This is a genomic window from bacterium SCSIO 12741 (assembly GCA_024398055.1).
GTDB lineage: Bacteria > Bacteroidota > Bacteroidia > Flavobacteriales_G > Salibacteraceae > SCSIO-12741.
In genome coordinates this window covers 1,730,147-1,845,489 of record CP073749.1, presented here as the reverse complement: position 1 = coordinate 1,845,489, position 115,343 = coordinate 1,730,147, and the positions used below count along the sequence as shown (strand labels likewise).

Annotated in this window: 78 protein-coding genes and 2 tRNA genes (2 of these 80 running past the window's edge); 33 read left to right on the top strand and 47 right to left on the bottom strand. The window is 44.8% G+C overall.

The window, feature by feature from the left end:
* A protein-coding gene (locus KFE98_07760; protein ID UTW64024.1) for a hypothetical protein crosses the window boundary here: on the top strand, positions 1 to 287 show its 3' portion. It extends 154 nt beyond the left edge of the window; the window shows 287 of its 441 coding nt (coding positions 155-441); its start codon lies off the left edge, out of view; it ends in the stop codon at positions 285 to 287.
* Positions 288 to 353: 66 nt separating this feature from the next.
* Here KFE98_07760 and recJ read toward each other — a convergent pair whose 3' ends face one another.
* The 3 genes from recJ to KFE98_07745 all read right to left on the bottom strand — a co-directional run bounded on the left by recJ (position 354) and on the right by KFE98_07745 (position 4,375).
* A complete protein-coding gene (recJ, locus tag KFE98_07755; GenBank protein ID UTW64023.1) occupies positions 354 to 2,066 on the bottom strand; it encodes a single-stranded-DNA-specific exonuclease RecJ in 1,713 nt (570 codons plus the stop codon).
* 177 nt (positions 2,067 to 2,243) lie between these two features.
* Positions 2,244 to 3,287: an OmpA family protein gene (locus KFE98_07750; GenBank protein UTW64022.1), complete on the bottom strand. Its 1,044-nt coding sequence runs from the start codon at positions 3,285 to 3,287 to the stop codon at positions 2,244 to 2,246.
* A gap of 101 nt (positions 3,288 to 3,388) precedes the next feature.
* On the bottom strand, positions 3,389 to 4,375 hold the full coding sequence (locus KFE98_07745) for an aspartate-semialdehyde dehydrogenase (GenBank protein ID UTW64021.1): 987 nt from the start codon (positions 4,373 to 4,375) through the stop codon (positions 3,389 to 3,391).
* Between the two features lie 26 nt (positions 4,376 to 4,401).
* On the opposite strand from KFE98_07745, the gene KFE98_07740 reads away from it, so the two are divergent.
* The 4 genes from KFE98_07740 to KFE98_07725 all read left to right on the top strand — a co-directional run bounded on the left by KFE98_07740 (position 4,402) and on the right by KFE98_07725 (position 12,364).
* The gene (locus KFE98_07740) at positions 4,402 to 6,924 is read left to right on the top strand and encodes a lamin tail domain-containing protein (protein UTW64020.1); all 2,523 of its coding nucleotides are present in this window, start codon (positions 4,402 to 4,404) and stop codon (positions 6,922 to 6,924) included.
* Positions 6,925 to 6,947: 23 nt separating this feature from the next.
* A complete protein-coding gene (locus tag KFE98_07735; protein ID UTW64019.1) occupies positions 6,948 to 7,853 on the top strand; it encodes a lamin tail domain-containing protein in 906 nt (301 codons plus the stop codon).
* Positions 7,854 to 7,928: 75 nt separating this feature from the next.
* On the top strand, positions 7,929 to 11,192 hold the full coding sequence (locus KFE98_07730; GenBank protein UTW64018.1) for a lamin tail domain-containing protein: 3,264 nt from the start codon (positions 7,929 to 7,931) through the stop codon (positions 11,190 to 11,192).
* A gap of 77 nt (positions 11,193 to 11,269) precedes the next feature.
* Positions 11,270 to 12,364 carry an FAD-dependent oxidoreductase gene (locus KFE98_07725; GenBank protein ID UTW64017.1) on the top strand — a complete coding sequence of 365 codons (1,095 nt, stop codon included), beginning with the start codon at positions 11,270 to 11,272 and terminating at the stop codon, positions 12,362 to 12,364.
* Positions 12,365 to 12,404: 40 nt separating this feature from the next.
* On the opposite strand, the gene KFE98_07720 is transcribed toward KFE98_07725, so the two are convergent.
* Positions 12,405 to 15,377, bottom strand: coding sequence for a T9SS type A sorting domain-containing protein (locus tag KFE98_07720; GenBank protein UTW64016.1), 2,973 nt, complete (start codon positions 15,375 to 15,377; stop codon positions 12,405 to 12,407).
* Between the two features lie 265 nt (positions 15,378 to 15,642).
* On the opposite strand from KFE98_07720, the gene mce reads away from it, so the two are divergent.
* On the top strand, positions 15,643 to 16,050 hold the full coding sequence (gene mce, locus KFE98_07715; protein ID UTW64015.1) for a methylmalonyl-CoA epimerase: 408 nt from the start codon (positions 15,643 to 15,645) through the stop codon (positions 16,048 to 16,050).
* A gap of 8 nt (positions 16,051 to 16,058) precedes the next feature.
* Here the strand turns inward: mce and KFE98_07710 are convergent, their stop codons facing one another.
* From KFE98_07710 to KFE98_07685, 6 genes are all read right to left on the bottom strand, one after another.
* The gene (locus tag KFE98_07710) at positions 16,059 to 16,652 is read right to left on the bottom strand and encodes a class II aldolase/adducin family protein (protein UTW64663.1); all 594 of its coding nucleotides are present in this window, start codon (positions 16,650 to 16,652) and stop codon (positions 16,059 to 16,061) included.
* 5 nt (positions 16,653 to 16,657) lie between these two features.
* On the bottom strand, positions 16,658 to 17,767 hold the full coding sequence (gene mtnA, locus KFE98_07705) for an S-methyl-5-thioribose-1-phosphate isomerase (GenBank protein ID UTW64014.1): 1,110 nt from the start codon (positions 17,765 to 17,767) through the stop codon (positions 16,658 to 16,660).
* A complete protein-coding gene (locus tag KFE98_07700) occupies positions 17,751 to 18,380 on the bottom strand; it encodes an HAD family phosphatase (protein ID UTW64013.1) in 630 nt (209 codons plus the stop codon). Before KFE98_07700 ends, mtnA begins: the two co-directional genes overlap by 17 nt.
* 114 nt (positions 18,381 to 18,494) lie before the next feature.
* Positions 18,495 to 19,415 carry a hypothetical protein gene (locus tag KFE98_07695; GenBank protein ID UTW64012.1) on the bottom strand — a complete coding sequence of 307 codons (921 nt, stop codon included), beginning with the start codon at positions 19,413 to 19,415 and terminating at the stop codon, positions 18,495 to 18,497.
* Positions 19,412 to 20,056 (bottom strand): hypothetical protein, encoded by a 645-nt coding sequence (locus KFE98_07690; GenBank protein UTW64011.1) that lies wholly within the window; start codon positions 20,054 to 20,056, stop codon positions 19,412 to 19,414. Before KFE98_07690 ends, KFE98_07695 begins: the two co-directional genes overlap by 4 nt.
* 141 nt (positions 20,057 to 20,197) lie before the next feature.
* Positions 20,198 to 22,048 (bottom strand): T9SS type A sorting domain-containing protein, encoded by a 1,851-nt coding sequence (locus tag KFE98_07685; protein ID UTW64010.1) that lies wholly within the window; start codon positions 22,046 to 22,048, stop codon positions 20,198 to 20,200.
* 286 nt (positions 22,049 to 22,334) lie between these two features.
* On the opposite strand from KFE98_07685, the gene KFE98_07680 reads away from it, so the two are divergent.
* The 3 genes from KFE98_07680 to KFE98_07670 all read left to right on the top strand — a co-directional run bounded on the left by KFE98_07680 (position 22,335) and on the right by KFE98_07670 (position 26,085).
* The gene (locus KFE98_07680; GenBank protein ID UTW64009.1) at positions 22,335 to 23,105 is read left to right on the top strand and encodes a response regulator transcription factor; all 771 of its coding nucleotides are present in this window, start codon (positions 22,335 to 22,337) and stop codon (positions 23,103 to 23,105) included.
* Positions 23,106 to 23,167: 62 nt separating this feature from the next.
* On the top strand, positions 23,168 to 25,018 hold the full coding sequence (locus KFE98_07675) for a histidine kinase (GenBank protein ID UTW64008.1): 1,851 nt from the start codon (positions 23,168 to 23,170) through the stop codon (positions 25,016 to 25,018).
* A gap of 188 nt (positions 25,019 to 25,206) precedes the next feature.
* Positions 25,207 to 26,085, top strand: a complete 879-nt coding sequence (locus KFE98_07670; GenBank protein UTW64007.1) for a T9SS type A sorting domain-containing protein — start codon at positions 25,207 to 25,209, stop codon at positions 26,083 to 26,085.
* Between the two features lie 294 nt (positions 26,086 to 26,379).
* Here the strand turns inward: KFE98_07670 and KFE98_07665 are convergent, their stop codons facing one another.
* On the bottom strand, positions 26,380 to 27,021 hold the full coding sequence (locus tag KFE98_07665) for a response regulator transcription factor (GenBank protein ID UTW64006.1): 642 nt from the start codon (positions 27,019 to 27,021) through the stop codon (positions 26,380 to 26,382).
* Positions 27,014 to 28,927 carry a tetratricopeptide repeat protein gene (locus tag KFE98_07660; protein ID UTW64005.1) on the bottom strand — a complete coding sequence of 638 codons (1,914 nt, stop codon included), beginning with the start codon at positions 28,925 to 28,927 and terminating at the stop codon, positions 27,014 to 27,016. The genes KFE98_07665 and KFE98_07660 overlap by 8 nt, the downstream gene beginning before the upstream one ends.
* Before the next feature lie 127 nt (positions 28,928 to 29,054).
* Here KFE98_07660 and KFE98_07655 point away from each other — a divergent pair, with 127 nt between their 5' ends.
* The 3 genes from KFE98_07655 to KFE98_07645 all read left to right on the top strand — a co-directional run bounded on the left by KFE98_07655 (position 29,055) and on the right by KFE98_07645 (position 33,777).
* The gene (locus KFE98_07655) at positions 29,055 to 30,671 is read left to right on the top strand and encodes a hypothetical protein (protein ID UTW64004.1); all 1,617 of its coding nucleotides are present in this window, start codon (positions 29,055 to 29,057) and stop codon (positions 30,669 to 30,671) included.
* Between the two features lie 17 nt (positions 30,672 to 30,688).
* Complete coding sequence (locus KFE98_07650) at positions 30,689 to 31,324, top strand: hypothetical protein (GenBank protein UTW64003.1); 636 nt, start codon at positions 30,689 to 30,691, stop codon at positions 31,322 to 31,324.
* A gap of 380 nt (positions 31,325 to 31,704) precedes the next feature.
* The gene (locus KFE98_07645) at positions 31,705 to 33,777 is read left to right on the top strand and encodes a T9SS type A sorting domain-containing protein (GenBank protein ID UTW64002.1); all 2,073 of its coding nucleotides are present in this window, start codon (positions 31,705 to 31,707) and stop codon (positions 33,775 to 33,777) included.
* Positions 33,778 to 33,877: 100 nt separating this feature from the next.
* Here the strand turns inward: KFE98_07645 and KFE98_07640 are convergent, their stop codons facing one another.
* The 4 genes from KFE98_07640 to KFE98_07625 all read right to left on the bottom strand — a co-directional run bounded on the left by KFE98_07640 (position 33,878) and on the right by KFE98_07625 (position 38,162).
* Positions 33,878 to 34,975, bottom strand: a complete 1,098-nt coding sequence (locus KFE98_07640; protein ID UTW64001.1) for a glycoside hydrolase family 3 protein — start codon at positions 34,973 to 34,975, stop codon at positions 33,878 to 33,880.
* An 88-nt stretch (positions 34,976 to 35,063) separates the two neighbouring features.
* Entirely contained in the window at positions 35,064 to 36,209 is a 1,146-nt protein-coding gene (locus tag KFE98_07635; protein ID UTW64000.1) for an acyltransferase, read from the bottom strand.
* A gap of 66 nt (positions 36,210 to 36,275) precedes the next feature.
* Positions 36,276 to 37,331 (bottom strand): DUF1343 domain-containing protein, encoded by a 1,056-nt coding sequence (locus KFE98_07630; protein ID UTW64662.1) that lies wholly within the window; start codon positions 37,329 to 37,331, stop codon positions 36,276 to 36,278.
* Positions 37,332 to 37,517: 186 nt separating this feature from the next.
* On the bottom strand, positions 37,518 to 38,162 hold the full coding sequence (locus tag KFE98_07625) for an alpha/beta hydrolase (GenBank protein ID UTW63999.1): 645 nt from the start codon (positions 38,160 to 38,162) through the stop codon (positions 37,518 to 37,520).
* Between the two features lie 150 nt (positions 38,163 to 38,312).
* Between KFE98_07625 and KFE98_07620 the strand changes: the two genes are divergently transcribed.
* Positions 38,313 to 40,322 carry a T9SS type A sorting domain-containing protein gene (locus KFE98_07620; protein ID UTW63998.1) on the top strand — a complete coding sequence of 670 codons (2,010 nt, stop codon included), beginning with the start codon at positions 38,313 to 38,315 and terminating at the stop codon, positions 40,320 to 40,322.
* Positions 40,323 to 40,529: 207 nt separating this feature from the next.
* Here KFE98_07620 and KFE98_07615 read toward each other — a convergent pair.
* The 3 genes from KFE98_07615 to KFE98_07605 form a co-directional block, all read right to left on the bottom strand.
* Positions 40,530 to 40,604 (bottom strand) — tRNA-Val (locus KFE98_07615).
* A 41-nt stretch (positions 40,605 to 40,645) separates the two neighbouring features.
* Positions 40,646 to 41,719: a ketoacyl-ACP synthase III gene (locus tag KFE98_07610; GenBank protein ID UTW63997.1), complete on the bottom strand. Its 1,074-nt coding sequence runs from the start codon at positions 41,717 to 41,719 to the stop codon at positions 40,646 to 40,648.
* Between the two features lie 29 nt (positions 41,720 to 41,748).
* A complete protein-coding gene (locus tag KFE98_07605) occupies positions 41,749 to 41,940 on the bottom strand; it encodes a hypothetical protein (protein ID UTW63996.1) in 192 nt (63 codons plus the stop codon).
* A gap of 171 nt (positions 41,941 to 42,111) precedes the next feature.
* On the opposite strand from KFE98_07605, the gene KFE98_07600 reads away from it, so the two are divergent.
* The 3 genes from KFE98_07600 (at position 42,112) to KFE98_07590 (ending at position 44,947) form a co-directional block, all read left to right on the top strand.
* A complete protein-coding gene (locus KFE98_07600; protein UTW63995.1) occupies positions 42,112 to 43,662 on the top strand; it encodes a hypothetical protein in 1,551 nt (516 codons plus the stop codon).
* A 143-nt stretch (positions 43,663 to 43,805) separates the two neighbouring features.
* Complete coding sequence (locus KFE98_07595) at positions 43,806 to 44,168, top strand: hypothetical protein (protein ID UTW63994.1); 363 nt, start codon at positions 43,806 to 43,808, stop codon at positions 44,166 to 44,168.
* Positions 44,165 to 44,947, top strand: coding sequence for a hypothetical protein (locus KFE98_07590; GenBank protein UTW63993.1), 783 nt, complete (start codon positions 44,165 to 44,167; stop codon positions 44,945 to 44,947). Before KFE98_07595 ends, KFE98_07590 begins: the two co-directional genes overlap by 4 nt.
* A gap of 66 nt (positions 44,948 to 45,013) precedes the next feature.
* Here the strand turns inward: KFE98_07590 and KFE98_07585 are convergent, their stop codons facing one another.
* Positions 45,014 to 45,268, bottom strand: coding sequence for a Smr/MutS family protein (locus KFE98_07585; protein ID UTW63992.1), 255 nt, complete (start codon positions 45,266 to 45,268; stop codon positions 45,014 to 45,016).
* A gap of 153 nt (positions 45,269 to 45,421) precedes the next feature.
* Here KFE98_07585 and KFE98_07580 point away from each other — a divergent pair.
* The 7 genes from KFE98_07580 (at position 45,422) to KFE98_07550 (ending at position 50,693) form a co-directional block, all read left to right on the top strand.
* Positions 45,422 to 45,495, top strand: a tRNA-Ile gene (locus tag KFE98_07580).
* Between the two features lie 111 nt (positions 45,496 to 45,606).
* The gene (locus KFE98_07575) at positions 45,607 to 45,948 is read left to right on the top strand and encodes a GIY-YIG nuclease family protein (GenBank protein ID UTW63991.1); all 342 of its coding nucleotides are present in this window, start codon (positions 45,607 to 45,609) and stop codon (positions 45,946 to 45,948) included.
* Positions 45,949 to 46,075: 127 nt separating this feature from the next.
* Positions 46,076 to 47,506, top strand: coding sequence for an aminotransferase class V-fold PLP-dependent enzyme (locus tag KFE98_07570; protein UTW63990.1), 1,431 nt, complete (start codon positions 46,076 to 46,078; stop codon positions 47,504 to 47,506).
* 86 nt (positions 47,507 to 47,592) lie between these two features.
* Complete coding sequence (locus KFE98_07565; protein ID UTW63989.1) at positions 47,593 to 48,114, top strand: DUF1624 domain-containing protein; 522 nt, start codon at positions 47,593 to 47,595, stop codon at positions 48,112 to 48,114.
* 128 nt (positions 48,115 to 48,242) lie between these two features.
* A complete protein-coding gene (locus KFE98_07560) occupies positions 48,243 to 48,728 on the top strand; it encodes a hypothetical protein (GenBank protein ID UTW63988.1) in 486 nt (161 codons plus the stop codon).
* Between the two features lie 53 nt (positions 48,729 to 48,781).
* Positions 48,782 to 49,012 carry a hypothetical protein gene (locus KFE98_07555; protein UTW63987.1) on the top strand — a complete coding sequence of 77 codons (231 nt, stop codon included), beginning with the start codon at positions 48,782 to 48,784 and terminating at the stop codon, positions 49,010 to 49,012.
* Positions 49,013 to 49,175: 163 nt separating this feature from the next.
* Positions 49,176 to 50,693: a T9SS type A sorting domain-containing protein gene (locus tag KFE98_07550; protein UTW63986.1), complete on the top strand. Its 1,518-nt coding sequence runs from the start codon at positions 49,176 to 49,178 to the stop codon at positions 50,691 to 50,693.
* A 57-nt stretch (positions 50,694 to 50,750) separates the two neighbouring features.
* Here KFE98_07550 and KFE98_07545 read toward each other — a convergent pair whose 3' ends face one another.
* The 3 genes from KFE98_07545 to KFE98_07535 all read right to left on the bottom strand — a co-directional run bounded on the left by KFE98_07545 (position 50,751) and on the right by KFE98_07535 (position 52,845).
* Positions 50,751 to 51,593 (bottom strand): hypothetical protein, encoded by an 843-nt coding sequence (locus KFE98_07545; protein UTW63985.1) that lies wholly within the window; start codon positions 51,591 to 51,593, stop codon positions 50,751 to 50,753.
* An 88-nt stretch (positions 51,594 to 51,681) separates the two neighbouring features.
* On the bottom strand, positions 51,682 to 52,299 hold the full coding sequence (locus tag KFE98_07540; GenBank protein UTW63984.1) for a hypothetical protein: 618 nt from the start codon (positions 52,297 to 52,299) through the stop codon (positions 51,682 to 51,684).
* A gap of 3 nt (positions 52,300 to 52,302) precedes the next feature.
* Positions 52,303 to 52,845, bottom strand: coding sequence for a sigma-70 family RNA polymerase sigma factor (locus tag KFE98_07535; GenBank protein ID UTW63983.1), 543 nt, complete (start codon positions 52,843 to 52,845; stop codon positions 52,303 to 52,305).
* Positions 52,846 to 52,975: 130 nt separating this feature from the next.
* Between KFE98_07535 and KFE98_07530 the strand changes: the two genes are divergently transcribed.
* On the top strand, positions 52,976 to 54,328 hold the full coding sequence (locus KFE98_07530; GenBank protein UTW63982.1) for a hypothetical protein: 1,353 nt from the start codon (positions 52,976 to 52,978) through the stop codon (positions 54,326 to 54,328).
* 42 nt (positions 54,329 to 54,370) lie between these two features.
* On the opposite strand, the gene KFE98_07525 is transcribed toward KFE98_07530, so the two are convergent.
* Complete coding sequence (locus KFE98_07525; GenBank protein UTW63981.1) at positions 54,371 to 57,295, bottom strand: histidine kinase; 2,925 nt, start codon at positions 57,293 to 57,295, stop codon at positions 54,371 to 54,373.
* A gap of 7 nt (positions 57,296 to 57,302) precedes the next feature.
* Positions 57,303 to 58,184 carry an ABC transporter substrate-binding protein gene (locus KFE98_07520; GenBank protein UTW63980.1) on the bottom strand — a complete coding sequence of 294 codons (882 nt, stop codon included), beginning with the start codon at positions 58,182 to 58,184 and terminating at the stop codon, positions 57,303 to 57,305.
* Between the two features lie 180 nt (positions 58,185 to 58,364).
* Between KFE98_07520 and KFE98_07515 the strand changes: the two genes are divergently transcribed.
* Positions 58,365 to 61,610: a T9SS type A sorting domain-containing protein gene (locus KFE98_07515; GenBank protein ID UTW63979.1), complete on the top strand. Its 3,246-nt coding sequence runs from the start codon at positions 58,365 to 58,367 to the stop codon at positions 61,608 to 61,610.
* Positions 61,611 to 61,732: 122 nt separating this feature from the next.
* Positions 61,733 to 62,329 (top strand): outer membrane beta-barrel protein, encoded by a 597-nt coding sequence (locus KFE98_07510; GenBank protein UTW63978.1) that lies wholly within the window; start codon positions 61,733 to 61,735, stop codon positions 62,327 to 62,329.
* Positions 62,330 to 62,476: 147 nt separating this feature from the next.
* Here KFE98_07510 and KFE98_07505 read toward each other — a convergent pair whose 3' ends face one another.
* From KFE98_07505 to KFE98_07495, 3 genes are read right to left on the bottom strand one after another with little or no spacing between them, the layout of a single operon-like run.
* The gene (locus KFE98_07505; GenBank protein UTW63977.1) at positions 62,477 to 63,790 is read right to left on the bottom strand and encodes a carboxypeptidase-like regulatory domain-containing protein; all 1,314 of its coding nucleotides are present in this window, start codon (positions 63,788 to 63,790) and stop codon (positions 62,477 to 62,479) included.
* Between the two features lie 17 nt (positions 63,791 to 63,807).
* Positions 63,808 to 64,383, bottom strand: coding sequence for an aminodeoxychorismate/anthranilate synthase component II (locus KFE98_07500; GenBank protein UTW63976.1), 576 nt, complete (start codon positions 64,381 to 64,383; stop codon positions 63,808 to 63,810).
* A complete protein-coding gene (locus tag KFE98_07495; GenBank protein ID UTW63975.1) occupies positions 64,380 to 65,600 on the bottom strand; it encodes a 3-phosphoshikimate 1-carboxyvinyltransferase in 1,221 nt (406 codons plus the stop codon). Before KFE98_07495 ends, KFE98_07500 begins: the two co-directional genes overlap by 4 nt.
* Before the next feature lie 105 nt (positions 65,601 to 65,705).
* Between KFE98_07495 and KFE98_07490 the strand changes: the two genes are divergently transcribed.
* A complete protein-coding gene (locus KFE98_07490; protein UTW63974.1) occupies positions 65,706 to 70,127 on the top strand; it encodes a hypothetical protein in 4,422 nt (1,473 codons plus the stop codon).
* 6 nt (positions 70,128 to 70,133) lie between these two features.
* On the opposite strand, the gene KFE98_07485 is transcribed toward KFE98_07490, so the two are convergent.
* From KFE98_07485 to KFE98_07470, 4 genes are all read right to left on the bottom strand, one after another.
* On the bottom strand, positions 70,134 to 70,661 hold the full coding sequence (locus KFE98_07485; GenBank protein UTW63973.1) for a hypothetical protein: 528 nt from the start codon (positions 70,659 to 70,661) through the stop codon (positions 70,134 to 70,136).
* A gap of 42 nt (positions 70,662 to 70,703) precedes the next feature.
* Positions 70,704 to 71,141 carry a MarR family transcriptional regulator gene (locus KFE98_07480; protein UTW63972.1) on the bottom strand — a complete coding sequence of 146 codons (438 nt, stop codon included), beginning with the start codon at positions 71,139 to 71,141 and terminating at the stop codon, positions 70,704 to 70,706.
* A gap of 230 nt (positions 71,142 to 71,371) precedes the next feature.
* Positions 71,372 to 74,323, bottom strand: coding sequence for a PKD domain-containing protein (locus tag KFE98_07475; GenBank protein ID UTW63971.1), 2,952 nt, complete (start codon positions 74,321 to 74,323; stop codon positions 71,372 to 71,374).
* Complete coding sequence (locus KFE98_07470; protein ID UTW63970.1) at positions 74,266 to 75,678, bottom strand: hypothetical protein; 1,413 nt, start codon at positions 75,676 to 75,678, stop codon at positions 74,266 to 74,268. The genes KFE98_07475 and KFE98_07470 overlap by 58 nt, the downstream gene beginning before the upstream one ends.
* A 410-nt stretch (positions 75,679 to 76,088) precedes the next feature.
* Between KFE98_07470 and KFE98_07465 the strand changes: the two genes are divergently transcribed.
* Positions 76,089 to 78,434 (top strand): transglycosylase domain-containing protein, encoded by a 2,346-nt coding sequence (locus KFE98_07465; GenBank protein ID UTW63969.1) that lies wholly within the window; start codon positions 76,089 to 76,091, stop codon positions 78,432 to 78,434.
* Here KFE98_07465 and KFE98_07460 read toward each other — a convergent pair whose 3' ends face one another.
* From KFE98_07460 to KFE98_07435, 6 genes are all read right to left on the bottom strand, one after another.
* Positions 78,435 to 78,920 (bottom strand): hypothetical protein, encoded by a 486-nt coding sequence (locus tag KFE98_07460; GenBank protein UTW63968.1) that lies wholly within the window; start codon positions 78,918 to 78,920, stop codon positions 78,435 to 78,437. It abuts the gene before it with no gap.
* Between the two features lie 159 nt (positions 78,921 to 79,079).
* On the bottom strand, positions 79,080 to 82,103 hold the full coding sequence (locus KFE98_07455; protein UTW63967.1) for a WG repeat-containing protein: 3,024 nt from the start codon (positions 82,101 to 82,103) through the stop codon (positions 79,080 to 79,082).
* A 136-nt stretch (positions 82,104 to 82,239) separates the two neighbouring features.
* Positions 82,240 to 83,856: an ATP-binding cassette domain-containing protein gene (locus KFE98_07450; protein ID UTW63966.1), complete on the bottom strand. Its 1,617-nt coding sequence runs from the start codon at positions 83,854 to 83,856 to the stop codon at positions 82,240 to 82,242.
* A 203-nt stretch (positions 83,857 to 84,059) separates the two neighbouring features.
* Complete coding sequence (locus tag KFE98_07445) at positions 84,060 to 85,451, bottom strand: T9SS type A sorting domain-containing protein (GenBank protein ID UTW63965.1); 1,392 nt, start codon at positions 85,449 to 85,451, stop codon at positions 84,060 to 84,062.
* 56 nt (positions 85,452 to 85,507) lie between these two features.
* Positions 85,508 to 88,063 carry an SBBP repeat-containing protein gene (locus KFE98_07440; GenBank protein UTW63964.1) on the bottom strand — a complete coding sequence of 852 codons (2,556 nt, stop codon included), beginning with the start codon at positions 88,061 to 88,063 and terminating at the stop codon, positions 85,508 to 85,510.
* Positions 88,064 to 88,172: 109 nt separating this feature from the next.
* Complete coding sequence (locus KFE98_07435) at positions 88,173 to 88,817, bottom strand: hypothetical protein (GenBank protein UTW63963.1); 645 nt, start codon at positions 88,815 to 88,817, stop codon at positions 88,173 to 88,175.
* A gap of 99 nt (positions 88,818 to 88,916) precedes the next feature.
* On the opposite strand from KFE98_07435, the gene KFE98_07430 reads away from it, so the two are divergent.
* From KFE98_07430 to KFE98_07415, 4 genes are all read left to right on the top strand, one after another.
* Positions 88,917 to 89,384 carry a hypothetical protein gene (locus KFE98_07430; protein ID UTW63962.1) on the top strand — a complete coding sequence of 156 codons (468 nt, stop codon included), beginning with the start codon at positions 88,917 to 88,919 and terminating at the stop codon, positions 89,382 to 89,384.
* Between the two features lie 221 nt (positions 89,385 to 89,605).
* Complete coding sequence (locus KFE98_07425; protein ID UTW63961.1) at positions 89,606 to 89,884, top strand: hypothetical protein; 279 nt, start codon at positions 89,606 to 89,608, stop codon at positions 89,882 to 89,884.
* Between the two features lie 23 nt (positions 89,885 to 89,907).
* Positions 89,908 to 91,794: a T9SS type A sorting domain-containing protein gene (locus KFE98_07420; GenBank protein ID UTW63960.1), complete on the top strand. Its 1,887-nt coding sequence runs from the start codon at positions 89,908 to 89,910 to the stop codon at positions 91,792 to 91,794.
* Positions 91,795 to 91,989: 195 nt separating this feature from the next.
* Positions 91,990 to 92,553, top strand: a complete 564-nt coding sequence (locus KFE98_07415; GenBank protein ID UTW63959.1) for a hypothetical protein — start codon at positions 91,990 to 91,992, stop codon at positions 92,551 to 92,553.
* A 156-nt stretch (positions 92,554 to 92,709) separates the two neighbouring features.
* Here the strand turns inward: KFE98_07415 and KFE98_07410 are convergent, their stop codons facing one another.
* The gene (locus KFE98_07410; protein UTW63958.1) at positions 92,710 to 93,993 is read right to left on the bottom strand and encodes a response regulator; all 1,284 of its coding nucleotides are present in this window, start codon (positions 93,991 to 93,993) and stop codon (positions 92,710 to 92,712) included.
* Complete coding sequence (locus KFE98_07405; GenBank protein UTW63957.1) at positions 93,980 to 97,543, bottom strand: hypothetical protein; 3,564 nt, start codon at positions 97,541 to 97,543, stop codon at positions 93,980 to 93,982. Before KFE98_07405 ends, KFE98_07410 begins: the two co-directional genes overlap by 14 nt.
* Before the next feature lie 170 nt (positions 97,544 to 97,713).
* Between KFE98_07405 and KFE98_07400 the strand changes: the two genes are divergently transcribed.
* Entirely contained in the window at positions 97,714 to 103,818 is a 6,105-nt protein-coding gene (locus KFE98_07400) for a T9SS type A sorting domain-containing protein (protein ID UTW63956.1), read from the top strand.
* Between the two features lie 44 nt (positions 103,819 to 103,862).
* On the opposite strand, the gene KFE98_07395 is transcribed toward KFE98_07400, so the two are convergent.
* The 7 genes from KFE98_07395 to KFE98_07365 all read right to left on the bottom strand — a co-directional run.
* Positions 103,863 to 105,575 carry a tetratricopeptide repeat protein gene (locus KFE98_07395; protein ID UTW63955.1) on the bottom strand — a complete coding sequence of 571 codons (1,713 nt, stop codon included), beginning with the start codon at positions 105,573 to 105,575 and terminating at the stop codon, positions 103,863 to 103,865.
* Between the two features lie 59 nt (positions 105,576 to 105,634).
* The gene (locus KFE98_07390) at positions 105,635 to 107,002 is read right to left on the bottom strand and encodes a lysine 2,3-aminomutase (GenBank protein ID UTW63954.1); all 1,368 of its coding nucleotides are present in this window, start codon (positions 107,000 to 107,002) and stop codon (positions 105,635 to 105,637) included.
* A gap of 289 nt (positions 107,003 to 107,291) precedes the next feature.
* The gene (locus KFE98_07385; GenBank protein UTW63953.1) at positions 107,292 to 109,064 is read right to left on the bottom strand and encodes a T9SS type A sorting domain-containing protein; all 1,773 of its coding nucleotides are present in this window, start codon (positions 109,062 to 109,064) and stop codon (positions 107,292 to 107,294) included.
* 125 nt (positions 109,065 to 109,189) lie between these two features.
* The gene (locus tag KFE98_07380) at positions 109,190 to 110,062 is read right to left on the bottom strand and encodes a PorP/SprF family type IX secretion system membrane protein (GenBank protein UTW63952.1); all 873 of its coding nucleotides are present in this window, start codon (positions 110,060 to 110,062) and stop codon (positions 109,190 to 109,192) included.
* 121 nt (positions 110,063 to 110,183) lie between these two features.
* A complete protein-coding gene (locus KFE98_07375) occupies positions 110,184 to 113,024 on the bottom strand; it encodes a T9SS type A sorting domain-containing protein (protein UTW63951.1) in 2,841 nt (946 codons plus the stop codon).
* 124 nt (positions 113,025 to 113,148) lie between these two features.
* Positions 113,149 to 114,927, bottom strand: a complete 1,779-nt coding sequence (locus KFE98_07370) for a hypothetical protein (GenBank protein UTW63950.1) — start codon at positions 114,925 to 114,927, stop codon at positions 113,149 to 113,151.
* Between the two features lie 27 nt (positions 114,928 to 114,954).
* On the bottom strand, positions 114,955 to 115,343 hold the 3' end of the coding sequence (locus tag KFE98_07365; protein ID UTW63949.1) for a T9SS type A sorting domain-containing protein. It continues 592 nt past the right edge of the window; 389 of the gene's 981 nt are visible here — the last part of the coding sequence; the start codon falls outside the window, past its right edge; it ends in the stop codon at positions 114,955 to 114,957.

Genomic DNA, 115,343 nt, shown 5'->3' with positions numbered 1-115,343 from the left:
CTTTTGCTCCCGGGACCTGCAATTTTGCAGGAAACATGACTGGAGTGGTTGCTCCTGGAACAACGCTTTGTTTGACTATGCCTCCCGGAGCCTTTTGCTATTCCGTGAGAGTATATGGAGCTCCTTATGGACCGATTGATGCTACCGTTGGTCTTCCTTGTCAGGCCCCAGGAACTACCCAAGGTGTTTCCGATTGCAATAACCCAAATACTCCTATTGTCAACACCGTTCAATACTCCCACTGGGTGATTGGCGGAAATTGGTATTCTGGAGTTAAGATCTACTAGTTTCTCTTATTTACTTTAAGATGAGAGAGCCGTTCCTTCTCCTTTTAGGTTGGGGGACGGCTTTTTTTATGCCATTTTTATATCCAGCACCTGGAGCTGAATGGACGTTTGGCCTTGCCAGTGATTCTCTTCTAGGCAAAAGGCCATATCGAAAGGCTTTTTAGAGGAAATCCGCTCATGCCATTTTCCCAAACCAAAACCAATTCCTCCAAATCGAATACTGCGATGATGGGGCTGATAGACATAAAGTTTTAAGTGGTCTCCAAACTCACCCACCGCCTTGCTATAACCTGTATCTACAACATTGCGAGCCACAAAAACGGGATTTAAATTTTTGGGACCAAAGGGCGAAAATCGCTTTAGGATTCGGAAGAACTTATCGGTGATATCCGCCAAATCCAATTCCATTTCCACCGTAATTATCGGACGAAGTTGATCTTCAGAAATACGCTCACTTACCACTTCTTCAAAACGTTTAGCGAAGCCTTCTACTTTTTCCACATTCAGGGTCATTCCGGCAGCAAAAGCATGCCCGCCAAATTGCTCCAAGAAGGGAGAGCACTCTTCCAGCGCCGAGTGAATATCAAATCCTGATACGGATCGAGCTGAACCTACCGCCTTTCCATCTACCCCTGTCAACACCACAGTAGGGCGATGGTAATTTTCGATAAGTCGGGAGGCTACAATTCCGATTACTCCTTTGCTCCACCCTTCGCGGTACAAGACGGTAGATTTTCGGTTTTTCAGCTCCTTGTGTTCGATCATCTCCAGGGCCTCTTCGGTAATGGATCGATCCAGGTCGCGCCTTTCAGCATTTCGCTCCTCAATTATCGCCGCTGTTTCAAGGGCAGCAGACTCAGAATCTGAAAGCAGCATTTCAACGGCCAATTTACCATGCTCTATTCTTCCAGCTGCATTGATTCTTGGCCCCAGGGTAAAGACTACATCTGAAACAGTGAAAGGCAACTTCTTGCCCGCCTTTTCGATCAAAGTATAAATCGCTTTACCAGGATCGTTGTTAAGCTGCTCCAGGCCAAAATGAACCAACACCCGGTTTTCACCCGTTATAGGAACAATGTCACAACAGGTGCTGATGGCTACCCACTCCAAAAAAGGCTGAATGGCTTCGAAAGGCATGTCCATCTGCTCAGCAATGGCCGAAATCAATTTAAAGCCAATGCCGCATCCCGTTAACTCGTCGTAAGGATAAGTGCAGTCTGATCTTTTGGGATTGAGAATGGCCACAGCTGCGGGCAATTCTTTCTCAGGAAGGTGGTGATCGCAAATGATGAAATCAATGCCTTTTTCGGCGGCAAAATTCACTTCCTCGAAGGCCTTAATGCCACAGTCTAAGGCAATGATCAACTCACATTTGTTTTCCTCCGCAAACAAAATTCCCTGCTTTGAAATTCCATATCCCTCGGAATACCGATCGGGAATGTAAAAGTGAATGTGACCTGGATAAATTTTCTCAAGGAAGGAATACATCGTCGCGACCGAAGTAGTACCATCTACATCGTAGTCACCAAAAACGAGGATCCGCTCTCCGTCTTGCATGGCCTTCATTATTCGATCGGCAGCTATTTCCATATCCTTCATCAGCCAAGGGCTATGCAAATCGGTCCATTGAGGACTAAAAAAATGCTTGGCTTCATCGTAGGATTTAAGACCGCGTAAGGCCATCAGGTTGGCAATTCTCTCCTCTACGCCCAATTGCTCACGCAATAGCCGAACCACGCCCGGATCAGGGGCAGGTAGGATGTCCCAGTGTTTTTTCATAGGAATGTGTTAAGGTTGATTTGGCGGTAAAAGTAGAAAAAATGAGGCTTTAGGGGCAGAGTTCGAGATCCGCGATTCGAGAAGCGACATTCAGTGATATCATGAAGAACCCCGTATTTCCTTTCTCAGATTCCAAAATTCGAAATTCAGAATTCAGAATTCTATTTCAATAAAAGCTTACTTAATACTCTTAGCTTCCTCGTCAAGGATTTCGAAGAGCTGATCCAAATTGGGTGTGAGGATAATCTCGATTCTTCGGTTTTTGGCTTTAGCCGCTGCTGTGGTTGCCGGATCCACGGGTACAAACTGACTTCTTCCTGCAGCCGTGAGCAAAGAAGGATCAATGCTTGAGTTCTCCAACATGAGCTTTACAACGGCCGTGGATCTCATAACGGAAAGATCCCAGTTGTCTTTGATGCAACCCGCTCCGCTCATCGGATCAATATCTGTGTGACCTTCTACCAAAATGGTGATGTCTTTTTGATCCTGAAGCACCTTGGACAAGTCGACCAAAGCTTGTTTTCCTTCCGCATTTACCTGGGTACTTCCACTTGGGAATAGAAGCTTGGCTTCCATAGAAACAACGATGCGACCATTCTTTTGGGTTACGGTCAAACCTTTGCCTTTAAAGTTGAGCAGAGCTTCAGCCACTTTGTCCTTCAAGGCTCTCACTGCGGCATCCTTTTGAGCAATAATTTCTTCCAATTCGTTGATTCGGGCCTCCCGCTTTTGAAGGGCTTCATCTTTGGCAGTCAGTTCTTCACTGGTTGCATTAAGTCGAGCTTCCAAATCAGCCAATTCAGCTTCTTTGAGCTTCAATTGATCTTCTTTGGCCTGCAAGTCTTCCTGGGCCCGAATCATTTCTTCCAGCAGCTTTTTGTTTTCACGCTGACTCACGGCCGATGATTTCTCTTGGTTTTCCAGCAACTGAGCTTTAAACTCTTCCAATTGCTTATAACTGTCTTGCAAAACCTCGTGCTCTCGCTGCAGCTGAGCGTAATCCTGACTTACCTTGTCCAGGTCTTTCGACAACTTATCTACTCGAGCCGTTAGTTCTTTTTTCTCGGTTTCCGTATCCTTCAGAGATCCAGAGAGGTAATCCCTTTCAGATTCACTTTTGTCGTAATTCTTCTGAAGTTCGGCGTATTTCTTTTGAGGAACACAACCCACCATTGCCCCGGCGATTAGGGCAAACACGAACAACTTACTCATAGATTTCATCGGCCACCAATTTATCATAGTAGCAAATATCAAGAAATGGAAGGCCCTTAAATTCGGGTAAAGGGGATTTTATAAACAGCCGAAAGTAGATTGTGAATAATCTACCAGCTTTGGTCCACTAAATATTGGGCAATTTGAACTGCGTTGGTAGCTGCACCCTTACGGAGATTATCGGCTACTATCCACATGTTCAGCGTGTTTTTCTGAGATTCATCGCGTCTCAAACGACCCACGAAAACTTCATTCTTTCCCTGAGCGAAAAGAGGCATAGGGTATTGATTCACGTCTGGATTGTCCTGCAATTTGATTCCAGGTGTATCCGCCAATAGCTGACGAACTTCGTTGAGATCGAAATCCTGTTCAAATTCCACGTTTACCGCTTCGGAGTGTCCTCCTTGTACAGGAACACGAACCGCTGTAGCCGTTACTCTAATTTCAGGGCGATTTAGAATTTTGCGGGTTTCGTTAACCAGCTTCATTTCCTCCTTGGTATAGCCGTTGTCCTGGAAGACATCACAGTGAGGCAAGCAGTTTTGATCGATGGGGTAGGGATAAGCCATCTCCCCTTTATCACCTGCACGCTCGTTTTCCATTTGACGAACCGCACTCACCCCAGTTCCGCTGATGGACTGGTAGGTAGAAACTACAATTCGCTTAATTCCGTAGCGCTTTTCCAGGGGAGCCAAAGCCAATACCATTTGGATAGTAGAGCAATTGGGGTTGGCGATAATCTTGTCCTCGGGAGTCAAATCGGAAGCATTAATTTCAGGAACCACCAATCTTTTTTGAGGGTCCATTCTCCAGGCAGAAGAGTTGTCCACTACCGTAGTGCCAGCCTCCGCAAAGCGAGGAGCCCATTCCAGGGATACCGATCCACCGGCAGAAAAAAGAGCCAGATCCGGTTTCTTTTCAAGTGCATCTTGAAGGGTGCAAACTGTGTATGAACTTCCTCTGTAGTCCACCTTGCTTCCCGCTGATCTTTCAGATGCAACCGGAATCAATTCTGTTACTGGAAAATCAAACTCTTCCAGAACCTTCAACATCACTTGACCAACCATTCCAGTTGATCCAACCACTGCTACTTTCATCTTTATTCTTAAAACTTCCTTAAAGCGTGGCAAAAGTACGAATAGTTACCTTTGTGCGAATCAATAGCATGAGCCTAACACGCATCCTTCTGTTTGGGGTTTTACTCCTTATCTCATTTTCTGGAATCAGCCAAGTGCAGGACGATTTTCGGGACGGTGATTTTACCAACAATCCAACTTGGGTGGGTGACACGGCGAAGTTTCGGGTAAATACGGCCATGGAGCTTCAACTTTTTGATACCTCTAAATCAAGTCCGGCCTACCTGGTCACACCAAGCAAAGCCATTTACAAAGCCTCCTGGGAGTTTAAATTTCGGTTGGATTTTGCTCCTTCTAGTAACAATTATGCCCTGGCCTATCTGGGCGCACAAAAGCAAGACCTCAGCAGCTCACCTGATGGCTATTACGTTAGATTAGGAGGTGTGGGTGGCTCCGCTGATGATTTTAGTCTTTATAAAAGATCGGGATCAACCAACACAAAAATCATTGACGGAAAGGATAGCCTCGCAGCTTTCGCTCCATCAGGGTGGATTAAGGTGACCCGGGATAGTGCAGGCAACTGGGAGTTGCTGGTAGACACCTCATCCACGCGTAGCGGATATGTTTCACAGGGAACTGTTTTTGACAACGATCACCTGCTTTCCGAGTATTTTGGATTCTACTGCCGCTATACTACCACCCGATCCGAATTGTTCTTTTTTGATAGTGTCAACGTCACCGGTTCCTATTACCAGGATACGACAAAGCCTGTTGTACAAGCCATTCAGTTGCTTTCGGACCAAGCCATCGATGTGGTATTTTCAGAAAATGTAGATCCGACAACAGCACAATCCGTAAACAATTATCAGGTCACCTTAGGAATTGGGAACCCCAGTTCCGCGCAAATCGATGCGACCGATTCTTCGCTGGTTCACCTGCAATTTGCATCCTCTTTTCCGTCGGGGGTACAACATCAAATCATCATTAGTGGTGTAGCTGATCGCAACGGAAATGTGATGGGTACCCATCAAGAGCCTTTTACCTGGATTACTTATGATCCATTGACTCCAGGAGACGTTGTGATCAATGAAATTTTTGCCGATCCCTCACCGCCAGTTGCATTGCCCGAAAAAGAATTTGTAGAGTTACTCAATCTGACTGGAAAAACCTTTAACCTCCAAGACGTCACTTTCTCCGACCCAAGTAAAACGGCCACCATTGGAAACTACATCCTCGATCCTAACGAATACGTCATTCTCTGCTCCAGTAGTGACTCAAGCCTTTTTGCTCCTTATGGAAAAGTGATTGCAGTAACGAATTTCCCGTCACTCAACAACTCGGGTGACGTTCTTACCCTGGCCGACAAAAATGGGGTAACCATAGATGAGGTAGCCTATACGGACTCCTGGTATGGCGACCCGGATAAGGAAGATGGAGGTTTTACTTTAGAGCTCATACACCCCAATAATCCATGTGGCGGTGGATCTGCCAATTGGAGTGGATCAAATGATGTGGATGGCGGTACTCCCGGTAGAAAAAATAGCGTGTACGACACCGTTCCTCCCACAACGCGGCCCGTTATCACCTCAGTTCAAGTTACTCTACCCTATGAATTACAGCTCAGTTTTTCCGGGCCCATGGACAGTGCAAGCCTGATTAATGCAACTTACCACCTTACACCCAACAACAATAGCGTTATACAGGTCTTGGTGCCAAGTAACCCCTCACAAAGTGCCCGGGTCAAGCTTTTTACCAGCTTGGAAGTGGGAGTGGTTAATTACCTCTCCATATCTGGAGCAACCGATTGCTACGGGAACCTTATTACCTCCGATAGTGTTGCCTTTGGCCGTGGTGCCCTGCCAGGTAGCTACGACATCGTAATCCATGAGTTGTATCCCGATCCGGACGAGAGTAAATCATCCTTACCTGAATACGAGTTTATCGAATTGTATAATACTACCGATAAACTTATCAATCTGATCTCCTGCACCATTTCAGACCCAAGCACCTCTGCATCGCTTGATGGTCTAACTATTCTTCCTAAAGGTTACCTCATCCTTTGCGATGAAGCCGCCGTTTCCGAATACCGTTCTTATGGTGAAACCGTCGGGTTAAAAGACTGGCCTTCGCTTAACAATTCAGGAGACGATCTTGTGCTTGCCCGTGGAAATCTTACCATTCATGAAGTGAGTTACAGCTCTGAGTGGTACGGTGATGAATCAAAAAAAGACGGCGGATGGACGCTCGAAATGGTCGACGATGCCAACCCATGTGGCGAAGCCAATAACTGGCGTGCCAGCATTGACGAAGAAGGTGGAACTCCGGGAAAGGTCAACTCTATTAGAACCAGCAATCCGGATGAAACGGCGCCCGAAATTGTACGAGGCGGAGCCATTGAAGAGAAAAGACTTTTTATTCAATTTAATGAAGCCGTATCTACGACCGACCTAGATGACATTCAAATCAAGGCCTCGCCTCGAATTTTGATGGACTCCCTGTACTTTACCGACCGAAAGACATTAGAAATCACCCTCCACAGCGCCTTAACCCTCAGCAGGTTTATACCCTGACCATCAATGGAATTCATGATTGTGTGGGAAATACAGCAACTGACTTAACCGTAGAGCTGGGCTTGGCTGAAACTGCGGAAAGTGGTGACTTGGTAATTAATGAAGTGCTCTTTGACCCTCAATCGGGAGCAAGTTCGGATTATGTCGAGCTTTATAATCGTTCTAAGAAAATTTTGGATTTACAGAATTGGCAGCTCTGTGAGTTCGACTATGTAAAAGACACCCTGGATGGTTGCAAAATCATTTCCGAAACTCCTTATCCTCTATTTCCCGGAGCTTTTGTGCTAATTAATAAGGATAATGCCGAAATCAAGAGGATTTATCCAACACATGACGAGAAGGCCTTTATCCAGCTTGCAAGCCTTCCTACCATGTCCAACGATGCCGGGGCTGTAGTAGTGCTTAACGATACCGCCGTTCAGATTGATCGATTTGATTACACCAGTGATATGCACAATGCCTTGATCCGCGATCCGGACGGTGTGGCTTTGGAGCGAGTAGATTACGATTTACCCACCCAGGATATGGGCAATTGGAACAGCGCCGCACAAAGTGTTGGATACGGGACTCCAGGTTTGGAGAACTCACAATTTTTGCCCGCCAGAGATTTTAGCAATCAATTCACAGTGGAACCCGAAACTTTTTCTCCGGATAACGATGGATTTGATGATGTAGTCCATTTGAACTACAACCTAAACAAAGATGGCTTTGTAGCCCAAGTTCAGGTCTACGATACTGAAGGCCGATTGATCCGCGATTTAGCCAACAATCAACTTCTTGGCGTTCAGGGAACTATCACTTGGAATGGCGATAATGACGACGGTCAAAAGGCCAGCACAGGTATCTATATCTTCTTTATTGAACTGGTCGACCCCGATGGCCATACCGAACGCGTGAAAAAAACCTGCGTGTTAGCGGTAAAATTTTAATTTTATATATCCTAATATACAGTTAACAATACGACATTTGCAACTGTATACTTTTGCAAAAAATTGTTTAGTCAAATGAAAAAGCTATTTACTCTGTTAACGGTGCTTGCTTTGAGCCTTTCTGGAATGGCCCAAATCGTGATCACCGAAATCAGTTACAATCCTCCCGAATCGGGATCGGATTCAACCGAATTCATTGAAATTCTGAATACCGGATCATCTACTGTTAACTTGAACGGTTACCAGTTTACCTCCGGTGTTGTTTATACCTTCCCATCCATTAACCTGGCATCGGGAGCTTACTTAGTAATTGCCGTTGATTCAGTTGCTATTATGAATGTTTATGGAGTTGCTGCTCGTCAGTGGTCTTCAGGTGGATTGTCAAACGGTGGTGAGCCTATCGCACTTAAGACCAGCACAGGTGTCTTGGTGGATTCACTTCGCTACGACGATGTTTCTCCATGGCCTACCAGCCCTGATGGTGGTGGTGCTTCTTTGGTGTTGTGTGACTCTACAGCTGATAACACCAATGGTGCAAACTGGTCAGCTTCTACGACCCTTGTAACCGGAAAAATTGTAAACAGCAAGCAGGTTTACGGTTCTCCTGGAACCAGAGATGCTGGATGTACCAGTACTCCTCCTCCTCCCGCTTCTATTCCTACTTACCCAATTGGTACAGTAACCTCAAGCGATCCACTTGGAGTAGTTGACTCCAACAATGTAGAGTGTCGTTTGGTAGGTATCGTACAGGGTATTGATATTGGAGGAAGCAGCGCTACCCAGTTCCACTTGAACGATGGAAACGGTATCGTAGTTCGTAAATCTGGTGGCTTCACCCCTTCTTATACTGTAACTGAAGGTGACTCTGTCGAAGTTTACGGAACTGTTGGTCATTTCAACGGATTGATCCAGTTGAACGCTGACTCCATGAACGTGTTGGCTACTGGAAAAGCAGCTCGTATGCCTATGTTGGTTGCTGAGCCTAATGAAACCTACGAAGCAGAGTTGATCCGTGTAGACTCGGTAACCATTATCGGTGGTTCATGGCCTTCTCCAGGAAGCAGTGCAAACATGACTGTTGCTTCTACCAAGTTGGATACTTTCACCATGCGTGTTGATCGCAACACCTTGGTTGATGACAGTGTTACTGTTGCTCCAGTTGGAATGTTTGACGTAATCGGGTTTGGTGGTCAGTTTGACTTCAGCTCTCCTTACGATGAAGGATACCAATTGGTTCCTCAGGTAAAAGGACACATAATTCCTCACACTACTGCACCTCCTCCCCCACCAGCAGCTCTTCCTACTTATCCTATTGGAACGGTAACCACTGTTGATGTTAACGGAGAAACAGATTCATTGAATGTTAAATGCCGTATTACAGGTATTGTACACGGTGTTGACTTAAGCGGAACTTCTTCCAGCAGCAACACCTTCACCATTACTGATGCTTCTGGTGGAATCGGTGTATTTAAAGGTGGTGGATTTACTCCTGCCTATACCGTACGTCAAGGTGATTCAGTTGAAGCTTGGGGAAGTATTTCTCAGTATAACGGATTGACTCAATTCTCTCCTGACTCAATGAACGTTTTGGACAGCATGAAAATGCCAGATACTCCAATGAAGGTTTCTGCCTTGGGTGAGTCTACTGAATCTCGTGTGATCCGTATTGACAGCGTAGAATTGGTAGACGCCAATCAGTGGCCTGCAACCGGAAGCAACTCCAACGTTCAAATTCGCACCTTGGCTGGTGATACTTTAACTATGCGTATCGACAAGGATACTTACATCGATGACAGCGTTGCTGCTCCGGTAGGTAGATTCGACGTTTGTGGTATTGGCGGTCAGTTTGACTTTAGCTCTCCTTACTTTGACGGATACCAAATTATTCCTCAATTTACGAAGGACATTAAGCCTCATCCAGCGGCTACTTGTAACGATCCAAGCGCTTTGGGTGCGACTAACATCAGCGATGTTTCTGCTGAGTTGACCTGGACAACTGGTGGATCTAACGAATGGATGATCGAATGGGGAACTCAAGGATTTACTCCTGGAACAGGAACTCGTGTTCACTCCATCACAAACCCTCACCTGTTGAGTGGTTTGACTCCAAACACCGCTTACGACTTCTATGTACAGGATAGCTGTGCAACCATCGGTTTGAGTAACCAAGTTGGTCCTTTCACCTTTACTACTTTGGCTGCTCCTAAGCCACTTCCATTGTACCCAATTGACGTTCTGCGCACCGTTGACGCTAACGGAGAGCCTGATTCAAACAACGTTGATTGTCGTATTGTAGGTACTGTATTTACGCCTGACTTTGATGGAAACAACGGAATTAGCTTCTGGATTCAAGATGGAACTGCTGGAATCAACGTTTTCAACTTCAACGATGTAAGTAACTACGTAGTTGAAGAAGGTGACTCAATCATGGTTTGGGGTTCTGTTGGATTCTACAACGGATTGACCGAAATGATTGCTGACTCTATTCAGGTGTTGGCTACTGGCAAAATGATCGAAGGTCCTTGGGACGCTGACGAGTTGGATGAAGACACCGAAAGCGAGTGGATTTCTATCTGTAACGTTAAGTTGGCTGATCCTTCTGAATGGCCTGCGGCTGGAAGCAACGCTAACGTGAACATCGTTACTATGGACAACGATACTTTGACTATGCGTATAGACAAGGACGTATTCATCCAGGATTCTATGCCAAACCCTCCTTCTGGAATGTTTAGCGTAATGGGTGTTGGAAACCAGTTTGACGCAAGTTCTCCTTACTTCGATGGTTACCAAATCAATCCACGTTCTCACCTGGACTTTGATACTTCTGTATGTGGTACTCCAACTGCAATCACTGTAGACAGCGCTGGCAAAACTACTGCCGCTATCAGCTGGACTTCAGGTGGTGGTTCTGAGTGGGATATCCGTTGGTACCAAAATGGAACTCCAGTAGATTCAGCTATGGGCTTAACTTCTACTAACTACTCCATTACTGGTTTGACAGAAAACACTACTTACGAAGTATGGATTTTTGAAGTATGCGACTTGCACTGCTCTGAGTGGACCGGTCCTGAATCCTTTACTACCGATTCTACGGCTACTGGCCCTGACGGAGTAAATGAATTGAACGGAAAGTCTCAAGCATTGGTTGCTTACCCTAACCCTAACAACACTGGAACTTTGATGCTGAACAAAACCGTAAACGTTGTGATCAACAACTTGCTCGGTCAGCCAGTATTGCGTTCTAATGACTCTAACACAATCGATATTAGCGGTCTTGACACAGGTATCTACCTAATCTTGACTGATGAATACGAAGCTGTTCGTCTGATTGTAAAATAAGGACTGAACAATTCCAATAAATTGAAACCGCTCTTCGGTCATCCGGAGGGCGGTTTTTTTATTCCTTTGTTTCCCGTATGAAGGCAGAATGGATAATCGTTGGACAAGGCTTGGCTGGCAGTTGCATCGCTCGGCAAATGGAGGCACAAAACATGGATTTTTTGTTGGTGGACAACCAACTGGAAAGATCTTCATCGCTCGTGGCAGCGGGTCTCTATAATCCTGTTGTTTTTCGAAAATTCAATCTCTCCTTTCAGGCTAAGAAATTGGTTCCCTACTTAAGGAAATTCTTCGGCCAAATTGAATCCGAATTTGGGGTAGAGGTTCACCAGGATCTTCCCATCTACAAGCTCTTCCATTCTCATGAAGAGGCCAATAACTGGGCGGCTCGATGCACCGAACCCGGATTTGATGCTTTTATGGATAAGGACCTCCTCCCTGCTGGTTTTGTAGAATCAGCGGAGTGTTCTTTTGGAGCTGGGAGAGTGAAGCAGGCTGGACGTGTAAACCTACCCTTGCTTTTACAAACCCTTCAAGCCTATTTTCTTGAAAAGAGTCTTTTGGTAACAGGGGAGATACAAGATCTACAAGCCAATACCGAGGGATTTGAATTGAGCCTAACCGATGGTAAGACTATCCAGGGTCAAAAGGTTATTCTTTGCGACGGCCACCTGGCCAAAAACGAAAACTGGTTTAGCTATCTACCCCTGGGAGCAACCAAAGGTGATGTTCTTACGGTAAAAATTCCAGGATTGAAAACAGATGGAGTCCTCAATAAAGGATTCTTTATCCTGCCCTTAGGCGATGATCTGTTTCGAGTGGGAGCGACCTATGAATGGGGTAATTCCAGTTACGACCTGTCTGAGAAAGGCCGCCAGGAACTCCTGGAAAAATTAGAAGGCGTAGTTCAATTGCCTTACGAAGTAATCGACCAACAATCGGGCTTAAGGCCCACCGTGGGCGATCGACGCCCATTAATTGGGGAGCACCCTAAACAAAAAGGACTCTACACTTTTAATGGTTTGGGTTCCAAAGGGGTAATGCTGGCTCCTTACTATTCCGAACATATGGTGGACTACCTGCTGGGAAAATCAGAATTGGATCCGGATGTGGACTTAAAACGCTACGAACACCATTGGGAGAAAAACCAAAAACCCGCCTCTGGAAATTAATCCAAAGACGGGTCTCTATATTGGGGGCCCTTACCGACTTCTATCGTTCAATACTGATTCTTTCGGTTTGCAGATAACCTTCTGCTGTGGATAGTTCAACTACGTAAATTCCCACAGGAACTTCGCTTAAGTCGAGACTCACCAACCCGCTTCCAGATTTAACCACTTGGTATACCAGTTGACCTGAGGTGCTAAACACCCGAACTTGCAAATCTCTATCTTCAGCCGTTTCGCTCACCAAATTGATCAACCCAGTACTTGGGTTTGGATACAAGTGGTAATCGTCGTCCTGAGTCTTTGCTCCGGATACTTGTTTGCCATTTTCACCGGTTTCAACCACGGTCATCACCGCATCGGATGATCTTTCCGGTCCACCTTTTGGCGAAGCACAAGCATCACATACCTCTACCTCTGGGCATTCCCATCCAGTGATATAGGAACCAGCAGTTCCGGCTGTTGCTCCCCAATTACCTAAGGCATGAGGGGCCCAGGAAGATTTGTTTCGAACAATTCCTGCAGCACCACCATTTAGACCATAGGTAACCCCTGACAGGGTAACGTTAGAAAGAACAGCTCCGGCAGCTCCACCGCCACCTGGGCCATGAGAGGTAGAAGAGGTCCAGTTTCCACAGTCACCTCCATCACCACCATTAACCAAAACGTTTAGGCTGCTCAAATTTCCGTTGTCTACGTCGATCAATACCTGGCCACCGGCACCACCACCGCCGGCACCATCGATACCGTATCCGTGAGGTGTGCTTCCATTAGCATCAGCAGCAGTATTACCATTTCCGATAATGCTCTGGCCGTTACCCAGTACAAAACAAGACTTAAGGAATACCATTCCTCCACCTTCTACACCAGGAGTAGAAACGTTGTTGTTCTGATGGCCACCGCCACCACCGCCTCCGAGGAAGGCTTTGTTGAAGGATAGGATTCCGGTAGCAAGCGGAGCACCACCAACACCACCGTAGGCATTGTTTCCTGTGGTTTTTCCACCTGTTCCACCCGTTCCGTAATGGCCACCACCGGCTCCACCGGCATTTTGGGTGTTTCCGCCACCACCACCGTTGGCTTGTTTACCCATTCCAGCTTCCTGGCCGGTAATGAACAGATTGATGCTTTCGCCTTTATCTCCGGCATAGTTTGTTGGAGAAGCGAAATAAGGGAATCCGGTATTGGCAGGAGCACCATTAGTAGAAACGGCACCGCCTTTAAACCCTTGGCCAGATACATTGATATCGGCAGCAAAGAAGGTTCGGTATCTTGCTTCTAATGCAACAACTCCACCCGTGTTTCCATTCCAGGATACCGCGTTGATATCACCTACAATTTTCACACTTCCATATACCGGAACCCTTACTAACTGCACCAGTCCTGAAGGAGTATAAGATCTTGTTAAAAGGCCATTGAGCACAATGGTATTTCCGCTCACCGCATATACATCTGCAAATTCATAGTTACCCGCATCGTTGTATGAGGTAATGTCTCCATAAGTAGCAGAAGAAGTAGAGGTGCTGTTAATCGAGGCTCCTTTCATCTGAATGATCAAAACCCGGTCACCTACTCGGTAAGCAGAAGCATTGGCCACATCCAAGTAGGTGTAGCAATCCTGAATCCAAATAGAGGCGACAGCTGTATAATCATTGATCACATCTTCCACACATGTTTCTGCTTCCGGACACTTCCAGCGGTCCCAGGTACCACCAATAGTTCCATTGGTTGCGTTGTAATTTCCATTAGGTGCAGGAGTTTGAATCGGAGAGTTGTTCATCACCACGATTCCGGCATTTCCGCCAGCCATGTTTAGCGTATTCACCACTACAGCCTGATTCGTTAAAAAGGCACCACCAGATCCACCGCCACCAGGGCCGTGAGCGCGGCTCAACCAGTTTCCTGCATTTCCACCGCCACCACCGATTACTTCGATGTTTACGGAGCTCATGTCCGGATTATCCACTCCAATAGCTACTGTACCAGCGGCACCACCGCCACCGGCTCCATCAATGTAGTAATAGCCTGAAGAAGGACCCGCACTCACATCCAAGGCACGACTTCCATTGGAGCGAATCACATAATCGTCGGAAGAGACAACTTGACAAGCCTTAAACAGAACGATACCACCACCGTTGGCACCTGGGTTAGACAAGTTGTTGTTTTGCTGGCCTCCGCCACCACCTCCACCGAGGAAGATTTTTTCATTGTTCAAAATAGCCGTGCTCATAGGAGCTCCACCAACACCGCCGTACGGATTGTTAGCTGTTGTGTTTCCACCGTTTCCTCCCGTGCCGTAGTTACTACCACCAGCACCACCAGAGTTCACGGTATTTCCACCTCCACCACCATTGGCTTGTTTGCCCAATCCGGCTTCTTGCCCGGCAATGGTCATGTTGATGCTTTCCCCCTTTTCTCCAGCATAGGTAGTAGGTGCTGCGAAATAAGGAAAGTTGGTTCCAGACGGAGCGCCATTGAGAGATGGATTACCACCACGAAAACCCAATCCAGAAACATCGATATCGGCTTGCATGGAAACCGTTCCGGTAGCTTCAAATACCAAAACACCACCCATGCTACCGTCCCAGCCATAGGCAGTAAGAACCCCACTAACCACCACGTCGTTGTACTGCGGCACGGTGATAAGCTGCACCAAAGAACTTGGGTCGTAATTTCGGATTAAGGCCTCATTCAGAAATACCGAATTGCCTGCCACGTAATTGACCGTTGCAAATTCGTAGTTACCGGCATCATTGTAAGACGTGATATCGCCGTAGGTTGTTCCCGATGAGGAAGTCGAATTGATCGTGGCTCCCTTCATCTGAATAATTAATACACGATCACCTGAACGAAACAAGGAGGCATCGTTGACTTCAATTTCTGTGGAACAATAGTCCACGTTGATGTTGGATACAGGAGTGTATCGGTTGATCACTCCCGAAATGTAGCTCTGTGCACTCGCTATGGAGCCCAACAGAATCAGCAGGCATAAAGGCGCTGCGTACATAAATTTTTTCATTGTCATTGATTTAAGTGTTGATAGTGATACTTCTTCGTCCTATTTGTAGGGCCCAAAACAGGGACGAAGAGCTTTCCCTCCTCTTCTCTTCATCAAGAGATTTCGGAAAGAGAGAGACTGAAATTAGTTCTTTGGCAAGCCAGTTCATTCCGGTTTTTAGGCAGTCTCCTTATTTCTTTAGCGAAGCTTCCCCTTTTTTGATTGAAGCCCAATAACCCTTAAGGAACCGGAAATGGTTAATTTCGCCGTCAAATCCACGATTGCTATGGCCCTGTTGAAAATTGAACATTTAGGTATCGCTGTAAAAGACGCTCAACGTTCCAAAGAAGTATTTGAAAAGTTGCTTGGAAATCAGGCAGACAAGGAAGAAACGGTGGCGAGTGAGCAGGTAAACACCATCTTCTATCAATTGGGCGAGTCTAAATTGGAGCTTTTGGAGTCTTTGGATGAAAGCAGTGCCATTGGCAAATACCTGGAAAAGAACCGGGAAGGCATTCATCACATGGCGATTTTGGTGGATGATATTCATGCCGAAATGGAGCGCCTTAGAGGAGAAGGCTTCATCTTCATCAACGAACAGCCCAAGGAAGGGGCAGATAACAAACTGATTGCCTTTATCCACCCAAAGAGTGCCAATGGCATTCTACTGGAACTTTGCCAGGAAAGGGCTTAAATCAAGCCTTACAGCGATATCCGCTCTAAATTTCGATAGGCTTCGGCCAAATCTTCTCCGAAGGAAATGATGCCATCTTCGTGTCCGGCCATGGCCAGAACGCCATCTTGCGGCAAGGAGGTTTCCCGGTAGAGTCGTTGAATTTCGTAAGCCATTTCAGGGGTTCCGTAGGCAACTTCATCAGACGTAGTGGGAATTTGATGCTTGCTTCGCATCCAGAGTTCGTGCTGGTGAATGTGGATAATGGCCCCAATCTTTTCAGAACAGGAATAAACCGCGGCATGACTCATGCTCTCTGAAGACGCTCGAAGTGGACCCAGGCACCAAACGGTATTGGCCGGAATGTCACATTTGAGAACTTCGCAATAATGCTCGGGTTGAGTCTGCTTAAAATGGCCCGTTTGCGTGGATGAAATGATAAAATGATCCGATCTATCCAAGCGAAGAGAAATGTTGCCAAATCCTACCTTATGGACTTTATCGAAGCCTATCCACCCCTTTTGATAGAGCTGATCGCGGTATTGAATCAACTCCTGAATATTTTGAGACGGTGCCGCTCCTTCCTCCCAATGGAGTTGAAACTTAATATATCCTTCGTCTATTGTACTCAAACCTGCTCTGGAAATAATTCAAGTAATCCGGCTTCACTGGCTTCACAAACTCCTCGCTCTGTAATTAATCCGGTGACCAGTCGGGCTGGGGTAACGTCAAAGCCATAGTTGGCCGCAGCGCTTCCTTCCGGAGTAACACGTACCTTGTCCAGGGTTCCATCAGGTCGCTTTCCGTGAATCCAATGCACCTCATCTTCCGACCTCATTTCAATCGGAATTTCTTGCACTCCATCCTTGATCGTCCAGTCGATGGTCGTGGAGGGTAGAGCTACATAAAAAGGAATATGGTTATCAAAAGCAGCTAAGGCCTTTAAATAGGTTCCAATTTTGTTGGCCACATCACCATCCCTTGTGGTGCGATCTGTACCTACAATTACCAGGTCAACCATTCCATGCTGCATAAGGTGACCACCCGTATTGTCTGTAATTACCTGAAACGGGATGCCTTGCTGCTGCAACTCAAATGCGGTTAAGTTGGCACCTTGATTTCGCGGCCGGGTTTCATCTACCCAAACCTCTATGGGGATACCCGCCAATTGAGCTTTGTATACCGGAGCAGTAGCCGTTCCCCAATCGATGCAAGCCAACCAACCGGCATTGCAATGGGTCAAAACACGAACTGGCTCACCCGGTTTCTGATCGGCAATTTTCTGGATCAACTTTAAACCGTGTTCACCAATGTTGCTGCAAATGGCCACGTCGTCTTCAACGATTTGTTCCGCGGTTTTTCTGAAAGCCGCGATTAATTCTTCCCCGGAAAGATCACCCTGAAGGTTTTTCTTTTGCTCATTGAGCGCCCAAAGGAGGTTCACAGCCGTGGGACGCGTCGCTTCCAGAGCGGCAAATCGTTCTTCCAAATAGGCTTTTGGATCGGAGTTTTCCAAGGCTTCCAAACCCGCCAAATAGACACCAAAGGCGGCTGTTGCTCCAATCAAAGGTGCACCTCTTACCCACATGTCTTTTATCGCATATTCAGCATCTTTGCTACTCTTCAAATCGGTTAAAACCGTTTCGTGTGGAAATCGGCGTTGATCAAAGGTTTGTACGATTTTCGGATTATCGGGGTGCAATCCAATCGTTCTTCGGGGTTTACCTCCAAGTATCATTAAGTAGGGATGTTATCGGCTTATCTGTAACCTGCCAGGTATGGATTCCGACCGATTTTGCCGATTCGATATGTTCCAATGTATCGTCCAAAAAGAGGGTTTCTTCGGGTAGCAAAACTTGCTCTTTGAGAACGGTTTTAAATATTTCGGGATCTGGTTTCCGTAGGCCCATGTTGTAGGACAAATAGGCTTTTTCAAATAAATCGGGGAACCAGAGTTCTTGGTCCTCGGCCATCTGAGCAAAGTAAGCTTCCATGTGTGTTGGATTGGTGTTGCTCAGGAGAAACACTCTAAATTCGTTGCTCAACTGCTGAATCAAACTGATTCGTTCGGGCGGCGTATCCAGAAGCGTTAGGTTCCAAATCCGGATAAATTCTTCCTTTTCGAGTTCAAAGTCAAAAGCCTTTTGGAGCTCCTTGATAAAATTGGCCTCGTCGTATTTCCCGGTTTCAAATCCGTGAAGAATCTCCTGCACGTCGGGTTGACGAAAGCGATCGAGAAAATTTCCGGGATAAACTTTTTGAAACTGCTCCAGGGTGAGACCCGGGTCAATATTGATAATGACTCCGCCAAGGTCAAAAATGATGTTTTTTATTTCGCTTCGTGCCGGCATGGGATACAAAAATAGTCAGCTTCCTCTGGATCGGAAGAAACATCGTTCATTTAAACTAAAGGTAACACGATCTAAACCCGGACACCGGCTCTCGTTTAAAGAATAAATACCGTACTAAGAACCCGAGTGTGGAGTCCCTTTCCAATGACTGGCCGCGATATAGATGGTTTCATTTTCCAGGTCAAAAATGAGGTTTAAGCGCTTTAGCAAATCGCCGCCTAATACGCTTACTTTTTGCCGCCCCAAGGCGCCTTCAAAAAAGCCCACTGGCAGGTTTTGAAATTCCAGGTCTCCCAATTTAAAACTCGGGAGTAGGCCCTTCTGCGTTTTGATCACATTGCCATACGAATCCTTCAACTCTTGTTGATCGGTGATGACGATTTGCTCTCCCAATTGGCTTTCCTGGGCAAAAGCGTCATCAAATAATAGGGTGCCACCATAACCGGAATGAATCAAAAATCGATGGGTGTATTCCTTTTTACCTACCCGTGCGGTGGCCTCGATAAACATCAATCCATTTTCAATGACCAATGGCAGTTTCTGGTAACCTTCCATCTGGGTCGGAAGAGCGGAATAGACCCGAAGGACTTCGTCATCGTAATTCATTTCAAATATCCTTCCGCCGAAAAAGTCGGGTCCGAATTTACCATCCGTTTTAGGTCCGGATCTCTGGGTTTCCCAAATGGTCAAACTATCTGTTTGAATCCGGCCAATGTGCATTTCATTGTTCACGCTTACCCGGGCTTCATTGGCACCTCCCCAGCTATGCACGGCCTGAGGTTCTTGCCAAACCAAGGAGGGTAAATCTCCAATGACTTCGGAGATTAAAGTCACATCTCCTGCAGCGGTATGAAACATGAGATCTACCGTATCCCTTTGATTAATTACCGCTTGAACAGAGAGGTTGTTATGATCGGTCAAGTGGAAGGATATGGTGTCTGAAAAGGGTTGGTTTTCTTGCCCAACACTACCTTGGGAGTACAGCATGGTAATTCCCAAAAGCAATCCGGTGATATTGAAAAGGGGGGCTCTCATTTTCTGAGTAAATACAGTTCTCCGGTGTTCATCTCAAAACCAACTATACCATCTGATTGGGTATAAAAGGACTTGACCACGTAATCCGATTCCCTGGGGTTTGAATGACTAAGTTCTACTACGTTTTTGTAGGAAACGTTCTCCCGGTCCCACCCAACAGTAGCATCCAGAAAAGGACGTACAACAGAGGGATTTTCAAACAAGCTTTTTTCGGAGGTACTGTATTGATTGAATACCGAGTAAGTCATGGTAACGGTTTCCTGCTCATCGTCCAAATCAGAAACAATGGCCGAGGTAAAATACAGCCTGCCCTTAAAATTATTGGACGAACGAGTTACCGATCCACCTATTCTTGTGCTGGACTCGCAATTGCAACCACAATCTGAAACGGATACCAGGGTATTAGCACAATCCGAATCGACTGAATAACCGAAGGTGTCACCGGCCTCAAATTGCAGCTCTACCCAATTCGCATCGGTGGATTCAAAACGAACCAATTGGCCGCTCATTTGAGCCATCCAATCGATGTCTTCGGGGTATGGGCAGGTGCCATTTTGCCGAGGGCAACAAGATACAATCACTGCGCCAAGACAGGCAATTAGCCAAAAATTGGAAATGGATGGATTGGTTCGCAGGATCATCTTTCAAAGATATCGAAATCTGAAAAGAATAACTTTTGCCTCCGTCTATCAGCAAAAAAGGAGTCCCACCATAACCCGGTGAAACTCCTTCCTTTTTCAATTTACTAGGCCGCTATTTGCCTTGTTCGTTTAGAAAATCACTTATTGTTTAATCACTTTTGAGGTGATTACTTCCCCGGAATTCATGAAGGCCCGAATCAAGTAAACTCCTCCTTGGTATTCTCTCAGATCAACTTCTTGAACCCTATCGGTTTTGTCCAAAACCACTTTGCCACTCAAATCGAGTGCTTGAACGCGCTCAATTTCCACGGACGACTCCAATTCATAAAGGCCAGAGATTTGAAGGGTTTTCAAGGTAAATTCAACCTCTTGGTTGGCTGTAGCATCAATACCCGTGGTGGTTTTAAAGAAAGGCGTTTGCACATCGCCATCATCCTGATCATCAGGAATAGATACTTCGTAAACTACTTCAGCACATTGGTAATGAGTGGTATCGGATAGGTTAGACAAACCCCAAGGAACTGTACTTGCTATCATACCTTCAGAAATACTTGCCAGCATACCATAATTGGCATAAAGCTGTCGGCACGGTCCAAAAAGTTGAAGTGTACAGAATGGATCTTTCGCAATGATCACCGGAAGCTGGCAATTGGACGATCCGGCCTCAAACTGGGAGTCCATCTTAATCAATCTAAACTCCTTTCGCTCATTGGTATTCGGATGGCCGCCTAAATTGGTAACATGAGAAAAATGAGCCGCAAAAGCCGTTCCTTCATTGATTATCGATCCGGGAGAGAAATGAATTTTTTGATAATTCACGCTGGTTTCAGGAAATCTGGCAAAAGAGGAAGATGTTGAGCCAGTAGTGAATTTTTTACTAAAAACTGGATCTCCATTTAAGGGATCGATACGTGTCATAATCAACCCGTTTTCAGAAGAGTGCAACACGTCATAACCCAGTGATGTCTCTTTGATATCTTCCAGCAATACGTTGTTGTTATAATTCAAGTTGACGTATTCAGAAAACCAAACCCGGGTTCTGGTTTGATCAAATTTATGGAGTCCGATTTCCGATGGAATTCCTGAACTTGTGGAATACAAACCAATGGAGGAGCCCAAAACAAAACCACCATCTGAGGTGCTAATTACTTTGTTAAAACTACGAACGCCTGTAGAGTACAGATTGCCCGAGTTGTTAATGTTAGCATTGACCACCAAATTTCCCGTAGCGTAGTCAATTTCTGCCATGATTCCATCTCCATTGGTACCAACAGCAATAAAATTTTGCCCCAATCCATGAAGCTGGGCTATCGATAAGAACTTACCATTGGCTACTGGATATATCTTTTGCCAGGTGAGGTTAAAATTATTGTCCAGTCTGATCACAAATGGATAATCCGATTGAATAGTGCATTCGAACCTTGCTCCACAGATCGCGTATCCACTCGGACCATTGGGTCCCAAAGTAGGAATGATTTCAATCCCTCTGGTCGAGCAATAACCGAAATTACCGGGCTTGAAAAAATTGTACGTTTTAACATTGGAGATATTCCCGCTCAGGTCAACGTTATAAAGTAAAATTCTTCTGGACGGAGTTAGATATTGGTCCATCTCTTCAGCAAGAACAACATAATTACCCAGGTAATCCCGAATGATTTGATGCCCCAATTGATTGGTTACGTCATCCCCGTACTCCTTTATCCAGAAGTTCGAATTGGGAATTTCTCCGTGGTGATCTACGTGGGCCATGATTATTTTATTCGCCATATCCCCATTGGGATTGAGCCTTTCGATATTACCTAATATTAAGTATCCATCTGGCACCTGAATAGTTGAAGTAACCTGAACCCTTTCGGAGGCAATGGGCATTCCGTTGAAGACGTGGTCAATTTGGAATTTATAGGCCTGAGGTGGACCAAATTGAGCGATAGCGGTCGTCTGGATCAAAAATGCCGTGAAAACCAGAAAGGCTAATTGTAATTTTTTGTTCATGTTGATTTTGGATTTAATGAGGTGAAACAATGATTCAAATTGATGAATTTCAGCCCACTAAAACATCGATCTTTTCATGACTTGCTGGTTCTTTTTTGTTTCTTGTAGAGTTCTTTTTGCGAGCGGGCCAAAATTGGTCACAGAGGAACGTTCTCCTTTATTCTTCCCGGATAAACTTCGGCTTGCCATCTCTCCTCAAAAACCCAAAGAGCCAAGTAGCAATGGGCCAACTTGAATTTGTCAATTGCCTGTTTACAGCGGCCTTTCAAATCCTTAATTTTATAGCATGATTAAGACGGTCCTGGTTGATGATGAGCAAAAGAGTATTGACACCTTATCCAAGTTAATCCAATCGTTTACCGATAACATCGACATCGTAGGCACCGCATCAGATTTGAATACCGCCTATTCGATCATTACTGAACAACAGCCCAAGCTGGTATTCTTGGATATAGACATGGGTGCCTACAGTGGTTTTGACTTACTCGAGTTGTTTGATGAAATCAACTTTCATGTGATCTTCGTAACGGCCCATGAAAAGTTTGCTTTAAAAGCGATTAAATTCTCGGCCCTGGATTACATCGTTAAGCCCGTAAATCCAACCGAATTGAAACAGGCTGTGAGCAAGGTGGAGAACTTTAACCCCCTTCAACAAGAAGGAAGCAAAGTGAAGCAGATGTTCACCAATTTTCTAACCGACCAAAAGGAGCACCACAAAATAACCCTACCTACCTTCGATGGATTCGAATTTGTGGAAGTATCTACCATTCTCTACTGCCGGGCAGACGGGAGTTATACCCATTTTCACCTCCAAAATGGCCACAAGCTCACTACTTCAAAAAACCTCAAGTTTTATTCGGAAGTATTGACCGATTATGGATTCTACCGTTGCCATAGTGCTACGCTAATCAACTTGAGGTACATCAAGAAATTTATTAAAGCAGATGGTGGATTTGTAATTATGGAAGATGACCGGGAGCTGAGCGTATCGAAAAGTAGAAAGGGCGGTTTGTTGGAACTCCTTTCATTGGGAGGCTCAAAACGAGCGGATTATTGACTCAACCGGGCTAACTACAAATTACCTCTTCCCCATTTTTGTTTTTCGGTTTCATTTGTGACATGAGCAAAGCCTTATTAATTTTTCCGTTTCTCTTTTTTCTCTTCATTCAGTTGCATTCTGAAGGCAACCGACCGAAGCAGTTGGACAGCCTAAAGCAGGTATTCACCTTAGATGACGATATTAAGGTTCGGTCTTTTACCGGCCTTGTTTATTCAGACTTAATGTCTGACTATTCCTACGATTCAGCCATGTGGGCCGTGGACTACGTTATTCGAGATTGTGAAGCCTCGAACTATGAAGACGGGTTGGCCCAAGCCAAGACTCAAAAAGCCTGGCTTCTTCTCATTAAACTGGATTATGAGCAAGCCCTAACACAGGCTCATGAAGCCTTGGAAATTCTGGAAAAGCCAGGTCGAAGTGCCAACGTAATGGCCGAAACCCTAAACATTCTCGGGCTGATCAATATGGAGCTCGACAGGCTCGAGGAATCGAAAATATACTTCAACCGCACTTTGGCTCTGTTGGTAAAGGCTAAAGACAAAAACCGGATAGCCCGGATGGGCACTATTCATCAAAACCTGGGGGTAATCGCCAGGCCCATGAAGCAATATGACACGGCCATCTACCACTTTAAAGAAGCGCTCAAAATCAGGCTCGAACAAAAAGACTACAAACAAGTTGGCTATTCGAATAATACCCTGGGATCCACCTTTTTGGAAATGGGTGAACTGGACTCCGCCGGATACTACTTTGAACGGAGTCTTGAAAACTTTAATACCCCAAATCCACCTATTGAGATGCCAGATATTCTGCATTTCAAATACGCTGAATATTTGATCGCCATTGGGAAATATGACGAAGCCATCGATCAAACGAAAACAGGATTGAAAAAAGCGGCCTACTTAGGAGTAAGCGATCGGGTCATTCAAGGCAACGACTTGCTTGCTAAGGCCCTCTACAAATCGGGGCAATACCAGGACGGCTACGATGCCTTGATGGTAAGAAACCATGCTCATGACAGCTTGTTCAAATCGAGAAATGCTTCGGCTATTGCAGAAATTGAAGAGCGGTACCAAAGCGCTGAAACGGAAAAAAAGCTGGCTCAGTCGTTGGCAGAAAACCTGGAGCAGGAGAACCGGATTATTGAAATGCGCTTTTATGTATTGGCCACCGTCATAATCTCCCTGCTATTCATCTTTCTTAGCCTTTCTGTTTTCTGGTTTAGAAATCAAAAAAAGAAAGTTACTGAAGCGGGATTAAAAGAAGCATTGGCTACTACCAAACTGGTCGCCTTGCGGTCTCAGATGAATTCTCATTTCATCTTTAATTGTGTGAATACAGCTCAAAACTTTGTACTCAACGGCGAAACGGAAAAGGCCTACGAATACCTCTCTCAGTTTGCCCGCCTCCTGAGGGGTGTGCTTGAGAATTCCAACCTGACCTTTGTTCCTCTGGAAGACGAAATAGACCTGATAAAAAACTACCTTGAAATTGAATCTACCCGCTTTAATGGCAAGTTTTCCTACGACATAACCATGGATGAAAAGCTGCAGAATGAAGTCTTTGAGATTCCGAGTATGATCATTCAACCCTTTGTCGAAAACGCCATCGTTCATGGGTTAGTCAACCTGGAAGGAAGGCCGGGGCATTTAGGCATTGAGCTCAACCTAAAGGATCAGCAAATCATCTGTAGAATTGAAGATAATGGCGTGGGCCGTGAAAAAGCCAGGGAAATCAAACAGCGCAAACAAAAGCACTATAAGTCCCAAGCGTTTTCCAACATTAAAGAACGATTGAACCTATTCAACCAAAACGGGGAAGATTCACTCCGGTTCACCATTTTCGACCTGTACGATAAAGAGGGGTCGGGAGCGGGTACACGAGCCAAAATTTGGCTGCCAATCCACTAAAATTGCCGAAGCCGAAAAAAATTCAAGGCTTCCAGATATCAATTGAACGTGTTCAAGTACAAATCGGAACAAAACGTTCGATTTCACCAAAGTATGTTTACCTCAAATTACGCAATTGGCGCCGCGTAGACCACAAGATCATAGCTAATAACGGGGCCAATTAATCAAATCTATTAATGAACATACTTATGAAATTACATGTAAACTTAAACGCTGCATTTGTACTCTTTGGGTTGTTGTTTACGGGAGCCTATTCCCAGGCCCAGCAGCTGACTGAGGTAACCGGAAAAAGACTCTATGATCACCACAGCGATGATGTGTTGAATCCCGACGGATCGGTAAGCGGACATCAATCGGGCTATGACTTCGTGAAGCATGACTACTTTGACAGTTTTGACCCCATAAACCGTAAATACCAAAATGGTGAGGAAAAGAATCTCGATATGGTCGAGCACAATGGCCCTTCCGTACCTCCAGGGCTGGATTTTGGAGTAACTGCTGGTGCCAGCACCATGTGGAATGGGGATATTACCGGAAATGGATTGACCAAGTGGGTAAAAGCATCTGCTGGTTTCAACTATGCCACCATTACGGATATGGGAGACATTGAAAGTGAATACAACGCCGGCACTCCAAGCCTAAGCATTGAAACGATTGAAGAAGGAGCTATATATGTGGCTAAGATTCGTGACATGGATATGTACGTGGCCATGAAATGTTATGCGGTGGTAAACCCGAGTTTTTTCGGAAATAATGCCCATTTCGATTTTGACTATAAATACGGAAGTCGCATCAGCACCAACGTTGCCATATTGGAAACAGAAAGCACTCCTACCCTTTCGATTTTCCCGAACCCGGCTTCTAACGAACTCACCATTTCCAATGGAAATGCTGAATCAGCTCAGGTGACCATCAGCTATATCGACGGGCAGGTAATGGAAGTATTTACCTCGGAAGAAAACTCCGATCTGCAATTGGACATCAGCTCTTGGGACAATGGAGTATACTTTATTCACTATCAAACAAGCAACCATCAACCAGCAACATTGAAGTTTATTAAGAACTAAAGTTTTTTCGGCCCAAGCGCAACAAATCTCCGTTTAAGCCAAGTCCCCTGTTCAGGATGCGCTGTTTAGTTGTGTAGTACGGTGATTTCTGACTGTTTGTTATTGATGTGGGTCGAAGATGTTCTAACCTGTGTTAGAACCGAGCGAGGATGAGGGCGGTACTAAGAGGAAGACTGGGTAAGTCCACCGCTCTCATACTTGCTTTCCTCCAGTCAAAAAGGCTCATTCGCTCCATGTGGATGGGCTTTTTTGATGGTAATCTATGGTGAGATGATGCTGCGAATGCAGAGATCCTTATTGAATCAAACCCTCTGTAATAGCCACCCGCACTAAACTTGCAACACTGTTAACATCCAGTTTCTCCATGATGTTTTTGCGATGGGTTTCTACCGTGCGTGGAGATAAGTTGAGTTGATCGGCAATTTGTTTGGTACCCAGCCCATCAACCACCCTTTCCAGAATTTCTTGTTCCCTTTTCGATAGTTGGTACTTTTTGTTTTTGTCGGAAATAGTCTTTAATTGATGGGTTTCGGCCAAGGTATTATTGAGCACTTCCTGCGAATAAAAATTCCGTCCCGCTTTAACTGCTTCTAAACATTGCATCAGCTCAAACTCATCCGTACTTTTAGGTAGATAGCCTTGAATGTTTTGCTCCTTCACCATGCTTAATAAGCTGGATGACAAGTGCATACTTAAAACAATTGATTTGAAATTGGGTAAGTATTGACGCAGGCTATCAATAAAGTCAATGCCATTTATTTCGGGCATTTCAAAATCGGTAACGACTATATCCGGTGCTAAAGTGGGGATGTTTATCAGCGCCTGTTTGGGATTATTAAAGATTTCGATTACTTCAAAACCCGGGCTCGAGTCGATAATCTTCTTAAACCCCTCGGTCACCAACTTATGGTCGTCAACTAATACTACTTTAAGCATATAAGTTTAGGTCAATGGTAAACCGAATGGAGGTTTGGTTAGGGGTGTCATTCTCCACCACCAGCTCGGCATTCAACAGGCTTAATCTATCCTTTATGTTTTTCATTCCAATACCGTTTGTAGCAGCCTTGGGGTCAAATCCTACACCATTGTCTTCGTAATGAACCACCAATTTGTTTTTTCGGTTTAGCAATTGCAAAGATACGGAGCTGGCCTGGGAGTGTTTTATGCAATTGGTGAGTAGTTCCTGGATAATCCTAAAGCAATGTACCTCTATTTGTTTGGGAATGATTTTTTCCATTCCCAGTTGATCCATCTGCCATTCTATAGCCTGATCCTTAAACAAACTTTGCATGAGGTTTTGAGTTGCTTCAAGTAGGTTAGAATCCATCAGTTCTCTGGGCATAAGCTGGTGTGAAATAGTTCTTATCTCATTGGCCGTTATTTTTAACTGATTGGCATACTTAGTCGCTTCTTCTTTTCTGGAAGATTCAATGGACTTATTGAGCGAGTCAAATCCCAATTTTAAATAACTCATTTCTTGTCCAATACCGTCGTGTAGTTCCTGGCTTATTCTCTTTTTTTCTTCCTCAACGGCTTCCAGCATATTGTTCAAGCCCGCCTTTTGTTCATTTACAATGGCCAATTCCAATCGCTGTTTTTGCCTCCATCTATAAAATGCGAACCCTACTCCACCAATTAGGAGAACAAAAAGAAACGCTCCAACGCTCATTAAATTCTTATTCTTCTCATTGACCAAGGCTTGGTTTTGTTTTTCAATTTGCAAGTCTTGCTGGCTGATTGTGAGTTCTTTTTCGGTGGTTTTGTATTTCTCCATCAATTCCTGAAGGTTTGAAGACTCTTCTAAATCGTACCGCGCCTTGGTGAGCGAATCATAACGATGCAGGTAAAGCTTAGATAACTTCTTATCTCCTTGCAAAACGGCATAATGCGTTAAGTGCTTATAGGCACTCGTTAGCTTTAGATCAATTCCTTGATTTCGACCATAATCGATTGCTTTTTGGAAACTCTGATAGCTCTTTTCTTCGTCATCAAGTGATTGATAGAGATTACCGAGGTTTATGTAGTTTAATGCAATACCTATGCTGTCGCCTACGGATTTTGATAACGATATGGATTCCGAATAACTCTCAGCGGACTCTTCGTATTGTTTCAGCTTATTTTGAATAGAGCCCTTTTGGGTCAATACTGTTGAAATTTCGTAGTTCGAATTTAAGGTCCGATAATATTCTTCACTCTTTGAAATATACTCCAAGGATAGATCCAATTTTTCCATTGCCTTGAGCGTAGTAGCTAAATGATAATACAAGTTACCTAGTGGTCGGGTGGCATTGTATTTTGCCAGAATGGGTTCCGCCTTTTCAAAGTTGTCGAAGGCACCTTGGTAATCTTTTTTGTCAGTGAGCAAATTACCAATGTTAATATAGGTTTGGGCAAGGGAAACAGAGTCCATGGTTTGTTCAAAGGCCTTTTGGGCAATAATTTGGTGTTGGAGCGCTTCTTCCAATTCCAATAGCTCCTGAAGGATAAGTCCGAGTTTACTGTGGAGCCTTCCCTTCAAACTCACGTCTGAACTATCTGCCCTAATAGCATCACCGATAACTCGTTTTGCCTCAAAATACTTCCCACTACTTATGTAGGGAATACTCAATCCATTGAGTGCTTTGGCCACCAATAAAGAGTCGTCGGAAGTTCTTGCTAATTGTACAGCAAGGTTGCTATACTCTATGGCCAAAGTTGGGTTCTGACCCGAATTTTGATAGCTCAACTCGTCGTAACACAGTACCCGGTTTTCAATACTATTTTTCTCGTTTTTGGCTTCGGTCAACAGACTATCGAGGTTGGTGCAATAAGCCGCATTGCCCATAACAACCCATAAAATCAAGAGGATGGAATATCGCTGCAAATCTTCGTTTTGCTACCAAAGTAAGTATTAATACTTAGTGTTTTACCAATATGTACTGACTAAATCCAGCCCGCTCGATTTCAACTTTGCCTTAAATCTAAACACTATGAAAAACAAAGTATTAACGCTAGTTATGCTTGGGGCTATTGGAATGCTTCACGCACAAAAAATTGAAAATAAGGTTGTTGAAATTGAACACCAAAAGGTTGTAAAAAAGCAGCTAAAAAAAGGAAATGCCGAAAAGGTTGGATTGTATCAAAGCAGTAAAGATGGCTCGATTTTTCAGCTCTATAGGTTTACTCCCAAAAAGAGTACCGAAGAGAAATTAGAAGTAGTTCATTTTGATCAAAACGGGAACGTTAAAGAGGTTTTGATTAAAGATTATACCCAAGAAACCATTCGCGAACTTGGCGTAAATCAAGACAGCACTTTTTTGACCACCGAACAACAAAATTTAAAGGATTATAAAGCAGCCTATTTAAAGAACAGCACATTTACCGGTAGCCCAAAGTTGGTTCTTGGCACTTTTAAAGATAACTACCACTCCAGTGGTGTTTGGAGTGGTTATAAGTTTCAAAAAAGCAGTTCAACTAAGTTCGAAGAGAACTTCTGGAGTTTTGTTGCTTATCCAATTAATGAAACCGCCATTGATAGAAACAACTACTTGCTTCTGCCTCCAACCGAAGCTGGTAAAACCCTCAATTTTGCCAAATACCGGCGCTACATTTCTGGAAATGACCTGGCCTACATTGGGGGAGTCCTTCCCGTGGCAGGTGTTGATCAATTTTTATCCGGGGTTTACGACGTGCCCAATCAAACATGGGTAAATAAAACCACCATTGACGTAGGTATGAAAATGCTACTGGGCGAAAACCCCTTTTTAAAAGAGGGAAAAGAAGGTTCCATTTTGTTAGCATCGGGAGACCAATACAAGCTTTTGCAAGTGGATGAATTAGGCAACAAGAAGCATCTAATTCCATTGAGCATCAATAAATCCGGAGGAAAGGTAAACAAGCAACCCGTTGCCACTATCTATAAGAATTCTGGGGGAGAACTCTGCGTAATTGCACCGACTTACGAAACATTTGGAGGCAAGAAAGTGGCCCTTTCAGTATCGTATGTTTCGGCCGGAAAAGAGCTTCGATGTGTAAACCTGACTAACGAACATCTTAGTGAAAAGCAGCAGGTACCGACAAAAGAAAAAGCCAAAATCAAAAAATTCAAGTACGCCGAAATTGAGAAAATTAAAGAACTCAAAAACGGTGATTTACTGATTGTTTGTTCGGCCAGAAGAGAATATGCCAATGAAGTAGGGCGGTCCCATTTTATTGTTCATCTCGACAAGAAAGGAAATCTGTTGGCCTGTTATGTGACCGAAGGCTTGTTAAACCCAAAAGACTTTACACTTTCCGATCAATTACCACCTCTATTGATAGAAACCAAAACCGGTTTTTACTGGATGGAACGGTCCAATGTTGATGGATTTGAAAAGGGAGTTCATTCTGACTCCTATAGCCCCAACGACTGGTACACGATTTATTCCACTCAACGCCTCGACTTTACCATAGCAGTGGCTCAAATCATTCATGTTAACCTTCAGACCAAAACCCTGAGTAACCGCATCGTATTTAAGGAATGGTTGGTCGGTGATAATTTTTTAATGGATAAGAACAACGGGCTGTATTTACCAGCAACCGGCGGTCTTCAATACTTAAAGCTTTAATGATAAATAACAGAGATATGAAAAACGTAATAATAGGTATGTTAGTAATTGGAATTGCATTTATTGGCTGCAAAAAAGATGAGGAAACCCAACCCGAAACCAGCAGCCCAACGCAAAGTACAACAACCCCAAAGGATTCGACTACAACCCCATCGGATACTAATTCTATAGCCGCAGATCCAAACACCTTAATTGTTGAAGGCGTAAAAAGTCCATTAAACGAATACACCGTTCCGAGTTCGGCAGATCCCAACTCCAAATACGTTAGGTTAGATGTTTTTGACGATTTACTTGATCCCGATAAAAAAGGATATTGGGTAGTTGGGTTAAATGAACTACCCACCCAAAGCACCACTCTGGAAAGTTCATTTAGCTATCACTGGCAAAACCTTCCGGCAGGTAAGTTCTATTTCAACTCCATAAAGGACAAGGATGGCAAGCAGTGGTGGTACACCGAATCGGCAACCATCAAAATGGACGTAAAAATTGACGGCGACAACATGACACTAACTTGTAAGGATATAACGGTTGGAGATAATTTTCTACCCGCCCAGGTAACTGAGACTAAAAAGGTAACCGTGAGTATTACCGCAAAAATCAGCGACATTAAAAATGCAACCTCAGCTGGGACCCTATTCAAGTTGGTTAAGTAATTAATAGAAGACTTCGCTCATTTCATATGAGCACGAAAAACTGCCGGAGTTGGTGTTTAGATTTCTCCGGCAGTTTTTTCCTTTTTCGCAAAGCCAAATAGGGGGCATCTTTGGTCCACCCTTGAGATTCTGATTAACTCCCAATCAGAGTTTAGCACAGAGCAGCCAGGAAGAATTGGCTCACTTTTAACGAGTGTAGACTTTTGTTCCATTTGATTCTTTGTAGGCTACAGTCTCATTTTATCACCTAAGTACAAAATTCTGATTTGAACCCCAATGGGGCTTATTTGCAATCAATTCGGCGAGATTTGAAATAGCCTCAATGAGCCCTATATTAAACGGGTACTATTGTTTCATTGTTCAATTAATACTTAACCAAAATGTTCAAACGAAACCTTTTAGTACTCTTCTTTTTGGGCGTAATAGGAAGCCTACACGCTCAGTTTATTTCCAATCAATCCATTGAAATGGACCATGACCATTATTCCATAGAATCCGTTGGGGAAGATGTGATCATGGCCGGCACTGTATATCCCATAGGAAGCCTCACCAACACAGATATTCATGTTCAAAAAATGGATCAAAGCGGCTCCGTAATTTGGGAAAAATTCCATGACATTGGCTCCGATGAGCGTTGTTTAGACATGAGCCTTCAGGGGGAAGATTATATTCTCCTCACCGGATCAAATCTGGTCAATGGAAAGCATAAAATCTTTGTTATGCGGCTCAATCAGTCCGATGGTTCATTCGTTGATTTAGTGGAGCTTGAGCACGACCCCAATACGATCTACACGGAGCAATTTGCCCATGATATTCTTTACTCCAGAGATAGGGATAAGTACTTCTTGGTGGGTTACGCCTCGGAGAATCCACTATATCCAGGTGGTAATGCAGCCTTATCTAACGAAACCTGCCTTCTGATAAGCCTTAACAATGACCTTACTTTTAATTGGTCGTATGAAATAAATACGCCAACATCGGCAACCCTTCAGTCTAGAAATGAATTCTTATCAATCACCGAGATTCCAGGAGTGGGAATTGTGGTCAATGGTCGCATCACAAGCGTTAGTGATCCTATTAATGGAGCTTTTTGTTATGACTACTCAGGCAGTTTAATTTGGAGCACCAGCCACACCATTCAGGGCAATAACATTCACAATATTCACCCAAGTAAAGCTGGGTATTTCGATGCTACCAACGATAAGTATTACTATGTAGAAAATCAACGATTTGAAGGCCCTTCCTTGGTAGAGGTTTCTCAAGCTTCAACACCTGGTGCCTTTATCTCGAGAATTGCCAATTATCCAGACCTTGAGGATGTACATAACCTGGATTGCAGAATAAGCTTTATCGATGTGCACCCTCAGAGCAATACCATGACACTGGCTGGATACAGTAGCTTAGTGGGATGTGGCTACCCGCTTAATGCCAGAGATTTTAGAAACATTGTTTTGCAAGTAGACTTATCGTCACTCTCCGTAACCAACGTGAATCAAATTCGAGCCTATAATCCTGGTCTTAGAAATCACGATCATTACCATTATAGCCTAGAAGATTATAGGGACAATGTAAGAGATCGCATTACTCGATGGAACGATGGATATGCACTTGCCAATTATCAGTTTTCTAGCACAAGCGGTGCAAACGGTGTCCTCGACCTAACGGTTACTCAAACGGATATGATCGGAAAAACCAATATGGAATGTGAAGAAGAATTTTCAACTCAAACCGAATTTCCGGCATTCACCATGACAGGGGTTCAAGATCCAACCGATAGACAATACGATGTTCATTTCAAGCTCTCCGATTCTTATGAAAGCCCTCACTTAATATCGTATGGCTGCCCACAGGAATTGTCATGTAATATCAATATTACTGGAATTACCAGAACCCTTATTGGGTGCTACTATTATTCGCATACCGTCAATTATACTGCCGGACCGGGTACCTACGCCTATCAATATTACTGGGATTGGGGCGACGGAAATTCCTCAACGACAACCGTTCCAACGGCTGATCACAACTATGGAATAAATCCCGCTGAATGCCAATACAATGTTTGTGTGACGGTATACGCCAGAGGAGCAGACGGAACCCTATGCCAACAGACCTATTGCTCCAATGAAAGGATGGTAAACTTTGGCCTACCCAACTGTGAATCATGTGGTCCACCTCCTACACCTAAACAACCGTTAAGCGATGGTTCAGATTTTAGCCTTCAAGCTGAAATTAGTTTTGCACCTAACCCTGCCTCACAAATGGTAACCTTCTTCGGATTTGGAGAACAAACCCATGTTTCGGTTTATGACATGAGTGGAAAAAAAGTGCTTTCTGCGAATCTTGACGGGAGTAATGAATTAGACATCAGCACCTTGAGTCCTGGATACTACAACCTTGTAGCATCCGACAACGAGGAGCATGTACTTCGCGAAAAACTAATCATTAACAGATAGTTACAAGCAATTATAGACCCTATAGAAAAGGCCGCCTCATTTCTGACGCGGCCTTTTTATTTCCTATTTATTCGGTTTCTTTCTATAAACCGGGCCAACCTTATTCCATCAGCCCTAAAAATAACTTCAACCGTATAATTTTCTTGACTGACTGGTAAACCTGCGTTTTGTAATCGGAGTCGTTTTCCATTTCATCCAGAATGGATTCAATGGTCTTGGTTTCGTCAATGGGCATCAGCAACATATCATTACCGGCCTTAGATGCCAGCAAAGGAGCATCATCGATTATGGTCACCGCCTTCATAATATTTAAGGCATCTGTGATTACGAGACCTTTAAAGCCTAATTCCTCTTTCAATAAATCGGTAACAATGTTCCTGGAACAGCTAGCAGGAAGTCCATCGGTGTTGTACTTGGGGTTGTTGCGGATGGTAATATGAGCAATCATAATGGAAAGAACCCCAGCTTCGATAAGCGGTGGGTAAACATCCAATTCCTGCAATTCTCCATCGATGTAAACGGATTTTTCATGCGTATCGCCCTTGACCAATCCGTGACCTGGAAAATGCTTGGCGGTGGCAATAATTCCCTGCTCTTGGGTGGTTTGAATAAACTGCTTACTCAATTCAATTACCGTATCCTTATCATTTCCAAAACTCCTATTTCTAATCGCTTCATTCTGCGGGCTAATATCGGCTACGGGTGCAAAGTTTTGACGAAAACCAATATCCAATAATTGCTCATTTATAATTCTTGCGACTGAATCCGATTGCTGAACGGTTTTAATGTCAGCTGTGTTCATCAGTGTTTCCGTTCCTTGCAGTCTACCGTTAAACAAACTGGGCTCTGCATCAATAGAGTATAACAAGGGCAAATAACCCTGTGAGCTACTAATAGCATTGATCGAATCGATCAATCTTTTGTGATCTTCTTTGGTGCCTTTAAGAAATACAATTCCCCCAATTTTATTCTCCCGTGCAAGTTGGATTACGACCTTTTCAGGTTTGCCTAATTCACCCGCTGAAGTCACCACCATTTGGGCTACCCGAGCGGTATCATTTAAGGACTGAAAAATTTCATCCACTCTATTTTCTACGACTGGGTCATACTCAAAAAAGCGTTGCAGCTCATTCTCCTGTCCGTTTACCCATGGAATTAAGGTGGCTATAAATGCGGTTGTTAATAGGATTCTTATCATCTTAAAATAGGCTTTCCATTTTTGAGCTATTCTCAAGCTCCTGTTGTTTTATACTTTGTTTACGGCATCCAAATGGTTTCCAAACCGATCAGGCCACTCTTTTTACAGGTCTTTTTCTTCTTAACCAGCGATTCACCGGCTCCGAAAAGTAGTTAAAGGTCAGTTTACCCAGTAAAAATGAAATTAGGATGCTGGACAATAAAAACGGCAAAAGCCATTTTTCACTCAGGTCAAACTTACGGTATAGACGAGCCATAAGAATGACAACAAACATGTGGGTAAGGTAAATTTCGTAGCTATACGCCCCTAAATACCTTAACCAGCTATAAATCCATCGTATTCTCTCATTTTTCAAGGGATATTTTTGATGCATCCACAGGAGAATCAACGAAACGCCAACCGAAAGAATGGTCACATTTAACCCCAATCCAATGAGCCCCGATTTGTAGACAAAACCCTTGTATACAAAGATTAGAATCACCATGGACCAACCGATCAAAAGAAAAGTCCAATTGAGCCATTTGGCGAAAGTCATTTTTGAGCAGATAATGGCCACCATACAACCCAAAGCTATGGAGTCTAAATACGCCAGATGGTTTTTATCGGCAAGTTCATTTCCTGGATACAACTCCGTTCTTGCCCAGGGAGAGATCATTAGAAACAATGCCAAAAGGACAACAAATTGCCATTCCTTTTTTAGAAACAAACAGACCATGGGAAAAAAGAGATAAAACATCTCTTCAATCGAAATGGACCAGAGTACGTCCCAGTTTGCAGGGAGGTAACCAACCTGGATTTCTAACCAATTAATGTGAAAAGTTAGCGCAGAAAAAAGAGCCCTGCCCAAAGAAGTTTTCTCCGGGTTTATCACAAAGCCCGGAACATTCTCCAGGTGTAAAATGGATAGTACAACAAGTAATGTGACCAATAAGGGCATTATCCTCGAAAACCGTTGCCAATAGAAGGTTTTGATCTCAATTTTGGACAAACCTCCCCATTTGTTGATTATTGAATGGGTGATGAGATAGCCAGACAAAGTGAAGAATACAACTACGCCGTAATACCCACTCCAAAACAACAGTGAAAACAACTTTTTCGGCAACAGCTCTTTTAGGAAGGTATCAGATATTCCAAAATGGATATTGAGATGTAATAAAACGACAGTTAGAATACTAAGCCCTCTGAGCACGTCGATACCCAGGTTGCGTTGTTGTATGCTTTCGGTTAAATTCAAGGGATACGATTTTGGTTTTAGGTTACAGCTTAACCCCGCTATCACGAGCCTCTTAGCCTTTTAAATTCAAGGATAAATGAGGTATTTTAACCGCATTGATTTATACTGTGAAAGTTCGGGTTCCCAACTCTCTCTAATTTCACTTTCTGTGGCCCCACTGGTGATTTGCTTTCTAAAAAGCTTTGAGCCCACCAGGTATTCAATCACCCCCATCTGATTGCTCAGTTTTGAATCAAAGAACTTTTCCTTGTTGGGGTGCGCTTTATACAATTCAATAATCCACTTCAATTGGATCTGCTTCTTTTTCCTTAACTCATTTAAATCCACATTCCGGAGGTCAATTCCATAGCAGACCTCTCCCTTAAAAATCGGATTTTCCGCCATTCCCTTTATTCCGCTCGGGGTAAAGTTGAATTCGTAAATGCCTTTTAACTCAGGACTTCCCAAAATCGTAAATGGTGAGTAGGTGCCTCGTCCATGGCTCAGGTAGGTCCCCTCAAACATGCAAGTGGAAGGGTAGAGCAGAACCGATTGCGGAGTATTAAGATTGGGCGATGGGTTGACGGGCAGTTCGTAGGGCATATCGTGGTTGTAGTTGGCCACAGGAACTATTTCGACATCGCACTTAACCCCATTCTTGAGCCACCCTTCACCATTGGCCATCAGCGCGAATTCACCCACCGTTAGCCCATGCGACATAGGTATAGGGAACATCCCAATTCCAGATTTGTATTTCATGTCAAGAACAGGGCCGTCAATCAAATATCCGTTGGGATTAGGGCGGTCTAAAATGATAAGCTTTCGTTCATTCTCATGACAAGCTTCCATCAATTTTACCAAGGCATTGATGTTTGTATAGAATCTACAACCCACATCTTGCAAGTCATAAATGACTACGTCTACATCGGCCAAATCTTCACGGCTGGGCTTCCTCTTTTTTCCATACAAGGAAACAATAGGCAAACCTGTCGTTTTATCCGTTTCATCACTCACCTCAACTCCCGCACTAACATTTCCACGAAAACCGTGCTCTGCACTGAAAACCTTAACCAGGTTTACATCAAGAAGAAGCAAACTATCCACCAAATGACGCTTTCCAATAATCGATGTTCGATTAGCCATAATGGCTACTCTTTTGCCTTCTAAGAGGGGCAAATATTCCGAGGTTTTTTCAGCCCCGGTAATTATGGAGGTTGGGGTGTCTTCGGGAACATCAGGTTCTTGATTCGATGGGAGCAAAAACCAGAATGCCAGTATAGGAATGACCACTAAAATCAATTTGCCTTTAATCACGCTATCGTCGAAATTTTAATCCAGGTCATAATTTCCATTCGCCCATTTTATGGTCGGTTCAATCCATTCTTTAAGGGGTTTAAACAAAAATCCGTGCCCCAATCCAGTATTTAGCTCCAGCTCTTTAAAATGCTCTATTTCGCAATTCGAAGTTTCCTTTCGCTCCCTTGCTGAAACTCCGTAAGAATCAGATCTTTCGTAAATCGTTAAAATGTTTCCGCAAAAATTGATTTCGGGTAGTTCCTGAATATCGCTACTTCTGAAACAGGCAATAAATACAAAATTCAAGTCTTTATTATTGGCCAAAGTGGACACGTACTGAGCTATGTACCCGCCCTTCGACGTTCCAACTATAGTAATATTTTGAGGTTCAACTCCGCTTTTTAACAAACTGTTAATCTTATTTACAATTCCGACTGCATACAACCGTGCGTTGACGTTTTCGTTCCTCATTTCACTGATTACCGTCAAATTAGATTTTCTGAATTCGGATAGAATTTCCTCGTACTCAACTCGACCAAAATCGGGGTGCAAATCGTTCAAGTTATGCTCTTCCAAAAAACGATTGTGAAGAAAGATGACAAACCGTTTATCATTCTCCGCTCCGGATGCGAGCAAGGTAGAGCCAATAAGGATTCCCAGTAAAAGAACTGCTTTCATTGGGTTCAAAAGTGGGGAAATATCTAACACAGCGAGGTAATTCCAACTAAAGCCAAAACCAATTCGTCAAACAGCACCTTTTTTCACACATGGCAGGTTGAGAGTAATCCTAATTGGGTAAATCCACATTTGAATCCAAAACCAGCCAATTTGAATTCATTTCTTTCGGAATTGCATTCTCATAAAATTGTGGAACTACTGCCCCTTAATATTGACCCATTCTTGAATCAAACTATCTACAAAATGAACAAGTTTACCGCGCATTTCATGGCGCTATTTTTTTTGCTAATGACTACAAGTGTTTATAGCCAGACTAACACTTATAAATTGCGAATATCATCCCCCAATGCAGTCCTTAAAGTAGTAAGGTCGAAGTGTAGTAATAATGGTAATTCCTATCGCATTACCAATAGCAACTTCGTAGGCAAATGGCATACATTTCCTTCTTCATGTTTCGCGGGATTAACCGAAACCTTTAACCATACCTATAGATTTAATTATCCAGGTGTAAAAAACTCAGATATTACTTCAATGACGTTAATCTATTGGGCCAAGATGCCGAGTGGATACCATTTTCAAACTGCCGTTAGAGTCCACATTCCTATTTCCAATGTATTTGGTGGAACCACCTCTCAGGCTTTTGCCTTAGCGCATATTTCTCCGGGAGAAACACATACTCCTATCGGCACTATTCAGGGGACCAATCTACCACAATATCATACAGCTCCGAAAGGCATGGGTGTACCCCGTTCGTCTTATAATAAAAGACCAAATGACAGCTATGTTGATATTAGCTTTTGCGCTCAAAGTGGAGACTTTATTGAACTCGAAAGGGTAGAACTTGAAATAAATGTCCGAAGTGCCAACCTACCTGATTATTGCGATGATGTTTGGAGAATTGAAAATTTACCAAAGCAAAATATCGTTCCAAATAGCGCAAAAAACAACTCAATAGCTGTAGGCTCAAACGATGAGGTATTTTATGTTGAAACCGACCATACTCTGAAAAGAGTTGAAAAAACTGCATCAGGTTACAAGTTATACGACATGTCTTCGATTGCAGGAAATGTCGGTGGAGAATTGGCAGCAAATAACTCGGGCAAAGTCTTTTACCGAAAGACAGACAATTCCATGGGAGTCGTTTATAAGTCAGCAGGTACCTGGCATTATGCGGACCTATCCAGTGTTTCAGGCTTTGATGTTGCAGGAGGACTAACGATAAGGTCAACTGGAGAGGTATTCTATCGCACGACAAACAACTCCATTAGTTGCTTATACTACCAAAACGGTGCTTGGCACAAACACAGCTTTTCCAACCTGATTCCTAACAATGTTGGAGGTAACCCCACTGCTGGACCAACCGGAAAAGTATTTTTTAGATCAAATGTAGGAGACTTAGAATGCTTGTATATGCACAATGGAACGTGGTTAAAACATACGTTTTCCAACATTGTTCCCGGAAATGTTTCAGGTGGCGCCCCTGCCATAACACCAGATGGGAGAGTTTTTTACCAAACAACCGACAACTCAATTGATTGCATTTATTACGAAAATGGTCAATGGCATAGAAACAGGTTTAACCATCTTGTACCTCATAATGTAAGGCCAGGAGATTGCCAACTTCAATGCAACGCATCAGGCCAAATATTTTTCGTTACCAATTACTCAGGTTTAGAATGCTTGTACAAGGATGCTAATAACGGTTGGCATAAAGCCGTTTTCTGGTATGGTGCATTGCATTCGGTCGATGCTCAAGGGGGCCTTGCGGCCGGCCATGGTAATGGAGAAATTTTCTATATCGGTAAGCATGGAAAATTGTATAGACACTTTTACGGGACTCACCGATTCTGCAAATCAATAGGCTCAAAAAAGTCTGATGTGGCTTCCGAAGCAGTTGGGATAGGCGATCAACCTGTGATTCCAAATGTCAAAATTGAAGTTGCCCCAAATCCAAGCTCTGGCATCTTCAAATTAAAGGTACCCAATGAATCTACCGTTGATTTTTCAATTAGGGATATCAGAGGTCGGGTTATTCATAAAGGGCAAGAGATGAATGCAACTGAAATAAGAATTGACCTGACGGATCAAATAGAAGGACTTTATCTTTTGCAAGTAACCTACGAAGGACACCAAGAGACTTTGAAACTGATAAAACGATGATAACCCTGTAGAACCTGAAATAAGAATTTAAACGAGCATGAGTGTGAGAGCGAAGAAATCGGTTCCGAGCTCCCACTCTCGGGCTCGCACTCAAAACTGAAAAGACCAATCACCATACCATTTGGTAGAACGAGGGAGAGAACGAGTACGAAGAAAAACAGGTCCGAGTACTCATCGCTCTCGCAACTCGTTCTCGAACCTGTTTTGTGGGCTATACTGGATTCGAACCAGTGACTTCTACCCTGTCAAGGTAACACTCTAAACCAACTGAGTTAATAGCCCGGATAGGACCGCAAATGTAAAGGAAAAAGCAAATCGTTGAACTACACCCGGTAGAGCATGGCGTTTATGTTCATTCCGGCACCAACGGAGGCAAACAATAAATGATCGTCACTTTGAACCGAATGCCCTGGCAATTGATTGTGTGTGATCATATTGTAAAGGGTCGGGATCGTTGCTACTGAACTGTTGCCCAGTTTTTCGATCGTCATGGGAAGTATTTCCGGCGGGAAATCCTTGAGTCCGTTTTTACGGTAAAGCCGCTTAACAATGGCCTCATCCATTTTTTCATTGGCCTGGTGAATCAGGATTTTGGACAAGTCAGTCACCTCGAGGCCAGCCTTACGAATACACTTATCCATAGCTCCTGGAACCTTGTTGAGGGCATACTCATAAATTTTTCGGCCCTGCATTTTGATAAAGCGGGTATCCTCTCCCTGATTGGTAAGATTGGGCGCTCCCAAATACAGGTAGTCCACCTCAGGACCGGTGTGCGAAACCGCGGCGTGAGACAGTACACCTCGCTTGGTATTCTCTTGTTTCCCGGTAACCAAAGTGGCCCCGGCTCCATCGGCAAAAATCATGGTATCGCGGTCAGAAGGGTCAACTACCCGAGACAGCGTTTCTGCCCCTACCACGAGACAAGTACGTGCATATCCCGATTGAATAAAAATATCCGCCTGAATCATGCCTTGCAACCAACCCGGACAACCAAAAATGAGATCGTAGGGGATGCAACTGGGATTCTGAATACCCAATTTCCCTTTGACCCGAGAGGCTAAACTTGGCAGGATATCGGTTTGGGAAGATCCATCCATCAAGTCGCCAAAATTGTGGGCTACTATGATGACATCGATCTCTTCCTTATCCATACCAGAATCTTCAATGGCCCGCATGGCAGCGGCTGTAGAAATATCAGATGTGATGTAGTTGGACGTGACGTATCTCCGCTCCTTGATCCCGGTAATGGCCTCAAATTTACGGATGATATCAGTAGAGCTTCCAGGAATTTGAACTCCCTGATCTGTATGAAACTGATGTTGTTCGAAGTGGGCATTCTCAACAACTCGTTCCGGAATAAATGACCCGGAACCGATAATAACCGAATTAAGCGGCATAAAATTTCTCTGAAGGGAATAAAATCCAGTTAATAAACCTGATTGATCATCAGATTCACAAATTCACGGTCCTCTTCTTCCTGCTCAATAGAACGATGTGCTTTTTGAATAAACTCATCCAACCCGAACTCTTCTACACATTCCTCTCCATTGGACTTAGAACTGATTTGAAGTAAGGATTGATGGGGTGTTACCAGGAATTTTTTTTCGTGTTGATCCAAATTTTGTTGCACAGCGAATTGACGTTTGAAGCGTGTAATTGAATGTTTTATCAAAAGTCCAAAGAGGCGTGCTCGCTCACCCAATTAAATCTATCCTTTCTACAAATCATAAATGAACTATTATTGCAATAAATAACTCAAAAACAATATTTTAAAACAACAAACAATACAGTGCCTAAAGACAACACAAGAGATTTAAAAGAGCTCATCCAAAACCTGAATAAGGCCGAGAAAAGGAACTTCAACCTGTTCTTAAAAGGCCGGGCTGGCGGAAAGGAACTTCACTATGGGCAGTTGTTTGAGGCACTTAATAAACCTGGAAAATTTAATCCGGACAACTTTTTAAAGAAACATCCCCACATCAAAGCCGAACAGCTGAGCAATTTGAAAATAAGCCTGTACGATCATCTACTGGAATCGTTGCGGCAACAAACTGTACGCAAAGACGTGGATCTGCAGATTCGAGAGAAAATGGATTATGCCTCCGTACTGTACAACAAGGGACTACTGAAACAGAGTAGACAGATGCTTCAAAAAGTAACCCGCCTCGCCGAACGCTATCACCTGGATGAATTGAGGTTTGAAGTGCTCTATCGCGAAAAGATTATCGAGCTCCATTTTTCGGGAAACAACTCATTGGACCTGGCCACCAGCTTAAGAATGGAGGCAGAAAATTCGGCTCGTCAAATTGAACGCATCAATGCCTTTGCTGGATTTGGGTTGCAAATGCACGCTCACTTCGTGGAAAAAGGATACCTGGAAAACGAAGACGACATTGCCGCTCTCAAACGATTTTATGAAAAAAGTCTGCCCCGTTTTTTTTCGGGCGACATGAGTTTCAACGAACGATTCTATTATTACCGAGCTCAATACTGGTACTACTATGTGCAACAGGATTTTTTGAAAAGTTACCGGTATTCGCGATTGGCAGAAACCCTGATCCGTGATCAGCAATTGGAACACCACCGACCAGTGATTTATCTTAAAACCCTGAACCAACTGCTTAACTCACTCTTTCGAATGAATGAAGTGCGGCGATTCTTAGATGTGCTGACTCAATTGGAAGAGTTTAGCCTGTCTTTAAAGCGAAATCCATCGGATAATGAAAGCTTGCTGCTCTTTCGCATTTTATCTCACCACCGTATCAATGCCGCTTTTATGACTGGTGATTTTGAGCGAGGCGTGTCGCTGATTGAAGACATACAACAAGGGGTAGCTTTTTGGGGCAATCGACTGGAAAGTCGCAACATCATTACGCTGAACTACAAATTTGCCTGCCTCTATTTTGGCGTGGGTCAGTATGACCGGGCCTTGTATTTTCTCAATCAAATCATTCATCAGGACGACCTCACCTACCGGCAAGACATCCACGGCTATGCCCGAATACTTCGGCTGGTTACACTCTATGAACAGGGCGAGGTAGACTTTCTGTTTAGCAATATTCGAGCCACTTATCAGTACTTCATCCGAATGCGTAATCTGGACCCGTTTCACCAGGAGATTCTTTCCTTCCTGCGAAGAACAACTCGATACTACCCACAGATGATTCATTCCGAATTTGATAAACTCCGACAACGGATGGAGCAGATAGCAGAAGATCCATTAGCTCGAAAACCATTCTATTATTTTGATATTATTTCCTGGCTAGCCAGTCAGGTAAAAAAAGTGCCTGTAGCTTCCGTAATACGGGAACGAGGGTTAGGCCATCAAGAACTTTTTTGATTTCGGTTCAACCTTTTTTTAGCAGATTTGTATGCAGAAAACAGTGAAGGATTCTTTGATCGGGCTTTTTTTTCTAATTTCAAACTGATTTTCAACCCACTAAGAATCTTGATAAGTACACTGTTATTCCAAACGATCGAATTATGAAAAAGCAGATTATTGCCGTTGGTCTTACCCTGGGACTAATGGCCGGATATCAAAATTTGTCCGCTCAAAAATTTGACACTGAAACAGTTGAGTTTGAATATATCAAACTTCCACTGGAACCCCTTCCCGCTGAGGTTAAAACCTATGGCTGTGATGTTGAATTGACTTACAAGGAAAGCACGGAAGCTGAAAAGCAAGCCCGTCAAGAGGAGCGTGAAAGAGAAATTGAAGCCATCGAAAATCGCTCTCAAGCAGAAAAGATTATCACCGCTATTAACCGGAGCCAACCGAAAGCCCGGAAGCAGACAACACCTATTATCCTCGTTACTACACCACGCAGGAAGCTTGCCCAAAGATGAACATTGAAGGATTGAACGGTAGCACTTCAGGTGATGTTCAAATTTCCATCGCAATGAGTGGCTTTACCTTTTCCTGGGAGGAAAAAACGAAAACCACGACAAAAAATGAGGTAAAAACGGTACAGTATTACTACATCATCACGGCCTATCACCCAATGACTGTCATTACTCGTGATGCCAATGGACTTGCGGTAGCCGAATACAACATTCCAGCTTTGGATCAGCCAATGACCCAAAACACCAGAATGTATTCCAGCAAAGGCTCGCTAGAGAAATATTGGAAAACAGGAAAGAATAGCTTTTTGGAGTCCATGGATAAAAAATTGATGGACCGAAATGTGGATATCATTTCAGCTCACTTGAATGACATGCACGGTAAGCCTCAAACCAAGCGGTCGGCTAAGATTATCACCGTGAAGGACAAGAAGGTTGATTACTCCGAATATAGCTGGGCTTTCGAAAAAGCGTTTGCCGGGTACCATAGTATTTTGAGCAGCCCTGAAGAGGCTAAAACAAACTTGAGCGAAGCAGTTAAAATTTGGGAAGAAGCTTTGAAAGAAGTAGATCCTGATAACAAAAAAGCCCGCATCAATAAAAAGGTTGCAGCCGCTACGCACTTCAACTGCGCTGAAGCTTATTGCTGGTTAAATGACTACAGCAAAGCCCTGTATCACATGACCAAGATCAAGACTTATGATGTGAAGAAATACGAGAAGCAAATTGCTTCCTTGAAAGCATTTATTGATGATCACAAAGCTCGCTACGAAGCGAACAATTAAAATCATCACAAACACCTTTTGGAAATCCCGTCATCTTGGATGTGCGGGATTTTTTTTGCTCTTAGCTCAATGCTTAAACCGCACGAAGAGCCGACCGAAATTTTTGGAATCCTTATCAATCCGGTGGTACTTGGCTTTGATTTCTTTCCGCTGCAGAAAGCGTAGAACCGTTTTCTTCAATTGCCCTGAACCTTTCCCAGGAATAATTTCCACCAACGGAATACGTCGCTCAACGGCCTCTTCGATTACCTCATTTAAGGCTTCTTCAATCTTAGTGCCTTTGTTGTAAATATCATGAAGGTCGAGTTTTAGCTTTGCCATGTTGCTTCTGGATTTGTATTCAAAGATAGTCGGCTGCGAATATCAATTGCAGCCCCTGTAGTGAAGAATTGTTATGCCGTCAATTTCTTGATCGTTCGTTACGGAGAAAAAGCTAAATTTGCTGCCCTTCAATCAGCACCCACGGGTGACTGAGGGCCCTTAGCTCAGTTGGTTAGAGCACCTGACTCATAATCAGGTGGTCCGCGGTTCGAGCCCGCGAGGGCCCACAAATCAGGTTTGAGTTCCGATTTTCATCGGAAGAGATGCGAAGCTGAACTCAAACCTGATTCTTCAACCTTGTTCTTTTAAATCAACCTTAACAACCAAAAACCAACCTGATGCCTTTTTGCTATATCATTTATAGTCCTTCTATTGATAGATTCTATACGGGAATGACCTCCACCAACCCGATCGACCGATTGGATAAACATAACTCAAATTTTTACGGATGCAACTCATACACCAGTATCGCTAGTGACTGGAAGATTTTTCTAACTCTTCCTGCTCAATCCATATCACATGCCCGAAGAATAGAACAACATATTAAACGAATGAAGAGTAGAGTGTACATAAGAAATTTAGCAAAGTTCCCAGAGATGAGGTTTGGAAATTGGGAGAAGAAAAAGGGCGGTTTTAGTAAAACGACAGCCACTAACAACGACTATTCGAAATACGGGTAAAGTGAGAGTTGGAGCTATTTGATTTTGATAAAACGTGATTGTGACGGTCCTTATCCAAAACCGCAAGAATCGGGTTTTATTACATTCTGAGAATTGAGCATTTTGTCAAAACATTAAAAGAATCAATATGCCATTTGATTTTGACCCTAATCAAAGGAAGGAAATACTCGATACCGTCTTTGAAAAGCTCGAGAGCTATTATAGCTCAACAAAGGAATTTAAAACCAGTCCTGATTTGAATATTAAAGAAATCAGAGCATCTATACTTACCAAAGAACTAGCTAAAGGCATTAACCCAGATAAAGCAATCGAGCATGTAATAAAAGGGCTTGAATCCTTTTCGGTTCACACACCACACCCTAAGTATTTTGGACTGTTTAATCCACGTTCTAATTACGCCGGTATTATCGCTGACCTCATCACAGCTACCTATAATCCTCAATTGGCGGCTTGGAGCCATGCCCCTTTTGCCGTTGAAGTAGAGGAACTAATGATAAAGGAGTTTGCCAATAAATTTGGTTACCATAGATATGCAGATGGTGTTTTTACGACGGGGGGAGCTGAAGCGAACCTTACTGCCATGCTTTGTGCTTTGAACCATAAATACCCAAACTTTGCTAAAGAAGGAATCTTTGGGTTGGACAGAAAACCTGTTGTGTTTTGTTCTGAAGAAGCCCACCATTCCATTCAAAAAGCGGCAAAAGTTGTAGGGCTGGGATATAATCTTGTAAAATCCATTCCAACTACAGACGAATTAAAACTGGACGTGGATATTCTACGGCAAGAACTAAAACAACTTGACACATCTCACTATTCACCATTGATGATCATTGGAACAGCAGGAACTACAGGGACTGGTACAGTTGACGAGCTGAATCAGTTAAGTTCCATTTGCCGTGAGAATTATATTTGGTTCCATGTGGATGCCGCGTATGGAGGTGGAGCCATTTTAAGTCAGGATCTGAAGCACCAATTATCTGGTATTGAAAAGTCTGATTCAATCACTTTTGATGCTCATAAATGGATGTCTGTCCCCATGGGGACAAGCATCTTTTTAACTACAAGAAATGATATCCTCGGGAAGACATTCAGGATTACAACTGAATACATGCCCAAAGAAGCCGACAAGCTTACCGTTACCGAACCATTTGCGCATTCCATTCAATGGTCAAGAAGGTTCATTGGGTTAAGGGTTTACCTCTCTCTTCTTTTTTACGGTTGGCAAGGGTATGAACAAACCATCGATCATCAGGCAGCAATAGGGAGATACCTAAAGAGTCAACTAATAAAGAATGGTTGGGACATTAAAAACAATACCGATTTGCCAGTTGTCTGTTTTACAAAAGGTGAATTTGAAACTGATCCCATTTTTACAAAAACGATTCTGGATAATATCCTATCTAATGGTAAATCGTGGTTATCCATTTATCCGATAAAAGGTGCTCCGACCTTTAGAGCCTGTATAACAAACTACAACACCACCGAAACGGAAATAGATGAATTGATTGATGAACTAAACCAGGAAGTTACATCTTATGCAAGGCATAAAACAAAGTAAATTATCTTTATTCTGGGAACTTTTGCCTCGTCTAAATGAGATGAAATACATTCGTTATTACTTGAGTTAAATCAAAAAATACTACTATGGAAATCCTAAAAGCATCTACCGAATGGGTCAAAGCTGAGTTATTTTCAACTCCCTTTTTTGTTCTTTTTGGTGTCGCCTTCCTTTTAGCCAGTCTGGGCTTTTGGCAATTGGGAAAAACCGAAATGGCAAGGGCCTATATTATTCCCACTTTGGTAGCAGGTGTATTATTAACGGTCATTGGACTTGGCTTGTATTTTACCAATGTATCACGGATGTCCAAGTTTGAGGAAGCCTACAACAGCCATGCGGAAACCTTTGTTGAAGCAGAGCTGGTAAGGGCTCAAAGCACACTCAAGGAGTATCAAAACATTGTTTTCACAGGTATTCCATTAATTATTGCAGCCTGTGCTTTGGTGATCTTTTTCGTCAATACTCCTATCTGGCGTGCAAGTATGATCACGGCCATTGCTATGTTAGTCGTTATTCTGTTAATCGACGGTACTGCTCATGCACGTATGGCGGCTTATCATCAGGAATTAACGAAAGAGCAGGAAAAGGTTGATCCAGCGTCGGAATAATTGCATTCGTTCGCTATCCTTTCCACCCCTCCTCCCCTATAGATTGATCGAATCTTGCCTAAGCTCGATTAGCATGTTCTCATCAATTACCTGCACCCGCATCGCCCAGAGTTGATACTTTTATCGCTATGAACAAATCAGCAATTGTGGAAGAGCTCAAGGAAGTGCTATCCATTACCCTATTCTTCTTTTTCTGTTTCCTCGTTTTTTTGGTGATGAAAAAGGCCTTTTTAGCCCAATATGAAATTCACTATTCCGGGTTTATCAATGTGATTGTATCCTCGCTGGTATTGGGCAAGGTGGTCGTTTTGCTAGACAAACTGGCGGTAACCAAAAGGTATGACGTCAAAAACCGAAGCCGGATCCTTTTTCGCAGTTTGATTTATTTGGTCGGCTATGTGTTGTTTACTTTTTTAGAACATGGTATAAAGGCGCTCTTCACGGGTGAATTGGCGGGAGAAGCCTTGAAACACAACTTTCATAACCTAAGCTCGATCCAAGGCTTGGCGACACTCTTAATCCTTTTCATCACCTTTCTCATTTTCAACAGTTTTTGGATCTTGAGAATGCATGTGGGACCTAAAAAACTGTTTAACCTTTACTTCAAGGAATAGGCCTGGCCAAACTACTTGATAAACTGTATTTTTAGGGAAAATAATGCCTTCCCATGACCCTCCTGGCCTGGTCTCTTCTTTATCTTTCCTTGGTTCCCCTGCTCCTCTATTTGGTGGATGGGTATTATCAGAACGACCTCAAAAAAGGGTTATACCACATTCTGGCCTTCATCGGCTTGGGAATTTTGGCTTTAACCGCAATCTCGTGGTTTCCCGTCTACTCCATTTTGGGCATTCCGATTTTGCTGGCTTTAGCCATTTTTATTCGGCACATAACCCGGTAATGCTCACCTCGCATCTTCCTTTTTAGCACTTCACAAAAAATTTGACGGTTTCCACAAAGGATTCATCGCAACCCGCAAAACAACCCAAAACACTGGTATTCAGTTGCTTTAATTTAGAATTGGATAAATAAACCAAGTCCTAATAAATTCAACAACTATCACTATGAAAAAATCATTACTCGCCGTCGGGTTTTCTCTATTGGTTGGCACCTCAGGGTTCAGCCAGGGAACGCCACACATCAAAATGACACAGAGCGCTGTGGAAATCATTGAAGCCCTGGATCGAATGGTCAACACGGGAACCCAGCCAAATGGAACCACCATTGTTAACAATCAAGGAAGCATCAACGCTACGGTAGAAGTGGGCCGTTCTCAAGGTAGCGGAAAAGATTTCACCAGTCAGGTGGCCTATGCAGACATGTACACCGTTGATCACCGAGATTGGAGATTGGCCAACCAAGGATCGTTTGGAGCTCCATGCGATGGTCTTATTTCCAGCTTATCCAACTTTACCTTAGCTGTGGGTCGTTGGAAAAAAACCTCAGCTTCATCCACCTATGCAGAGCCGAGCTACTGCCGTTTGATTTGGAGCTACGACCCTCACCACCCCACTAACCAAACCTGCTGTGGAGGATATTTGGATGCCTTCAACTACTATTTTGGCGGCGGCGGTATGACTGCTCCCTTGGCACCAGTTGGTCACCACAATTCCCCTTTGAGAAATGCCTCCTGCTCCTATAAGCCTTACAATCATTCCTACAACCTATGGCTTTATGACATGAACGGAAACAATGTTCCCTGGACCGAGATCCAAGATATTATTAGTTATGGTATGGTAGCCCAACCTTCCGACTTGCCAACGAGCTGTGTAAACTGCGGTAACGGAAGCAATCGAATGACGCTTCAAGGCAATTATGGAGTAAAGAACTACGCCGATGGAATTTTGCTCACCGTACAGAAATATGACGGTACCATCCTCGATGTATCCATATTGAATAGTCCTTATGGCGACTTCGATTGGAAAATTATTTTGCCCCCATGTGGAGGTACTGTAGACTGTAACTACCTCTCCACTTTGCACGAGCATTCTAATGCAGGAATTGTACACTTTGTAGCTCCACATGATGGATGGAATGGTTATGACATTTCTTACTACAACTGGGAAGTAAACGGTGTAAGCTACCGAACAACCAACAACGTGCTGAGCGTTAGCTGTCATTCTCATGCTGGAGGGATGGCGACTGGAACCGTTGAATTCGAAATTGATATGGGCAGTTGTTACCTACCATCCGACTCCCTTACCGAGGAAGTATACATTCCTCACCCGCACTGTACCCCTCCTCCTCCTCCCGTGGCTCCACCATCAACCAACAATGGAGGATCCCCAAACCAAGGAGCACCCGCAGCACCGGGAACCACCAGCATTTCTGATCAGACTTTTGAGGGAGAAGAATTCCAGGTGTACCCCAATCCGGCACATGGACAATTTACCATTGAATCTCCAGATGGCATGGAATACTCCTACCACCTTATTGACCAAAACGGTCGAGTTATTCAATCATCCATCGACGTAAATGAACGGTTGCATGAAGTGTCAACGGAGAACTTAAGAACTGGTGTTTATACCGTAAGAATCCAATCAAACGGACGTTCCGCAATTAGAAAGGTGGTTGTGGAATAGTTGATTAGCATCAAACCATCCAACAGAAAAGAGCGCATCCTTCGGGGTGCGTTTTTTTTATCTCATTTCGATATCGTAGCTGCGATTACCTATTTCCACCGTGGCCTGGTTATTACACCCTTCTGAGCGGCTTCCAAAGTCCACTTTTCGCAAGGTCAAATCATCTGGCTGAATTTCAAGTGTACCTTCTTTAATCCAGCGGCATCCTACCTGATAAATCAGTGCTTTGGTAATGATGGCAGAGTAATTTTTTCCGTTTCTGTTGGTTCCTGTGGCCTGCCCGTTTATGGAATAAACATCATCCGTTACGCCAGCCCATCCGTGGGACCACCAGGTGGTGTTTTCACCTGCAATCCATTCTCTCGAGCGAGCTGAATGCCATACAATTTCATTCCCATCGGAAGTGATCACTTTTCCATCAACCTCAATTGCGAAATGCAGGTTACCTGAAGAATTTCGGCCTGCATTTTTTACTTTCTTATTGGCTATAACCTGATGGTCATTGACATAGTAATTGGTCGTGGTCGCGGTAATTTGCGTTCCTTCATCCCGATAGCGTCCGGTATACTCCACTTGAACAATACCCCGTCTTCTAATGCCGTCATTGCCCGTGCAATTCGATGACCCGAAGTCGATAGTCAGTGTTTTTGGAAAGGTACTATCCGGTAATGCGGGAGATAAAGTAATGGTGGCACAGGATAAAGATCCCGAAGAGCGGACCCCTGCTTCCTCTGATGAAGCTTGGTCGATAACCTTGTAGAGATCATCGGACATGGCCTGCGAAAGCGAGTAATCTTCAGAGGTGTCCGTGGATCTATTTTGTTTGGCTTTTTCGCAAGAGCTGAAAAACAAGGATGCCGACAAAACGGTTAAGGATACGATAAGGGCTGAACGCTTCATACTTTCCAAATTTGAGGGATTAAAATTATCCAATTCACGCTAAAGGAGCCCTATTCGTATGTTAAGCCTGGGAATTATCGACGATCGATCAAGGAAGGCGTTCAATGGTGTATACCGAATCTACAGTAACTCCTTCGGAAGCATTAATCTCATCAATGGCATCCTGAGCCGACCCGGTAACTTCCACGGTGTCACCATCGGGAGTAATCATGAGCGTACGTCGATGAACGATGGTTACCTCCTGAGTATCGTACTTCACTTGAGGCTCTGGCTGTTGGAAAGGAGCGGGCTCAATCACTTCCACAGTATCCTGAATTACTTCTTGTTCGATCAAAGGAGGTAATCCTTCAGGGAACAGGTATTGAGAACCGGCCCAATAACCACCTACCGCAAGCACAAGGCCTATCGCCATAATGGTGAAAATACCGTTACCAATTCCGCCACCACCACCGGGCTTCAGCTTCGGCTTGTAGGAGTTCATATCTCCTTTGGCGATCACTTTGGCTCCTACAGCGGCAATGTTTGCTTTAAATGCTTGACGAGCATGCTCTTTAATTCCCTTATGCAGTTGCTGATAGGCTTGGAATTCAGCGGCAAACTCGGGATCAGATTGCACACGCTGCTCCAAGGCGGCCCGCTCTTCGGAGCTGCACTCACCTAGTAGGTAAGCCTCTATTTGCGCTATGTCCTGATCGTTGAGTTCCATCGTTTACAAAGTCCCGGCAGCCAGGCTACGGAGACGTTTCATGCATTTGTATTTCTGAGCCTTTACCGTTTCGGGATTGGCGTATTTCAGTTCTTTTGCTAATTCTTTGACGCTCTTCTTAAAGTAATAGAAGCGAATGAGTAAAGTCTTACAAGGATCGCCCAACTTTTCGAGGCAGGCATCTAACTTTTGTTGTAGGCCTTCCACCTCTTCTTCTTCATCGTCGGTTTGCTCTTCCTCCAGATAGCGTTCATAGTCCTTAAAATTCAACTCCGACTTTCGCTTTCTTAATTCCTTCAACCAAAGGTTGCGAGCAATGGAATAAATAAAGGTCTTAATGGTTGCCGTCAGGTGTAATTTTTCGTCCCTTGCCTTTTCGTAAAGCACGACCATTACCTCCTGAAAGAGATCCTGAGCCGCCGCATCGTCTCCGCTATTTTGAGTTACCAGGTATTGAACCATTGTGTAGTATTCGCGATACAAGTAGGCAAACACACGGGAATCTCCCTGAATTAGCTTGGCCCGTATTTTATCTTCCTTGCTCACGGTTTTAGGTTCATACCAAAAGGATCGAAAAGGTAAACTGAGAAAAATTTTTTTTGATTGCCGGTTTACCTTTTGGCCTGGATGGGTATAAAGCTGCAAAATACACCATAACCACATAAAAATGACTACCATGAAAAAAGTTTTGTTAGCAGCTTTCATTCTTCTGGCCCAGGTTTCCCTGTTGGCCTCGATTCCCGAATTTGAACAACCGACCTATCGACCAGTACTTGAGTCTGGTGAGCAACTCTACCTTCCCATGGAATTTGGGAAATCCTCTTTTTCGATTACCGAAGAACTCAGAGCTCTGGACGCATCCAGCATTCTCAAAATTGAAATCGTATGTACCGATTACCCCAAAGGCATCAACCTAAAATCTTTGAATGGAAGACGGCTGAAAGCACTCGAAACAGCTAAGCCTGAATTGGATCTATCTCAGGTATTTACCCGGGTGATTCGGCAAATGAACTGTCCTTCGGAACAAGAGGCCAGGGATCTGTTTCACGGCTTGGTGATTACCTACAGACCAACTCCCACCCCGGAAACCCGAAAGGAGGAATGGAAAAAATTAGAATCCTTGCTCAGCGGAAAAGTTCCAGAAGCGATTATTCCAACACCGAGTCCTTCTACATCCGAACTATCCATGATAGAAGATGTCCCATCCGATGATACATCAGCGGTAGTGGCACCGATGTACACGGAATTCATGGAAGACCTTTTAAAAACCCTTCCCAAAGATGCTATTGTAGATACTGTTTCCGGAGGAATTCGGGTAGTTATTGGGAGCTCAACAACCGTTTACCACACCTCAACTTTTGCCGAACTACCCGTTCCCATCGTTCGTCGGGATTATCAAATTGATTCTACCATTTTTAAGATTATGGGCCGTCACCCGGAGTGGAAGGACATGTTAATTACAGCGGATCTGACTGGAAGCATGTACCCTTACGTAGCTCAGATTTTAACCTGGTTGCAACTCAATAGCAACGACGACCGGGTAAAATCCTTTGTCTTCTTCAATGATGGGAATTGGACGCCTGATCGCGAAAAAGTAATTGGAAGCACCGGTGGGATTTATCAAGGCAATTTTTCGAGCTATCCAGATGTAAAAGCTTTGGCACAGGAAACCATGCGAAACGGAGGCGGTGGAGACGGTCCTGAAAACAACATCGAAGCCTTGATCGAAGGTATGAAGGGACAAGAGTATTACCAGGAAGTGGTTCTCATTGCGGATAGCTGGGCACCTGTTAAAGACATTCGTTTGTTGAATCAAATCAAAAGTCCGGTGCGCGTAGTGATCTGTGGAGGCTGGGGTAGTGTTCATCCCGATTACTTGAAAATTGCCCGGGAAACCGGTGGTTCGATTCATACCATGGAAGAAGACCTAAAAAATCTGATTGAACTAAATGACGGAGAAACTATCGAGCTGGGCGGGTTTACTTACAAACTGGAAAAGGGCAGCTTTTACCGCGTCACCCAATCTTAAACTAATCGTCATTCAACCCTTCTTCACCGAGAACGGGAATAATCAAGGTGACTCGCGTGCCTTCTGCACCCGTATCGCTGAGGTCGCTAAAATTGATTTGGTAATTCTTTCTCCCCAGTTCTGACAGGGCATGAAGGCGAGCCTCAATAATGCGGGTACCTTTTGATTGATAGGCTTTCTTTTTCTCTCGTTTTCGTTCGGTTGATTTCTTGATTCCGATACCGTTGTCCTCGATGGTGACCTCAAACATGTCTTCACCAATTCGACGTACACGCACCCAAATAAGTCCCTTGCGTTGAGCAGGCAAAATGCCGTGAATAACTGCGTTTTCCACCAAGGTTTGAAACAACATAGTAGGCACCTGGCACTTTCCGCTATCCACCCCGGTTCAATTTCAATTTTGACCTCAATGGCCTGATTAAACCGGAGGTTTTCCAACGTGACGTATTCTTCCAGAATGCTTAATTCGTCCTTGAGAGGATTGTACAACCGCTCTGAAACATTCAACATTTTTCGCATCAACCTGGAAAATCGAGTGAGGTAGAATTCAGCTTCATCGTTTCGATTATCCAAAATGAGGTTTTGAATACTGCCCAAGGAATTGAATATGAAATGAGGATTCATTTGCGCATTGAGTGCTTTCTGCTTCAATTCATTGAGCGACAGCAGCATCTCATTGTTTTTCTTCTCTTGATTCAAACGCATTTTGACAAAACCCGCCACCAGTAGAATGAGTACCACCGAAGCGCCAATCCGAAACCACCAGGTTTCCCAGAAAACGGGATAAATCCGAAACTGAAAAGTAGCCGGTTGTTCACTTCTCAAGCCATATCGATTGATAGCGTAAACCTCAAAAGTGTACTCACCAGCAGGCAAACCCAGCAAGGTTGCTTTGGGCAGAGAGGAAGTCAAGAATCGATCATCAGCTCCCAACAGTCGGTATTGGTATTCGGTTTTGCCCTTGGAAGCAAAAGAGGGGCTGCTGTAGGCAATCTCCAGGTTGTTTTGTTTGTAGGTAAGATTCAGTGCTTTGTCCAGCAATGCCGGCTCACCATTAATTTTTACCGACTTCAAGTAAATAGGTGGCGTACTTCTACGCTGTTTACTATTGAGCGAAATAGAACATAACCCTTTCTTAGTAGCCACTAACATTTGGTTGTTTACTCGCTTGGCGCGCAGCACCTCACCACTTGGTAGGCCATTGTATCGAGAATATTGTCTCAAGCTAATCAGACTATCCTTCGCTGCACTCAACTGAACTTGTTGGATTCCGGCGCCCGTTGACAACCAAATGGATTCCCCATCCAACAAAATGTGATTGATAAAATCCGAGATTACCGCGCTATTTTCCGTATTGAATATTTCATATTGCCCTTGGTCGTATACGACTAATCCTCCGCCAGCAGTGGCCATAACTAAGCCCTGTGAGGTGGTTTTTAAATCTCTAATGGTAAAGGATGGGCCAATGGTAGAGGTGGGAAAAATCTGGTTGTCTTTAACGGTACGAATGCCATAGATTCCACCTATGAATAAGGTGTCCATGTATTCCGCAACAGCAGTAACTCTTCCCATTTCGCCCAATGTATTTCGCACATCGATCCATTCGCGATCGTCAATAGAATATTCGAAATACCCGGCTTGGTTGTAGGTGTAGAGATTTTCTCCAACGTTAGAAAAGCCAGTAAGGCCTACTTGATAGTGAAAATCTGCCCTTGGCTTCCAAGAAGATATGGTTGGATTTCCAGCAATATGAAGGACGCCCTTGAATTGTATTATATCTGAAATTCGTTCTGATATCTTTTCTTGTTCAATTAAGGAAAAGCTCTCCTTATCCAGCTGAAGAAGTAGGCCCGAATGAGTGCTTACAAAAACCCGATCTCCAAATACTTCGATAGAACTTACAACATCATTTGAAAATGGGCCTAAATCGAGTTTTCTAACCGCCGGTTGTGGGAGATAAAACACCCCTTTTTTTACCGAATTAATCCAAACTCCACCATCTCGATCTTTCAAAAAATGAACCGCGCCCGGAATCGGTAAATTAATCTCCTCCACCTTTACGGTCCCTGCGGTCAAAGAAAACTGAACCCGAATGGGGTTCGTGCTTTCCTGCCCTTCCCAAAAGGTAGAGTCATTTTCCAGAAATAAAGTTCCTACGAAAAAACCTTTTAATGGCTTTCTAAAGATGACTTCTCCATCCTCAATAACAATCAGATTATCCAGGATGTGCAGAATGGTCTGTCCCTTTTTATTGATGATCCCACTAACTCGCATTTGATCATAAGCCACTTGCCCAAACTCAGGAAGATCAAACCTTAAAGGCTCAGGATGCTCCAGAAAAACAGTCTCTCGAATAGTTGTATCGTCCCGAGCTATATCCTCAAGCTGCATGACTCCCACGTCATAGGTGAAGGAGTCCTTCAGAAACATAGTGATGTTATCGTGATCAAGGCTAAACTGACTTATTTCACCGGTTTGCAAATCCAGTTGAGAAATAGTCCAAGGGTCTTCTGAGCTTCTCAAATAAAGGTCTAATATGCCATCGTGAAACCGAGCATTAATTAATCCAATTCCACCTGCAAACACCTGCTCTACTTTATCATTATGGGGCCAGGCATGTAAAGAGTCATTCTCAATGTAGTAGATCATTTGGTCGTAGGTCATAAACCATATTCGCCCTTGACCATCTTCAAATAATCGAAAAGTAAAGTTGTTTTTAAGTCCGTCTTTGGATGAAAAAACCTTGAAGTCTTGCCCGTCGTAACGTGCTATGCCTTGGTCTGTGGCGATCCAGATATAGCCTTTTTGATCCTGAATGATGTAGTGGCACTCCAGGCTGGGAAGACCGTCTTCCGAAGAAAAATGCTCGTATTGATATTCCTGAGCCTTCCCGGTCAACACGGACAGGACAAGCCCCAAAAAGGTCAAAAAGAGATTGAGGTGGTTTAAGAAATGGGTTCGCTCCAAATTCGAATTATTGACAAATCAAATCCTGTTCATCTATGGGGTGAGTTAACTCCTCAACAGGAACAGGTTGTTCAATAATACGAAGATCGCAAAGGGTATTCAATACTTTTTCCAGGGAATCGAGCTTCAAGTCCGGGGCTCCGGTCCATTCTACCTCGTTGAACCATTCTCGGGCATCGCCCAATTTAAGGTTGTAGCGCCAAGCCAAAATTTCGGGAACCCGAGAGTCGTTTTTCACTTCCCGGCAAGTTTCATTGACCAGCCGAAGGATTTGACGAACCTGATCGGCGTTGTTTTCCAACACCTCCTCCCGAACGGCAACTACGAAACATGGCCAGGGAGTTTTGCATTCTCCCAAATATCTAAGCTCTCCGTTATCCACAAAGGGGCGGGTAGTAAACTTCTCCCATAAGAAGGCCAGGTCTCCATTGGTAGAGAGTGCTTCCCGGGCTCCGGTCAAATCCTTTACCAATTCAAAATCGTCTTCCTGAATCTGCCAACCATACTGAGATGCGTGCACAAAAGACATGAGGTGCGAACCCGACTTAAATCGACTGATGGCATACTTCTTCCCTTTCAACTCATCAAGATGCTGAATGGATGATTGAGCTCCCACATGAATGCCCCATCGCAATGGAGAATTGACGTAGAATTGAACAATTTTAGACGAATTGCCCTTGATAATATCTGTGGTGATACCCTCGGTAAGGAGGATAGCGATATCCAGCTTTCCTTCACGTAACGCCGAACACATGGCTCCAGTTCCACCCGGATAATCTGACCATTTAACGGTTAATCCAGCGGGTTTGAATTTTCCACGTTCGATCGCCACTTGCCAGGGGTAATTAAAATGTTCCGGTACCCCTCCTACCTGAAATGTGGATTTCATAACGGTTTAATTTCAACAAAATTAATGCATAAATCAATTCATCTTTCTTTTTAAAATCATGAGGAAAAGTGACTTTAGCTTTTTCTAATTCAGGGTCGGCAAATCGAAAAGGGGAGTTCCTAAAACCAGTCTTTCTGAAGTTCTATTGGCGGCTATATTGCATGCCCCTAAGACGCTACGATGAAAATTACTCTGCTTACTGCAACCTTGGCACTTTTGATGTCAACCGTTTCCCTGGCCCAGACTTACCAGGACATGATGAACGATTACCGATACAACTTTTATGAAGTGGTAGATTCCGCTGAAAAGTACTTTGACGAACAGGGTCAAGTATCGGGATGGAAAACCTATCAACGCTGGAAATATCGCCAGGAAGGTCACTTCTTTCCTTCAGGTGATCGTTCTAAAATATCTCCTCACTTCGTTTCCAAAGGCTACCATAAGTTCCAATCGGAGTTTCCGGCTTCTGCCAGTAGATCTTCGCAAAACAATACCTGGAAAGATTTAGGCCCTTATGATGCCAATAACATTTCCTTGCATTACGCCGCTGGTATTGGACGCGTGGAGTGCTTTTATGTAGACCCTAAAAATGACCAGAGAATTTACATTGGATCAAGAAGTGGTGGCTTTTGGCGCACCACAGACGGAGGAACAAACTGGCAGAACACGACGGATACACTGCCTGCAAGTGGGGTGGACGTTATTTGTGTATCACCCACCAACCCAGACTCGGTTTGGATCAATGTTAGAAATGCGGATAACGGATATTCTCATGGAGTTTACCTTTCCGCCGACGGTGGTATGACCTGGAACACGACCTGGTTTAATCCATCCAACAGCTTTGGTGGATTTCAGGAATCAGATCGAGTGAGCACCATCGTTTTTAGCCCACATAGCGCTAACCTCATGTTTGTAGCAACTTCCGGCGGCTTGTACCGCTCAACGGATAGAATGCAAACACGTACGCAGATCACCACACGCTTTGTTAACCGATTGGCTTTTCACCCTACGGATGATCAAATTGTCTACGCTTATGGAGGTTTAGGCTTCAATTTAAGTAGCTACAACCGGGTTTACCGCTCTTTGGATGGCGGGCAAAACTTTAATCGCTCTACTACCCTCCTGAACAAAGGACAACGGGACGTAGCCCTTGTTACCCGCCCCCAGTGCCCCGATTGCGTTTGGTTTGCCTCCCATAGCGGAATGTGGAAATCGGAAGATGCCGGAGTTAGCTATACGTTTATTGGTAAACCTTCTTACTATGAAGGTGGAGGCGGTTTCGCCGTATCAGACGTAGATACTTCAAAGATAATTTATGGTTTCGAAGACCTGTTTAGAAGCAGCGATGGTGGACGAACGCTTACTCAAGCTACCTATTGGAATACAGGAAGTCCGGGCAGTAATCGACAAACCAATTACATCCATGCCGATGCCCGCGTTGCGGATTGCATCAATGGCGTTTTTTACGTGGGATCGGATGGCTATTTGGCCAAAAGTGCCGACAATGGAAAAACCTGGACACGGATCAGTGACGGTACGGGAATTCGTGAAAACTACCGCGCCGGAGTAAGCCAATCGCAGGCCGATTATACCGTTTGCGGATCACAGGACAACGGAACCAGCGTTCGTACCGACACCGGATGGGTCGAATGGTACGGCGGCGATGGAATGGAATGTTTCGTTCATCCGCTTAATGCCGACTGGGTAATGGGAAGTGTACAAAATGGTCGTCGCTACTGGGCCAAAGATGGAGGCTGGTCCTACGAGAATGGGTACCACCCGGGAACCATGGATTGGGTCGCTCCACTGCTTTTTGACCCCAACGATCCATTTACGGTATATTCCATCGGATACGATGTTTACAAAACCACTGAATTTGGAACCAATTGGCAAATCATTAGCAAATCTGCCGTGGGAACTCCAAAACTGGCCGCCATAGCCAGCAACAACACGCAAATTCTCGCCTTTGTTAGAAATGATGAATTAGCGATTTCTATGGACGGCGGAAAAACCATGACCGACGTTTCCAACAACGTTCCCACCTTTTACTCCATTTCCGCCATCACCTTCCACCCCGATCGCGACAGCACCCTGTTTATCGCCTATGATCGACATGACGATAACAACCGCCGTGTATATATGTCTACCGACCTGGGGCAAACCTGGCAAAACATCAGCTACAACTTGTCGCCTATTCCTGTTTCGTCATTGATCATCGATCATTCACCGGAAAACTACATCTATGCTGGTGGCGAAATTGGTGTTTACTACAAGGCCATGAAAGACACCGTGTGGCAATTGCTTGGCGAAGGATTGCCCAGCGTAACGGTAAGAGACCTGGAAATTCAATACGGAAGCAACACCCTAAGAGCCGCAACCTGGGGAAGAGGATTGTGGGAAGCCTCCCTGGTAAACCGCGTGGATTACCCCAAAATTTTAACCGTTATTCCTACCGAAAAGCCAACCGATCTTCAACCTGTTGAAGGCCTGCCTATGGATGTGGAAAGTATGATTTCTTATTCCGGCAACCTCAGTAAGGTTTACCTAAAATGGTCGAAAGACAGCACTCAACTGGATAAAACCATAAGCTTCACTTTGCAGCAAGATAGCACCTGGAAAAGTGATCAGGCCATTCCTGGATATCCTGAAGGTACTCGGATCTTTTTTAAGGTTTATGCCATTGGCGACCACAATGACACTACCGAAACTTACCGATATACCTATGCTTTCCGTGAATGTACTTCTAAACCGACGGTTAGCGCCCAGGTAAACAAAACTCAAATTTGCGAAGGCGAGTCCGTGATTTTCACCGGATCTGGAGCCCTTTCCTACACCTGGGATTCGGGCGTACAGGATGGCGTTCCCTTCTTCCCTACAGAAACCCAAACCTATACGGTAACAGGTCGCGATGTAAATCAATGTGTAGGTTCGGACCAGGTAACCGTTCAGGTGAAGAAAATCGATGTAAGCCTAACCGAACAATCCGGAACGATGGAAGTAGCGGAAGCCTCTGCCCAATATCAATGGTTGAACTGCGATCAACAATGGGCGCCCATTTCCGGCGCAACAAGCAAACAGTATACTCCAACTCAAGGAGGAAGCTATGCTGTGGAAGTAACTGCTGGAAATTGCGTAGACACCTCAGCTTGTAAAACATCTTTCCTGTCGATTGAAGATCAATCTGATGCCGGTGACCTGATCATTTACCCGAACCCGGGAGACGGCCTTTACACCTTAGTGTTTAGCGCACCCAAATCAGAGATTAGTTTGACCCTGTTAGACGTTTCTGGCAAAGTTGTTGCGGAGCACAAAACCGGTGGAGTTGATCGATTGGAGTGGAATGTTCAGCATCTGGCAAATGGAACTTACACCCTTAAGGTCCTGTCTGACGGTGAGTTAAAAACCCTTCGTTTGATTAAGGAATAAGCTCCGTTTTTCCCGGTAAAAAAGACGGGCAATCCGGAAAATTTCGTACCCTTCATCCAAGGCAATTGCTGTAAGTTTGCCTTGATTTCGCGCGGATATTTAAGTACCTAAAAATGACAGGAATGAAAACTTATGGTCTATTAATTCTTATCCTTTTTGGTGGTCTATCCGCACAGGCTCAGCTCTCAGATGCCTTGGATGAAACCCAAAAAGCCCAGCGAAGCAAAGGACACAACAAAGGAGAAATTTATTTGATGCCCTCCGTTGGGCTGGGAGATGAAATGGTGGGATCTACCTTGGTTCCTCCCCTTATTATGAATGCCGAATTTGGCTTTCACGACATGCTTAGCGTGGGTGGTTTTGTAGGCTACGGAATGTCTCAATCGCAAAAATATGTAGGCGTCAATGCCAACTATTTCTGGAGATACAGCTACTACTATTTCGGAGCTCGCACTTCTTTTCACTGGGGCCGTTACTTGCCTGTGCCAGATGAGGTGGATCTTTATGGACGCTTTTCATTGGGCTGGCGAATTCGTACCGAAAAGCTGCATGAAACAACCTCTTTTCCAGGTATCGTGGAAACCTCTGCTGACTTTGGTCTTCTTGCTGGACTTCACGCTGGAGCCAAGTATAAACTCAACTCCAATTTTGGCGTTTTCCTCGAAGTGGGATACGAACGTATGAGTGCTGTACAATTGGGAGCTGCCATCCAGTTTTAAGCAAACCTCGAAAACATCGTATTTGCATTTGATCGCAAAAAAGGGCGAGATAACCGTTTCTTAACCCTCACTTTGCTATGCATGCATAGTTTTGGGTGTGCGAAGATCGGAGACGATCATAGGGTGTTGAATAACCCTCATAAATTTTTATTGTTTTTGACCCTCCTCCAGGTTTTTAGGAGGTTGAATCCTGCTATACTCCGTCCAATTTACTTGGGCGGAGTCTTTTTTTAGCTGCTTCCGTATCGGTTTCGTTTTCAAGGCTATTTCCTCAGCAGGAAAGGTTTCAGCACCACCCAAATCACGATCTACAACTACTAAAATCTGCTCCCCGGTAAATCGACTATGGTGATCATCGTCGAAGTAGTATTTCTTGGTGAGCTCTGCGTCCATGGTAAACTTGATGTACTCGAGGTACCACTTTCCATTGATTTCCCGGTTCCGAATAAAGGCACCAAACAGCGGTGGGGAAACTTTTAGCCGCATGGCCCACATCACGGGCTTGGCATATCCGGGAATCAGGTATTTCTTCCCTTTTTCGCTCAAGTGAAATTCCAGGGCAACAATGGCCAAGGACTCTTCTTCCAGGTAAATGGTACCCGCAAAGAGCGGGTCTCGTACTTTGTCTTTTTGATCAAACTCGATGCACATCACCCGTTTATCATCCAGCTTAGAAATGTGGCTAAACTTGTAGTCGTACAGCTTAAAATCATTGGTGTCTAAAAACATTTGACGTTTTCTCACCAGATTAGAATCCAAAATCCAATAGGGGTTGATAAACTCCGGAGTAAAGCCCTTTACGTCAGACTTCACCACCTCGTTTCCCTTCTTCTTTTGCTTTTTGTAATACTTCTTTTTCTGCTTCTCAGCAAAACCTTGCATAAATTCAATCTCACTGAGATCGTCGTATTCCTTACCCGCCTTTATTCGGATTTGAGTCGTATCACTCGGAGTTCCTGAATAGGGCAGGTTGTACACATCCAATAAAGCCTCCGTATATTGATTGTAATGCTCGTTTTCTTTTAAAATTTCGCGGTAATACAGCGTTGAATTGTAAGCTGTATCTGGGAAGTTTTCTGCCATTTTGATAATGGCCTTTTTTACGTAGTCTTCGGGCTCCAAGGGAAGTACAATCGCCTCCTTCAGCTGCACCGGAGAGGGTGTAAGGTAAACCATTAAGGGCTGAGGTGTTGAGGCAGTTAAGGGAATCTCCAAAGGTTCAAAACCCATTAGCGAGAATTGAAGTGTATCCTTCTTATCCCCCTGGGTCATTTTGAGGTAAAAGTGGCCATGCTCATTGGTAAGGGTTCCTTTTAGCGTGTTTTTTACATACACGTTGCTGTAGGGAATGGCTTGCCCGGAAAGGCTATCGAGCACTTGTCCGTAGAGGGTAAAAGTCGAATCGGATTGGGCAATTAGTGAATTTAACCCCAGCAGCACCAGGGCAAAAATTCCAATCATTTGCCTAACCGTTCCCATTATGATGTCCCTTCAATCCAATTTTTTATCATCTGCAAGCCATGCGGCGTCAACACCGACTCGGGATGAAATTGCACGGCCCAAATAGGGAGCTCCCGATGCCTGAAAGACATAACCACCCCCGACTCCGATCTACCAGTAACGATCAAATCATCTGGAATCGTATGTGATGCCAACGCCCAAGAATGATAATGACCTACCCAGCAAGGTGATGGAATGGATTTGTACAAAGGATCCTCGTGGTCCAATATTTCCATCGGCAAGCTTTCACCGTGAATGACTTGGTCTAAATTTTCTAATTGTGCTCCAAAAAACATACCTAAAGCTTGAAGGCCTAAACACACGCCAAAAATGGGCATGCTTTGGTGGGCTTTTTCAATCACCTCCATCAGCATTCCAGATTCCTCAGGTAATCCGGGCCCAGGAGAAATCACTAAGCGATCAAAATCAGCCAGTTGATCCAGGTTTAATTCATCGTTGCGTATAACCGTAACCGATACGCCCTGATTTTGTTCAAGGTAGTCCACCAAGTTGTAGGTGAAAGAATCGTAGTTATCCAGCAGAAGTATCTTCATGAAATAAGCTTGAATCCAATTTGTTGTAAGTGCCTCCAGTAATCGGGATAGGATTTATGAACCACCTCGGGGTTTTCTATTTCCACCTCTCCAAAAGTTAAGGCCAATGGGGCCAGACTCATGGCCATGCGGTGGTCGTTGTAGGTCTTAAAATGGGGAGTGTGATCAGTTACCGGCCCCGGATATAACTTCCAACCCTGACCTTCCTCTCGCAAACGAGCTCCAATTTTCGCCAGTTCAATTTGCATGGCTGAAATCCGATTGGTCTCTTTTAAAGGCAAGGTTTGCAGGCCTCTAAAAAAACCTTCCTGATACAACCCACATAGCGTGGCCATTAGAGTTTGGGCTTGGTCTGGAATGAGGGAAAAGTCCCAATCGAATACTTGCGCAGTTTCGTTGCCTTTGGAGAAAATGTGCACTCCTTTCTCATTTTCAGTAACGATAACCCCAAAACGCTGAAATAAGGGAACCATTTTCGTGTCTCCTTGCAGGGAATCCAGCGACAAATCCGGGAACTGAATTTTGCTACCAGGCCATAAAGCCACCATTTCAAATCCGTAACCAGCCGAGCTCCAATCACGCTCCACGGTCAAAGTTTGAGCTTTAAATGCTCCCGGTTCCACTCGAATGATGGATCCCTTCCACTCTACCTGAATTCCGGTTTTACGCAACAGATTCAGGGTCATTTCCAGGTAAGATCGGGAAGCTGGCTCGCCCTCCAAGTGCAGGGTAAGGCCTTGGCTAAGCGTTGGCGCAATGAGTAATAGGGCCGTAATAAATTGACTACTGACGTCAGCCTGAATACTGACAGTGGGTCGAATTTCGTTTGCTTTTTGGGGATTTATCCGAATTGGCAGGCATCCCTCTTTTCCCAAATAGTCCAATGAAAACCCCAATTGGCGGAGAGCATTTACCAAAGGACCCATAGGCCGTTTTTGCAAAGCCTCCGTTCCTGCCAGAGTCACTTCGCGGTTCCAAGTACAGGCTGCCGCCAATACAAATCGAGCAACCGTTCCTGCATCTCCGCAGTGAATATGATCACTTGCATTTTGGAGGGCTTCCTGCATCTTTTGCGTATCGTCAGAATCGGGTAGCTGTGCCACTTTTACCCGTCCTCCGCTCAAGGACTGAATCACCAGGGCTCGGTTCATCAGACTCTTGGAAACCGGAAGTTGAATTTCAGCTTCAAAAGGGGATATGGGAGCTACTATTTTCACGCTTGGATTCGATTCTTCGGACAGCAAATATTATTAAGAATTAGCTATGCAATAAAACCAAAAGACAACTATTCCCCGTTTTAGTGTATACTTTACATTCGTATAGTGGCGCGTATCCCCAAGTTTCCCAAGCTCAAAAAACGATACTGGATCATTCTTACAGGAGCCATATTAATCCTGTGTGCCGCATTAATCCTACCCTTACAGCGGGTTTTCCACCACTACACCGACCAATTGGTTCGGGAGATTTTAACCGACATGGTGGATGAGCAAACGCAAGGAAAATACCACTTGAGGTATAAAAAATTACGCTTCAACATTTTTACCCAGACCCTCCGTCTCTACGATTTCCACTACTATCCCAAGGATACAACCTCCCTGGTAGACTTTGATACTTCACTGGTAAAAAACCAATTTCACTATGGTATTTCGGTGGAAGAATTGGAACTCAAGCTGGATCGCGAATGGGAAATCTTCCTCAACAATCAGCTTGATATCAAGTCAGCTACGATTAAGCAGCCGACGATTAAGGTGCTCAACAAGCGGGTGAAAAAAACGGAGATCAAAATCGCCAAGATGTCTGGGGATCTCTATCGGGTGGTCACGCAGTACCTCAATGTATTTAAGCTACGGGATGTGGCGGTAGAGGATGCAAAAATGGCCTACTACCTGCAGACCAAAGATTTTCACAAAGTCTTTCGGTTCAATTCGTTTTCCTTCCGAATTCGGGATTTTGAAGTTTCGGAGAATATCATGGATGAGGACGAAAAGCTCATGTTTACTGAAGATTTTGAGCTCAACTCCAAGGGACAAACCTTCCTTCTTCCCGATTCAATTCACCAAATGTCGTTTTCCCGTTTTTTCCTGTCCACCACGGATAGAAAACTGGAATTCTACAATTTCAAAATTGAGCCCGTTGTCGACTCACTTCCCGATTCCATTCGGCAGATCAACTTGTATGTTCCCGAGTTTAAGCTGGATAAAATTGACTTTGTACAAGCCTATCTGGAAAATGTGGTAGAAGTAAATGAGCTTCTGATCAACCGGCCAGCGCTCAAAATTCAATTGACCCAAACTCCAAAGGACACCACCGCCCAGGACTCTCTTACCGAAAAAACGGCGAGAATGGTGGTTAATACACTGCTGAAGAATACTCTGGAGGAGTTGGTCATCCATCGCTTGAAACTTGAAGACGGTACAGTGGCCCTGGATCATAAAGCCAAAGGACAGGAAAAGAACTACCTGTTTAAGGGAATTGACCTTCAGGTTACCGAGCTTATGCTGGATAGTCAGCTGTTTAATGCTCCCGATTTGTCCAAAATTCAACGAAACATCCGAGTGGGTATTGATGAGTTTCACTACGAGATTCCTCAGGAAAACTACCACGTAAAAACCGGAAGCTTAAACTATTCAAGCATCACCAAGGTACTGAGCTGTAATGCCTTTGAAATTAAACCCGGTAACAACCAAAACCGAAAGTTGATGGCTCGTCGGGTTACACCCGTTCTACTCGATAGCCTCTTTATCGGGAATCTTCAGGTGGACAACCTCAATATTCGAGACATTGGCCGCAAGGACAAAATCCAGCTGAACCGAATCAAGCTAGACCAACCCTGGGTACGGATGGCCATAGACACCAGCTTCTTTAATCTGCCCGATAGCGTTCGTAAAAAGCGACGACCTTCCACCGAATTTTTGCCCATTGACACGTTGCTCTGCCGCATGCTACAGGTAGATCGGGGAAAGTTGGAGGTACGCAATGCCCGAGTGCCGAGCGAGAAATTTGGTGAATTGAACAAGTTGAATTTATGGCTTGAAGATTTGTCGCTCAACGACTTCCTTTCCAATCAGGTAAAACCGGAATATTGGTTGCAGAAAACGAGCCTGGATGCAGGGAAAGCCGAACTTACCATTCCAGGAGTTATCGAAGGACTCTCCTGGGGCCAGGTAGGGTATGACAAAAACAAAGAGCAGTTTTATACCTATGGTCTTCAATACGCTGTTGAGGACAAATACCGTTCGCTGAATTTGAACTTTCCTGAGGTACAAATTAAAGTGGAAAATCCGGCAGGACTCCTTCGGGATTCAACCAAAAAATTCGGCTCCATTCGGTTGGTAGAACCGCGTTTAGAAATTCGGGATTCCATCCGACAAAAGAAATCCGGATCCCTTGAATTACCCTTTTTGGCCCTCTCCACCGATAGCCTGGAAGTGATTGATGGCTACTACAAACGGACCTATCGAAACCGGGTGGAACAGTTCATAAAGGGCGTGGACATTGAGTCGGGAGTAACTCAGTTTGCCAAAGAAGATGGAAAGCCACTCGACTGGTCCATTCACAACCTCGGCATTTCCTTTGATCAGTCGAATATCTTGATCGACAACCGACGGCATCGCTTGCGAACAGGAAGATGTACTTACTCCAAACAGGATTCTCTTTTTTACCTCGATAACATCCGTATTAATCCCTTGCGGGGAATTCGGGGAGACTCCTCCCATCCTTTGGTGAAAGCCCGAATCGGTTATGCCAACTTCGAAACGCTATTTGCCGGAACCAATACCGCTCTGGATACCATTCAATCCGGGGAAATCCATTTTTGCGAAGCCGATTTAGAAGTCGATCTGTTTACCGGAGGGAAAGCTCAGGGGGGTAAAAACCTGTTTGAACTGCACCAATGGCTGGAGGATGTAACCGGGATTGAACGCCTGAGTTATGATGCCCTAAGTCTTGAAAATGCCAATTTGAAGGCCCGTATTCACAGCCAAAAAGATCCCAAGAAAAACTGGTTGCTCACCATTGACCAATACGACATTACCTCCCAGGGATTTGAGGTGAATCGAAACATCAATCACAGCGACAAAAACCTGTTTTATGCCAAGGATTTTACCATGCGGGCCTATGGAATCCAACAAGTTTTTCCGGATAGCACCGATTACTTGAATTTGGATGAACTCTTCTACTCCACAGAAAACCATTACCTCAAATTGAGCAACACCCGCTTTGGGTACCTGGTGAAGGATGGAAAATCGGGTGAACGAAGATTTTATGTAGAAACTACAGTGCCCGGGCTTGAAATGGAAGGTCTCCGACTCTATGAGGCTCGAAAAAATGGTCGCCTAAAATTGGATCGTCTGCATTTGACCAACCCCATATTGGATATTACCCAATTTCACCGTAATTCGGAAACCGTTAGCCGGGAGTTGGACGTGGATCGCGGTTTCGAACAAGACTCCCTGGCCGTGGATAAGCTATTGCTGCAAGAGCTGAAACTGGAAAAAGGATTCATCACCTGGCACTTCGACGACACCACCCGGGATGCCATTCGAATCAACCACTTGCATGTAGATGGAAACGACCTGGCCCTGGACCCCAGTGGCGAGTCAAAATTGCCGCAATTCGATGCCTTGAAAATCAGCTTCGGTGACTTCCGCCATGATGTACTTAAGGACTACTTCAACCTTCACCTGGACAGCTTTAACCTAAACACCCGAAGTGAGGAATTGCTACTCGAAGGAATCCGTTTAGATCCGAACTACGGAATTTTTGAATTTGGGCAGGTAGCCGGATGGGAAAAGAGTCGATTGGAAATGTACCTCAACCGGGTTAAGGTAAGCGGACTGCAAACCAAAAAGCTCTTGTATGATCAAGAATTCAGGGCCGAACTCGTTTCAGCAGACAGCCTTTGGATTCGAAACTTTAAGGACAAGCGCCTCGGTATGATCGAGCGAAATATGGCGCTTCCTGTACCCGGATTACAGCGACTTCCTTTAACCGTTCAGGTAGACTCTGCCGAACTTAAAGGAGGGGTTGTTACCCACATGCAGCTAAGTAAGAATGGCGTGAAACCTGGTAAAATCATCTTGACCGATTTGAAAGGAACGGTATCCAACATCACCAATGACCCTAAGCTCATCGAAAAAAATGGAACCATGCAAGCCGTGGCCTCGACTAAACTCATGGGAGAAGGGCTGATTGAAGCCGTCATTCGATTTGACCTCAGCGATTCCATGGGCACCTATACTACCGACGCCACCATTGGAGCCTTTGATGCCACTTCGCTCAATCCGTTTACGGAGCACACGGCATTTATCCGCATCAAATCGGGTCAGGTGAATGAATCTGAAGCTTCTTTCCGGTCCAACGATGAATACAGTATTGGCAACATGCGGCTGTTGTATGAAAACCTACATGTGGAATTCCTTAACCGCAAAAATCCGGAACACAAAGGGATGGGATTGGCCATGAAATCCTTCCTTGCCAATCAGATTGTAAACACCAAAAACCCGCACCTCTTCATCACTAAAAAAGGGGACATTTACTACGTTCGAGATACCACCCGGGTCATTTTTGACTACCTCACCAAAAGTGCCATGAGTGGCGTGGTTAGTAGTGTGGGAGTGCGTAGTAACCGCAAGTACATCCGCAAGGTTAAAAAGGAACAGTTACGCCGCGAAAGAGCCATTCGCCGACGAGAGGATGAAGAAGAGGAGGAATCTGGAGAGGCTTCACCCACTACTCCTGAATAGCCTCCATTAATCTTCTTTCTTAAGTGTGATTTTAACTTCGGTTCTAACCGCCGAATGATGGTCGAAATCGTCTTCTCGGCTGTAGGCCAAGGCCACGTAAATGGGGCCTGAAGATTGAAGGTCACAATGCCATTTGTCCTGGGCTTGAAGGGGTAAGCAAAAAGTCATTTCGGAAACGCCATTTTTTTCCACGCATATTGCCTCGGCGATGCTGGTTGCACTTCCCAATTTGGATACTGGAGGGTGCTGTTGCGGACCGATCACAAACTGCTCTTCTACCTGAGATACCCCATCTCGATTGGCCCCCATGATCAAGGCACTCCCCACTATTCCAGATTGCCGATTGAAGCCAACCGCCAGCCAACCCGAAGTGGGTGCCCTCAATTTTACCCGGAGCGAATCGTTCTCTACTTTCCAGCGAAAAACCATGCCGCTGGAGATGACCTGTTGGTACTCTTTATGAAGATCCTGCTCATGCATTTGCCAACCGAAGATGACGGAACAAAACAGAACCAAAATGCCTGTTGCTTTCATCGTTTTTATTTAATTGATATATCAATGATTTGGGTAAATTTTTTATTCCATGTTTTTATCGATAGCCCGCATCACCCGCATGGCAGCCTCCAAATCGGACGATGAAACGCCCTTTACCCCAATTTCCCGAATTTGCTTAACTACTTCATAGGCTTGTTTTGCCACCTTTTCTCCTTCTCGGGTAAGGGCCAGGTCGAATCGACGCCGATCGCCCGGATTTCGAAGGCGCTGCACCCAATTTCGCTTCTCCAGAATATCCAGGATACGGGTCAGCGAAGCCGCATCCTTATCAATCGCCTGAGCCAATTCAATCTGACTAATTTGATCGCTCTCGTTTATCTTTCGCAAAGCTACCCATTGATCAATGGTCATGGTAATGCCATGCTCTTCGAAGAACCTCAATGAGAAACGCTTGGAACGTCTCAGCGCTTTATCCATTAAAAAATAGATGACTCCTTCTAACTCGGGCTCTTTATTCATTGATATGTCAATAATTAATGTACAAATATAATGGAATTCTATTATGATTTTTCAATAACTGTTAGATTTTCAGGATATTTCGTTGGTTGTCGGCGACAAAATGTGACATGTAAGGGTAAGAATTTGGTTGGTGATGATAAGGGTTGAGAAGAGAATCTTTTGTCATGCCACCTAACTCAGAGTGCCGTTTGAAAGCAGCACCCTGAGCGGTGGATAGACATTCTTATTTTTTATTGGATTTCCAATCTAACCTGCTGTCCATTGCCTTCAGCATCTACTACTCGAAGTACATACCATCCAGGAACAGTCCAGGTTTTCTGAATTACTTCTCCCGAAATTACGGATACACTTTCCTGCCATTCCACTTGACCTAAAGCGTTGTACAAGGACAACTCGTAGTCACCAGATAGGTCGAATGACAAGTTGAAGTTGCCGTGAGACGGATTAGGGAATACCCGGAACAGTCCAGCTACGGAGCCTTCTTCAAGACCCAATTCCTGCTCCACATCCACTTTTTGAGAAAGCGTGTCATCACAATTTTCCAGGTTTTCTACGGTAAGCTTAACGTTGAACGATCCAGCTGTGGCGTACTCATGCGTTGGAGTCATTCGAGTAGAGGTATCTCCATCTCCAAACTCCCAGTAATACGATTTAAGCGTTACGTCATGTGGTGCGAAATCGTACTTGTTTCGACTCTTTTGAACGAAGCTGAATCCAGCATCAGGAGAAGGTTGAACCGTCACGGTAACCGTAGTTGAATCCATACACCCTTTTTCTGAGGAGGAAACCAATTTAACGGTATAAACGCCTGACGATGAATAGCTGTGTTTCACATCCTCTTGTGTGGAAGTGGACCCATCTCCCAAGTACCAAGTACGGCTCAAGGTGCCTTCTGACAAAAGACTGATATCTTCAAATTCAAATTCGTTTCCGGCTAAACACATGGCTTTCATCGGTACGTTGACCCAGCTTACAGGGCTTGCAAATGGCTTGGTGGTGATGATATCGGAAGTATCGATACATCCATTTCCGTTGGCCACTACCCGGTATTCATTGGTAAGGAAGAAATTCAAGTTGCTTTCCAACCAGAAAGAATCGGTGGCTGAAGTCTGAACGATTCCGTTGCGGAACCAGGTGTAGGTCGTTGGAATTCCAGTGTTACCCGGAACGGTCAACAACATATGGCCTCCGTCACACAAGCTGCTCTGAGTCGAATCGATCATCAAGTCAGCTGTAGGTGCTCTTACGATTTCGATGGAATCCACTACCGTAACCACACCGTTGATGGTGGCTGTGATGTACTTGGTTCCATATCTACCGTAGGACACTTCAATCGGATCGATGCCCATACCGGTTTGAGGCTGAGCATCAGCACCAAAGTTCCAGGTTACGCCGTCCGTTTTTCCATCCGGGTCCAAAGAGATCCATACTGGCGTTTTTGGACAAACCAATGTGTCACTCATAACCACTGTTCCACTTGGCTCATTAAAGAAAATGCCATAGTCTTCAGACTCTCCCTGGGTAAGGGCCTGGCAAGGTTGAGAAATAGCTGCAGGATCTGAAATTACCCGCATTCTCAAAGCTTTGTTTGTCATAGGACTCGATGGAGTGGTAAAGCTTCCAGAACGCATTCCTACACCCTGAGTCAGGGACAAAATGTTTTCACCAGCATCCGTAAAATCTCCATCACCGTTGTAGTCGATGTATACTTCTACGAATTCAGCCTGAGAACTGGTTGTCACACTCAAAGTATACTGAGTGGATGGCTCGAGGTGAGCTACCTTATTACAGCTGTAGTCGTGATTTGAATTGGTGCCATCGAAGGTCGCGGTCATATTCATCATACCTGCTAACGACACATTGCTGATGCCTCGCTGAGTAGCTGAGGTTGCTTGTGTGGTTGTTACACAGTTTGCCAGGTATCCTGAATCTACATGAACTGCATTTTGGTAAGTAATGGTGTCCTCTCCGTAGTAGTTAGACACAATCAAGGTAACGCTGTAGAATCCAGGCTGAGTAAAGTTTACTTCAATGTTTTCAGAAGCTGCCGTGGTTCCGGAAACAAAATTCACAGAAGCGGGGCTAAAGCTCCAATTCCAGGAAGTTGCATTTTCGGAAGAATCCGCAAAAAACTTCAATGGGTTTTGCATACAGTGGTATCCCGTATCACCATAGAGTTTCACTTCTGGAGCACGAGATCCAATATCAAATAGAGGTGCACTCCACATTCCGCGTCCGTAGGTTCCAGCTCTCAATCGGCTGTTGGCCGGAGCAATGGTATCGTAGAATATCTCCAATTCGGTCACGGAAACATCTCCCGGAAGACCATCGGAATATCCTGTCCATTGAGTCATAGATGAGTCGATGTAATAAACTCCAGGGGTTCCACCTACAAATAGGCCTCCCTGGCTAAAACGATCGTAAACAATGGTTCGAAGCGCTACTCCTGGCAAGTTGCCCGAAATATTGGTCCAACTTTGACCTTTGTTGGTCGATACATATACACGAGTAGATTTGGTCATGTAAATAACGTCTGGATCCCATGGGTGAGCTTCCAAATCGGATGGAGCACCTGAAGAAGGCATTCCGGAAGTCAAGTCCGTCCAAGTTGGACTGGAGGCCCGAGCATTATCTGTGCGGAACAAACGGCCATCACCACGAGCGGCATAAACCACGTTGGGATCTGCTTCACTCTGCTCCAATACACTAAAGGTACTGTTGCTGGAGCCGATGTTTCCTCCAATATCTCTCCAAGAAATGGAGTTACGACTGGAAGCCTTTAAGTTCGTTGTTCTCCAAACGCTTCCCATACCTACAAACATGATGTTGGGATTGTCCTCATCAATCATAAAAGGAGTAACCCAGGCACCTTGATCGGAAATACCATTGGTAATGGATCCAAAGGTTCTTCCCCCATTGGTCGAACGACGAATAGCTCCGTAGTACAATTCACCATACATGTAGTTGGCGTCAGTTGGATCTACCGCACACTCCATTCCATCACCACCAATTTCGGTAGCCCAGTCTCCAGGTCCCCGATACACGGTAGAACCGTTGTCCTGATAACCACACATAGCACGGTTCTCACGGAAAGTCGCCTGTCCAATTTTATAGATTTCGGAAATCACCAAACCACTACTGATGTTGGTGTAATTGTTTCCGCCATTTTCGGTGTAGTACACTCCCCATCGTTTCCAACGAGTAAGCGATCCCCATTCGGATTAAATTCCAAAAAGTGCTGATCTGCATGAACAGCTGGTGCTCCACCGCTTCCTGTCCAGTGGGCGTTTATTTGCCAGTTTCTTCCCTGGTTAGTGGATTTAAAGATGTTTACCCCACCCACGTAAATGGTATTGGCATTTTTAGGGTCAGCAGCAATATCCAAATCGTACCAGGCCTGACCTCCTGTACCACTTCCGGTAGTACTGTAGTCCATAATGTTGGGAGAGGTAGAATGGTTTACAAAGGTTTGTCCGGCATCTTGAGAGAAGTAAAGTCCTTTGAAGCTACGCTGATTCGTTAGAATGAAATACACGTAATTGCTATCAGCAGGAGTTACGGCAATGGCTCCTCGAACACCTCCAGGCAGTCCACTGGTAACGGATTGCCAGGAATCACCACCATCGGTAGAGCGGAAAAACACTCCAGAACTGGTGGCGTACTGAACCTGAAAGTTTCCAGGCTGGCTTACAATGTCTTTGAAGTGACCGCCGCTTGAACGACGAGACCAATTGGCGCCACCATTTGTGGTTTTATAAATTCCACCACTGGTAGCCGCAACGATCGTATCCGGGTGATTAGGATCCATAATCATCATACCCACAACCTTATTACCCATTCCGGTATTGGAAAGCGTCCAGTGCAATCCGCCGTCGGTACTCTTCATCACTCCGCGAGGAGAACGAGCTCCGGCATCTCTATCTCCAGTTCCGGCATAAACCGTGTTGGGAGATTTGGTATCAAAAACAATAGAAGACACCTGCATGATGAAATTGGTATCGGTGTTACTGGCCCAGGTTTTCCCTAAGTCGTATGAACGCCAGATACCACCGTTAGGGGATCCAATGAACAAAGTGGAATCATGTTGAGGGTGCACTGCGATGCAATTTACCCGTCCCATTCCATTTGGCTGACCCGAGCTGGCCACTGGCAAAACCAATGGGCCTAACGCTTCCCAGGTAGAAGGACCTGAAACCGCAGCAAATTTGCTTACCGAAGGCTGACCATATTTTTTTCTAAACGCACGTACTTCGCGTGCTGTTTGATCTGCGGAGATATAGGACCCATCGGGATTGATTTCATATTGCATAAACCATTCCCAGCGCTTAAACGGCTTAAAACCATCAGCCTTATCCCGGCTGCGGCCATCCCAATACTGGTAAAATGCTCGCTGCGTCTGGTAGAAATTACCATTAGCATCTTGCATCATATCCACCCAGTAAGGTGTAGTTGCTGTATCGTTTTGCGCTGATTGTCCCCAGGCGATTCCCCATGCTAAAAGGCATAGAGTCGCCAATTTAATCCCCCTATATGTCATACTTAAAAATTAGTGGTCAAATATATATTCCGAAGAGCAAACTACCTTGGAATGAGTCATAACCACGTACTTAACAACTTGGCAAGCGAAGGGTTTGGTCTGCTGGGTGACTTATTTCTCAGAAGCGAGAGGCGAGAAGCGAGATTTGTTTCAGGGACGGGAGTAGAGAGACGAGATGCGAGGGTTTTGAATTTTCAACTCAGAGCGAAGCGATCACCGCGGATAATCTTGAATCATCAACCTTCAAAATTCGGAATTCAGAATTTATCGCGCATCTCGCTTCTCGTTCCTCGCATCTCACATTTCGCCTCTGTTTTAACTTTTTTTCGGTATTGACATCGCATATTTCATAACCCTCTTAGTTAGTTTCGTGTCAGGCAGGCATAATAGTTACTTTTACCCCGTCATTTATGCCTATGAAAAAGGAGAAGAAAAAGTCGTTTAAAAAACAACTGATTACCCTCTGGGTCCTATTGATCAGCCCGATCATTTTTTTTGCTGTATTTCTCTACCTCATCTCTTTAGGTGTATTTGGCGAGCTCCCCACTTTTGATCAATTGGAGAATCCCAAATCAAACCAAGCTACAGAAGTGTACACTGCCGATGGTCGACTTTTGGGAAAATACTTTGTGGAAAATCGTTCACAGGTAAGCTACAAAGACATTTCACCTTATGTAATTGATGCCTTGGTGGCTACGGAGGATGAGCGCTATTACGACCACTCGGGAATCGACGTTCGTGGTTTGACCCGAGCTGTCGCCTACATGGGGTCTAAGGGTGGTGCAAGTACGGTTACCCAGCAGTTGGCCAAAATGCTGTTTCACAAACGGGAAAAGGGCAACATCTTTAAAGTTGTGATTCAGAAACTGAAGGAATGGATTATTGCCATTCGCCTGGAGCGCCACTATACCAAAGACGAAATTCTGGCCATGTACCTCAACCGCTTTGACTTTATCAATAATGCGGTAGGTATTAAATCGGCAGCACAGGTCTATTTCAATACTTCTTGTGATTCACTGAACATCCAGGAATCAGCTATGCTGGTGGGTATGGCGAAGAACCCTTCGCTATTCAACCCCAGAAGACGATTGGAGATGACCACCCAGCGCAGAAATGTGGTGCTCAAGCAAATGGTGCGAAACGAAAAATTGACCGAGCAGGAATACGATTCGTTGAAACAATTACCCATCATTCTGGATTATCGCCGGGTGGACCACAAAGAAGGAATGGCTCCTTATTTCCGCGAAACGCTTAGAGCCTATCTTGGGAAAATATTCCGAGAAAAAGACGCTGACGGCAACTACAAAATAGCCAAACCGAATGGTGATCCGTACAACATATACCGAGATGGACTTAAGGTATTTACCACCCTCGATTCACGATTACAGCGCTATGGAGAATATGCCGTTACCCAACACCTTGGCACGGAACTTCAAAAGGATTTTACCAGCAATGTAAAAAGAAGCCCCAATGCTCCCTTCGCTCGGGATGTGGACAAGGCTCGAATAGATCGCATAATTAACCGTGCGGTAAAACGATCGGACCTGTACCGAGAGCTAAAGGCAGAAGGTCTTTCCCAAGACTCAATCAACAAAGTATTCAATACAAAAGTGCCCATGAAGGTCTTTTCCTGGGGCGGTGAAATTGATACTGTGATGAGTCCAAGGGAGCATATTCGCTACAACAAATTCTTCCTTAAAGCCGGTATGATGTCCGTGGATCCGCATACGGGCTACATTAAGGCTTGGGTTGGCGGAATTAACTACAAGCACTTTGCCTACGATCACGTTCAGCAGGGAAAAAGACAGATTGGCTCTACGATCAAGCCCTTTGTTTACGCCCTGGCCATCATCGACAAAGGACTTTCCCCTTGCTACGAAGTACCCAATGTACCCTACACTTTTGAGAAGGGTGAATACGAACTGTTGAAGGATTGGACGCCTCACAACCCGGGTAGAGAATACGGCTACGACGTTACTTTAAAATACGGACTGGCCAATTCCATGAACACCATTACTGCCTGGGTTATGAAGCAGGTAAGCCCACAAGCGGTGGTCGATTTTGTAAAAAAAGCGGGTATTGAAAGTGAAATGGAGCCTGTGCCATCCTTGTGCCTGGGAGTTCCAACGGTATCGCTTTATGAAATGGTTGGCGCCTACTCTTCCCTGGCCAATAAAGGTCAGTGGCAGGAGCCCATTTTTGTGACCCGAATTGTGGACAAAGACGGCAACGAGATTTATAACAACCTGGTTAATCGCAAATCAAACACCGTGATGAGCGAACGCAATGCCTATGTAATGCTTGAGTTGATGAAGGGTGTGTCCCAATACAACTACTGTGCAGACCTGGGTAAGAAGAAAGGTGGAACCGCCATTCGATTGCGTTTTGACAAGTCCATTCGCCCTTACGGAGGTATTCCATTTGATGTGCCCATTGCTGGAAAAACGGGAACCACTCAGGACCACTCGGATGGATGGTTCATCGGAATTACACCGGATTTGGTAACTGGAGTTTGGGTAGGGGCTGACGATCGGGATATCCACTTCTCTAACTTGAGCAAGGGGTCTGGAACCAATATGGCGCTTCCGATCTGGGGCTACTACATGAACAAAACTTACGAGGACGAAAGTTTGAAAATTAGCCAAGGCGATTTCGAAAAGCCTGAGGAGCCGATTAATCTGGACTTGAATTGTGATGGTGGAGGAGATGGTAATAGCACTCCGGACTTCTCTGATGAACCGGATTGGTCCCGCTAATTAGCGAACAGCTTTACCAAACCCAAAGTATTCTTCGTTCTGATCGTTTCTTATTTTGTATTCGAAACGGAGCGTGTCTTTCTTAAGCTCGCCTGATCCCAAAAGGTATTCAAATCGACCCCAGGATCTGTCGCCACCCGCAACCTGGCCTCTAACGGAGAACGTGGTGTCATTCACATCCGCCCGGCAAACGGCCTCTCTGGGCACCAATCCACTAAGGCCCCAAAAGACCATACGCTTGGTGTTGTCACCATCTTTTACAATCCTCATCTGGTAGGAAAAGATGGAGGTGTCCGAGCTTTGGATGCCGACCACAGTATCAGATACATAGTAACTACCTTCAAATTGATCCACATCAAACCGGCAGCTTCCATCATCATAAAGCGCCTGGATATCGTAATTGTTAGCGTTGTGATCGGTACAGCCATATTCGTACTCAAAAACACAAGAACCATCGTCTCTAACGGCCCGACTTTCGTAGTTCATAGCTTCAGGATCAGTGCACCCGTATTGACACCTTCCTGCGAAAAAGACCAGAAAAACCAGTGATAGAACAGCGTATATCTTGAGCTTGAACATGATACGCCCAAAGTTAAATGACTTTTCGTGAACTGAGTGTTAAGCTTTTAGGCCTTGATTAAGTGGTCAATGATTTGAATGAAGACTTTTCGAGCGATCCAAAAATTGCCAGATAATGCTATCGTCCCGGATCCATTCCTGAAGGTCGGCAAAATCTACCTGAAGCCTTACCGAAAGTTGATTAGCCGACCAGCGATCACTATCATCGTAATGGAAATAAAGCCCCTTTTCGTTTACCGAAAAACTGTTCAAAATGAGGTCCATTTGTTCTTTGGGGAAGCAGACCATCTCTTGCCGGCCATTTCGCCGTGTATGGGCTTGCAAACGAGTAATCAGTTGCTGTTGCAGGTTGGTGTCCACTTTCAAAACATCATCCAGCTTAATGATTTGCATTCCTCCTTCCCAAATCCGCTGGGTTTCGTACAGCCTTCGCCCGTGCTTTTTTACATCGGTAAAGCTTACCAGAGATTCTTTCCCCTTTTGAAATCCACTTGAAATCATGGATCCCCGAAACAGGTAATTGGCAAAAAAATGAGACTTCGCGATATAGCTGATTTCGGGTAAGTTTTGAGGCCTTCTGTACTCTTCCATCACGATCTGCAGCCAAGCACTATTGTTGATCAAGGTATCTTCAGTCAGCCAACCACATCTCGGAACACCTTTGTAATCCAAAACCCGGTACAAAGAATCTCGTCCTAGCAGGTAATTCTTGATGTAAGTACGGTGCCCAAATTGAATAGGGATGAGCTCCTCTCCTGATGTAGTAATGCGTTTTTCCGGATAAGAATAGACCTCGATCGAATCCTGGTTTTCTAAGGCCAAAAAACTGCCTTGATCCCGGATGTTAGTATAGCTCACAGGAATTCGAAATACACCATCCTGATAATAGCCCCAACGGCCTGCTTTTTGAATGAGTAAACCCGTTCCGTAAACCTTGGCGTCCTGCACTCCTTGCATGATTCGGGTACCCTGATCATCATAGAGAATATTAGCCTGACCGAAGTATTTATTGCTGTAAAAATGGATCGCTTCGCTTCGATTTGCCGCTACGACTACCTTTTCCGTACTCAGGTCGAAAACCCCTGAATAACTGTCCTTGTATACTACTATTAAATTTCCACTCCTCCTTCCAAACAATTGAGGGACATCGGTACGAAGATTGAAATCAGCGTCATACAATTTTGGTCCCGTATCCCCCCAGGTTTGAATCAAGTATCCATGCTTCAAAGCCATCACCGATCGAACCTGATTTTTGAGAATAGTGAAACCGCTATCCACCAGCATTTTGGCAGCCACGTTGTACCCATAAAACCCTGCATTCTGAACCAATTCAATAGCATAAACCACGTCGAGATCACCCGGTATCCGGTGAATGGGAAAGGCAGGATTGACATAGTTTTTAGTCGGGATATCAAACAACTTTACCCGGCCCGAATCTTCCACCAATATGCGGTTTATCCCGGACTGAAAAACATGACGCCCAGGTCTTAGTTGCCTGATTTGAATTCTGGAGGTTAAGTAACTCAATTGATCCGCCTCAACCAACATGGCCCAACCCGTATCGACGTGTAAGTAGATCTCCTCACGATCTTCCCAATGGAGTTTGATTAAGCTGTCGTTTAAAAGAGTCATCCCGGCTTCCGGTTTATTCTTAAAAGGCCTTCCTTGTTGATCAATAAACACCTTCGGATACCTGCCCAAAGCATAAAGCCCTCCACCCTTCGACTTCAATTGCTCGATGTCCATAGCTCGATACATGGGTGGATTTGGAGTGGTGCCCGACCAAACTCCAAATAGAGTATCCCCAATGACCACTTTGATAGGTATATCAGGGAGTGGTGTAAAAAGCCAGGGGCTATGGTAGTACCCGGTATAAGTCACTTCGCTGACGCCGTAGTTAGCCGGCATTTTTCGATACGGGTAGCGGAAATGATAAAAGCTGTCGTAAGTGGGGTCTAACTGTACCTCACCATGCTTGCTGACAAATCCTAACTTCCCCGATTCCGGATCCTGAAAAACAAGAGAGCCGCTTAGTGGGTGGTCCAAGGAAGACAGGCAGCGGATTTCTTTGTATTTATAATCCGTAAACAGGTACTCCGGCTTGTACTTCTTTTTGCGCTTTATAAAGTCCATATAGGCCTCTGGTCGAGGAGCATTACCCAAAATAAATGGTCCCGCCTTGGTATTGCCCTGCTTATCCATTACCCAATGGCCTTCACCTTTTTTAGCCCAAATAACAGGCTCTCCAGATTCTTCGTAGAAAACCGAAAACGCTTCATACTCCGGTGGAAGAATGGGATTTCCATCAAAGTCAATCAAGGCTTTATTGGGCCGGGTATCGTAGCCTATTAGAAACGCTCGATGATGTGGATGTTCACTGCGCAAAAAGCTATGCCAAAGGCGCTCATCATAGAGCTCAGGATCCATGACCGATAGGTGGTGCTCAAACACGTCAATGATCTTCTGATCCGTCTGGTATAGCAACTGGAAAGTGGAATCAAAAACGTAGTTGTAGGCTTCCGTTTCTACCCACAGCCTACCCGATTTAAAATGCCGATTCCAAGCCTTGAGTGGCTTGTCAAAAACCAACACCTTTTTAGAACGAAGGTTGGCCAATTCCTTTAAATAGCGATCCGCCAAAGCCCCATCCGGATACTCCCATAATTGGCTGTAGTAAAAATCTCCTGCTCCTCCTTCCTGAAAACCGTAGTAAGGATAATTGTAAGAGTTCGCTTGTAAGTCATCAGATACAGGCAAAACGGGAACTTGAGCCGGAATATCCAACCGATTGCCGTCCATATCGAGGAGAAAAGCATCGGCAGAATCTATGACTAAGTAGAATTCCTCATGCTGAATGGTAACCTGCTTGAGGTTATAATAAATGGGCGCCAAAAGTTCTTTTCCCTGCTGCGTGGCTAACCCTATGAAAGGCTTTTCGCAGTGGTAACTGATGATGGCAAACTCGAGCGATTGCCCGACGAATGGAGTCCGTGTTAGTTCCTTAACCTTGAATTCTTGTTCCTGAGCCGACGCTTGGGGTGTCAGGGCGAGGACGAAGATGAGAACGAGGACGGTGGAGAGGTTTTTCAAACGGGTATAGGGCTTACCTCTTTAGAACTGTGGAAACCGGAAAATCGTGTGTGCTTTGATTGAATTTTAAATGATCAAGTTAAACTCTAAATTTTAAATTCCTTGAAAATTTAAAATTGACCCTGATCATTTAAAATTACAACGCTGCGCGTTGCTCCACAAACCGCTCATCCGCTACATACTCATCGTAAGTAAGTTCCTTATCGATGTGTCCGTTCGGGCCGAGCTCGATGATACGGGTTGCTACCGTTTGCGTGAAGGTGTGGTCATGTGAAGTAAACAGAACCGTTCCTTTGAAGTCTTTTAGGGCGTTGTTAAGTGCCTGAATAGATTCCAGGTCCAAGTGGTTGGTTGGCTCATCCAAAATCAAGACGTTTCCTTCCTGAAGCATCATTCGGGAGAGCATACAGCGTACTTTTTCTCCCCCAGACAAGACATTGGCACTCTTCAGTGATTCTTCTCCGCTGAAAAGCATCTTGCCGAGGAATCCACGGATGTAGACATCGTCTTTTTCTCCTGGTGAGAAAGGGCGCAGCCAATCGATCAAGCTATCCTTGGTTTCGAAATATTCGCTGTTGTCGTTTGGTAAGAAAGCCGTGGTAATCGTTTGTCCAAATTGGAAAGATCCGCTATCGGCTTGAGCTTCCTTCATCAAGATTTGGAACAAGGTAGTTACCGAAAGTCCGTTCTTGGCCAGGAAGGCAATTTTGTCGCCTTTGTTTACCTGGAAGGATAGATTTTGGAATAAAGTCTCGCCACTCATGCTCGAGCTTGCTCCCATTCCGTTCACCTCAAGAATTTGATTTCCGGCTTCACGTTGCTGGTTAAAGATCACCGCAGGGTATTTCCGGCTACTCGCCTGGATTTCGTCCACATTGATTTTATCCAACAATTTCTTCCGGCTGGTGGCCTGCTTACTCTTTGAAGCATTGGCACTGAATCGGGAAATAAATTCCTGGAGTTCTTTCTTCTTGGCTTCCGCCTTTTTGTTCGCTGCAGAACGTTGACGTAAGGCCAATTGGCTCGATTCGTACCAGAAGGTGTAGTTACCGGTATAGCTATTCAGTTTTTTGAAGTCGATGTCTACGATGTTGGTACATACCGTATCCAAAAAGTGACGGTCGTGAGATACAACGATTACCGTGTTCCGAAAGTCCAACAAGAAGTCTTCCAACCAGCTGATGGTTTTCAGGTCCAAGTCGTTGGTAGGCTCATCCAAGACCAGTACATCCGGATTTCCAAACAGAGCCTGGGCCAGCAAGATTCTTACCTTCTGGTTACCGCTCAAGTCCTTCAACAAAGTATAGTGATCCGATTCGGCAATGCCCAATCCAGACAACAGAGCAGCGGCATCACTTTCCGCGTTCCAGCCGTCCATTTCGGCAAATTCCGCTTCCAGTTCCGAAGCACGCATTCCGTCTTCTTCGCTAAAATCCGGCTTGGCGTAGATCGCATCTTTTTCCTGAATGATCTTCCACAATTCAGCGTGGCCCATCATTACCGTATTCAGCGCGGTCATTTCATCAAAGGCGTGGTGGTCCTGTTTCAAAACCGCCATACGTTTTCCAGGCTCCAGCTTAACTCCACCAGTATTCGGAGAAATCTCACCCGTCAGGATCTTCAAAAAGGTAGATTTTCCAGCACCATTCGCACCAATAACGCCGTAGCAGCTATCGCCGTGAAACTTGATGTTTACTTCGTCAAAAAGGACGCGTTTTCCGAATTGAAGGGATACGTTTTGAGCTTCTAACATGACCGCCAGTATTTAACTTGTTTACGAGTTGCCTTTATTTGGCGGCGCGAAGGTATTGGAATTTTTGGGGGTGATTGATATGGATGGAGTTATCTTGTTAAAATAAGGGGTTGTTTAACATAAGAAGAATTATAGGACCCTACGATTTCGAGTTGTCACTTTAAAAACAGAAAGTAACCTCCCGAGGAGGAATACAAATAATCTCACCTCACTACTCCAAACCGAGCATACTTCCCATTGATATTGAGAAAGTAAATTCCCGGAGGCAATTCTGCTGTGTTCAGAATTGCTTCTGTGTTCCTGGATTGGTGAAGAACGGAACGGTCGTATTGTTTTCCGTTCATGTCTGTTACTTGCCAACTCAATCTTTCAGTGCCTTCTTGAGACAGAATGATTCTAAGCTCCTGATTCGCCGGATTGGGGTAAATTCTGAATTCATTGGTAGTGACAATACCCTCGTTATCGTAAATGGACAAAGGATACTCCTTACTACAACTAACCGGGTCCAAAGATCCATTCCATTTGGCGAAATAGTTCATGGTATCACCATTCAGGTATTCGGCCGTCTCAATGTAAAATGTATCCCTGAAATAGGTAAAGTGATCAACCGGGATTTGTGACCCAAAACTATTAGTGGTATCAAATGTGCACCAACGCAGTCCATCCCAAGTAACAATATTGTCCACCGGAATATCTCCGGCCTGGTCAAACATTCCTGTAATCAATAGCTTGTCATTGACAATTTCCATTTTGGACACAAAACCGCCACCACTGCTATGTCTAAGGCCATCACCTACCCGATTCCAATTCGTACCATTCCAACGCGCTACAAAATTCCCCGGAGAGTTAGGCTCAAGGAAGAACCCACCAATATAGAGTTCATCTTTATAGACAATCATATCAGTGATCAGTCCTTCATCAAACATGGTATAGGTTGTTCCTACTGGTTGCCATGTGCTACCATCCCAGCGCGCCACATCGTGGATTGATTTGTCTTCGGTTCTAAAGGTGCCTCCTATGTATAGCTCATCCCGATAAAAGGCTAAGGTTTCAATCCAGGACTGTTTGGTCCAGAAGGAAGTATCGCTGTCTACGGAAGTCCATTTGTTCCCATCCCAGGCAGCCACCTTATTAGCCAAAACATTTCCTGCATAGCGAAAACTGCCTGCTACGTGAAGTCTGTTGTTGTGAACAACCATTTCTCTAATATCTCCAGAGCCAGTATCATCATAACGCACTCCTCCTCCTACACTTGACCATTGATTTCCGTTCCAGCTGGCAAGGCCCAAGGCATTTATAGTGTCCTCGAGTGTCTCATTAAAAGCCTTTACAAACAATGCACCTTTATAAAATTGCATAACCTGAGCAAACGAACAAAAATTAAAGCCACAGGTGGAGCTTGCTTTGTTTAGAGGCTTTAGCTGATTCCCATCGTACGAAGCTATTCCTCTTAACAATATAGAATCAGCTGAGTACTTAGGTTGACCACCTGCATAAAGCAAGTCGTTAAATGTATCTGTGTATAGGACCGGTGGACGATCAAATCCTACTCCTACGGGTGCCCATTTCTGAGCATTCAATGAAAGGAAATTCAAGCACGCAAAAAATATGAGCAGGTATGTTTTATGCTTATTCAATTTTGATATCCTTATTAATCTCTGAAGATCACAATTTTTTGGGATTCCGCTCCAACATGGACAAAGTAGATTCCGGAATCCCAGATTCGCGTATCAATTCTATAACTCGAATTCAAATCACTCTCACCAACGTGAATTATCGCACCCAAACTATTATACACACGAATCTTTCGAACTCCTTCCATTGACCCTAATGCCTCGATGATTATCGATGTGCTCGCCGGATTAGGGTAGACCCTAAATGGCATCTTTGTTTTATCGTAATTCAAAGCGGAGAGGGTTTGATAATTAACATTAAATGCTGTTAGGTAGGTTCCGTTTGGAGTATTATCGAAAAAACCTCCAGGGTACTCGACTAAAGGGAAGGCCCCTGGTGCATTAGGAGGTCCATAAAACCCAACACAATAAAGTCGCTCGTTAGATGATGTGGCCATGCTATAACCATAACTTAGGACGTTATTTGTTGATGGCGACACAGTGGGGTCGGCATTGGCCAAATAGGTAGCCCATTTGTGTTTAAAATCAGGGTCAAATACGGTAAGGAATGAATTCTCGTCATCGTCATTACCATTCGATTGGGCATTTTCCTGGTAGGCCAGGGCCAAGGGTTTTAAAGGGAGGTTATCACTGGTGGTCGAACCAAAAACATAAAGGTTATCATTAATATCCACTTCTACATCCCAGCCGTTTTCATCTGCCCGACCACCGTAATAGGTGGAATGAAGCAATACTCCATCTTTGTCAAACTTGCTAATAAATGCATCTCCGATAATCAAAGATTGTGTTCCTGTACCATTGTAGGAATTGTCAAAATAAGCCCCATTACCCGCATCAAGAGTAGTAAATCCAGTGTTGTCTACCATCCCGGTAAGGAATATATTGTCAGAAGCATCAATAGCCAAATTGTAGCCAATATCCAATCCAGTCCCACCTAAATAACTACTCATAAAAATGCTATGATTGGGATTAAAAATGGTTAGAAAAGCGTCATAACTTCCTCCTGCATAGGTCGGGTGATGCGCCCCTCCTCCAGGATCCACCAATGGAAACGTACCGGCATTGGGAACTGAACCGCAAACAATAACTCTACCTTGTGAATCAACCTGAATATCACGGAAACGAAAAGTGGGCACAGCTACATTGCCGAATCGGGTTCCCCATAGCATAGCCCCAGTGCTATTGAATTTGTAAATCACGCCATCACCTGAAGTACTGTTATAAGCACCGGATAAGGTTTGGATAGGCATATTCGAATTGCCTTTTCCAATGACATAGAGGTTCCCATTATCATCTGTGGTAAGATCCGCAAATTGGTCAAAACCACCATTTCCTCCCAGGTAAGTGGACCATATTAACTGACCTCGAAACAACGTACCGTTGTTCTGCCCATAGTAGATTTTACCGATCATCCAGTCTGTAACAGCATCCGGATTAATGTTATCTTGATAAGACCCAGAAGGACCTTTAACAATCAATCCCGAACCCTCTGAAGTGCCACCTATATAGACGTGATCGTTATGGTCTACGGCAATTTTAATGTAGGTATCGTTCTTCGAACTACCCCAATAGCACAAAAACATTTTTTTGTGGTCGTCATCAAAACCTACTACTGCAGCATCATATGAGGTTTTATATCCATGGTGAAAGGATGCACCTGGAAATACTTTATCCTCAATTTCGCTGGCAACAAAAACATTGTCATCCACATCGGTCTTAATGTCCAGGTCATATCCAGAAAAACTGGGTAAGTGAGTACTCCACATCATATTCTGAATGGGTGGATTAGATTGTGCCCACTGTGGAACGGGCATGGCGTTCATCAAAACCAACACTTTGTCGGTATCATAAGTTCCACAAGTGATAGATACCCGACCATTGCCTTGATTATTGTAGGTCGGTTTCCAATTCAACAGATTGGTATTTCCATTGTCATCGATTTCATAGGCGATCATTTCTTCAAAAACAAAGGCATGCCGTTGGATGTACATCGCTATACTCCCATTAGTAGAATCATTGATGGAATCCTGTCCAGTAAAATGCATCAGAATATCTTCAGGATCACCTCCGGGATGGATAACGGTATAGGTTTTAGGGCCAATTCGATTACTGTAATAGTGAAAATCTATGGAGGGATAGACCTCTTCATACACAATTCGCTCAAACCCATGTTGGTCCTCTACTCCGTTACCACAATGGGGTAAATAATAGTTTCTCGGAATTTCGTCGTCACCCAAAGCGGTTGGAACAATAGTGGGATAACCGGCTTCGTCTTCAAATTGCATTCGGATCCGGAATAAGGAATCAAGTCCAGATGTGTCTTTTGATACGGATACAAAGTAGAAGTCATTTTCACCCAAATAGATTCTGGGTAAACGTTCGTCGTTGTAATACTTGATGTGGTTAATCAGTTGGTTGTTGATATCATGCAATTGCCCTCCATTTTCGACATAGACAAAACTGGGGTGCTTTTCCTCATCGTAAACGTCATTAGGGAGATACGGAGATTGGCTAAAGCCTGGGAGAGAACAACAAATAAAAAGTACCGGAAGGATTAGTTTGAAGGTTTTCATAGCTTAAAGGATTGTTGATAATCCAAATTTAGCACTTTAAAATTTATCCGTTTGAATGAGAGCGCATTCCGGATAATTTCAAAATAGAAACTCCGAAACAAAAACGGACTCACCTCCCAAACTGAACCCCAAAATGATATCCAAAATACAACCCATGATCGGGCATTTTGAATCCGGTATCGAAGGCGTCGCTGTATTCAATCAGGAAGTATTGGGCATAACTTAGGTCCAACTGAAACACCAGTGATTTTCCGAAGTAAAAAGTAGGCCTCAATCCGCATTGTACACCGATGCTTTCGGAATGATAGCTATAGGTGGTATTACGGTCAGACTTATACTGATTTTTGACGCCAAAACCGTAACTCCCGGATCGGACTTTGTAGCCGACATAAGGTTGAAGGCCAAATGATTCTTGATGAATCATGCTATAACCATAATCAACATCAATGAAACTGGTGTGTTTTTGGTAGACCTGGTTAACCTTATATTCCTGGTGCCTCCAATTGAAATCTGGTCTGTACCTATAATCGGTAAATGCAACTCGAAGGTGGTGCTTCTTACTGGGCCAGGTATAGGTGTAAGCCAACGTGGAGACAATCCCATATAGGGACTGTGAAAGTTGAACTCCTTGATCATCATAGTCATTCACCCCAACGCGGCCTAATGTGAATTGATGGTGTTGATTTTGAGCCTCGCCTGAAAGGGTGGCAAGAAGAAGTAAACCAAGGAGAAGCTTGAATTTAAGGCAAAGCATGATGGTTCAAAAATTGAACAATTGCCTCGGAGTTCATCGCACTGGTTATTAAAGGGTTGCCTGATTAAAGGAGCGGAAAAAGTACTACAAATACACCCTTTGAGTGCCATAAGCCCCACCAAAACCCACTATCTTTACCAAAATCCCACCTCACACCAAATGCTCAAAAACTGGAACTCCACAGCCAAAACCAAACTCACCATCATTCTCGTGTTGAGCATTATCAACTTATCGGATCCATTGGGACCAGCTCCTGCAACGGATTGGATTTTCACTCCTCTATTTTCCCTTTTCTGGGGAATCGTATTGGTCTTTTTCAGTAGGTATTCGGCTCGGAAATTCTATAGCTCAACAGAAACCTGGGCCCACTGGAATAGCTGGGAATGGAGTCGCAAGGATGTACTCACCCAATTTCAATTTTGGGGATGGTTGATGCTCGGAGTTGGAACCTGCACTCAAATAGGGAGCTTGTTCTGGCATCAGGTGATCAGCCTGTTTGGGCTTTTTGAATTTTTTCTGGGAGCGGGAATGCTCATTGGCGTTTACCTGGCATCGAGCAAAAAATAGTGCCGATAGTGAATGGGCAATAGGATTCTGTTTTCCCGTTTCAGACCTCCTTTTCTCCAAATTTCCTTAATTAAAACCTAACCGAAACCACTTCACAAAAAAGACCAGGCGCCTCACAAAAAATAATGAGTTGCCCAGAGGAATATTCGCGAAATTGTTGGTAACTCACTGTCTGTCACTTTATAAGACAAATAGACATTCATTAACAAAACCGAATAACAATGAAAAAATCAACATTTCTATTCCTCTTGGCTTTTCTCTTTTTTGCTCACCAATCCATAGCCCAGGGCATTTGCGCTGGCAACCCTGGAATTGGTGTGGAATCAGCCAAAACTACCCGGGTACAAGTGGTTCTCGGTAGCGACCTCACTTTACATGCCCCAGCCAAAGTTCTGGGTCGCCGGGCTATCAATGGTACTTTAAAAGCACTTCCTCGAGTTCGCTTTCCATCATTACAGGGGCCACCAGCCCTTCCTTTACCATCACCAATATTCAGGTAGGAGACGAAGGTTCCTACAACTGCATGGTGGATGGCGTTATGGAAGCCGTTGATCTGGTGGTGACGGTATTTAACAACAGCTCTAACCAAAGAAGGGCGGATTCACTGGCCCTGGTGGACTTCTACAATAGTACCAATGGTACCGGTTGGACCTACCAGGCTAATTGGCTGTCTACCACTGCTACGATAGACACCTGGGAAGGCGTACTCGTTCAAAACTGCCGGGTAACCAAAATCGATTTACCAGGCAACAACATTGATGGTACCTTTCCGACCTCCTTTCAAAACCTAACCGAACTTCGTACCCTAAACCTCCCCAGCAATCAGTTGACCTCAACTTTTACTATGGATCAACTTAAAAACCTCCAATGGGTAAACCTTCAGTACAATCAAATCAACCAAATCATAACCAACGGAAGCAAGGATTATTACGAGGCGCTTACCTACTTCAACGTAAGTGACAACCAGTGTACAGGCACCACCCTCAATATAAAAGGAATGCCCAAGCTCTACTTTCTATCCATGTATCAGTGCGGATTTTCAGGCCTCGATTTACACACCGAAACTTCGGAGGTTGATTACTATGGCTCCCTAAATGAGATCTCTGCCAATAACAACAACTTGGCTGGCTCTTTTGATATCTCTGCCATGCCTGTGCTGGTAAGATTACAGGCTAACGTAAACCAGCTCTCAGGATTTGTAACCCGAACCGGAGGAAACAACGACTTGAGAGATTTGATTTTATCGAGCAACAGTTTTGTGGGTGGTGCTTTGGATGTGAGCGGTGCTCCCAACTTGAAGTTACTTTTCGCGGAATCTGCCGGGCTTGGTGCCGTAAATATGCTCTCAACCATGATTCTAGAGGACGTGCGATTAAGCTCAAATCAACTGAGTAGTTTTGACCCTACTCCGATGGCTGCTACCCTGCGAATTTTGTACCTGCAGCACAACAACTTGCTCAGTCAGTTTACCTTGGGCACCCCCAATTATCCGAGCCTCACCCATCTGGGGTTATTAAACAGTCCTTTGCTTACCGGCACCTTAGACATCTCGAATGCCCCAGTTATGCAATGGTTTAGAGCAAGTAGCTGCTCCTACAGCGATTTCATTTTCTACACGGGTGCAAACTATCCGCTTAATTATGTGAACGTCGCCTACAACGATCTCGTTCAATTGGATGTCCGAAACAAACCCAACTTGGTTTATTTGTTCGCCGAACACAACGACCTAACTACGCTCCAATCTGGCACTTACGTTTCCACCAATATGACGGTAAACATTTCAAACAACAATTTGATTTTTAATGACATCATTCCTAACCTGGCCAATTTTTCAGGAACCATTACCTATAGTCCACAGGCTAAAGTTCCTGTTATTCCAGGTTTAAATAGTGTTTCCGTTGCCGCCGATTTTACCGGAACGTCTTACGAATGGCGTGAACAAGGGCAAACACCAGTATTGTCTGCCAACAGAATTTTTAATTACTCTGCCCCAGCCACCTACTACTGTGAAATGAACAACAGCCTGGCTCCGGCCCTGACTTTGTACTCTGAAAATTATGTGGCTCCTCCAGCAGCTCCACCAACTCCCTCACCGGTGGATGCAAATTCAAGCAACCTCATGTACCACACAGGCGGAACATCTGTAGATCAACGGCGGGTTTACCCAAATCCGGTTCATAAAAAGGACAATGTGATTATTGAGAACATTACCTTTTCATCGACGGACCAAGTAAGCATCCAATTGGTCAGCCTGAATGGATCTACTGTACAAACTATTGACCCGAATCAGGTTACGGCCAATGACTCCTCCATCCAAATTCCTATTGAGGTGAAAAAGGAAGGATTCTATCTGATTCAACTTATGATCAATGATGAGGTAAGTGCCTTCCGCATTTCGGTAGAGGATTAAACTACTTGCTTCATACAATTAGATTTAGGCCCGGAATCCACATGATTTTGGGCCTTTTTTTCATTCCTTAAGGAGTGAGGAATACAATCCGGCAACAAAACCTTACAATCACATTACATCAACTGATAACGTGACAGTTACATTAATTCAAAGTCCTACTTTCACTCCCATTATTCATCTAAACTTTTACTAATTATGAACGCCTTTCTTAACGAAACTGCTTACACGCTACGTATTGGTCTAATGCACAATGGGAACAGCTGGACTCCAGCCCCCGGTAGCCCGAATCCTTCTTTTGGAAACAGCACCGCAGATCCGAATGGTCCACGACCAAGGGTTGCCTTGTTTTATGAAGATGGTGCCATTTTGGAAGCCACAATTTACAACGGAACAGACAACCCTGATTTTACCGGGAACTTCAACGAAACGCCTAACCATGCCCCTGGAACTGCGGTGGTAGTGCCCATTCCAGACGGTCAAAGCCTGGACCAGATTATTGCCTCTCATTCCTGCTTTGTGCTCAACGTAGGTGCCACAGGCAACGGCAACAGCTGGAAACCGGTAGGCCCTGCACCAGCACCACCCATGGGTAATGGAAGCAATGGAACAAATCCAGATGTCTACCTGATGTATCCAGATGGAGACATTCTCTTGGCCACTGTGTTTAACGGAACAAACAATGGTGCCGGTATTGGTAACTTCAACAGCACTCCGAATCATGCACCCTCGGATAATGTGATGTGTGTGTTGTCTGCTTAAGGTGACACAATAGTTACTTCAGGGCCCTGCTTCACTCGGAGCGGGGCTTTTTTGGCTCAAAATTCCAAGAATCCGAATCCTCGACGGAGATCACTCCAATATTGGAAATTGCCTTCGGAGATCACTTCGTTCGGAGTTTAAGATTGTCCGATAGGGCTAGTATTCTATCGATTTCAAAAAATTGGATAGTTCCCGATTCGTAGCCAAATCCAGCTTGGTGCGCAATCGGGCAAAGGCTACGTTGATGCTATTGAGGCTTTTCTGGGTCAACGAAGCAATGTCAGATGGGGTGAGGTTCATGGTGAAATAGGCACACAAACGAGTTTCGTTTTTGGTTAACTCAGGGCAGGATTTGCGCAGAGCATCAAAGAAAGCCAGGTTCAGCTGATCGAACTTGTTTTCGAAAACCAGGGAATTTTCATTCTTTTCCTCGAGCTGAAAAAGATTGATGAGTTTCTTTAGTTTTCGCTGCCCCTCTGCATTCAGATGATCTTTTAGTGCTTCGATTTCGTCTACCAGTTTTTCCTTGCGAGTCGCCTGCTGCAGAAGCATACTTATTTGGGAAGCTAATTCACGTCGCTTAAAATCCAATTCAGATTGCAAATTGGCATTGATTAGGGCCTGTTGCTCCTGGATTAGCTGATCCTTTTTGATTCGTTCGGAAATGTCGGTGAACGCTCCAATAATACCACCTTCTTCGCCCGAATTATTTTGGTAGGTGGATAAGGAGGCCATCAGATGACGTGTTTCCTGATCTTCTTTATGTAAGGAATACTCAAAAGTGACCAAATCACTTTGTTTTCGGCTTTTGGCTATGTTCTCGACAAATAGCGACACCACATTTTCGGGGAAAATATGAGCCAGGGTTTTGCCCACAATTTCTTCTTGAGGCAAACCGATAAATTGGCTAAAACTGTGATTGCAATCGATAAGCACACCTTCCTTATCCTGGTAAAACTGGGGATTAGGACTTGCATTGAGCAGTTGATGAATGAACGCGTTTCGAACCTCCAATTCACTCTTCTGCCTCCTGATTTGATTGATGCCCTCAGCAAGGTCCAACACGGTTCGAATTCGGGCTGCGAGTTCCACTTTATCGATGGGTTTGCGGATATAATCTACCGCTCCAGCCGCCAGAGCTGTATCCAAATCCTGCGAAGAGGTCATTACCCCTGTGGCCATAATTACGGGAATACTCCGAGTGGAGTCCTGACTTTTCAGTCGCTTGATAACCTCGATTCCACTCATTTCGGGCATCTCCCAGTCCATGACGATAAGATCGGGATGAACCGTTTCAGCCAGTTTCAAAGCCAACTTTCCACTGGTTGCATTGAGCACTTCGCGGGCCGGGCGTTGCTCGAGTAAATATTCGTTGATCACCCGAATGTTGTTGGGGTCATCATCCACTACCAGAATAGTATAGGCCTTAGTGTTGTCCATGGTTCTGCTCTGCTAATTTAAGGCATTGATCATAGGCTTCCTGATTGCAGGAAAAAACGGCGGTTTGAAGCGCTTCTTTCCAGGCCCCAATATTGCCAATTGGATCAATTCCTTCCAAAACACTCAATATTTTCCCTCCTTCGTAAACCTGCATTTGTTGCAGGGCTTCATAAGTTGCGCTTAGGGTTACTTTTTCTTCGGCGGTTAAGGAAATGGAGTCTTGAGCTATTTGAGCATTCTTTGAGGTCGGTGTTCCCTCTCGGCCCTGAGGTAGAGAGAAGGAAAAACGGCTTCCCCTTCCTTTTTCGGAAGCCGCCTGCAACACTGATCCATGAGCTCCTAAGGCCAACTGGCAGTACTTTAACCCTAAGCCTGTGGAGTACTTATTCTCAGCCCGAAGCAACTCTTTTTCTTCAAACAACTGATCCAACTTTTTCTGAGAGATTCCAGGCCCTTGATCCTCGATTGAGATAGAGACTTGACGACCTTGTGCCACCGCCTTAAGCTCAATGCTACTATTGAGGGGAGACACTTCGATAGCATTGGCCAATAGGTTAATCAAAACCCGCTCTATTAAGGCGGGGTCGCAACGAACGGATAGAGCCTCCTCCTGATTAATCGTCCAGCTCAGGTTCTTTTGTCGGGCGGCTAATGCCACGTAGTTAATGGCATTATGAAACAGTCGGTCTACCTCCAAATCTTGGGCATTGAGCGCGATGGAAGACTCCTCTAATTTCTGAACATCGAGTACATTCATCACCAGGCGATGCATTTGATGGGCGGCTTGTTCAATGGTTTTTTGATGGCTTTGATCCAAGCCCAATTCAGTGGTTCTAAGCAGGCTGGTAAGTGGATTTTTGAGGTCGTGAACGAGCATGCTGGTGAGTCGTTGTTTAAAGGCATCCATTTCCTCCAGCTGTTCATTGGCCTCAGCCAGAGCAAGGGCTTTGGCCTGAATTTCTTGGGTGCGCTCGGCTACTTTTTCTTCCAGGATTTGCTTTTCCTTACGCAACTTGTTGATCCGTCCTCGGAAATAGAGGTAGGTGGATAAAATGAGGGCCACGAGTGCCGTTGTTCTAAACCACCAGGTTTCCCACCAAGGCGGGGTGATGGTTAACTTCAATCGATGCGGTTCCTGGCTCCAGATTCCATGGTTATTGGTCCCCTTGACCAAAAAGGTGTATTCGCCGGGAGAAAGATTGGTGTAGGTCACGCTGTGTCCGTTCGTCATGGTCCAATCCTGATCAAAGCCCTCGAGCTGGTAGGCAAATTGGTTTTTATCGGGGTGCAATAAATCAAGGCTGACGAAATCAAAAGTCAGGACACGTTCCTGATAGCTAAGCACCATTTCCTCCACTTGTTGAATTGGCTGATGAAGGTAATACCCGCTCTCCTCAGAAGTCAAGGATTGATCGCTACTTCCATCCGGATTCAAGGGCACAGATTCGTTGAAGAGTTTAAAATCGGTGAGTACCACTTCCGGTTGGTAGCCGCTGTTTTGAATGCTGTCCGGGTGAAAATAGGTAACCCCTTCCATACCTCCAAAGTAGAACCAGCCACTTTTTCCACGTTGAACTGCACCCGCCGTAAATTCTCCTTTTTGCAGACCATCACTTGGGTCAAACACGGTGATTGAAGGCTTCGCATCCGAACCATCCATCCGGGCAATTCCATTGTTGGCTGCAATCCACAGTCGATTTTGATCATCAACCAAGATGCCTGAGATTTCGTCGCCTGGTAAGCCATCCTTTACCCGGTAATGTTGAAACCGGGCGTAATCCAGTGAATCCAGATTGAGGCGATTGAGCCCTCCGGAAGTTCCAATCCAGAGAATTCCATTTTGATCTTCGGTGATAACGTTAACAAAATCGTTGGATAGGGAATGTGGATCAGAAGGGTTGTTTTGAAAACGTTGAAAGGTACCCTGGTCCCGATCCATCAAATGCAAACCGCCACTACCCGTACCCACCCAGAAATTTCCGCGACTATCCTCAAACAGGGAATAGGCTGTATTGTGAGCCAAAGATGTACTATCACCCGGTTGATTCTGGTAAACCGTAAAGACTCCCGTTGCGGTATCTAAAAGACGGAGCCCCGCTCCAAAGGATCCGAGCCAGAGTCTCCCTTGTTTATCCATCAGGGAACACCAAACATAATCGGCAGAAGAAGAGGTTCCAGCATCGGGAAGGTCGCGGTAGGCCTTTTGTTGCCCAGTTTCCGGATTCCAACGCACCACTCCTTGCCCGGCAGTACCAAGCCATAACTCGTCACCTATTGGAAGAATGGAGTAAATGGTTTTTTCCGGAGTGCCTTCATGGAAAAAATGCTGAGTCTGCCCGGTGGATGGGTTTACCTGAATCAAACCTCCTCCAAGGGTTCCAATCCAAATGGCATCACCCTTTTCGCATACACTGTAGGCGTAGGCACTTTTTAGATCGTACTCAGGTTTGGAGATCCGATGAAATTCCCGGGACGGAGAGGGCTCAAAGGCGCTTACTCCACCTCCGTAAGTCGCGGTCCACATGGTTCCGCTTCGGTCCTGGTAGACCCGGGTTAATTTATCGTCAGAAAGGGATTCCAGATTTCCAGATTGGGGCAGATAAGCTTGCAATTTTCCGGTAGACAGGTTCAAACTGACCAACCCACCTTTCCAGGTAGCCATCCAAAGAACGTCGGGTTCATCCCGATCAAAAGACAGGGAGCGAATTCTACCTTCCTCAGGTTGTACAGCCCAGGTGGACATTTCTTCGGTTTCGTGGTCAAAAAACTTTAAGCCGCCGCCGAAGGTTGCTACCCAAATTCCGTTTCTCACCGTGTCTTCCAGTAGATCAAGAATTTGATTGTGTACTCGTGGAATCAGTCGTTTATCCTGGCAATAATAGGGAGTGAACTGCTCTGTTTTAGGGTTGAAGCGATTGAGTCCGCCGCCAAACGTGCCCAGCCAGAAATTACCGTCTCGCCCTTGGATCAAACAGCGAACATCATTATTAGACAAGGAATTGGGGTCTAATTTATTGGCCAAAAAGGTTTGGTATTTACCCGAAGCTTGATCGAGTTTTTTTAGTCCTCCACCAAAGGTTCCCGTCCAAATTTCACCTGCATCCGATTCCAAAATGGCCCAAATGCTATTGTGGTAAAAATGATCATCCTCGCTCACCTCCGTTTCCGGATAATGCCGAAAGCGTTCCGTTTTCCGGCTCCAAACACTCAGGCCCGAACCATTGCTCCCTACCCAAATTCGACCTTGACCATCCTCGGCCAGGGATTGAACAAAATGATTGATCAATGAAAAAGAATCGCCGGGAATGGACTGGTATACTTGAAACCGGTATCCATCATAGCGGTTCAAACCATTTTGGGTAGCGAGCCAAAGAAAACCATCCCGATCCTGTAGAATATCGAAAACGATATTGTGTGATAACCCATCGGATGTACTGAGGGTTTTAAAGTCAACCACCCGCTGGGCAGCCACGGAAATCGTGGCCATACAGGCCAGAATAATTGCTGATATGTATACCGAAATGCGGATAAGATTAGGGTTGCTTTTCATCCAATTTAGAATTGGAAATTAATAGTTATTTCAGGACTTTAAGCCTACAAATCAATCTTATTCTCTGGAATACTAATCAAAAAGTGCCAAAATGTAATCTGAATGTAATGTGCTGATTGAGAGAAGGCGGTCGGTAAATGAATTCATTTGTAGCTATCAAATCATGACCGATGAAAAAACTGATTATCACCCTTTTTGTTCTCACCCTTTTCGGAGGCCACGTACAAGCTCAGCTTGCAGGAGAACTCGATACCACATTCAATGCTAACGATCCGGGAAATTTGTCCGGATTTGGATTCAATGCCCTAATCGCCTCGATGCACAGCTATGCCGACGGCTCAGCCCTGGTAGGAGGACACTTTACCAAATTCGAAACCGAAACGGCCAATCGGATAGCTAAGGTGAAGGCAGATGGAACCCTGGATAAATCCTTTAATGCCGGTGCCGGAGCCAATAGCTGGGTGACGGCCATAGCCGTTCAATCAGATGGAAAAATCGTAATCGGAGGTTTGTTTACCAACTTCGACAACAAAGCCCACACCCGTATCGCTCGACTCAACACGGATGGTTCTATCGACACCTCCTTTCATACCGGATCCGGCTTTAACGATCGGGTTACTCACATCCGGATTCAAGCCGATGGGAAAATCGTAATAGGTGGATGGTTTAACCAATACAACGGAGCAACTGCCAATAAAATCACCCGCCTCAACTCGGATGGAACGCTGGACACCGGCTACAACAGCAATACCCTCGGAACCAACAACAACGTATACGCTATGGACATGCAGGCCGATGGCAAGATTTTGATTGGTGGATTCTTTACCCAAGTCGGTTCGACCTCGATCAATCGCTTTGCCCGCTTGAATACCAATGGAACGGTGGACACCTCTTTTCACATGCCTTCCGGTGGTTTTAATTGGGTGGTTCAGTCGATCCTCGCTCAGCAAGATGGCAACATCCTGGTAATTGGTGCTTTTGCTACCTACGGTTCTACATCCGTTAAAGGGATGGCTCGTCTCAGCTCCAATGGAACCTTAGACGCCGCTTTCAATGCCAACGTAACTACCGGTTTTAATCAAGCCGTACACGACATTATTCAACTGGCTGACAAGAGTTATATAGCCGGTGGGTACTTTACGAAATACAATGGCGTAACGGTTCAAAAGGCTTGTCGCATCGATTCCAATGGGGTGATTGACGCCAACTACAAACCCTACGTTTCTGGGCAACAGGTTTATGCCATAGGCGTACAACCCACGACGGGAAAGGTGATGCTGGCCGGTGAATATGGTTTTATTGATGACTACCGTCGAGGAGCCATTTCCCGAATGAATGCTGACGGAAGTGTCGACTTTACCTACAATACTCTCATGGGATTAAGCAACCCGGCCGATGCTTTGATGTGGATGCCTAATGGAAAGATTTTAGTGGGTGGAAGCTTTAGCACCTACAACGGGAAAGTATCCCCACACCTGGTGATGATCGATTCTGCCACCGGAAAAATGGACACTTCATTTAAGTCTTTAGGGTTGACCCTTTCCAACACGGTGAACAAGCTCGGTTTACAATCGGATGGTAAGATACTGGTGGGTGGCTGGATGTCTACCTATGGAGATTCTGTGGCACGAAACTTCTTCCGACTCGACGTTCATGGAAACAAGGAACCCGGCTTTCCAAAAGGAACGGGATTCAACTCGACGGTACAAAACTTTGTGATTCAACCCGATGGCAAGATTATTTGTGTTGGGAACTTCACTACCTACAACGGAGCAAGTGCCAAGTACATCATCCGGATTAATGCGGATGGAACGCCCGATGCCAGTTTTAATACCGGAACTGGGTTCAACAACGGAGTCTACGAAATTCAGCTTCAAAGCGATGGAAAAGTCCTGGTTGCAGGACTCTTCACTTCTTACAACGGAACCGCCGCTAACCGCCTAATCCGATTGAATAGCAACGGAAGTATTGACAACGGTTTCCTAACCAATATCGGAACAGGTTTTAATAATAACATTACCAGTGAAATGCTGCTTGAACCCAATGGAAAAATAATAGTTGCTGGTAGCTTTTCCACTTTCAACGGATCTTCGACCAATCGAATCGTACGCTTGAACAGCGACGGAACCCGGGATACATCCTTCTCCATTGGATCTGGGCCTAACAATACCGTAGCCGACATCATTCGTATGCCCAATGGCAAATTCATGGTCTGGGGAAATTTTACGAGCTACGCTGGCACCCCAATTCGCTACCTGGCCCGGATAAACAATAATGGAAGCCTGGACAACTCTTTTAATCCTGGCACGAGTTTCAATACAGGAAACAGCTCTTCTCCTTTGTTGGAATACCCTGACGGTCGTTTGTTGGTCGTTAGCTCAACGGCAACCTCTTACCAAGGTACAGGTAGAAATTACATCTTCCGAATTTTTGGAGAAAAAGTGTGTAACCTGAGCGCTTCAGCGAGCACCGTGAAAAATGCAAGCTGCTACGACTCCAAGGATGGCGAAGTCATGGTAACCTCTTCCGGAGGGTTTGGATCGGTTAGTTATTCGTGGAACGACCCTTCGGCCAGTAAGACAGATACCGTGAAAGGCCTGCCCGCAGGAAATTATACGGTTACCGCAACAGACTCCATTGGTTGTATGACCGGTGCCCTAGTCACAGTGGCTGCCCCGGATACCGTAAAAATCAATCTAACCGGAGAAAACTGCTTTACCGGTGCCCCCTTAAATGTAAGTCTCGCACCTCAACCCGATAGTGTGATTTTTAGTAAAGGTGGTAATGTTCTGAGCACAGTTAGTAGCTTCAATTACGGAACTTCATTAACTACCATTGCAGGAAGTTCTTTAGGGAATTCGCTGGATAAATTCCGCTATCCCTATGATTTGGTGTTTGCGCCCAACGGAGACATGTATGTATCCGATGGTGGAAACCACCGGGTGATGAAATATGCTCCTGGGGCCACCAGCGGTACTGTAGTAGCGGGCGGCAATGGCCAAGGAAACAGCCTCAACAAATTCCACTCCAATTGGGGTATTGCATTGGATGCTGCAGGTAATATCTATGTCTGCGATCACTTTAATCAACGGGTGATGAAATACGCCCCCGGGGCAACCAGTGGTACGGTATTTATTTCCACCAACAACCCTTCCGATATCGTTATTACTCCGAAAGGAGAAATTTACGTAAGTTCAAACACCGAGATTAGAAAATACAGTGCAACAGGAGCTTCCATTGCCCAGGTTTCGTCCAGTGGAGCGGCTTGTATTGCCGTACACAACGACACCGTTTTTGCTTCTGAACCTGGAAAGTCGCGCGTAGTCAAATTCGCTCCGGGCAGCACCAATCCAGTGGTCGTAGCAGGAGTTACCTCTTCAGGGGGAAATGCTGCCAATCAACTCTTCGATCAGCGCGGTGTGATCATCGACGGAAATGGAAACCTGATTGTCGCCAACGGTGGAACAAGAGGGCTGAAAATGTGGCCGGCGGGATCCAAGGGTGGAGACAACGGAACCACCTTGCCCGGAACAGCCGGAAACCTAAATGTGCCATATGGATTAACGCTTAATCCCGCAGGAGATCTCGTGATTGCGGATTACAATCACCACCGCATTAAAACCTTAACAGGGCCAATTGCCAGTTACACCCCAACTGAAGCCGGAACCTATGTGGCCAAGTTCATCAACCAAACAGGTTGTACGGCCACCGATACTTTTACGGTTAACCCTGCCGCTTCAGCCATCGTTACTTTGGACTCCAACATTTCTTGCCACGGATTAACCAATGGTGGATTATCTGCATCCGATACCACCGGAACAGCACCGCACAGCTATGCTTGGGCCGGAAGATCAGATACTGTGAACTCCTTAAATAACCTGGCACAGGGTAGTTACACCGTAACCATTACCGATGCCAATGGATGTAGCGATACGGCTTCCGGAAGTATTGTCGAACCGGCAGAAATCAAGAATACGATTAGCGATACCGCTTGTAACAGCTATTCATCCCCCAGTGGAAAATATACCTGGACTACCGATGGCCAGTATCTGGATACATTGACCAGTGCCACGGGATGTGATTCTATTCTGACGATTAACTTGATCGTGAACAACAGTTCCACTGCTACAATCAGTGATACGGCCTGTGATAGCTACACATCGCCCAGTGGATTGCACACCTGGACCGCTACGGGAACCTACATGGATACCTTGACTAATGCAGTGAATTGTGATTCTATTCTTACCATCAATTTGGTCATTAAAAACAGTACAACTCACACCATCACGGATACATCCTGTAACAGCTATTCTTCCCCAAGCGGAAACCATACCTGGACGACCAGCGGACAGTACATGGACACTCTAACCAATGCCGCAGGTTGTGACTCCATCATAACCGTTAATTTGACCATCAACAACAGTTCTTCCAATACAATCACGGATACAGCTTGCAACAGCTACACCTCACCAAGTGGATTGTACACGTGGACAAGTAGTGGTCAGTATCTGGATACCTTGACCAATTCGGTGAATTGCGATTCCATCATTACGGTCAATTTGACGATCAATAACAGTACAACTCAAACCATCACAGATACGGCATGTAACAGCTATACTTCACCCAGTGGATTGTACGCCTGGACCACATCCGGAACCTATATGGATACCTTGACCAATGCGGTTAACTGTGACTCCATTCTTACGATTAACCTCACGATTAACAACAGCACAACGAACTCGATCAGTGCAACAACTTGCGACAGTTACACTTCCCCAAGTGGAAACTTTGTTTGGACCACAACCGGAACCTATATGGACACGCTCACGAACGCTGCTAATTGTGATTCGATACTCACCATTAATTTGACCGTGAATTACCAGACTACCTCCACGCTAAATGATACGGCTTGTAACAGCTACACGTCTCCAAGTGGGAAAATTTTTACGACCTCTGGCACTCATATGGATACCATTCCAAATGCCAACAATTGTGATTCGGTGATTACCATCAATCTGGTAGTGAATTACACCAGCACCGCAACCGTGACTGGAACAGCTTGTGACAATTATGTCTCCCCAAGTGGATTGTATACCTGGAATCAAACCGGAACGTATAGGGACACCCTCACCAATGCAGTAGGGTGTGACTCGATCGTTACCATCAATCTCACGATCTTCTACAGCAGCAAATCGACGATTGCTCCAGTGGTGTGCGATAGCTACACTTCACCAAGTGGAATGCATACCTGGACCACCTCGGGTACTTATCAGGACACCATTCTCAATGCCCACGGTTGTGATTCAATAATGACCATTAACTTGACGATTAACAACAGGACTTATGATACCTTGAATTGGGTCTCTTGTAATGAGTATACCTCACCCAGTGGAACCTACACCTGGAACACCTCTGGAAGTTATCAGGATACCCTCGTGGGTGCCAATGCCGTCGGTTGTGATTCTGTACTAACCATTCATTTGACGATTAATTACACCACCTTCGACACCATACATCCGGTGGCCTGCGACAGTTATACTTCACCGAGTGGAAAAACCTTTACGGCAACAGGAACCTATACAGACACCATTCCAAATGTGAGCAACTGCGACAGTACGATCACCATAAATCTAACCGTGAATCATTCCACTTCAGCCACACTTATGGATACCGCTTGTTTTGAATACACCTCTCCGAGTGGAAACTCCACCTGGAATATGAGCGGAACCTATCAAGACACCATTCCAAATGCCATGGGTTGCGATAGTGTATTGACCATTGACCTGGTGATTCAGACGGTAGATACGATGGTGACTCAAGATGTCCATTCCTTGATTGCCAATGCAAGCAATATCAATTCCACCTATATGTGGTTGGATTGCGAGGACAACTTTAGTGCCTTGAATGACACCACTCAACGTTTTACCCCGACCTCAAATGGAACCTACGCTGTTCAAATCACAACGAATGGTTGCGTGGACACGTCCAATTGCTATGCGGTGACCAACGTGGGTTGGAAGGAAGTGCCCTCCACATTTAATTGGTCGGCCTACCCCAACCCAACAAACGGATTGGTCACACTCGAATTTGGTCAAGGGGTTGAAAACATCACTGTGGTGATTCGGAATACAACCGGACAAATCATCCATCGGGAATATTTTGAATCACTGAACCAAACGGAATTGGAACTGTCTGGAGAGTCAGGGATGTACCTCATAGAGATCATTCGGGAAGATGGTAATCGGGCACTAATGCGCGTTATGAAGCAGGATTAGAACCCAAGAGGGGGGTGATTCGAAAGGATTGCCCCTTTTCTTTTTTACCCAAAAAGTCGACGCTTTAAAAGGCCCTCAAAAAAGGCGTGAAGGGGAAAAATGAGCCCACCCATAGCCGCATTGACTAAAAGCTTGAATAAAGGCGCCCCGCCGGTCCACTGCTCCACAAAAGGATCGGTATAGACCAGCAAAAATTCGAAAAGAATAAGGAATGGAAGAAACACAGCCAGCTCAATGCCCCAGTCAGGAAGTTTAAATCGCCCTAAGAGAAAAACGAGGCCAAAAAGAACGAATACGCCAATTCCTATCGCTGAATATTCCAGGTTGTTCTTTCTGGACAAAGCTTCAGCTGCCAAACGTTCCTGCTCTTGCTGAGCCTGTTCCTTTTTGAGCGCATCTCGCTCAAATTCTATACGTGCCTGCTGGCGATTGGTGGTTTTGTTGAGCTCAATGGCTTTAAGGCTATCATCCATTTGCTTGTAGACTTTGTAATAGCTAAGGGCCTCGTCGGTTTTGCCTTGGCTTTCGTAAACATCGCTTAAGGCTTTGGCCAGCCAACTGATTTGCTTGGGGGTTCCCATTTGTTGGCTTAAGTCATAGGCCCGAAGAGCCGACTCCAAATTGTTTGCCTCAATTCCCTCAGCGAGGTTAAGCCTAACTTCAAGCCAAATCATATTTACTTCCTGAGCACGGCTAGGTTGATCACCAGCAAATTCTTGGGCTTTCTGAAGATGTTGTCGGGCTGCGTCAAAATGTTCCTTTTCATAGGCTAAACTGGCCAGTTTGATGTGACTGGTTGTCAACCCTGGTCGATCTCCGATTTTTTCTTGAATAGCCATACCTAGCTCCAGGTAAATCCGAGCCAATGAATCCCGACCCTGATCAGCATACAAGCTACCCAATCGGCCATTAACGATTCCAAGACCGTAGTTATCCCCCGATTTTTCGCGAAACTCTGCTGAATTTTGGTAGTTTTCCTCAGCCAGATCCGGAAAGCCTAAATCCTCATAAATACGGCCAATGTTCATGTAAGCCGTTCCTATTCCTCTTAAATCATTTAAGCTGTCGTTGAGGGCCAGACTTTTCCGGTAGTACTCCAGGCCCACATCCATTTGCCCTTTGAGTTTATGCATGCCTCCGAGATTGTTGAGGGTAATGGCCACCTGGCGCATATTGGAAATGGTCAGATTCAAATCCAAGGATTGCTCGAAATAATAAATTGCGCTGTCCAGATTTCCCTGAGAATATTGAACCATCCCCAAGTTGATGTAGCAATTGGCCAATGTTGAGGTATCCCTGGACTCTAAAGCATAGAAAAGCGTCTTCTCGTAGTAATGCTTTCCCGAATCCACTTCGCCCATCAAATCATAACATAACCCCAGATTGTTGAGCGTACTGGCCAGGAAAGACGTATCCTTTAAAGCCTGGAATTGTTTCAACGCCTGGTAAGATAATTCAACACTAATAGCGTAGTTGCCCAACCGGGTATGGCTAGTAATTATATAGTACCCACATCGTGCTACCCTATCCGGCCGGTCTAAGGGCTGGTATTGATCCTGGGCCTTTTGGGAAAAGTAAATGCAGGAATCATCATCCTCCTGAAGATACTCTTGGGCAAGGAAATAGTTGGTTTGGGCAACAGTGGTGTCGTGAAGACCGGGTTGCTCAAGCACCTGTCTTAGGCTATCGATATTGGAATACACGGATAACCTCAGCAACAGGGCAAGTAAACTGAGGAAAATAACTCGGCAAGGCATAGGAAACAGAGAATGATTCCTATCAAAAATACGTAAATCTAAAAGTGAACGAGGGTTACCTATGCCGGGGTATACTCCTCATAATTAACCTCGTAAGCAGATTCAGTTTCCTCAACGGAGTCTTCCATTTGGGGCCCATCTTCATACAAGAAATGAGTTTGGCCAAAGGCCGGCTTCAAATCAGTCAACCATAATGCTTCGGGATCATATTTAGCAAAGAAGGGGCGGCCCACCCAATCGGGGTTTCTTCCTTGAAGGAAGCTTAGCGCCATTACTTTCTCACCGTTGATTTCTTCGATTCCTAATACCTGAACTTTACCTGGTGCTGCTGACATGCTTGGTCCTCTCACCGTTCGGCAAATTCCAGAAACCTGGCTATAGGCATCACGGAATATCTGGTAGCATTTTTCCAGCGGAACGGCGAAGAAATCACGTGCTCCCGTATCCCGGGCGATGAACATGTAGTAAGGAATACAACCCAATTTAACCTGGTGACGCCACATCGCGGCCCACCAATCGGCATTGTCGTTGATGCCCTTCATAATGGGTGCTTGAGTTCGAATCTGAACGCCGGTTTCCAGGATATTTTCAATGGCCTTTTGAACCACAGGAGTAGACAGCTCTACCGGGTTGTTGAAGTGGGCCATAATGGTCAGGTGCTTACCCTTGGCTTTTACCTTCCGGAAAAGATCAAGTAGTTCATCGGTCTCCGGATCATTGACGTATTTGTAGGGCCAAAAAGTGAGCGACTTCGTTCCAATTCGGATGTTTTGCAAATGCGGAATATCGGCTTCAATTAAAGCCTCCAAATAAGGCTTGAATACTTTGGTCGCCATCACCATCGGGTCTCCTCCGGTAAAAATGAGGTCGGTAACCTCGGGATGAGCCTTGAGATACTCTACCACCAGGTGGGTCTCGTTCATGGCAAACTTCAAGTCGTCGATTCCCACAAACTGCGGCCAACGGAAGCAAAAAGTACAGTAGGCATGACAGGTTTGCCCTCTTCGTGGAAAGAACAAAACGGTTTCCTTGTACTTGTGCTGAACTCCGGAAAGCTCAATGCCATGAATACTCGGTACGTTTTGGGTTTTCTGTCCAGCCGGATGAGGATTGAGTTCCAGACGAATCTGGTCTATATCCTTCTTCATCTCCTTTTTGGTCCTTCCTGCTCTAACCCACTCAGCTACGGTATTAAAATGCTTGTCACTCAACATTCCCCGTTGAGGAAAGGTGAGCAAAAACATGGGGTCCGTTTCAAAGTTGTTCCAGTCGATGAGCTCGTCCAGAATGTAGTTATTCACCTTAAACGGGAGCACATGGCCCACCACTTCGATGGTAAATAGTTGCTCTTCAGAGAGCATTTTCATTTGAGGAATTTGGCGGAAATTGTGAAGGCTATAGGCCTGGTACTTTTTGTTTTGAATCATATTTTTCTGCGGCACTTTTCTATTCTGCAACGGCCGTAGAATACAAAAAAAACGGCATGGTCCAAATTATTATTTGATTAAGGACAGTCACTCAAAGGCCAAATCTACCTCATAGCAATGACAATCAAATAGATATACTGAACGAATATTTATTCGGTTGTTTCAAAAGAATGAATCCTTTTTGCTCAAAACAGCCGAATTCGATCGAAAAAACAAAAAACCCGTCGCGAGGACGGGTTCTTAAAAATCTTATTCAAACCACTTTAAGAGGGCTTTATTTTGCCCCAAATTAATGGGTCACTGCAAATCGAATGGCGGTTCCTTCTACATGTAGGAAATACACTCCTGGGTCCAAATGAGTCGTATTGATAACGCGTTCAGTTGAACTTGGCTCAGCCAATATTTCGATTTCATATTGTCTTCCATCTACGCCTCTAATCTGTGCGTCGAAAGCCTCAAAGCTATCTCCAGAAGTCTGTACATGCAATTGACCGTTTGCCGGGTTTGGAAAAACCTTTAGCATTTGTCCTGCGGTAGTCTCCACAATGGATGTTGTGGTGTCTCCAGGATTGGTTGCGCTCTTGTCGGTGAAAGCCAATACCAAAGCCATTTGGCGAGCGGAAGAATTAAAGGTTTCTCCTCCGAAGTACAGTTTGTCTTCGTGCTCTCCGGTAATGTATACATTGTCTTTGTTGTCCACATAAACCATTTCCGCCTGGTCCCAGGAACCTGAGGCACTACCCACTCGATTGCTTCTTAGGGTAAATTGGGTTTGGCTAATCCATTCCACTTTACGAAGGTTGATATCGCAGCCTCCAAAAGAACCGCTTTCCAATTCACCTCCAGCGAAGTACATGTCGCCATCTTTGTTGATCGCAATGCTTTCTACAAACTCATCCTCTTCGGAGGAAAAGAAGGCATCCATCTGGTTGTTCGGAGCCAGAGATACCATCAAATAACCCCAATCTCCTCCAACGGATCCATACTCTGTTCCAAAGAAGTAAACATTGTCCTTAAAGTTGATCGCGATAAAGGCAAAGCCTGCAGAATTGAAAGCCACGGCCTCGGCACGAATGTCTTCATCTCCGGAAAATCCACCGTAGCCCGAAAATGCTCCCTGACTATTCATCAACACGATGTAGGCATCCATGTGATTGGAGTGGACAGAAGAAAAGTCGTTACCATCACTCAAGGTCATTCTTTCGGTAAAAGATCCACAAAGAATTAACTCGTCGTTGGCTGAAATGGCCATGTTGTCCAGAAAGTCACGACCGGTACTTCCAAAATCGGCTGACCAGGTCCAGGAACCGGTGTTTGACAACTTGGCCACATACATGTCTTTCTCACCACTTCCACGGCGTTGGTACACATCGTTGCCCAGGATCACATTGTTGAAGAATTCCCCAGCAATGTAGATGCTTCCATCAGATCCAAATTCAACAAATTCGGTGTTTTGGGTTCCCGCCCCATTAATTACGTTGATCCAACTGATGTTTCCATTCAAGTCCATTTTGGCCACAAAGCCCTCTTCCTGATTGGTCACATTGCTTGAGCCGGTTTTTCCACCAAAAGTGATGGAAGAACGAAACTGACCTACGATGGCAATCTCATTGTTGCGGATGGTCAAATCCAATCCAGAAGAAGGTCCACCGGTAGCAGCTCTTACCCATGCCCATTGGCCGTTAGGGTTAATCTTTCCAATGACCATGGCTGTTTGCCCGGATGCGCTGGATACGTTAATCGATCCAAATTGGGCATTGCCTTCAATGGTTCCAATCACGTACAGGTTTCCATTATCATCTGCAGCAATCGCGTTAAAAATGTTGGAAGAAGACATCGGTGTTCCTCCGTTCAATCCCCAATTCTCTTTGACCTCATCGGCTGCGCGGCTACCTAAATCGGGGCTTGCCCAGGTATCCACTTGCTCAAATTGGGTAGGAGATTTGGTAAAAGTTCCATGTGTATTCTGCGCGAAAATGGCTCCCGGAAGGGCCATTAAAAAGCACAAAATCGAAAAAGTAGTTTTGGCTTTGGTTGTTGGAGCTGATTCTAATAAACTCATTCTTATTCCCTTAAGTTTTTACGGTAATTTGATTTCTAAAAGTCCAAACATAGCAACGGTTTCAACACGTATGACAAGTTTTTTTGAATCTGGCCCCTTTGGTTTTGAATGAGGCTGATTTTCAGTTAAGAGGACTTCTTTTTTAACATTAATGCCAAGCCAATCTCCTGAGAAACCCGTGAACCATGATGGTCCTTGTTGTACACATAATCGATCGCATAGTTCAATCGAAATTTTTGTTTGATCTCAATACCCGCCATTCCGGCAACTGCGGTATCGTAGCGGTAGGTTGCCCCTATCCAATAGGTTTTGCGAAAAATGGTTCGCACATTGAAATGGTAATCGTGTAGCCACGGGTCTATAGTGGTTATTAAATAGGCGGTGGGTTGTATTTGCCAATTCGCTCCCAACTTGAAATCATAGGTAAGGTTTGCGATTAAATGGCGGCGGTTTTGGTAGTAGCTCAATTCTGATTCCAAAAGCTGGGTGACGGAAACTCCTCCCCAAAGATGTTTTCCTTTGTAGAACACTCCCAAGTTCATATCAAACGCATTGCTGGCCATATCAAGGCCTGCAGCAGGATCTGCATAAAGGTCTCCAAAAGTAGCTGCACTCCAATCGGCTACCCGAACCTGATAAAATCCGGCGACTCCGGCACTGATAATCCGGTCACCTTTAAGTTTAACCTGATAGGCATAATTGATCCCCAATTTTTGGGTTTGTGCAAATCCTACTTCGTTAAACGAATAGTTAATTCCGATTCCGCTGTTTAAGCCATCGATGCGGTAGTCATATCCGGCATTAACCAATTTCTGTTCGCGGTACCGTCCCCAATCCGTTAGTCGGCCATTGAGATGTACATGGTGTTTGTGGAAAAGGCCGGAAGCTGCAGGGTTGTACACTGAGTAGTTGTTCCAAAAGAGATTGTAAAGCGGTTCTTGCTGAGCCCAAACCATTCCTGGCAGGCAAAAACAAAGGAGGATAGCTAAACGATTCATAAGGCAGGGTTTTTAGGGTGATGTCTAAATGGGTGGACTCCCAAACACCCTAAACCGTTGGTATAAGCTCCTGATTTTAAGAACTAATTAGGAGGGACTAATGCATTATACACCTACTTCATCATTGCTTAATGATACGCTCTTGATGAAGTAGCCTCCCTCCCTGGCTAAATATTCTTATGAAATAAGTACCCGCCTTAAAATGATTAAAATCGAGAGGATCTTCGGCTCGATAAGAATCCCAATATTCAAGCCTGACTCCTTGCAGGGTCAAAAGCTCTATGGCTACGGTTTCTTCCCCTTTGGGCAATGATAAATGAACCTGGCCCACTGTTGGATTAGGGAAAATTCTCACCTTTTTTCCGCCCACAGCATCTTGGACCGAGGACGGATCCATGTACTTGCATTCGGTCGTATCGATACACCCATGTTGAGTAACTTGAGCGGCAAACGAACCTACTCTTCCTGGACTAAAAATGGAATCTGTTGCTCCACTTACTACCGAGTAATTGTTATCACAATCGAGCCATTTTAGGGTAGCTCCCTTAGAACGGGCAAACAAGGTGTGAGGATCTTTATACCCAAACAAATAAGCCACGGTATCGATGGTGACCACATAGGTTACTGAACTATCACACCCCGTACTCGCCGATAAGGTGTCCAGATAGATTCCTGAATTACTCCAAACCTTTCCGCTGCTGGTGGTATAGGAATAACAGGCCCGAACGGTATCGTGGGTGCTTACACTTTTGTTAATCTGAAGTACAATCGAAAGAAGAGAGTCACAACCGGCTTTATTGGTTAGCGTGTCCTGATAGGTTCCACTGGCTTTCCAGGTGTATTTGCCGCTGGGAGAGGTGTATCGGTCACAGGCTATAACGGAATCGGTGGAACTCGAACTCCCTACCAGGGTAAGAGCCACACTGATTATGGAGTCGCACCCAACATGGTTGACTATAGTATCCAAATAGGTCCCACTGTTGCTCCAGGTATAATTACCACTGGGTGAGGTGTACTCGTTACATGCCGTAACGGAAAGAGCTGCCCCCGATCGGTTAAGGATGGTAAGGGCCAAACTGACAATGGAATCACATCCACCAACTGACTGGAGGGTATCTACAGCCGTATAGTTGCTGGATTGGTAGCTTTTTCCTCCCCAGGTATAGGTGTCGCAGGCCGTAATTGAATCAGTGGTAAATACGGTATAGTGTAGAACAAGCTGAATGCTTAAAACGGAATCGCAACCGCTGGAATTGACTAAGGTGTCCTGGTAATTTCCACTGCTCATCCAAGTAAATTTTCCGCTTGGAGAAGTAAAGGAATCACAGGCATGGATGGTTACATTGCTTTGGGAGGGTGATCCAGTGGTTAGCAGCAAGTGAAAGAGGGAATCTACCGTCGCTCCGACCACAGTATCGCGATAAGAACCAGCGATACTTACCTGCTGTCCCCTGAACAAAACGCTACCTCCGTTGCAAAGATGAGTTGTGTCATTAACCGATACAACCGGTTTTGGAGCTGGGGTGACTGAGTAGTGAATGTAATAAGACTCGTTGCCGGCAGATACTATACTCGCTACACCGGGCCCAGGATCGGCGTCAAAGTTTAGGGTATTGTCCCCACTTGCGGTAAAACCTTCGTTGTGATAGTCCGCACGAACCACGTATCCTGATCCAATTTTGTAAGAATAGGCGTCAATCAGGTCCAGTTGGGAGTCGTACATAGCCACGAAGGCATAATCTCCGACGTTACTTCCGGTCACATTTTTTACGGCCGTGTCCGGGTCAAAATCGGCTGTACCACGGAGGTATCCCGTTACCATTACATTTCCCGTATCATCCAAAGTCATCCAATGAGCCTCTTCATTTCCAGAGCTCCCGACAGATAATACATCCAGAAAATTTCCACTTGAATCAAGCTGAAGAAGAAAAACATCCCGACTACCATTGGATACTCGATTAGCCTGGTTGGACGATGGGTCAAAATCAGCCGTTCCAGCAAAAGTCCCGCTCATGTATATCTGACCCGATCCATAAGAGCCCAAGCCATTGCAATACTCTTTCAAAGAGCCACCAACGGATTTGACCCATTGAAAATCTCCGTTCTTTTTCAACTTCACAACGGCCAGGTCAAAATCTCCGGAGCTAACCGCATTATTCACTCCCGAACCCGGGTTAAAATCAACAGTTCCTTTAAACTCTAAACCAATTAGAATGCCTTGTTTATGAAAGGAAATTCTTCTTCCATACTCGTCGTCCGCACCCCCAATTTGTTTTACCCAGTCCAAGGATCCATTGGGCTTATACCGGGCCACATAAACATCATCGGATGCGGATTGACTGGTTAATGAGGTGATTCCAGTACCAGGCTCAAAATCCACAGTTCCATCAAAGTGGCCTACTACATAGACGTAGCCAGAATCATCTACCACCATGTGAATATCACGAGCGTCGGTTTTAAACGCCCATCGGTAGTTACCTACGGAATCATAGCTGGCCACATATTGACTGGCAAAGCCCAAGGAGGAGGATCTTAAGGTATCAACCCCCGTTCCCGGATCAAAATCAAATAAACCACCCATACCTCCGGCGATGTACAGGTTGTTATTGGCGTCCAAATGAACCGATTCGTTTATCATTCCATCAATAAAACCTCCAACCGGCTTTATGTAAGTAATTGACTTAACCCAAACCGCCTTTCGGTTGGTGTCATACTTACCAAAAAATCCGCCGGAATAGGTCGGGTGTTGAGTAAGCATGAGCGTTGTTGGAGAAAAGTCAAGGTCTTTGGTTCCAATAAAGGTTCCCGCAAAATACATGTGATTGGAATCCTTGGAAGTAATTCCGCCAGGAAAAACCGGAGTAGAATGACTCCACTGATAGTCAAACGTTTGAGCTCGTAAACTGGAAGCAAAAACAACAAGCAGCAAGGTGAGAAGGAGAGGTGATTTTCTGGTCGTCATGCGGTTAGAATTAGGTTTAAGTACTTGGGCCAAATCCGTAAAACGGCACCCATACCGCACAATTTATTGAATATTTGGCTCTTATGGAAACTTAACTTCCTAAAACCTCCCCATTACAAGCCCCTTACTCTCCGATATTCCAGATCTTATCATAGCCCATTTCCACCTCTTTTTGACGCAAGGCATCAAACATGTAGCTAATGCTGGCCATCAGTTCTTCCAGGTTGAGAATATGACTCAGGTATTCAGGATTACCCTCTAGTGCTTCTGACGAAAAAGGCACGCCGGTGCTCAAGGTGATAAATCCTTCAGCATACACTCCGCGTCGGTTTTCCTTGGTTTCGTCAATGCCCTGGATAGAAAACTTGACTTTAGGCAAAAGCACAATGTTATTGTCCCGATTAGCGCCAATATCAAAATTGATCTCCAGGCTCACCATACCATCAACCCGAGTTGATTTCATCAATTCTCCAAACGAATCATCATTCAACGTTTTCATGATCTCCCGCAGCGATTCCGGGCTCACTCGTTTGGTGTTTTTGTAATTCTTACTTATCCGGGTTTTTGTGTTTTGCTCGGTAATTGGGAAAAACTCGGTGTAAACAGGGTCGCTCGTAATGGTTTCAACCGGAACATGCTTAATAGAGAACTTTTCGGCCATCATTTTTTCCCAGCTCTGGTAAAAGGATTCCATGGCCGTTTCCCAGTATTCGTCCGGCAGTTGTGGAAATTCGTAGGTAGTGGTGCGCGTCCAGGTTTGGGTATACCGGGTGTCACCAACGGTCCAGGTATTGGTTCCTGACTTAGACTCCTTTTTGTAGGTACGTCCATTGATGGTGAGTGAGGCAAGGCCAAAGTTGCTGGCTCTGGAAAAGGGTATACCAGTACGCGCATTAGGTTTGTAAATGGAGTAGGCGTATTTTTTTCGGGCCCTACCCGAAAATTTAAGCTCGGTAATCACTCCTTCTTCCTGTTTTCCCTTTACGATCACCGGTTTCGCTCCATAGGCCTGAACTTGTATTTTTACTTTTCCGCAATCTCCGGATGCCTGCTCAGGAGTGGTTTCCCCATATTCTGTGATTTTTTGTCGCAAAACCACCAAATAGTTCAGCCCTTTATTCACCTGCCCGGCACCCAGCTTTCCATTAATCTCAAGGCTGGAAAAGCTTTCTTTAGGGATGGTGATCACCTTATCTGTGGCCTTAAAATCGGCAAAGTAGTTCCAGGCCCGGGCACCGGCTACGTCGGTAAGTAAGCCCACTTTGATGGTGGTTCCTTCTGCTCCTTCCGGGTGAGAAATTTTGAGGGTAAAGTCTTCATTCAAATCCAGAATGGGCATGGTAGGGTCTCCGTTAATTTCCAGAATTTCTACCTCCGGAATAGGCTCTACGGTTACGGTAGCTTTTCCGCCTGTTTCGGTGGTAATGTCCACCTTTTTTGGGCCCTCAACGGGTTTATCGAAATTGAGCCCATAAGAGCCAACTCCAACGTAATCGAGTGAATCCCCTTCGCAGGATACATTCCCCAAAATCTTGTACATCCCCATACCCTCCGATTTCATAAAGGTGGTATACACCAGGTGATCGCCTTCACGGGTGTTTTTGGGAAAGTATTTGGATTCCGACGTTTTGGTCTCAACCGGATACACCCCCATAATGAGGGTTACAATGGGCGCCGTGGCACCAAGGTCGTCGGTTTTCGCCGTCATCATGTTTCCGGCCAGGTTACCGATTTTCTCACCGATCCGAAGGTTGGGTTTCTTGATGGTTAACTTCTTCTTCTGAGCGATTAGCGGACTTGTTGTCAATAACAAGATCATTGCGCAGCCCATCCATTTTAGTGCCTTCATGTGTTCCATTTGAGGCAAAATTCTCACGTCCGTTCGGGTTTTGCTATAGGTCATATGCCACATTTAGGAGTGCTTCTCGGATCAGTTCTTAATGAACCGCTTCTGAACCAACTGGCCGGAACTCAAGGATGCCCGCAGGAAATAAACCCCTTGAGGGTAGTCTTCAACCGAAATCTTATCAGCTTGCCATTGGGTTTCCATTTTGCGGCCTGACTGGTCCCATATTTCAACCTTCTCCAGGTCGCCCCCAGTTACTTGCAGCCAGGTTTTTGCTGGATTCGGAAATAGGTCAATCGATTCATTGGATGGGGTACTTACTAGGGCAGATGGACCTGGGGCGCCACCGCCTTCACTGGTTTTATTACCATAAACGAAATAGAGGTTTGAAGCTCCCGAGTAAAGCAATCTGAGAATGGGTACCCCTCCTCCCTGCTTGTACCAGATGTATTGCGTATAGGTCGTGGTGGATT

What these genes read in the sequence shown, in the direction of transcription:
- recJ (UTW64023.1), bottom strand. Translation starts at nt 2,066, where the DNA reads ATGAAAAAACACTGGGACATCCTACCTGCCCCTGATCCGGGCGTGGTT.
- KFE98_07750 (UTW64022.1), bottom strand. Translation starts at nt 3,287, where the DNA reads ATGAAATCTATGAGTAAGTTGTTCGTGTTTGCCCTAATCGCCGGGGCA.
- KFE98_07745 (UTW64021.1), bottom strand. Translation starts at nt 4,375, where the DNA reads ATGAAAGTAGCAGTGGTTGGATCAACTGGAATGGTTGGTCAAGTGATG.
- KFE98_07730 (UTW64018.1), top strand. Translation starts at nt 7,929, where the DNA reads ATGAAAAAGCTATTTACTCTGTTAACGGTGCTTGCTTTGAGCCTTTCT.
- KFE98_07725 (UTW64017.1), top strand. Translation starts at nt 11,270, where the DNA reads ATGAAGGCAGAATGGATAATCGTTGGACAAGGCTTGGCTGGCAGTTGC.
- KFE98_07720 (UTW64016.1), bottom strand. Translation starts at nt 15,377, where the DNA reads ATGAAAAAATTTATGTACGCAGCGCCTTTATGCCTGCTGATTCTGTTG.
- mce (UTW64015.1), top strand. Translation starts at nt 15,643, where the DNA reads ATGGCCCTGTTGAAAATTGAACATTTAGGTATCGCTGTAAAAGACGCT.
- mtnA (UTW64014.1), bottom strand. Translation starts at nt 17,767, where the DNA reads ATGATACTTGGAGGTAAACCCCGAAGAACGATTGGATTGCACCCCGAT.
- KFE98_07700 (UTW64013.1), bottom strand. Translation starts at nt 18,380, where the DNA reads ATGCCGGCACGAAGCGAAATAAAAAACATCATTTTTGACCTTGGCGGA.
- KFE98_07695 (UTW64012.1), bottom strand. Translation starts at nt 19,415, where the DNA reads ATGAGAGCCCCCCTTTTCAATATCACCGGATTGCTTTTGGGAATTACC.
- KFE98_07690 (UTW64011.1), bottom strand. Translation starts at nt 20,056, where the DNA reads ATGATCCTGCGAACCAATCCATCCATTTCCAATTTTTGGCTAATTGCC.
- KFE98_07685 (UTW64010.1), bottom strand. Translation starts at nt 22,048, where the DNA reads ATGAACAAAAAATTACAATTAGCCTTTCTGGTTTTCACGGCATTTTTG.
- KFE98_07680 (UTW64009.1), top strand. Translation starts at nt 22,335, where the DNA reads ATGATTAAGACGGTCCTGGTTGATGATGAGCAAAAGAGTATTGACACC.
- KFE98_07675 (UTW64008.1), top strand. Translation starts at nt 23,168, where the DNA reads ATGAGCAAAGCCTTATTAATTTTTCCGTTTCTCTTTTTTCTCTTCATT.
- KFE98_07670 (UTW64007.1), top strand. Translation starts at nt 25,207, where the DNA reads ATGAAATTACATGTAAACTTAAACGCTGCATTTGTACTCTTTGGGTTG.
- KFE98_07665 (UTW64006.1), bottom strand. Translation starts at nt 27,021, where the DNA reads ATGCTTAAAGTAGTATTAGTTGACGACCATAAGTTGGTGACCGAGGGG.
- KFE98_07655 (UTW64004.1), top strand. Translation starts at nt 29,055, where the DNA reads ATGAAAAACAAAGTATTAACGCTAGTTATGCTTGGGGCTATTGGAATG.
- KFE98_07650 (UTW64003.1), top strand. Translation starts at nt 30,689, where the DNA reads ATGAAAAACGTAATAATAGGTATGTTAGTAATTGGAATTGCATTTATT.
- KFE98_07645 (UTW64002.1), top strand. Translation starts at nt 31,705, where the DNA reads ATGTTCAAACGAAACCTTTTAGTACTCTTCTTTTTGGGCGTAATAGGA.
- KFE98_07640 (UTW64001.1), bottom strand. Translation starts at nt 34,975, where the DNA reads ATGATAAGAATCCTATTAACAACCGCATTTATAGCCACCTTAATTCCA.
- KFE98_07630 (UTW64662.1), bottom strand. Translation starts at nt 37,331, where the DNA reads ATGGCTAATCGAACATCGATTATTGGAAAGCGTCATTTGGTGGATAGT.
- KFE98_07625 (UTW63999.1), bottom strand. Translation starts at nt 38,162, where the DNA reads ATGAAAGCAGTTCTTTTACTGGGAATCCTTATTGGCTCTACCTTGCTC.
- KFE98_07610 (UTW63997.1), bottom strand. Translation starts at nt 41,719, where the DNA reads ATGCCGCTTAATTCGGTTATTATCGGTTCCGGGTCATTTATTCCGGAA.
- KFE98_07595 (UTW63994.1), top strand. Translation starts at nt 43,806, where the DNA reads ATGAAAAAGCAGATTATTGCCGTTGGTCTTACCCTGGGACTAATGGCC.
- KFE98_07590 (UTW63993.1), top strand. Translation starts at nt 44,165, where the DNA reads ATGAACATTGAAGGATTGAACGGTAGCACTTCAGGTGATGTTCAAATT.
- KFE98_07585 (UTW63992.1), bottom strand. Translation starts at nt 45,268, where the DNA reads ATGGCAAAGCTAAAACTCGACCTTCATGATATTTACAACAAAGGCACT.
- KFE98_07575 (UTW63991.1), top strand. Translation starts at nt 45,607, where the DNA reads ATGCCTTTTTGCTATATCATTTATAGTCCTTCTATTGATAGATTCTAT.
- KFE98_07570 (UTW63990.1), top strand. Translation starts at nt 46,076, where the DNA reads ATGCCATTTGATTTTGACCCTAATCAAAGGAAGGAAATACTCGATACC.
- KFE98_07565 (UTW63989.1), top strand. Translation starts at nt 47,593, where the DNA reads ATGGAAATCCTAAAAGCATCTACCGAATGGGTCAAAGCTGAGTTATTT.
- KFE98_07560 (UTW63988.1), top strand. Translation starts at nt 48,243, where the DNA reads ATGAACAAATCAGCAATTGTGGAAGAGCTCAAGGAAGTGCTATCCATT.
- KFE98_07555 (UTW63987.1), top strand. Translation starts at nt 48,782, where the DNA reads ATGACCCTCCTGGCCTGGTCTCTTCTTTATCTTTCCTTGGTTCCCCTG.
- KFE98_07550 (UTW63986.1), top strand. Translation starts at nt 49,176, where the DNA reads ATGAAAAAATCATTACTCGCCGTCGGGTTTTCTCTATTGGTTGGCACC.
- KFE98_07545 (UTW63985.1), bottom strand. Translation starts at nt 51,593, where the DNA reads ATGAAGCGTTCAGCCCTTATCGTATCCTTAACCGTTTTGTCGGCATCC.
- KFE98_07540 (UTW63984.1), bottom strand. Translation starts at nt 52,299, where the DNA reads ATGGAACTCAACGATCAGGACATAGCGCAAATAGAGGCTTACCTACTA.
- KFE98_07530 (UTW63982.1), top strand. Translation starts at nt 52,976, where the DNA reads ATGAAAAAAGTTTTGTTAGCAGCTTTCATTCTTCTGGCCCAGGTTTCC.
- KFE98_07520 (UTW63980.1), bottom strand. Translation starts at nt 58,184, where the DNA reads ATGAAATCCACATTTCAGGTAGGAGGGGTACCGGAACATTTTAATTAC.
- KFE98_07515 (UTW63979.1), top strand. Translation starts at nt 58,365, where the DNA reads ATGAAAATTACTCTGCTTACTGCAACCTTGGCACTTTTGATGTCAACC.
- KFE98_07510 (UTW63978.1), top strand. Translation starts at nt 61,733, where the DNA reads ATGAAAACTTATGGTCTATTAATTCTTATCCTTTTTGGTGGTCTATCC.
- KFE98_07505 (UTW63977.1), bottom strand. Translation starts at nt 63,790, where the DNA reads ATGATTGGAATTTTTGCCCTGGTGCTGCTGGGGTTAAATTCACTAATT.
- KFE98_07500 (UTW63976.1), bottom strand. Translation starts at nt 64,383, where the DNA reads ATGAAGATACTTCTGCTGGATAACTACGATTCTTTCACCTACAACTTG.
- KFE98_07485 (UTW63973.1), bottom strand. Translation starts at nt 70,661, where the DNA reads ATGAAAGCAACAGGCATTTTGGTTCTGTTTTGTTCCGTCATCTTCGGT.
- KFE98_07480 (UTW63972.1), bottom strand. Translation starts at nt 71,141, where the DNA reads ATGAATAAAGAGCCCGAGTTAGAAGGAGTCATCTATTTTTTAATGGAT.
- KFE98_07470 (UTW63970.1), bottom strand. Translation starts at nt 75,678, where the DNA reads ATGACATATAGGGGGATTAAATTGGCGACTCTATGCCTTTTAGCATGG.
- KFE98_07465 (UTW63969.1), top strand. Translation starts at nt 76,089, where the DNA reads ATGCCTATGAAAAAGGAGAAGAAAAAGTCGTTTAAAAAACAACTGATT.
- KFE98_07460 (UTW63968.1), bottom strand. Translation starts at nt 78,920, where the DNA reads ATGAACTACGAAAGTCGGGCCGTTAGAGACGATGGTTCTTGTGTTTTT.
- KFE98_07450 (UTW63966.1), bottom strand. Translation starts at nt 83,856, where the DNA reads ATGTTAGAAGCTCAAAACGTATCCCTTCAATTCGGAAAACGCGTCCTT.
- KFE98_07440 (UTW63964.1), bottom strand. Translation starts at nt 88,063, where the DNA reads ATGAAAACCTTCAAACTAATCCTTCCGGTACTTTTTATTTGTTGTTCT.
- KFE98_07435 (UTW63963.1), bottom strand. Translation starts at nt 88,817, where the DNA reads ATGCTTTGCCTTAAATTCAAGCTTCTCCTTGGTTTACTTCTTCTTGCC.
- KFE98_07425 (UTW63961.1), top strand. Translation starts at nt 89,606, where the DNA reads ATGAAAAAATCAACATTTCTATTCCTCTTGGCTTTTCTCTTTTTTGCT.
- KFE98_07420 (UTW63960.1), top strand. Translation starts at nt 89,908, where the DNA reads ATGGTGGATGGCGTTATGGAAGCCGTTGATCTGGTGGTGACGGTATTT.
- KFE98_07415 (UTW63959.1), top strand. Translation starts at nt 91,990, where the DNA reads ATGAACGCCTTTCTTAACGAAACTGCTTACACGCTACGTATTGGTCTA.
- KFE98_07410 (UTW63958.1), bottom strand. Translation starts at nt 93,993, where the DNA reads ATGGACAACACTAAGGCCTATACTATTCTGGTAGTGGATGATGACCCC.
- KFE98_07405 (UTW63957.1), bottom strand. Translation starts at nt 97,543, where the DNA reads ATGAAAAGCAACCCTAATCTTATCCGCATTTCGGTATACATATCAGCA.
- KFE98_07400 (UTW63956.1), top strand. Translation starts at nt 97,714, where the DNA reads ATGAAAAAACTGATTATCACCCTTTTTGTTCTCACCCTTTTCGGAGGC.
- KFE98_07395 (UTW63955.1), bottom strand. Translation starts at nt 105,575, where the DNA reads ATGCCTTGCCGAGTTATTTTCCTCAGTTTACTTGCCCTGTTGCTGAGG.
- KFE98_07390 (UTW63954.1), bottom strand. Translation starts at nt 107,002, where the DNA reads ATGATTCAAAACAAAAAGTACCAGGCCTATAGCCTTCACAATTTCCGC.
- KFE98_07385 (UTW63953.1), bottom strand. Translation starts at nt 109,064, where the DNA reads ATGAGTTTATTAGAATCAGCTCCAACAACCAAAGCCAAAACTACTTTT.
- KFE98_07380 (UTW63952.1), bottom strand. Translation starts at nt 110,062, where the DNA reads ATGAATCGTTTAGCTATCCTCCTTTGTTTTTGCCTGCCAGGAATGGTT.
- KFE98_07375 (UTW63951.1), bottom strand. Translation starts at nt 113,024, where the DNA reads ATGACGACCAGAAAATCACCTCTCCTTCTCACCTTGCTGCTTGTTGTT.
- KFE98_07370 (UTW63950.1), bottom strand. Translation starts at nt 114,927, where the DNA reads ATGACCTATAGCAAAACCCGAACGGACGTGAGAATTTTGCCTCAAATG.